The organism is Telluria sp. ZB2R32, assembly GCF_059685715.1.
Window position 1 is genome coordinate 568,599 of record NZ_JCASIG010000003.1, and the last position, 115,343, is coordinate 683,941.

At 63.9% G+C, this 115,343-nt stretch carries 99 protein-coding genes, 5 tRNA genes and 1 pseudogene (2 of these 105 cut by a window edge); 72 read left to right on the forward strand and 33 right to left on the reverse strand.

Annotation, left to right across the window (positions count from 1 at the left end):
* From AC56LG_RS11955 to AC56LG_RS12010, 12 genes are all read left to right on the forward strand, one after another.
* Positions 1-419, forward strand: the end of a protein-coding gene (locus AC56LG_RS11955) for a winged helix-turn-helix domain-containing protein (protein WP_497166313.1). 820 nt of this gene lie to the left of the window's left edge; only the last 419 of its 1,239 coding nucleotides appear in the window; its start codon lies off the left edge, out of view; it ends in the stop codon at positions 417-419.
* Positions 416-1,396: a DUF2804 domain-containing protein gene (locus tag AC56LG_RS11960; RefSeq protein WP_497166314.1), complete on the forward strand. Its 981-nt coding sequence runs from the start codon at positions 416-418 to the stop codon at positions 1,394-1,396. The genes AC56LG_RS11955 and AC56LG_RS11960 overlap by 4 nt, the downstream gene beginning before the upstream one ends.
* 260 nt (positions 1,397-1,656) lie before the next feature.
* On the forward strand, positions 1,657-2,247 hold the full coding sequence (locus tag AC56LG_RS11965) for a hypothetical protein (protein ID WP_497166315.1): 591 nt from the start codon (positions 1,657-1,659) through the stop codon (positions 2,245-2,247).
* Between the two features lie 100 nt (positions 2,248-2,347).
* Positions 2,348-5,041, forward strand: a complete 2,694-nt coding sequence (locus AC56LG_RS11970) for a DUF349 domain-containing protein (protein ID WP_497166316.1) — start codon at positions 2,348-2,350, stop codon at positions 5,039-5,041.
* Positions 5,038-5,496 (forward strand): molybdopterin synthase catalytic subunit MoaE, encoded by a 459-nt coding sequence (gene moaE / locus AC56LG_RS11975; protein ID WP_497166317.1) that lies wholly within the window; start codon positions 5,038-5,040, stop codon positions 5,494-5,496. Before AC56LG_RS11970 ends, moaE begins: the two co-directional genes overlap by 4 nt.
* Position 5,497: 1 nt before the next feature.
* Entirely contained in the window at positions 5,498-5,872 is a 375-nt protein-coding gene (gene crcB / locus AC56LG_RS11980) for a fluoride efflux transporter CrcB (RefSeq protein WP_497166318.1), read from the forward strand.
* Positions 5,873-6,101: 229 nt separating this feature from the next.
* Positions 6,102-6,524 (forward strand): inner membrane protein YiaA, encoded by a 423-nt coding sequence (gene yiaA, locus AC56LG_RS11985; protein WP_497166319.1) that lies wholly within the window; start codon positions 6,102-6,104, stop codon positions 6,522-6,524.
* A 109-nt stretch (positions 6,525-6,633) separates the two neighbouring features.
* Positions 6,634-9,246: an ATP-dependent chaperone ClpB gene (clpB, locus tag AC56LG_RS11990; protein WP_497166320.1), complete on the forward strand. Its 2,613-nt coding sequence runs from the start codon at positions 6,634-6,636 to the stop codon at positions 9,244-9,246.
* A 247-nt stretch (positions 9,247-9,493) separates the two neighbouring features.
* Positions 9,494-10,699, forward strand: coding sequence for an MFS transporter (locus AC56LG_RS11995; protein WP_497166321.1), 1,206 nt, complete (start codon positions 9,494-9,496; stop codon positions 10,697-10,699).
* Positions 10,700-11,082: 383 nt separating this feature from the next.
* Positions 11,083-12,381, forward strand: a complete 1,299-nt coding sequence (gene aceA / locus AC56LG_RS12000) for an isocitrate lyase (protein WP_497166322.1) — start codon at positions 11,083-11,085, stop codon at positions 12,379-12,381.
* 188 nt (positions 12,382-12,569) lie between these two features.
* Positions 12,570-13,901 carry a 23S rRNA (adenine(2030)-N(6))-methyltransferase RlmJ gene (locus tag AC56LG_RS12005; protein ID WP_497166323.1) on the forward strand — a complete coding sequence of 444 codons (1,332 nt, stop codon included), beginning with the start codon at positions 12,570-12,572 and terminating at the stop codon, positions 13,899-13,901.
* A 256-nt stretch (positions 13,902-14,157) separates the two neighbouring features.
* Positions 14,158-15,435, forward strand: a complete 1,278-nt coding sequence (locus tag AC56LG_RS12010; protein WP_497166324.1) for an EAL and HDOD domain-containing protein — start codon at positions 14,158-14,160, stop codon at positions 15,433-15,435.
* Between the two features lie 210 nt (positions 15,436-15,645).
* On the opposite strand, the gene AC56LG_RS12015 is transcribed toward AC56LG_RS12010, so the two are convergent.
* Together AC56LG_RS12015 and AC56LG_RS12020 are read right to left on the reverse strand one after the other, a co-directional pair.
* Positions 15,646-16,395 carry an SAM-dependent methyltransferase gene (locus tag AC56LG_RS12015; protein ID WP_497166325.1) on the reverse strand — a complete coding sequence of 250 codons (750 nt, stop codon included), beginning with the start codon at positions 16,393-16,395 and terminating at the stop codon, positions 15,646-15,648.
* Positions 16,396-16,412: 17 nt separating this feature from the next.
* Entirely contained in the window at positions 16,413-17,015 is a 603-nt protein-coding gene (locus tag AC56LG_RS12020; protein ID WP_497166326.1) for a Maf-like protein, read from the reverse strand.
* A gap of 189 nt (positions 17,016-17,204) precedes the next feature.
* Here AC56LG_RS12020 and AC56LG_RS12025 point away from each other — a divergent pair, with 189 nt between their 5' ends.
* The 29 genes from AC56LG_RS12025 (at position 17,205) to AC56LG_RS12165 (ending at position 38,917) form a co-directional block, all read left to right on the forward strand.
* A complete protein-coding gene (locus AC56LG_RS12025; protein WP_497166327.1) occupies positions 17,205-17,702 on the forward strand; it encodes a YceD family protein in 498 nt (165 codons plus the stop codon).
* A gap of 173 nt (positions 17,703-17,875) precedes the next feature.
* A complete protein-coding gene (gene rpmF / locus AC56LG_RS12030) occupies positions 17,876-18,058 on the forward strand; it encodes a 50S ribosomal protein L32 (RefSeq protein ID WP_055936259.1) in 183 nt (60 codons plus the stop codon).
* A 185-nt stretch (positions 18,059-18,243) separates the two neighbouring features.
* Positions 18,244-19,269, forward strand: a complete 1,026-nt coding sequence (gene plsX, locus AC56LG_RS12035) for a phosphate acyltransferase PlsX (RefSeq protein ID WP_497166328.1) — start codon at positions 18,244-18,246, stop codon at positions 19,267-19,269.
* Between the two features lie 28 nt (positions 19,270-19,297).
* On the forward strand, positions 19,298-20,281 hold the full coding sequence (locus AC56LG_RS12040; RefSeq protein WP_497166329.1) for a beta-ketoacyl-ACP synthase III: 984 nt from the start codon (positions 19,298-19,300) through the stop codon (positions 20,279-20,281).
* Between the two features lie 42 nt (positions 20,282-20,323).
* Positions 20,324-21,262 carry an ACP S-malonyltransferase gene (fabD, locus tag AC56LG_RS12045; protein ID WP_497166330.1) on the forward strand — a complete coding sequence of 313 codons (939 nt, stop codon included), beginning with the start codon at positions 20,324-20,326 and terminating at the stop codon, positions 21,260-21,262.
* 30 nt (positions 21,263-21,292) lie between these two features.
* Positions 21,293-22,030, forward strand: a complete 738-nt coding sequence (gene fabG, locus AC56LG_RS12050; protein ID WP_497166331.1) for a 3-oxoacyl-ACP reductase FabG — start codon at positions 21,293-21,295, stop codon at positions 22,028-22,030.
* A 181-nt stretch (positions 22,031-22,211) separates the two neighbouring features.
* Positions 22,212-22,451 carry an acyl carrier protein gene (gene acpP, locus AC56LG_RS12055; RefSeq protein WP_020653257.1) on the forward strand — a complete coding sequence of 80 codons (240 nt, stop codon included), beginning with the start codon at positions 22,212-22,214 and terminating at the stop codon, positions 22,449-22,451.
* Positions 22,452-22,487: 36 nt separating this feature from the next.
* Positions 22,488-23,735, forward strand: a complete 1,248-nt coding sequence (fabF, locus tag AC56LG_RS12060; protein WP_497166332.1) for a beta-ketoacyl-ACP synthase II — start codon at positions 22,488-22,490, stop codon at positions 23,733-23,735.
* Positions 23,736-23,955: 220 nt separating this feature from the next.
* Complete coding sequence (locus tag AC56LG_RS12065) at positions 23,956-24,432, forward strand: protein YgfX (protein ID WP_497166333.1); 477 nt, start codon at positions 23,956-23,958, stop codon at positions 24,430-24,432.
* Between the two features lie 164 nt (positions 24,433-24,596).
* Positions 24,597-25,199: an RNA polymerase sigma factor RpoE gene (rpoE, locus tag AC56LG_RS12070; protein WP_192052326.1), complete on the forward strand. Its 603-nt coding sequence runs from the start codon at positions 24,597-24,599 to the stop codon at positions 25,197-25,199.
* A 108-nt stretch (positions 25,200-25,307) separates the two neighbouring features.
* A complete protein-coding gene (locus AC56LG_RS12075; protein ID WP_497166334.1) occupies positions 25,308-25,607 on the forward strand; it encodes a sigma-E factor negative regulatory protein in 300 nt (99 codons plus the stop codon).
* Between the two features lie 176 nt (positions 25,608-25,783).
* Complete coding sequence (locus tag AC56LG_RS12080) at positions 25,784-27,238, forward strand: DegQ family serine endoprotease (RefSeq protein WP_497166335.1); 1,455 nt, start codon at positions 25,784-25,786, stop codon at positions 27,236-27,238.
* The gene (locus AC56LG_RS12085) at positions 27,235-27,489 is read left to right on the forward strand and encodes a glutaredoxin family protein (protein WP_497166336.1); all 255 of its coding nucleotides are present in this window, start codon (positions 27,235-27,237) and stop codon (positions 27,487-27,489) included. The genes AC56LG_RS12080 and AC56LG_RS12085 overlap by 4 nt, the downstream gene beginning before the upstream one ends.
* Before the next feature lie 267 nt (positions 27,490-27,756).
* On the forward strand, positions 27,757-29,550 hold the full coding sequence (lepA, locus tag AC56LG_RS12090) for a translation elongation factor 4 (protein ID WP_497166337.1): 1,794 nt from the start codon (positions 27,757-27,759) through the stop codon (positions 29,548-29,550).
* 3 nt (positions 29,551-29,553) lie between these two features.
* Positions 29,554-30,465 carry a signal peptidase I gene (lepB, locus tag AC56LG_RS12095; RefSeq protein WP_497166338.1) on the forward strand — a complete coding sequence of 304 codons (912 nt, stop codon included), beginning with the start codon at positions 29,554-29,556 and terminating at the stop codon, positions 30,463-30,465.
* 42 nt (positions 30,466-30,507) lie between these two features.
* Positions 30,508-30,903, forward strand: coding sequence for a DUF4845 domain-containing protein (locus AC56LG_RS12100; protein WP_497166339.1), 396 nt, complete (start codon positions 30,508-30,510; stop codon positions 30,901-30,903).
* Positions 30,904-31,084: 181 nt separating this feature from the next.
* On the forward strand, positions 31,085-31,858 hold the full coding sequence (gene rnc / locus AC56LG_RS12105; protein ID WP_497166340.1) for a ribonuclease III: 774 nt from the start codon (positions 31,085-31,087) through the stop codon (positions 31,856-31,858).
* A 7-nt stretch (positions 31,859-31,865) separates the two neighbouring features.
* Positions 31,866-32,933 (forward strand): GTPase Era, encoded by a 1,068-nt coding sequence (gene era, locus AC56LG_RS12110; protein ID WP_497166341.1) that lies wholly within the window; start codon positions 31,866-31,868, stop codon positions 32,931-32,933.
* Positions 32,934-32,956: 23 nt separating this feature from the next.
* Complete coding sequence (gene recO / locus AC56LG_RS12115) at positions 32,957-33,823, forward strand: DNA repair protein RecO (RefSeq protein WP_497166342.1); 867 nt, start codon at positions 32,957-32,959, stop codon at positions 33,821-33,823.
* Positions 33,824-33,839: 16 nt separating this feature from the next.
* Positions 33,840-34,610: a pyridoxine 5'-phosphate synthase gene (locus tag AC56LG_RS12120; RefSeq protein WP_497166343.1), complete on the forward strand. Its 771-nt coding sequence runs from the start codon at positions 33,840-33,842 to the stop codon at positions 34,608-34,610.
* Positions 34,607-35,011 (forward strand): holo-ACP synthase, encoded by a 405-nt coding sequence (acpS, locus tag AC56LG_RS12125; protein ID WP_497166344.1) that lies wholly within the window; start codon positions 34,607-34,609, stop codon positions 35,009-35,011. The genes AC56LG_RS12120 and acpS overlap by 4 nt, the downstream gene beginning before the upstream one ends.
* A 25-nt stretch (positions 35,012-35,036) precedes the next feature.
* Entirely contained in the window at positions 35,037-37,136 is a 2,100-nt protein-coding gene (gene uvrC, locus AC56LG_RS12130) for an excinuclease ABC subunit UvrC (protein ID WP_497166345.1), read from the forward strand.
* Between the two features lie 151 nt (positions 37,137-37,287).
* On the forward strand, positions 37,288-37,866 hold the full coding sequence (pgsA, locus tag AC56LG_RS12135; RefSeq protein WP_497166346.1) for a CDP-diacylglycerol--glycerol-3-phosphate 3-phosphatidyltransferase: 579 nt from the start codon (positions 37,288-37,290) through the stop codon (positions 37,864-37,866).
* Between the two features lie 86 nt (positions 37,867-37,952).
* A tRNA-Gly gene (locus AC56LG_RS12140) sits at positions 37,953-38,028 on the forward strand.
* Between the two features lie 111 nt (positions 38,029-38,139).
* Positions 38,140-38,215, forward strand: a tRNA-Gly gene (locus AC56LG_RS12145).
* 39 nt (positions 38,216-38,254) lie between these two features.
* Positions 38,255-38,330: transfer RNA gene (locus tag AC56LG_RS12150), tRNA-Gly, on the forward strand.
* Positions 38,331-38,364: 34 nt separating this feature from the next.
* Positions 38,365-38,440, forward strand: a tRNA-Gly gene (locus tag AC56LG_RS12155).
* Between the two features lie 78 nt (positions 38,441-38,518).
* A tRNA-Cys gene (locus AC56LG_RS12160) sits at positions 38,519-38,592 on the forward strand.
* A gap of 73 nt (positions 38,593-38,665) precedes the next feature.
* Positions 38,666-38,917: a hypothetical protein gene (locus AC56LG_RS12165; RefSeq protein ID WP_497166347.1), complete on the forward strand. Its 252-nt coding sequence runs from the start codon at positions 38,666-38,668 to the stop codon at positions 38,915-38,917.
* Between the two features lie 55 nt (positions 38,918-38,972).
* On the opposite strand, the gene AC56LG_RS12170 is transcribed toward AC56LG_RS12165, so the two are convergent.
* Positions 38,973-39,197 carry a hypothetical protein gene (locus AC56LG_RS12170; protein WP_497166348.1) on the reverse strand — a complete coding sequence of 75 codons (225 nt, stop codon included), beginning with the start codon at positions 39,195-39,197 and terminating at the stop codon, positions 38,973-38,975.
* A gap of 360 nt (positions 39,198-39,557) precedes the next feature.
* Between AC56LG_RS12170 and AC56LG_RS12175 the strand changes: the two genes are divergently transcribed.
* The 3 genes from AC56LG_RS12175 to AC56LG_RS12185 are packed head-to-tail and all read left to right on the forward strand — an operon-like array spanning position 39,558 to position 56,670.
* Entirely contained in the window at positions 39,558-41,249 is a 1,692-nt protein-coding gene (locus AC56LG_RS12175; protein ID WP_497166349.1) for a ShlB/FhaC/HecB family hemolysin secretion/activation protein, read from the forward strand.
* Between the two features lie 6 nt (positions 41,250-41,255).
* The gene (locus AC56LG_RS12180; protein WP_497166350.1) at positions 41,256-56,054 is read left to right on the forward strand and encodes a two-partner secretion domain-containing protein; all 14,799 of its coding nucleotides are present in this window, start codon (positions 41,256-41,258) and stop codon (positions 56,052-56,054) included.
* 7 nt (positions 56,055-56,061) lie between these two features.
* On the forward strand, positions 56,062-56,670 hold the full coding sequence (locus AC56LG_RS12185) for a hypothetical protein (RefSeq protein ID WP_497166351.1): 609 nt from the start codon (positions 56,062-56,064) through the stop codon (positions 56,668-56,670).
* Between the two features lie 68 nt (positions 56,671-56,738).
* On the opposite strand, the pseudogene AC56LG_RS12190 reads toward AC56LG_RS12185, so the two are convergent.
* The 6 genes and pseudogenes from AC56LG_RS12190 to AC56LG_RS12215 form a co-directional block, all read right to left on the reverse strand.
* Positions 56,739-57,541 (reverse strand): annotated as a pseudogene (locus AC56LG_RS12190) (IS5 family transposase).
* Between the two features lie 295 nt (positions 57,542-57,836).
* The gene (locus tag AC56LG_RS12195) at positions 57,837-58,571 is read right to left on the reverse strand and encodes a FadR/GntR family transcriptional regulator (protein ID WP_497166352.1); all 735 of its coding nucleotides are present in this window, start codon (positions 58,569-58,571) and stop codon (positions 57,837-57,839) included.
* 31 nt (positions 58,572-58,602) lie between these two features.
* Positions 58,603-59,940, reverse strand: coding sequence for an MFS transporter (locus tag AC56LG_RS12200; RefSeq protein ID WP_497166353.1), 1,338 nt, complete (start codon positions 59,938-59,940; stop codon positions 58,603-58,605).
* The gene (locus AC56LG_RS12205) at positions 59,937-60,998 is read right to left on the reverse strand and encodes an alpha/beta fold hydrolase (RefSeq protein WP_497166354.1); all 1,062 of its coding nucleotides are present in this window, start codon (positions 60,996-60,998) and stop codon (positions 59,937-59,939) included. The genes AC56LG_RS12200 and AC56LG_RS12205 overlap by 4 nt, the downstream gene beginning before the upstream one ends.
* A gap of 9 nt (positions 60,999-61,007) precedes the next feature.
* Positions 61,008-63,227 (reverse strand): TonB-dependent receptor, encoded by a 2,220-nt coding sequence (locus tag AC56LG_RS12210; RefSeq protein WP_497166355.1) that lies wholly within the window; start codon positions 63,225-63,227, stop codon positions 61,008-61,010.
* Between the two features lie 58 nt (positions 63,228-63,285).
* Positions 63,286-64,683: an FAD-binding oxidoreductase gene (locus tag AC56LG_RS12215; protein ID WP_497166356.1), complete on the reverse strand. Its 1,398-nt coding sequence runs from the start codon at positions 64,681-64,683 to the stop codon at positions 63,286-63,288.
* 171 nt (positions 64,684-64,854) lie between these two features.
* Here AC56LG_RS12215 and AC56LG_RS12220 point away from each other — a divergent pair, with 171 nt between their 5' ends.
* The gene (locus AC56LG_RS12220; RefSeq protein ID WP_497166357.1) at positions 64,855-65,595 is read left to right on the forward strand and encodes an alpha/beta fold hydrolase; all 741 of its coding nucleotides are present in this window, start codon (positions 64,855-64,857) and stop codon (positions 65,593-65,595) included.
* A 263-nt stretch (positions 65,596-65,858) separates the two neighbouring features.
* On the opposite strand, the gene dalD is transcribed toward AC56LG_RS12220, so the two are convergent.
* The gene (gene dalD / locus AC56LG_RS12225; protein ID WP_497166358.1) at positions 65,859-67,259 is read right to left on the reverse strand and encodes a D-arabinitol 4-dehydrogenase; all 1,401 of its coding nucleotides are present in this window, start codon (positions 67,257-67,259) and stop codon (positions 65,859-65,861) included.
* A gap of 110 nt (positions 67,260-67,369) precedes the next feature.
* On the opposite strand from dalD, the gene AC56LG_RS12230 reads away from it, so the two are divergent.
* Both AC56LG_RS12230 and AC56LG_RS12235 read left to right on the forward strand, forming a co-directional pair.
* Positions 67,370-67,624, forward strand: a complete 255-nt coding sequence (locus AC56LG_RS12230) for a hypothetical protein (protein ID WP_497166359.1) — start codon at positions 67,370-67,372, stop codon at positions 67,622-67,624.
* Positions 67,585-68,256 carry an alpha/beta hydrolase gene (locus AC56LG_RS12235; protein ID WP_497166360.1) on the forward strand — a complete coding sequence of 224 codons (672 nt, stop codon included), beginning with the start codon at positions 67,585-67,587 and terminating at the stop codon, positions 68,254-68,256. Before AC56LG_RS12230 ends, AC56LG_RS12235 begins: the two co-directional genes overlap by 40 nt.
* Before the next feature lie 108 nt (positions 68,257-68,364).
* On the opposite strand, the gene AC56LG_RS12240 is transcribed toward AC56LG_RS12235, so the two are convergent.
* The 7 genes from AC56LG_RS12240 to AC56LG_RS12270 form a co-directional block, all read right to left on the reverse strand.
* Entirely contained in the window at positions 68,365-68,859 is a 495-nt protein-coding gene (locus AC56LG_RS12240) for a MarR family transcriptional regulator (protein ID WP_497166361.1), read from the reverse strand.
* 79 nt (positions 68,860-68,938) lie between these two features.
* Positions 68,939-69,301 (reverse strand): DUF4148 domain-containing protein, encoded by a 363-nt coding sequence (locus AC56LG_RS12245; RefSeq protein ID WP_497166362.1) that lies wholly within the window; start codon positions 69,299-69,301, stop codon positions 68,939-68,941.
* Between the two features lie 403 nt (positions 69,302-69,704).
* Positions 69,705-71,438: a tannase/feruloyl esterase family alpha/beta hydrolase gene (locus AC56LG_RS12250; RefSeq protein ID WP_497166363.1), complete on the reverse strand. Its 1,734-nt coding sequence runs from the start codon at positions 71,436-71,438 to the stop codon at positions 69,705-69,707.
* Positions 71,439-71,540: 102 nt separating this feature from the next.
* Positions 71,541-72,707 (reverse strand): ABC transporter substrate-binding protein, encoded by a 1,167-nt coding sequence (locus AC56LG_RS12255; protein ID WP_497166364.1) that lies wholly within the window; start codon positions 72,705-72,707, stop codon positions 71,541-71,543.
* Between the two features lie 31 nt (positions 72,708-72,738).
* Positions 72,739-74,604 carry a feruloyl-CoA synthase gene (locus AC56LG_RS12260; RefSeq protein WP_497166365.1) on the reverse strand — a complete coding sequence of 622 codons (1,866 nt, stop codon included), beginning with the start codon at positions 74,602-74,604 and terminating at the stop codon, positions 72,739-72,741.
* A gap of 12 nt (positions 74,605-74,616) precedes the next feature.
* Positions 74,617-76,062, reverse strand: coding sequence for an aldehyde dehydrogenase (locus AC56LG_RS12265; RefSeq protein ID WP_497166366.1), 1,446 nt, complete (start codon positions 76,060-76,062; stop codon positions 74,617-74,619).
* Between the two features lie 104 nt (positions 76,063-76,166).
* Positions 76,167-77,018 carry a p-hydroxycinnamoyl CoA hydratase/lyase gene (locus tag AC56LG_RS12270; protein WP_497166367.1) on the reverse strand — a complete coding sequence of 284 codons (852 nt, stop codon included), beginning with the start codon at positions 77,016-77,018 and terminating at the stop codon, positions 76,167-76,169.
* Positions 77,019-77,111: 93 nt separating this feature from the next.
* On the opposite strand from AC56LG_RS12270, the gene AC56LG_RS12275 reads away from it, so the two are divergent.
* On the forward strand, positions 77,112-77,591 hold the full coding sequence (locus AC56LG_RS12275; RefSeq protein ID WP_497166368.1) for a MarR family winged helix-turn-helix transcriptional regulator: 480 nt from the start codon (positions 77,112-77,114) through the stop codon (positions 77,589-77,591).
* Between the two features lie 87 nt (positions 77,592-77,678).
* Here AC56LG_RS12275 and AC56LG_RS12280 read toward each other — a convergent pair whose 3' ends face one another.
* Positions 77,679-78,383, reverse strand: coding sequence for an anti-sigma factor (locus AC56LG_RS12280; protein WP_497166369.1), 705 nt, complete (start codon positions 78,381-78,383; stop codon positions 77,679-77,681).
* Positions 78,380-78,967, reverse strand: coding sequence for a sigma-70 family RNA polymerase sigma factor (locus AC56LG_RS12285; protein WP_497166370.1), 588 nt, complete (start codon positions 78,965-78,967; stop codon positions 78,380-78,382). Before AC56LG_RS12285 ends, AC56LG_RS12280 begins: the two co-directional genes overlap by 4 nt.
* Positions 78,968-79,238: 271 nt before the next feature.
* On the opposite strand from AC56LG_RS12285, the gene AC56LG_RS12290 reads away from it, so the two are divergent.
* The gene (locus tag AC56LG_RS12290; RefSeq protein WP_497166371.1) at positions 79,239-80,216 is read left to right on the forward strand and encodes a ferritin-like domain-containing protein; all 978 of its coding nucleotides are present in this window, start codon (positions 79,239-79,241) and stop codon (positions 80,214-80,216) included.
* Between the two features lie 97 nt (positions 80,217-80,313).
* Entirely contained in the window at positions 80,314-80,529 is a 216-nt protein-coding gene (locus tag AC56LG_RS12295; protein WP_497166372.1) for a DUF2158 domain-containing protein, read from the forward strand.
* A 10-nt stretch (positions 80,530-80,539) separates the two neighbouring features.
* Here the strand turns inward: AC56LG_RS12295 and AC56LG_RS12300 are convergent, their stop codons facing one another.
* The 3 genes from AC56LG_RS12300 to AC56LG_RS12310 all read right to left on the reverse strand — a co-directional run bounded on the left by AC56LG_RS12300 (position 80,540) and on the right by AC56LG_RS12310 (position 82,177).
* Positions 80,540-81,151 carry an XAC2610-related protein gene (locus tag AC56LG_RS12300; protein ID WP_497166419.1) on the reverse strand — a complete coding sequence of 204 codons (612 nt, stop codon included), beginning with the start codon at positions 81,149-81,151 and terminating at the stop codon, positions 80,540-80,542.
* A gap of 73 nt (positions 81,152-81,224) precedes the next feature.
* A complete protein-coding gene (locus AC56LG_RS12305) occupies positions 81,225-81,788 on the reverse strand; it encodes a YdeI/OmpD-associated family protein (RefSeq protein WP_497166373.1) in 564 nt (187 codons plus the stop codon).
* Positions 81,785-82,177 (reverse strand): cupin domain-containing protein, encoded by a 393-nt coding sequence (locus AC56LG_RS12310; RefSeq protein ID WP_497166374.1) that lies wholly within the window; start codon positions 82,175-82,177, stop codon positions 81,785-81,787. The genes AC56LG_RS12305 and AC56LG_RS12310 overlap by 4 nt, the downstream gene beginning before the upstream one ends.
* A 123-nt stretch (positions 82,178-82,300) precedes the next feature.
* On the opposite strand from AC56LG_RS12310, the gene AC56LG_RS12315 reads away from it, so the two are divergent.
* Positions 82,301-83,119 (forward strand): alpha/beta fold hydrolase, encoded by an 819-nt coding sequence (locus AC56LG_RS12315; protein ID WP_497166375.1) that lies wholly within the window; start codon positions 82,301-82,303, stop codon positions 83,117-83,119.
* Between the two features lie 138 nt (positions 83,120-83,257).
* Here AC56LG_RS12315 and AC56LG_RS12320 read toward each other — a convergent pair whose 3' ends face one another.
* The 3 genes from AC56LG_RS12320 to AC56LG_RS12330 form a co-directional block, all read right to left on the reverse strand.
* Positions 83,258-84,445, reverse strand: coding sequence for an MFS transporter (locus tag AC56LG_RS12320; protein ID WP_497166376.1), 1,188 nt, complete (start codon positions 84,443-84,445; stop codon positions 83,258-83,260).
* The gene (locus AC56LG_RS12325; protein ID WP_497166377.1) at positions 84,445-85,494 is read right to left on the reverse strand and encodes an NAD(P)-dependent alcohol dehydrogenase; all 1,050 of its coding nucleotides are present in this window, start codon (positions 85,492-85,494) and stop codon (positions 84,445-84,447) included. The genes AC56LG_RS12320 and AC56LG_RS12325 overlap by 1 nt, the downstream gene beginning before the upstream one ends.
* Before the next feature lie 180 nt (positions 85,495-85,674).
* Positions 85,675-86,556 carry a LysR family transcriptional regulator gene (locus AC56LG_RS12330; RefSeq protein ID WP_497166378.1) on the reverse strand — a complete coding sequence of 294 codons (882 nt, stop codon included), beginning with the start codon at positions 86,554-86,556 and terminating at the stop codon, positions 85,675-85,677.
* Between the two features lie 191 nt (positions 86,557-86,747).
* On the opposite strand from AC56LG_RS12330, the gene AC56LG_RS12335 reads away from it, so the two are divergent.
* From AC56LG_RS12335 to AC56LG_RS12365, 7 genes are all read left to right on the forward strand, one after another.
* Positions 86,748-87,890, forward strand: a complete 1,143-nt coding sequence (locus AC56LG_RS12335) for a porin (protein WP_497166379.1) — start codon at positions 86,748-86,750, stop codon at positions 87,888-87,890.
* 23 nt (positions 87,891-87,913) lie between these two features.
* Positions 87,914-88,909 carry a Bug family tripartite tricarboxylate transporter substrate binding protein gene (locus tag AC56LG_RS12340; protein ID WP_497166380.1) on the forward strand — a complete coding sequence of 332 codons (996 nt, stop codon included), beginning with the start codon at positions 87,914-87,916 and terminating at the stop codon, positions 88,907-88,909.
* Positions 88,910-88,958: 49 nt separating this feature from the next.
* Positions 88,959-90,035: an amidohydrolase family protein gene (locus AC56LG_RS12345; RefSeq protein ID WP_497166381.1), complete on the forward strand. Its 1,077-nt coding sequence runs from the start codon at positions 88,959-88,961 to the stop codon at positions 90,033-90,035.
* Between the two features lie 38 nt (positions 90,036-90,073).
* Entirely contained in the window at positions 90,074-91,132 is a 1,059-nt protein-coding gene (locus tag AC56LG_RS12350) for an amidohydrolase family protein (RefSeq protein ID WP_497166382.1), read from the forward strand.
* Position 91,133: 1 nt separating this feature from the next.
* A complete protein-coding gene (locus AC56LG_RS12355; protein ID WP_497166383.1) occupies positions 91,134-92,342 on the forward strand; it encodes an MFS transporter in 1,209 nt (402 codons plus the stop codon).
* Positions 92,343-92,436: 94 nt separating this feature from the next.
* Positions 92,437-93,333 (forward strand): alpha/beta fold hydrolase, encoded by an 897-nt coding sequence (locus AC56LG_RS12360; protein ID WP_497166384.1) that lies wholly within the window; start codon positions 92,437-92,439, stop codon positions 93,331-93,333.
* Positions 93,334-93,937: 604 nt separating this feature from the next.
* Positions 93,938-94,306: a hypothetical protein gene (locus AC56LG_RS12365; protein ID WP_497166385.1), complete on the forward strand. Its 369-nt coding sequence runs from the start codon at positions 93,938-93,940 to the stop codon at positions 94,304-94,306.
* 17 nt (positions 94,307-94,323) lie between these two features.
* Here AC56LG_RS12365 and AC56LG_RS12370 read toward each other — a convergent pair whose 3' ends face one another.
* Complete coding sequence (locus AC56LG_RS12370; RefSeq protein WP_497166386.1) at positions 94,324-95,496, reverse strand: ABC transporter substrate-binding protein; 1,173 nt, start codon at positions 95,494-95,496, stop codon at positions 94,324-94,326.
* Between the two features lie 204 nt (positions 95,497-95,700).
* Between AC56LG_RS12370 and AC56LG_RS12375 the strand changes: the two genes are divergently transcribed.
* The gene (locus AC56LG_RS12375; RefSeq protein ID WP_497166387.1) at positions 95,701-96,795 is read left to right on the forward strand and encodes a porin; all 1,095 of its coding nucleotides are present in this window, start codon (positions 95,701-95,703) and stop codon (positions 96,793-96,795) included.
* Positions 96,796-97,258: 463 nt separating this feature from the next.
* On the opposite strand, the gene AC56LG_RS12380 is transcribed toward AC56LG_RS12375, so the two are convergent.
* Positions 97,259-98,113, reverse strand: a complete 855-nt coding sequence (locus tag AC56LG_RS12380; protein ID WP_497166388.1) for an IclR family transcriptional regulator domain-containing protein — start codon at positions 98,111-98,113, stop codon at positions 97,259-97,261.
* A 195-nt stretch (positions 98,114-98,308) separates the two neighbouring features.
* Between AC56LG_RS12380 and AC56LG_RS12385 the strand changes: the two genes are divergently transcribed.
* The 8 genes from AC56LG_RS12385 (at position 98,309) to AC56LG_RS12420 (ending at position 105,653) form a co-directional block, all read left to right on the forward strand.
* On the forward strand, positions 98,309-98,974 hold the full coding sequence (locus AC56LG_RS12385; protein WP_497166389.1) for a 3-oxoacid CoA-transferase subunit A: 666 nt from the start codon (positions 98,309-98,311) through the stop codon (positions 98,972-98,974).
* On the forward strand, positions 98,971-99,615 hold the full coding sequence (locus tag AC56LG_RS12390; RefSeq protein ID WP_497166390.1) for a CoA transferase subunit B: 645 nt from the start codon (positions 98,971-98,973) through the stop codon (positions 99,613-99,615). Before AC56LG_RS12385 ends, AC56LG_RS12390 begins: the two co-directional genes overlap by 4 nt.
* Positions 99,616-99,643: 28 nt before the next feature.
* Positions 99,644-100,846: a 3-oxoadipyl-CoA thiolase gene (gene pcaF / locus AC56LG_RS12395; RefSeq protein WP_497166391.1), complete on the forward strand. Its 1,203-nt coding sequence runs from the start codon at positions 99,644-99,646 to the stop codon at positions 100,844-100,846.
* 119 nt (positions 100,847-100,965) lie between these two features.
* Positions 100,966-101,832: a branched-chain amino acid ABC transporter permease gene (locus AC56LG_RS12400; RefSeq protein ID WP_497166392.1), complete on the forward strand. Its 867-nt coding sequence runs from the start codon at positions 100,966-100,968 to the stop codon at positions 101,830-101,832.
* Positions 101,829-102,890: a branched-chain amino acid ABC transporter permease gene (locus AC56LG_RS12405; RefSeq protein WP_497166393.1), complete on the forward strand. Its 1,062-nt coding sequence runs from the start codon at positions 101,829-101,831 to the stop codon at positions 102,888-102,890. The genes AC56LG_RS12400 and AC56LG_RS12405 overlap by 4 nt, the downstream gene beginning before the upstream one ends.
* Positions 102,887-103,639, forward strand: coding sequence for an ABC transporter ATP-binding protein (locus AC56LG_RS12410; RefSeq protein WP_497166394.1), 753 nt, complete (start codon positions 102,887-102,889; stop codon positions 103,637-103,639). Before AC56LG_RS12405 ends, AC56LG_RS12410 begins: the two co-directional genes overlap by 4 nt.
* Positions 103,632-104,333: an ABC transporter ATP-binding protein gene (locus AC56LG_RS12415; protein ID WP_497166395.1), complete on the forward strand. Its 702-nt coding sequence runs from the start codon at positions 103,632-103,634 to the stop codon at positions 104,331-104,333. Before AC56LG_RS12410 ends, AC56LG_RS12415 begins: the two co-directional genes overlap by 8 nt.
* A gap of 144 nt (positions 104,334-104,477) precedes the next feature.
* Positions 104,478-105,653, forward strand: coding sequence for an ABC transporter substrate-binding protein (locus AC56LG_RS12420; protein WP_497166420.1), 1,176 nt, complete (start codon positions 104,478-104,480; stop codon positions 105,651-105,653).
* Between the two features lie 264 nt (positions 105,654-105,917).
* Here AC56LG_RS12420 and AC56LG_RS12425 read toward each other — a convergent pair whose 3' ends face one another.
* Positions 105,918-106,409, reverse strand: coding sequence for a MarR family winged helix-turn-helix transcriptional regulator (locus AC56LG_RS12425; protein ID WP_497166396.1), 492 nt, complete (start codon positions 106,407-106,409; stop codon positions 105,918-105,920).
* Positions 106,410-106,535: 126 nt separating this feature from the next.
* On the opposite strand from AC56LG_RS12425, the gene AC56LG_RS12430 reads away from it, so the two are divergent.
* Positions 106,536-107,579 (forward strand): aromatic ring-hydroxylating dioxygenase subunit alpha, encoded by a 1,044-nt coding sequence (locus AC56LG_RS12430; RefSeq protein ID WP_497166397.1) that lies wholly within the window; start codon positions 106,536-106,538, stop codon positions 107,577-107,579.
* Positions 107,576-108,532, forward strand: coding sequence for a PDR/VanB family oxidoreductase (locus tag AC56LG_RS12435; RefSeq protein ID WP_497166398.1), 957 nt, complete (start codon positions 107,576-107,578; stop codon positions 108,530-108,532). Before AC56LG_RS12430 ends, AC56LG_RS12435 begins: the two co-directional genes overlap by 4 nt.
* A 173-nt stretch (positions 108,533-108,705) precedes the next feature.
* Here AC56LG_RS12435 and pcaCD read toward each other — a convergent pair whose 3' ends face one another.
* Genes pcaCD through pcaH form a run of 4 tightly spaced genes read right to left on the reverse strand, consistent with a single transcriptional unit; the run spans position 108,706 to position 112,610 of the window.
* Entirely contained in the window at positions 108,706-109,968 is a 1,263-nt protein-coding gene (gene pcaCD / locus AC56LG_RS12440; protein ID WP_497166399.1) for a bifunctional 4-carboxymuconolactone decarboxylase/3-oxoadipate enol-lactonase PcaCD, read from the reverse strand.
* Positions 109,969-109,974: 6 nt separating this feature from the next.
* Positions 109,975-111,369 carry a 3-carboxy-cis,cis-muconate cycloisomerase gene (gene pcaB, locus AC56LG_RS12445; protein WP_497166400.1) on the reverse strand — a complete coding sequence of 465 codons (1,395 nt, stop codon included), beginning with the start codon at positions 111,367-111,369 and terminating at the stop codon, positions 109,975-109,977.
* A 15-nt stretch (positions 111,370-111,384) separates the two neighbouring features.
* Complete coding sequence (locus tag AC56LG_RS12450; protein ID WP_497166401.1) at positions 111,385-111,906, reverse strand: peptidase associated/transthyretin-like domain-containing protein; 522 nt, start codon at positions 111,904-111,906, stop codon at positions 111,385-111,387.
* A gap of 11 nt (positions 111,907-111,917) precedes the next feature.
* Positions 111,918-112,610, reverse strand: coding sequence for a protocatechuate 3,4-dioxygenase subunit beta (pcaH, locus tag AC56LG_RS12455; RefSeq protein ID WP_497166402.1), 693 nt, complete (start codon positions 112,608-112,610; stop codon positions 111,918-111,920).
* A 142-nt stretch (positions 112,611-112,752) separates the two neighbouring features.
* On the opposite strand from pcaH, the gene AC56LG_RS12460 reads away from it, so the two are divergent.
* Together AC56LG_RS12460 and AC56LG_RS12465 are read left to right on the forward strand one after the other, a co-directional pair.
* Positions 112,753-113,517: an IclR family transcriptional regulator domain-containing protein gene (locus AC56LG_RS12460; RefSeq protein WP_497166403.1), complete on the forward strand. Its 765-nt coding sequence runs from the start codon at positions 112,753-112,755 to the stop codon at positions 113,515-113,517.
* Entirely contained in the window at positions 113,517-114,077 is a 561-nt protein-coding gene (locus AC56LG_RS12465; protein WP_497166404.1) for a GNAT family N-acetyltransferase, read from the forward strand. The genes AC56LG_RS12460 and AC56LG_RS12465 overlap by 1 nt, the downstream gene beginning before the upstream one ends.
* Before the next feature lie 151 nt (positions 114,078-114,228).
* On the opposite strand, the gene AC56LG_RS12470 is transcribed toward AC56LG_RS12465, so the two are convergent.
* Positions 114,229-115,143, reverse strand: coding sequence for a helix-turn-helix domain-containing protein (locus tag AC56LG_RS12470; protein ID WP_497166405.1), 915 nt, complete (start codon positions 115,141-115,143; stop codon positions 114,229-114,231).
* Positions 115,144-115,269: 126 nt separating this feature from the next.
* Between AC56LG_RS12470 and AC56LG_RS12475 the strand changes: the two genes are divergently transcribed.
* Positions 115,270-115,343 carry the 5' end (the start) of a 4-hydroxybenzoate 3-monooxygenase gene (locus AC56LG_RS12475; protein ID WP_497166406.1) on the forward strand. The gene runs 1,093 nt beyond the window's last position, so 74 of the gene's 1,167 nt are visible here — the first part of the coding sequence; it begins with the start codon at positions 115,270-115,272; its stop codon lies beyond the right edge, outside the window.

Below are 115,343 nucleotides of genomic sequence, written 5' to 3' on the forward strand. Positions count from 1 at the left end.
CCGCCGGCGCGCTGACGCCGACGCTGACCACCATCCTGTCGCCCTTCGACCCGGTGGTGTGGGACCGGCGCCGCGCCCTCGAACTGTTCGGTTTCGACTATCGCCTCGAGTGCTATACGCCGGCGCCGAAACGCCGCTACGGTTATTTCACGCTGCCGCTGCTGCGCCGCGGCGCGCTGGTCGGCCGGATCGACGCCAAGGCGCACCGGCGCGCGGGCGAGTTCGAACTCAAGGCCGTGTTGTTCGAAGCCGGCGTGCGCATCGGCGATGGCTTGCTGCGCGACGTGGCCGGCGCCGTGCTGCGCTGCGCGCGCTGGCACGGGTGTCCGCAGATACGTGTCGTGCGCACCGAGCCGGCCGAGGTCAAGGTGCGGCTGGCCGCGCTGCTCGGCGCCGAGCCCGTGGCTGCCGCCGCATGAATTTGCCGCCGGCCCCGCCAGACGCCGTCGGCCCGAACGGGCTGGCGCGCTTTGGGCGCTACCAGGGCCTGGCCGGTGCGCCGGGCTGGGCGCGCCTCGCCCCGCCGCAGGCGCGCAATCCACTGTGGCGGCGCCTGCACCACAAGCGCTGGCATTTCGTGGCGCTGGTCACCGACGAACTGTTTTGCGGCGTGGCGATCGTCGACGTCGGCTGGAGCAATACCTGCTTCGCGTATGCGTTTGACCGGCGCGAGCGCCGCGTGGTCGCCGCCGTCTCGCCGCTGGGCGTGGCCGGCATCACGGCGACGGTCGGCGCCACCGTGGCCGAGGGCGCCAGTTTCGCGCTGCCGGGACGGCGCATTGCCATCGCGTCCGACGGCGCCCATGGCCACCGCCTGCTGCTGCGCGCCGGCCGCTTTCGCATCGATGCCGATTACGCCGGAGACGGTCCGCGCCTGCTGGCGATCGGGCCGGCGCTCGACGGCGGCAGCGTGCACAGCACGCAAAAGTCGCCCGGCCTGGCCCTGCGAGGGCAGGTCGAGGCCGGTGGGCGCCGTTACCGGCTCGACGGCGGCGTCGCCAGTTACGACTTTTCGAATGGCCTGCTGGGCCGGCGCACGGCCTGGCGCTGGATCTCCGCGCACAGCGCCGGGCTTGGGCTGAACCTGCAAAGCGGGTATTTCGGCGACGCCGAGAATGCGCTCTGGTTCGAAGGCCAACTGTTGCCGCTGGGCGCGTTGCAGGTGGAGGTCGAACCCGGCGGCTGCTGGGCCATGCGCACGGACGACGGCCTGCTCGACCTGTGCTTTACCCCCGAAGGCACGCGCTGCGACGACAAGCAATTGCTGGTGGCAAGCAGCCGCATGCGCCAGCACGTGGGCCGCTTCGACGGCTGGGTCCGGCCGGGCGCGGGCGCGGCGCGCCACCCGGTGACCGGGCTGGCGGGCCTGGCCGAAGACTATCGCGCGCGCTGGTGAGTTGCCCTGCAGTACGAGTGAAAATGGTTATCTCAGCCGCAACGCATGGGGCGGGAGGCGGTTGACGCGGGCAGCGCGGCCGTATCCCCCGAATTTGATCGAGATCAAAGTCGCAAGGGTGGCGGTCCGTAAACTACACCTTCCTTCAGGCCGAAGAGAAGAAAAACATCCGCCCGGCCTGTCCAAAAACCATAGCGTCCAGCCTGCCGTGTTCCCCTGCGGAGCATGTGCTCGTGCTGACGATGCCGAGAGGAGACACCATGCTGACAGCGACCTACACCCTCGTCGCGCTTTCCGTGGAACAAACCAGTATGCGGGTCAGCCTGCATTCTGTGCAGCAACTCGTTCAGAAAAGCTATGCCCAGAAAAAGGCGCTGACCGAGGGCCAGGCCGCTTATGTATGCGATACCTTGCGCCGCCTGTACGAAGCCTGCCAGGGCCGCAAGCTCGACCGTTTCCTGCTGCCGGCGCTGTGCCGTGCCGGGGCCGGCGCCGAACCGCTGCTGTGCGAGCTCGACCTGCTCAGCCGCAGCGCCGCCGATGCGCTCGGCAGCGCCTGCCGCCTGGCCGCCGGCAGCATCGACGATAGCGACAGCGTCGATGCCTTCTGCCTGGCCGTCGAGCGCTTCTGCGCCGCGCTCGCACTGCGTTTCGACCGCGAGGAACGCGAACTGTTTCCGATCGCGCGTTCGATCATTGCCGGCGATGCCTGGTTCGCGGTGGCCAATCAAATGCTGGCGCACGACGCCTACCTCGAAGAGCACCGCGGCCGCGTACCGCCGCCGGCGGGCCGCGCCAGCCGGGCTGAACATGCTCATCGGCAAGGGATCGCGGCGTATTACGTGCACTAGCAAGGTTGCCATCGCAACATCGTGCTCCCGCGCCGGGCACGCCAGAAAGATCGGTCATGGTTCTTTGCTATGATGGGGGTTTTGCAAGTGCGATTCTCTTATGTTCGAATTCCTATTCAAGCGCCAGCGCGGCAAGACGGACAATGGACGCGGTGCGAAAGCGCCGCTCCCGGCTGCACCGGCCGCGGCCGCAGCGCCGTCCGCTGAGGCGGGCGGTCCATCGAACAAGCGTGGCGCCGGCGCCCAGGCTGGCGCCGCGGCGGCACGTGTGCCGTCCGCCGTACGCGAAGGGCAGGCCGAGCAGCTGAAGAACCTGGGCGGCGACGAAGCGCGTGCCGTCGACTTCATCCTCCAGTGCGAATTCTCCGAGTTGCGCCTCGCCGCCGCCGAGCTGGTCCACAGCCGCGCCGCGCTCGAGCGCGTGCACGGCGCGATCCGCAATACCGACCGCCGCGTCGCCAAGCTGATGCAGGCACGCCTCGACGCCATCCGCCACCACGACGCCGAACTGGCGCGCGGCCAGGCCACGCTGGCCCAGGCGCGCGCGCTGCTGGCGGACGAACACCTGACGCCGAACCAGGTCGCCGACCTCGACCGCAAATGGGCCATCATCGCCGCCCCCGAATTGCAGGACGAATACGCACCGGTGCGGGCAGGGCTGGGCGAACGCCTGGAAGCGCAGGTGCAATTGCAGCGCGCCATGATCGACCGCTTGAGCGCCTTGCGCCGGCTCGAGACCGAAGGCTTGAATGCGGCCGAGATGGCCGCGCGCCTGGACACGATGCAGGCCGAGCAGGGAGCCGCCCTGGCGGCGCCCGAACGCACGTCGCTGCCGCGCTCGCTGGTGGCGGAATTTGCCTCCGAACATGCCCGAGTTTCGGGCGCGCTGGCCACGCTTGCACAGTCGCAGGCGGCGCTGGCCGCGCATGAAGCGGCGTTGACGGAATGGCAGGGGCAGCCGGTTGCCGAGCTGAATGCCGAGACTTTGCGCAAGGCTTGGCAAAAACTGCCGCCGCTGCCGGAAGGCCCATCCGGCACCGCATTGCACGCACGCTTCGAGGCGCTGCTGGCGAGCCTGCCGCAGCCGGTGCGCAAGGCGGCGAGTGCGCCCCAGGCCGCGCGTGGCGCCGGCCAGCCTGAAGGCGAGCGTCGCGCGCCCGGGACTGACACCCCTGGCGTCGAAGCCCGGGCCGCCAAGCCGGCCAAAGGCGCCGACCAGGCCTTCATCGACAACATGGACGCCCTGGAAGCGGCCCTGCAACAGGGTTCGCTCGCGCACGCGGCCGAACTCGACAAGGTACTGAAGGAAACCAAGAGCAAGGGCATGCGCCTGAGCGCGCCCCAGGCCGACCGCCTGGCCCACCTGCGCGCCGAATTGAAACGCCTGTCGGACTGGGCGCGCTGGGGCGGCAATGTTTCGCGCGAAGAGTTGATCAAGACCGTGGAAGCGCTGCCGACCCAGAACCTGGCGATGGCGGAACTGGCGAAAAAGGTCGGCAGCATGCGCGAGCGCTGGAAGGCGCTCGACAGCCTGTCGGGCGCAGCGCCGAAAAGCCTGTGGGAACGCTTCGACCACGCCTGCACGGTGGCCTATGCGCCGGCGGCGGCCCACTTCCGCCACCTGGCCGACGAGCGCCACGCGAACGCGGCGAAAGGGGAGGCGATCGTGCAGGAAGCCACTGCCGAGATTGCGCGCCTGGAATCGGGCGAAGCCGACTGGAAGCACGTGGCCGGCACGGTGCAGCGCCTGCGCCTGGCCTGGAGCCATCTCGGCGCGATCGACCGCAAGGACAAGAAGCGCCTCGACACCCTGTTCGGCGCGGCGCTCACCACGTTGCAAGGCCCGCTGGAAGAGCAGCGCAAGGCCGAGGTGGCGGGGCGCGAGGAACTGATCGACGAAGTGCTGGCCATCGATCCGCACGACCGCCATGCGGTCGACCACCTGCGCGACATCCAGGCGCGCTGGCAGGAACATGCGCGCGCGCTGCCGCTCGAACGCAAGGCCGAGCAGGCGCTGTGGCAACGCTTCCGCGCTGCCTGCGACGACCTGTTCGCGCGGCGCAAGGAAACCGCGCATGCAGCCGACATCGAACGGCGCGCCCACGAAGCGGCCAAGGAAGCGATCAGCGCGCGCCTGGAAGCGGCCGCGCCCGAGGCCACCGCCGCCAGCGCCCCCAGGCTGCTGCGCGACGCCGCCCACGAATGGCAGGCGATCGGCCCGGTGCCGCGCGCCCACGAGGCACGCGTCGAGAAGCGCTATCACGAGGCGGTGGCCAGGGTGCAGCACCACGCCGACCTGTCGCGCCGCGCCGCCGGCCTGGCGCTGGCAGGCGCGCTGCGCGACAAGCTGCGCGCCTGCCAGGAACTCGAGGATTCCCTGGCCCAGCCGGAACAGACCATTTCGGCCGCCGACTGGCGCGCGCGCTGGACGGCGCTGCTGCCGGCCGGCCCCGAATACGACCCGACCCTCGACGCCCGCTTCGAGGCGGCCCTGAATGCACTCGACACCGACCGCAACGGCTACGCGCGCCTCCTGGCGGCCAACCGTCCGACCCTGCTGGCCGAACTGCTGCGCCAGGAAGTGGCGGCCGGCATCGACAGCGGCGCCGAGTTCGCGCGCGACCGCCTCAAATTGCAAGTCGAGGCGCTGCAGTCGACCCTCAAGGCGGGCAACAAGCCGGCCGGACGGCATACCGCCTTGCACGCGCTGTGCGCGCTGCCGGCGCTGGTCGACGCGCGCACCGCACACCGTATCGAGCAATTGTTGATGCGTGCGGCGCGGGAGGGTAAATGACTACGGTTCGGGTACAGGCCGGGGACTTCGACCTCGGCCATGAACTGGCGCAGCTGCGCGCGGGCGACGCCCGCGTCGGCGCCGTGGTCAGCTTCGTCGGCACGGTGCGCGACATGAACGATGGCGCCTCGGTCTCCGAGATGGAACTGGAACACTATCCGGGCATGACCGAACGCGCGCTGGAAGACATCGTCGCACAAGCCAGCGCGCGCTGGCCGCTCTACAACGCGCTGGTAATCCACCGCGTCGGCCCGCTGGCGCCGCTGGAGCAGATCGTGCTGGTGGCGGCGAGCGCGGCGCACCGCGGCGAAGCCTTTGCCGCCTGCGAATTCATCATCGATTACCTGAAGACCGACGCGCCGTTCTGGAAGAAAGAGCAGACACCAGAGGGCGCGCGCTGGGTCGACGCCCGCATCAGCGACGACAGCGCCAAGGCCAAATGGGCGAGTGTGTGAAATGAGCTGGCTGGCGGTCGGGGCAGGGGCGGCAATCGGCGCCTGGCTGCGCTGGGGCCTGGGCATCTGGCTGAGCAGCGTGCATGCCCACGTGCAGGCCGGCACGCTGGCGGCCAACCTGGTCGGCGGTTACCTGATCGGCATCGCGCTGGGTTTTTTCACGGCCCATCCGCACCTCACACCCGAGTGGCGCCTGTTCATCGTCACCGGTTTCCTCGGCGGCCTGACGACCTTTTCCAGCTTCTCCGGCGAGTCGGTCGCGCTCTTGCAGCGCGGCGACTACGGCTGGGCGCTGGCGCATACATTGCTGCACCTGGTCGGTTCGATCCTGCTGTGCATGGCGGGTTTTGCCACCTGGCGGGCATTGCGCGGGTAACTTGTACGCCGGTACATGCATACCGGTTGTGTAGGGTGGGCTCCGCCCACGCGGTGATACGTATTGGCTCCGTTGTCGTGCTCGACGATCTCGCCGGCGCGTATCACCGCGTGGACGAAGTCCACCCTACAAAACCCCGAGTACCGCCAACCGCTACTCCTGCAGTTTCGCAACCATCCCGTAACTTCCAGTGATAAGATTTCCGCCTGACAACTAACCGGAGCCCGCCATGACCACCGTTCAACGACCGACCGCCGCCTTCGTCGGCGCATCCTGGGCCGCGCTGTGCATCGGCGCTGCGGCTTTCCTGTGGGGTTTGTGGAACGCGCAGATGCAGCTCAACGAAAAGGGTTACTACCTGAGCCTGCTGCTGTATGGCCTGTTCGCCGCCATCTCGCTGCAGAAATCGGTGCGCGACCGCAGCGAGGGGATTCCAGTTACCGGCCTGTATTTTTCGCTGTGCTGGTTCTCGCTGTTCGCGGTGATTGCGCTGCTGACGATCGGCCTGTGGAATGCCACGCTGCAGCCAAGCGAAAAAGGGTTTTATACGATGGCCTTCGTGCTGAGCCTGTTTGCCGTGGTGGCGGTGCAGAAGAACGTGCGCGACCTGGGCGCCATCGAGCCGAAGGCGCCTGCGTTCGACCAGACCTGACATCCTGTAACGTAGGATAAGCCCTACCGCCGCACGGGCGCATCTTGAAATAGGATGCGTCCATCCCAATTTTGTTTCCTAGCTAAGAACACTCACTAGGAGCAAAATTATGCGGCAAGACAAGTTAACGACCAAACTCCAGGAAGCGCTGGCCGATGCCCAGAGCCTGGCGGTCGGCAACGACAACCAGTACATCGAACCGGTCCACCTGCTCGTCGCCCTGCTGAACCAGGACGACGGCGGCGCGCACTCGCTGCTGCAGCGCGCCGGGGTGAACGTCGGCGCGCTGACGAATGGGTTGAAGAGCGGCCTCGAGCGCCTGCCCAAGGTGTCCGGCACCGGCGGCGAAACGCAGGTAGGGCGCGATCTGGTGTCGCTGCTGAACCTGGCCGATCGCGAATCGCAAAAGCGCGGCGACCAGTTCCTGTCGAGCGAGATGGTGCTGCTGGCGCTGACCGAAGACAAATCCGACGCCGGCCGCCTGGCGCGCGAACACGGCCTGGCGCGTAAATCGCTGGAGTCGGCGATTGCCGCCGTGCGCGGCGGCGAAAACGTCAACTCGCAGGACGCCGAAGGCCAGCGCGAAGCGCTCAAAAAATACACGCTCGACCTGACCGAACGCGCCCGTCTCGGCAAGCTCGACCCGGTCATCGGCCGCGACGACGAGATCCGCCGCGCGATCCAGGTGCTGCAGCGCCGTACCAAGAACAACCCGGTGCTGATCGGCGAACCGGGCGTGGGCAAGACGGCGATCGTCGAAGGCCTGGCCCAGCGCATCGTCAACGGCGAAGTGCCCGATTCCCTCAAGGGCAAACGCGTCCTCTCGCTCGACATGGCGGCCCTGCTGGCAGGCGCCAAGTACCGCGGCGAATTCGAAGAGCGCCTGAAATCGGTGCTGAAGGAACTGGCGCAGGACGAGGGCCAGACCATCGTCTTCATCGACGAGATCCACACCATGGTCGGCGCCGGCAAGGCCGAAGGCGCGATGGACGCCGGCAACATGCTGAAACCCGCCCTGGCGCGCGGCGAGCTGCATTGCGTCGGCGCGACCACGCTCGACGAATACCGCAAGTACGTGGAAAAGGATGCCGCCCTCGAGCGCCGCTTCCAGAAGATCATCGTCGACGAGCCGAGCGTCGAGGCGACGATCGCCATCCTGCGCGGGCTGCAGGAAAAGTACGAGTTGCACCACAAGGTCGAGATCACCGACCCGGCCATCATCGCCGCGGCCGAGCTGTCGCACCGCTACATCAGCGACCGCTTCCTGCCGGATAAAGCCATCGACCTGATCGACGAGGCCGCCTCGAAGATCAAGATCGAAATCGACTCCAAGCCGGAAGTCATGGACAAGCTCGAACGCCGCCTGATCCAGCTGAAGATCGAGCGCGAAGCGGTGCGCAAGGAAACCGACGAAGCCTCGCTGCGCCGCCTCGAGCTGATCGGCGAAGAAATCGCCCGCCTCGAGCGCGAGTACAACGACTTCGAAGAGATCCTGAAGTCGGAAAAGGCGGCGGTGCAGGGTACCACCCACATCAAGGAAGAGATCGAGCGCCTGCGCCACCAGATGGAAGAGGCCAAGCGCCAGTCGAACTGGCAGCAGGTTTCCGAACTGCAGTATGGCCGCCTGCCGGAACTCGAAGCGCAGTTGAAGCATGCGGAAGAAGCGGCCGGCCAGGACGACGGCGAGGCCGCGAAACCGAAACTGCTGCGCACGCAAGTCGGCGCCGAGGAAATCGCCGAAGTGGTCTCGCGCGCGACCGGCATTCCCGTCTCGCGCATGATGCAGGGGGAGCGCGACAAGCTGCTGCACATCGAAGAAAAGCTGCACGAGCGCGTGGTGGGCCAGGACGAGGCGATCGAGGCGGTGTCGGATGCGATCCGCCGTTCGCGCGCCGGCCTGTCCGACCCGAACCGCCCGTACGGTTCGTTCATGTTCCTGGGCCCGACGGGCGTCGGCAAGACCGAGCTGTGCAAGGCCTTGGCCAGCTTCCTGTTCGATACCGAGGAATCGATGATCCGCATCGACATGAGCGAATTCATGGAGAAGCACTCGGTTGCGCGGCTGATCGGCGCGCCGCCGGGCTATGTCGGCTATGAAGAGGGCGGTTACCTGACCGAAGCCGTGCGCAGGAAGCCGTACAGCGTAATCCTGCTCGATGAGATCGAAAAGGCGCACCCGGACGTGTTCAACGTGCTGCTGCAGGTGCTCGACGATGGCCGCATGACCGACGGCCAGGGCCGCACCGTCGACTTCAAGAACACGGTGATCGTGATGACCTCGAACCTGGGTTCGCACAAGATCCAGTCGATGGACACCGACGAGCCGGCGGTAGTGAAGCTGGCCGTGATGGCCGAGGTGCGCGGACATTTCCGTCCCGAGTTCATCAACCGGATCGACGACATCGTCGTATTCCATGCGCTCGACGAGAAGAACATCGGTGCGATTGCCCGCATCCAGCTGCGCGGCCTGGAAGAGCGCCTGGCGAAGATGGAAATGACGCTCGACCTCGACGAGGACGCGCTGCAGAAGATCGCCGAAGCCGGATTCGACCCGGTCTACGGCGCCCGTCCATTGAAACGCGCGATCCAGCAGCAGATCGAAAATCCGCTGTCGAAGGCGATCCTGTCGGGCCGCTTCGGGCCGAAGGATACGATTCCCGTGCGCGTGCGCGGCGGGCAGCTGGTCTTTGGCGAGCAGGCGCAGGTGGAACTGGCGAAGTAAGGCGGCTTGGTTGACACAGGGAGGGGCGCAGCGATGCGCCCCTTTTTTCGTGTAGGGCCGGCATGCCCGCCTCCCGCTCATGCACGCCGCACCGTCCTCCGTCGCCATGCGGCATGCATCGGTACGAACAGGCGGGCATGCCCGCCCTACGGTACGCCGCCTCTACAGGCTTCCCGAAATTTGCCGCACCAGCAAACCCGCGCCGTTTTGACTACACTGGTTCCTTTCGCTTTCCACAACAATAACCATGAACTCAACGAGCCTGCGCCAGGATGCGCGCGTGATCGGCCTGGTCGGCACCTCGCATGGGGTGTCGCACTTCTTCCACCTGATCCTGGCCGGTCTGTTTCCCTGGCTGAAGGAAGCCTTTAGCTTGTCCTACTCCGAGCTCGGGCTGTTGATGACGGTGTTCTTCGTCATTTCCGGCATCGGCCAAGCCTTGTCGGGCTTCGTGGTCGACCGCATCGGCGCGCGCCGCGTGCTGTTCGCCGGCCATGCCCTGCTGGGCGTGGGCGCGCTGGTGCTGGCGTCGGCGCCGAGCTATGCGATGCTGTTGCTGGGCTCGTTTATCGCCGGTTGCGGCAACGCCGTGTTCCACCCGGCCGGCTACACGCTGCTGAACCATGGCGTGAGCAAGGAGCGCCTGGCCTATGCGTTTTCGGTGCACGGCATCGCTGGCAACATCGGCTGGGCGACGGCGCCTATCTTCCTGGCCGGCGTCGCCACGCTGTCGAGCTGGCGGGTGGCGCTGCTGGCCGCCAGCGCGATTCCCTCCGTGATGCTGCTGGTGCTGTTCCTGAACCGCGCCGTATTGCCGAACGCAGCCACGGTGCCCAAGGGTGGAGAGGCCGGCGCCAGCGCGTTCGGCTTCCTGCGCCTGCCCGCGGTCTGGATGTGCTTCGGCTTCTTCTTCCTGACCTCGGTGGCGCTGGGCGGCATCCAGGCCTTTTCGTCGACGAGTTTGACCAGCCTGTACGGCATTTCGCTGGCGACGGCGGCCACGGCGTATACCACCTTCATGCTGTCTTCGGCGGCGGGCATGGTGGCCGGCGGCTTCCTGGCGGCGCGCGCGCACAACCACGACCGCACGATCGCGATCTGCTTCCTGTTCGCCGCGGCGCTGGCCTTGCTGCTGTCGGCATCGGTCGTACCGGGGCCGCTGGTGGTGCTGGTGATGGGGGCGATCGGCCTGTCGACCGGCGTAGCCGGTCCGTCGCGCGACCTGCTGATCCGCGCCGCGGCGCCGCCGAACGCCACCGGACGCGTGTTCGGCGTCGTCTATTCGGGCCTGGACAGCGGTATGGCGGTCGGCCCGGTGCTGTTCGGCATGCTGATGGATGGCGGCCATCCGGCCGGGCTGTTCATCGGCGTTGCCTTGTTCCAGACGCTGGCGATCGCCACGGCGGTGGGTGCCGGGGGCAGGGGACGGGAGCCGCTGCCGCATAAAGCGTAAGGGCGGATCGACACACGAACAGCGCGGCTGATGGCCGCGCTTTCTTTATTCCTGCTGAGCGGCAACATTTCGCAAGGCCCGGATTCGGGCTGCTGCAACAATCTGCATGGCCCCGCCGCTTGACAATTTCACCATGTGAAATGGCGCTACCATTTCGTGAAACGGCGCAGCAGAACGCATCTGAAAGCTGCTTCCATGCTGAGAAATTCCTTTCCATATCATGGAATATCTTGTGTAAGTATCTGATTATAAATACTAAAAAATTAATCAGATGTCTTATATAAGAGTGATTGTGCGTTGCGCAAGCTGCGCTATGATTTATCCAGCAGATTCACTTCGCAACTTGGCGCAACCCGGCAATAACCATTATCAGGAGAATCAACATGGCAACTCGTGAACAGCAAATCGCAGCCTTGCAAAACGACTGGGACACCAACCCACGCTGGAAAGGTGTTGTGCGCAATTACACTGCGGAAGACGTGGTCCGCCTGCGCGGTTCGCTCCCGATCGAGCACACGCTGGCCAAGCGCGGCGCCGAGAAGCTGTGGGACCTGGTGAACAACGAACCCTTCGTCAACGCCCTCGGCGCCATGACCGGCAACCAGGCCATGCAGCAGGTGAAAGCGGGCCTGAAAGCGATTTACCTGTCGGGCTGGCAAGTGGCGGGCGACGCCAACGTGGCAGGTGAAATGTATCCGGACCAATCACTGTATCCGGCCAATTCGGTGCCGCTGGTGGTGCGCCGCATCAACAACACCTTCCAGCGTGCCGACCAGATCCAGTGGTCCGAAGGCAAGGACGACATCGATTATTTCGCACCGATCGTGGCCGATGCCGAAGCCGGTTTCGGCGGCGTCCTGAATGCCTTCGAACTGATGAAAGCCATGATCGAGGCGGGCGCGGCCGGCGTGCACTTCGAAGACCAGCTGGCCTCGGTCAAGAAATGCGGGCACATGGGCGGCAAGGTGCTGGTGCCGTCGCGCGAAGCCGTGGAAAAACTCACCGCGGCGCGCCTGGCGGCCGACGTGATGGGCACCTCGACCCTGGTGATCGCCCGTACCGATGCCGAAGCGGCCGACCTGCTGACTTCGGACGTCGATCCCAACGACCAGGAATTCTGCACCGGCGAGCGCACCGTGGAAGGTTTTTATAAAGTGCGCAACGGCCTGGACCAGGCGATTTCCCGCGCGCTGGCGTATGCGCCGTATGCCGACCTGGTCTGGTGCGAGACCGGCAAGCCCGACCTCGAATTTGCGCGCAAGTTCGCCGACGCCGTGCACGCCAAGTTCCCCGGCAAGCTGCTGGCCTATAACTGCTCGCCTTCGTTCAACTGGAAAAAGAACCTGGACGACGCGACCATCGCCAAGTTCCAGAAAGAGCTGGGCGCGATGGGCTACAAGTTCCAGTTCATCACGCTGGCCGGTTTCCACGCGCTCAACTACGGCATGTTCAATCTTGCCCACGGCTATGCGCGGCGCCAGATGTCGGCCTTCGTCGAACTGCAGGAAGCCGAATTCGCCGCCGCCGAAAAGGGCTTCACGGCAGTGAAACACCAGCGCGAAGTCGGTACCGGCTACTTCGACGCCGTGACCCAGGCCATCCAGCAGGGCCAGAGCTCGACCACGGCGCTGCACGGCTCGACCGAGGATGAACAGTTCTTCGACGAGAAGAAAGTCGCGTAAATTCGCAACATGTTGGTACCCGGTTCACCCGGGCGCTGCATCGAAAGCCGTAGTCTTCACGACTGCGGCTTTTTCGTTTAAAGGCGATTAATTCCGTCAGTACGCTGTTGTGGTGGATAATGTCGACAATTGCGCTCCGCGCGCGGCCGCCGCATTGATTTTTCAGATTAGATTGGAACTCCCCCCTTATGTTGAGCTATCGCCACGCCTTCCACGCGGGTAACCACGCCGACGTTCTCAAGCATTTCGTTCAAGTGCAATTGCACGAGTACATGAACCAGAAGGACACCGCCTACACCTATATCGACACCCACTCGGGCGCCGGCGTGTATGCGCTCGACAGCAGCTTCGCCTCGAAAAACGCCGAGTTCGACACGGGCATCGGCCCGCTGTGGACCCGTACCGACCTGCCGCCGGCGCTGGCCGACTACGTCAACCTGGTGAAAGGCATGAACCCGAGCGGCAAGATGCGCTACTACCCGGGTTCGCCCTGGGTCGCCGACCAGATGACGCGTCCGGACGACCGCCTGCGCCTGTTCGAGCTGCATCCGTCCGACAGCAAGATTTTGGCGGACAATTTTCGCAAGGCGGAAGCGCACAAGGCCGAGCAGGGCGAGCGTTCGCGCGGCAAGCGCGTCATGATCGAGCGCGGCGACGGCTTCCTCAGCATGAAGGCGCTGCTGCCGCCGCCATCGCGCCGCGCGCTGGTGCTGATCGACCCGCCGTACGAGATGAAGGACGATTACCGTAAAGTAAAGGATGCACTGGAAGAGGCGCTCGGACGCTTCCCGAGCGGCATCTTCGCCGTCTGGTATCCGGTGCTGCAGCGGATGGAATCGCGCCAGTTCGCCGACCGCCTGAAACGCCTGCCGGCCAAGGAATGGCTGAACGTCACGCTGACCGTGTCGACGCCCGGCCCGGACGGTTTCGGTTTGCACAGCAGCGGCATGTTCATCCTGAACCCGCCGTACACGCTCGAACCGATGCTGCGCGAAGTGATGCCCTACCTGGTGAAAGTGCTGGGCAAGGATGCGGGCGCCACCTTCGTCATCGAACGCGGCACCCAGGTCACCGGTGCGGCCGCGGCGCGTGTCGGCGCCGGCGGCGGTGCGCGCCAGCCGATCGGCAATGCACGCCGTGCCAGCCCGCTGTCGGGTACCGGCAGCCTGCGCCTGCCGGGGCAGGCCGCAGTGCGTACGGAAGCGGCGCCAGCCGACGCGCGTCGTCCGGATGGCGCGGCGGCAACGAAAGTCGGCGCCGCCGAGCGCGCCAAGCGCTTTTCGCGGCCTGACAGTGCGGCGGCCGGCGCGGATGCACGCCCGGCGTCGCGTCGCGATACCAGCGCTGCGCGTCCCGATGAGCGCTTCGATCCGGCGCGCGAGCCGGGCGGCGCGGCGCGTCCGCGCTATGCCGACCAGCGTCCGAAGGGTACTGGCGCACGCGCCGCCAGCGGCCGGCCGACGGCGGGACGTCCCGATGCAGCGGCCGCCGGTCCGGCGCGCCCGCGCAAGCGCGGCTAGCTGTTTGCCGCCGCGGACAATCGATCCGCGGCGGCACGATTCAATCCACATGCAACCGGCGCATCCGCATGCGCGAACGGATCATTTGCGCAACGCGGCAGTGCGTTCGTTTCGATGTAAAAATGTAAAGATTGGTGCGATGGTGTATAGTCGTTCGAGGGGCGTAACCATGCGTGCGCCTCGCCGCGCCTGCTATAAAGCAACTACAGCATCGTTCTGCCGTTAGGATGCGCAGTAAGAGTTTCCAGGAGTTTACATGCTTGCCGAAGTAAGGGCGCTATCGACTGCGATGCCGCCCGACGAATTTTTCCTGGCGCGCCAGCCAATCCTCGGGCGCGACCAGCACCTGGTTGCTTACGAGCTGCTGTTTCGCGCGGCCGGCGAGCACGACGACGCGCGCCTGACCGACGGCGCCGCCGCCACCGCGGCCGTGATTTCCCACGCTTCCCAGCTCGGCCTCGAACAAGTCGTCGGCAACAAGCTGGCTTTCGTCAACGTCGACGACGTCGTCCTGATGAGCGACTTCGTTCGTTTCCTGCCACCGAATAAGGTTATCCTCGAAATCCTCGAAACCGTCAAGCCGACCGAGCCGTTGCTGGCGCGCGTGGCCGAGCTCAAAGAGCTGGGTTTCAAGTTTGCGCTCGACGACGTGATCGACCACAGCGCCGAGGTCGACCAGCTGCTTGGACTGGTCGACGTGGTCAAGATCGACCTGCAGGGCGTGGCGCCGGCGGTGCTGGCGCACCTGACGGCATCGCTGCGCACCTCCGGCAAGAAACTGCTGGCGGAAAAGGTCGAAACCCAGCAGGAGTTCCGCCTGTGCATGGAGCTCGGCTTCGACTATTTCCAGGGATATTATTTTGCGCGTCCGGTGATCCTCAGCGGCCGCAAGATCACGCCGTCCGAAATGGTGATCCTGCACCTGCTCGAACTGATCAATTCCGACGCCGACGACGCCACCATCGAAACGGCGGTCAAGCGCGACGCGTTGATCAGCCTGAACCTGCTGCGCCTGGTTAACAGCCGCGCCGCCGGTCCCGAGCACCGCATCGAATCAGTGGCCGAGGCGCTGACCGGACTCGGCCGCAAGCAATTGCGGCGCTGGCTGCAAATCCTGATGTTCGCCGCGCCGGGCAGCAAGGTCGAACTGAACTCGCCGCTGCTGCAACTGGCGACCACGCGCGGCAAGTTGCTCGAACTGATGTCGCTGCAGGTGCGCCCGGACGACGTGCTCGGCGCCGAGCGCGCCTTTACGGTCGGCATCATGTCGCTGGCCGATGTCCTGTTTTCGATGCCGATGGCCGACATCCTCGACAATGTCGAACTGGCCGACGACGTGCGTAACGCGCTGCTCGGCCGCGCCGGCGACCTGGGCGCGATGCTCGACGTGGTCGAGCGCCTGGAACAGGCCGACACCGGCCGCGAGTTCAGCACCGCGCTGCGCAAGCTCGACCTGACCTCGAAGCAGGTGCGCGAGATCGAGCTGGCCGCCTTCGACTGGGTGCGCGAACTGGTGCACGACGACGCGGCGTGAACTGACCCGTGGGCGGCGCAGACGCCGTCATCTGATCGCGTTTCTGGGGAGCGACCACCCTGCATTTGCAGCAGGATGTAGGGTGGGCGGCTCCATCCGTGACGATGCATCGACGCGGCGTGTGCGCCGCCCACGCGTTCAACGCACGTCCGCATCGCCGCACAATGGCACGAAGCTGTCGCCCACCTTACGGGTAAGCGGTAACGCCGTCTACTGCCCCAGAAACAAAAACACCGTCGGCTTCTTGTGAAAGTCCGGCGTCTTCCCGGCCGCCAGCTGGGCTTTCCACTTGGCCGCGCTCAGGGTGCGCACCGATTCGGTCGGCAGCGACAAATCCGTCGCCACGCACACCAGCGTGCCCGGCTGGCAACTCCCCACCAGCGCTTCCAGCATCTGCCCGTTGCGGTAGGGCGTTTCGATCAGCAATTGCGTCTGCTTCTCCGTACGCGAGCGCGCCTCCAGCTCGCGGATGCGCCTGGTGCGCGCGGCGGCGTCGGTAGGAAGGTAGCCGTTGAAGGCGAAGCTCTGGCCGTTCAGGCCGCTTGCCATGACGGCCAGCAGCAGCGAGGACGGGCCTACCAGCGGCCGCACCGTTACGCCGTGCTGATGGGCCAGGCGCACCAGGTCGGCGCCCGGATCGGCCACGGCCGGCACGCCGGCTTCCGAGACCAGGCCGGCATCTTCGCCGGCCAGCAGCGGCGCCAGCAGTTCGGCCAGCGCGGCGGCGGGCGTATTGACGTTCAGTTCGGCGATGCGGATTTCCTGCAGCGGTTTTACGAGGGGATGGTCGATCGCCACCAGCTTCAAAAAGGCGCGCGCGGTTTTCGCGTTTTCGGCGACGAAATAGCCGAGCTGGGAAGTGATCGCCTGCACCTGGCCGGGCAGGACGTGGGACAGGGCGCCGGGTGCGGCGTCGGTGGGACCGAGGGTGTTGGGAATCAGGTAGAGAGTGCCGGGCATGAGTCAGTAGTGAAAAATTAAGTGCCGAAGAAGGCCACGCCGGCGCGGCGCAGCATGCCGGTCAGCGCGATCAGGGGCAGGCCGGTGAGGGCTGTCGGGTCGGAAGAGTCGATGCGCTCGATGAGGGCGATGCCAAGGCCTTCGTTCTTGGCGCTGCCGGCGCAGTCGTAGGGCTGCTCGATGCGCAGGTAGGCGTCGAGTTCGGCGTCAAGCAGGTCGCGAAAGCGCACGAACACCTGCACATTCTCGACCTCGGCCGTGCCGCGGCGGCCGTCCCACAGGCACAGCGCCGTATGGAACACGACTTCGCGGCCGCGCATGGTTTGCAGCTGCGCCAGCGCGCGGGCGTGGTCGCCCGGTTTGCCGATCTGGGCGCCGTCGAGCGTGGCGACCTGGTCCGAGCCGATCACGAGCGCACCGGGGTGCGACAGCGCAATCGCTTCGGCCTTGGCGCGGGCCAGGCGCAGGGCGGTCGCCTCGGGTGCTTCGCCACCAAGGGGCGTCTCGTCGATATGCGGCGCGATCGCCTCGAAGGGCAGGTGCAGGCGCGCCAGCAGTTCGCGCCGGTAGGTGGAACTCGACGCTAAAATCAGGCGCGGTGCGGTAGAACTTGGTATCATGTACGCGTTCGAAGAAAATGAATAAAACAGACGGATGGCCCGTCCCGGCAGCAATGCCGGCCGTAGGGACATCGCAGCCGTGGCTTGCCGCAACAGATGGCGGCGCCAGGGCCAAAAAAAGCGCCAAGTCTTTGACTGCACGCGGATAACCCTGTTATTATCGCAGGTTTTCCGGGGACGTTTTCTGCAATGAGCGCTTTTGTCATCGACGCTTTTGAATTTTGCCGGACCAACGGCCACCGCGAAGGGGTGACCCCTGTCACGGAAATGACCCGCCTCGCCGCCGATTGCGCCAACACCAGTGGCGAGATCGCTTGGTCGATCGATGGCGGGACGACGCCGCAAGGCTACCCGACCATGACCTTGTCGGTGGCTGGCACGGTCCAGCTGGTATGCCAGCGCTGCCTGGCCCCGTTCGACTACCGCATCGATTCGTCGACCCAGCTGGTGCTGGGACGCGACGACGAGGAAGCCGACGGAATGGAAGAGGTCCTCGACGACGAGAGCATCGACGTGATCGTCGGCAGTCACGCTGCCGATATCCGCGAGCTGCTCGAGGACGAAGCCCTGCTGGCCCTGCCGCAGGCGCCGAAACACGAGGTTTGCCCGGGCACGACGCTGCTCGACAGCCTGAAGTCTGAAAAGGTCTCGCCGTTCGCCGGTTTGAAGAACCTGAAATCCGAATAAGTAGATCCGAATAAGCAGTAAGCAGTTGTAGTCAAACGCGCGCACAGTCGAGTATGTCAGGGCAGCGTTTTAAATATATTGGCAATCGCAAGATTGCCAATGGGATACTCGATGTGCATGTTTTTGCAAATCGATTGTGTTAGAATTTTCGAACTTTAGTATTAGGAGTCATCATGGCAGTTCAGCAGAATAAGAAGTCCCCATCGAAGCGCGGTATGCACCGTTCGCACGATTTCCTGGTTGCACCTAACCTGGCAGTCGAGCCTGTGACCGGCGAAACCCACCTGCGTCACCACATCAGCCCGAACGGCTTCTACCGTGGTCGCAAAGTCCTGAAGACCAAGAACGACGAGTAATCGCCGTCTTGCTTTTCTGTACCATGAAAGCGGTGCAACGTATGTTGAGTGCGTGGCGCCGCTTTTTCTTTGCCCCTGGCCGTCGCATTTTGCGCGCCAATACGGTTTCCGTTCCGAACCGGCATGTGCCTCCTGTGCGCATGCATCCTGCCGCCACCGTCGCGTGAACCGCGGTAAGACCCCAGATGACAATTAAAATATCCATCGACTGCATGGGCGGAGACCACGGTCCTTCCGTTACCATCCCGGCAGCTCTCTCCTTTCTCAAACAACAGCCGGATGCCGAAGTGATCCTGGTCGGCGTCGAAGAGACGCTGCGCGCCGAGCTGAAAAAACACCACGCCGAGAATACGGCGCGGCTCTCCATCAAACACGCCACCGAAGTGGTGGCCATGGACGACCCGATCGAAGTCGCGCTGCGCCGCAAGAAGGATTCCTCGATGCGCGTCGCGGTCGAGCTGGTGAAAGAGGGCGGCGCCCACGTCTGCGTCTCGGCCGGCAATACCGGCGCCCTGATGGCCGTCTCGCGCTACGTCCTGAAAACCATGGCCGGCGTCGACCGCCCGGCGATCTGCTCGATCCTGCCGAACCAGAAGAACGGCCCGACCTACATGCTCGACCTGGGCGCCAACGTCGACTGCACCCCGCACCACCTGCACCAGTTCGCGATCATGGGCTCGGTCCTGTTCTCGGCCATGGAAGGCATCAAGAAACCCACCATCGGCCTGTTGAACGTCGGCACCGAAGAGATCAAGGGCAACGAAGTCGTGAAGGAAACGGCGCTGCTGCTGCGCGCCGACCACGAGCGCGGCTCCCTGAATTTCTACGGCAACGTCGAAGGCAACGACATCTTCAAGGGCACCACCGACGTGGTCGTCTGCGACGGTTTCGTGGGCAACGTCACGCTCAAAGCCATCGAAGGCCTGTCGCGCCTGTTCAAGTCGGTGTTCAAGCAGAACGTGCTGTCGATGATGGGCGCCGTGCTCGCGCGCGGCGCCCTCAAAAAGCTCAATCCGGAACGCTACAACGGCGCCAGCCTGCTCGGCCTGAAGGGCCTGGTATTCAAGAGCCACGGCGGCGCCAACGCCTATGCCTTCGAATGGGCGATTAAACGCGCTTTCGATGCGGCGAAATATAATGTACAAGAGCAACTGTCGGCGATGATCGCCGAATTGATGCCAGACACGCCTGACGCCCAGCGCCAGGTTTGATTGACGACGGAACTCGGGTGGAAACGCAATGACTGTCTACAGCAAAATCATCGGCACCGGCAGCTACCTGCCGGCGCGCAGGGTCAGCAACGACGAACTGGCGGCGGAACTGGGCGCCAAGGGCATCGAGACTTCGGACGAGTGGATCGTTTCGCGCAGCGGCATTTCCGCTCGCCACTACGCCGCCGCCGGCCAGCAATCGTCGGACCTCGCGGTCGAAGCAGCGCGCCGTGCGCTCGAGATGGCGGGCAAGACGCCGCTCGACATCGACATGGTGATCGTCGCCAGCTCGACCCCGGATTTCCAGGGCAGCTTCCCGAGCACGGCCTGCATCGTCCAGCAAAAGCTGGGCATGACCAATCACAGCGCCGCCTTCGACGTGCAAGCCGTCTGCAGCGGGTTTGTCTACGCCGTCTCGACCGCCGATGCTTTCATCAAATCCGGCATGCACGAGACGGTGCTGGTGATCGGCGCCGAAGTGTTCTCGCGCATCCTGAACTTCGAAGACCGCACCACCTGCGTGCTGTTCGGCGACGGCGCCGGCGCCGTGGTGATGACGGCCTCGAACGAGCCCGGCATCCTGGCCTCGAAGCTGCATGCCGACGGTACCCATGCCGACATCCTGTCGATCCCGCCGAACCCGGCCGGCAGCGCCGCCAGCGGCGGTTTCCTGCACATGGATGGCCAGGCCGTGTTCAAGCTGGCCGTCACCGTACTGGAAGAAGTCGCCACCGAAGTGCTCGATGCCGCGCAGATGCAGGCATCCGACGTCGACTGGCTGATCCCGCACCAGGCCAACATCCGCATCATGAAGAGCACGGCCAAGAAGCTGGGCCTGCCGATCGAGCGCATGGTCGTCACCGTCGACGAGCACGGCAATACCTCGGCCGCCTCGATCCCGCTGGCGCTCGATCTAGCCGTGCGCGATGGTCGCATCAAAGCAGGCGACAATATCCTCATGGAAGGCGTCGGCGGTGGCTTTACCTGGGGCGCGATCCTCGCGCGCATGTAAGCCATCAGCGACGCTGAAGAATTCACAAGGACGAAAAAGAAGATGAGCAAATTCGCATTCCTGTTTACCGGCCAGGGCGCGCAAGCGGTCGGCATGCTGAACGGCTTCGCCGGCAACCCTGTCGTCGAGCAAACCGTGGCCGAAGCTTCCGACGCACTGGGCATGGATATCGGTAAATTAATCGCCGAAGGTCCGAAGGAAGACCTCGACCTCACCACCAATACCCAGCCGGTCATGCTGACCGCGGCGGTGGCCGTGTACCGCGCCTGGATCGCCGCCGGCGGTCCGGCGCCATCGATCGTTGCCGGCCACAGCCTGGGCGAATACTCGGCCCTGGTGGCCGCCGGCGTGATCGATTTCAAGGATGCGGTGCCGCTGGTGCGCTTCCGCGCGCAGTCGATGCAGGAAGCAGTGCCGGTCGGGCAGGGCGGCATGGCCGTCGTGCTGGGCCTGCAGGCCGACGACGTGCGCGCTGTCTGCCTGGAAGCCGCCCAGGGCGAGGTGGTGGAAGCCGTAAACTTCAACGAGCCGACCCAGATCGTGATCGCCGGCCACGCCGCCGCGATCGACCGCGCCTGCGAGATCGCCAAGGCCAGGGGCGCCAAGCGCGCCATGAAACTGGCCGTCTCGGCGCCGTTCCACTCGTCGCTGCTCAAACCCGCCTCGGATCGCCTGCGCGACTACATGGAAAAGCTGACGTTCAACGCGCCCCGTATCGATTTGATCAACAACGTCGACGTCGCTATCCTGAACGACCCGGCAGCGATCAAGGACGCCCTGGTGCGCCAGGCCGCCGGCGCCGTGCGCTGGGTCGAGACGATGCAGAAGATGGCGGCCGAGGGCGTCACGCAAGTCATCGAATGCGCGCCAAGCAAGACCCTGATCGGCATGGCCAAGCGCATCGATCCGGTGCTCGTCGGCGAAGCGCTGACGGACCAGGCTGCGCTCGAGCGCGTACTCGCAAGCATCAAGGCGGCTTAAGCTCGCTGATTAGATAAGGAAAAGAACTACATGAACCTGCAGAACCAAGTCGCTCTCGTTACCGGCGCCTCGCGCGGCATCGGCAAGGCCATCGCACTCGAGCTGGCACGCCAGGGCGCTACCGTGGTCGGTACCGCCACCAGTGAATCCGGCGCGGAAGCGATCACGGCCTACCTGGCCGAATTCGGCGGCAAGGGCCTGGTGCTGAACGTCACCGACGCGGCCAATTGCACGGCCGTCATGGACGAGATTCAGAAGACCTTCGGCGCCGTCGCCATCCTCGTCAACAATGCCGGCATCACCCAGGACAACCTGGCCATGCGCATGAAGGACGAGGAGTGGGACAGCGTGATCGCGACCAACCTCACCGCCGTCGGCCGCCTGTCGCGCGCCGTGCTGCGCGGCATGATGAAAGCGAAGCAGGGACGCATCATCAACATCACCTCGGTCGTCGGTTCGTCCGGCAATCCGGGCCAGATGAACTACGCCGCCGCGAAAGCGGGCGTGGCCGGCATGACGCGTGCGCTGGCGCGCGAAATCGGCAGCCGCAACATCACTGTCAATTGCGTGGCGCCCGGTTTCATCGATACCGACATGACCAAAGGGCTGGGCGAAGGCCAGCACGAAGCGCTGCTCACGCAGATCCCGCTGGGCCGCCTCGGCCAGCCGGAAGACATCGCCCATGCGGTGGCTTTCCTGGCCGGCCCGAATGCCGCGTACGTCACCGGCACCACGTTGCACGTGAATGGCGGGATGTACATGAATTGAGGTTGGTTTCTAGTCGCGCGGGGCGTACGAGCGAAATGCGCCATAATGAATCGCGGCAGAATCTCATCTTTTAGCAGGCGTTCCTGCTGAATTAGCGGCAGACGCCGAAAATAGTTTTTCAGCGCGCAAACCTGATAAAATGCGCGCACTTTCCGCAACACATACCTAATGGAGCCATAACATGTCGGATATCGAACAACGCGTTAAAAAAATCGTCGCTGAGCAACTGGGTGTTGCAGAAGCCGACATCAAAATCGAGTCCTCGTTCGTTGACGACCTCGGCGCAGATTCCCTGGACACCGTCGAACTGGTGATGGCCCTGGAAGACGAGTTCGAAATGGAAATCCCTGACGAGCAGGCTGAGAAGATCACCACGGTCAAGCAGGCAATCGACTACGCGACCGCGCACGTTAAGGCCTAAGCGGGCCAAAGCTGTTTTAGTTTCCGGGAGAATCGCTTGAGCCGTTCACGCAACCGCCGCGTCGTCATTACCGGCCTGGGCTGCATTTCACCTATCGGCAATTCGATTGCCGAAGCGTGGGACGCGGCACTGGCCGGCAAGTCGGGCATTGCCAACATCACCAGGTTCGATGCCACGCCGTTTTCGACCCGCTTTGCGGGCGAAGTCAAAGGCTTCAATATCGAGGATTACATCCCCGCCAAGGAAGCCCGCAACATGGATACGTTTATCCATTTCGGCATGGCGGCCGGCATCCAGGCCCTGCAGGATTCGGGTCTCGAAGTCACTGAAGAAAACGCCGACCGCATCGGCGTGATTGTCGGTTCGGGTATCGGCGGCTTGCCGCGGATCGAAGAGCAGAAGGACGAGTACGACAAGCGCGGCCCGCGCCGCATTTCGCCGTTCTTCGTGCCGGCGTCGATCATCAACATGATCTCGGGCGACCTCTCGATCAAATACGGCCTGCGTGGTCCGAACCTCGCCATCGTCACGGCCTGCACCACCGGCCTGCATTGCATCGGCGCGGCTGGCCGCCTGATCGAATACGGCGACGCCGACGTGATGATCGCCGGCGGTGCCGAGTCGACCATCTCGCCACTGGGCCTGGGCGGTTTCGCCTCGGCACGCGCGCTGTCGTCGCGCAACGAAGATCCAGCCACGGCGTCGCGTCCCTGGGACCGCGACCGCGACGGCTTCGTTCTGGGCGAGGGCGCCGGTGTCATGGTGCTGGAAGAGTACGAGCACGCCAAGGCGCGCGGCGCGAAGATCTACGCCGAGTTGCTGGGCTTCGGCATGAGCGCCGACGCGAACCACATCACGGCGCCGATGGAAGACGGCAGTGGCGCAAGCCGCTGCATGGTCTCGGCCATGGCCAATGCCGGCATCAACGCCGACCAGGTACATTACGTGAACGCACACGGCACCTCGACGCCGCTGGGCGACCTCGCGGAAGTGCAGGGCATCAAGCGCACCTTCGGCGACCATGCCGGCAAGCTGGTGGTCAATTCGACCAAGTCGATGACCGGCCATTTGCTGGGCGGCGCCGGCGGCCTCGAATCGGTGTTCACGGTGCTGGCGATCCACAACCAGGTCTCGCCACCGACGATCAACCTGTTCAACCAGGATCCGGCCTGCGATCTGGACTTCGTGGCGAACACCGCCCGCGACATGCAGATCGATTACGCGGTGAAGAACTCGTTTGGGTTCGGTGGTACCAACGGTACCCTGGTCTTCGCCAAAGTTTAATAGTTGAGCGTGTGAAAAAGCCTTCAGGGCAAGGCGCATCGTCGAAGACAGTACGCTAGTACGACGAGACGATGCAACGCAGCCATGGAGGCTTTTTCGCGCGCTCAGGTTGAACCTGCCGCGTCCGGTCCTGTCTAACGGATCGGACGCCTGACCCTGCCGCACCCCGCGCGCGGCAGGCGTTTCGTTTTACTTTCCTCTCTTTGCCGTGTCCCTTGCCGTGTCCGCACGTATTGCGCCGTCACGCCGCTTGCGCGCAGCCCTGCTGCTGTTCGCGCTGGCGCAGCTGTGCGCAGCTTTTATCGTCGGCATCTTGTTGCCCGAACGCGTCGCCGGCGCCCCGTTTTGTGCGGCGTTTTTCCTGCTTGCAGCGCTCTGTTCCTTGCACGGATGGGCGGGCGCTACAAAGACGCACCGGATTGATGTATCTGGAACCGGCGCCATGCACCTGACGGTACAACAGGAGGTGGGGGTCGATGCGCTGGCCTCCACAGGAACCGCCGTTACGCTGTTGCCCGCAACACTCATCTGGCCCTCGCTGCTGCTCTTGCACCTGGCCGATGTGAATGGATCCAGGCACGTGGTGCCAGTCCTGCGCGACAGTTTGGCACCGGCAGAATACCGGGCGTTGCGCGTTGCAATCGGCACCTTGTCTCGGTGCCATGAACGTACGGCACCGACAACCGAAATACTTTGAACTTATTGCAGCAGACCAACTCTTACGTAGGGATGTGGGAAAAAAGGTCAGGGCAAAGCGCCGGGTCGAAGACAGTACCAGGGTACGGCGAGACCAGGCAACGCCGCCATGGCGATTTTTTCACATTCTCGTAGGAAGCGGCCGCTGTTCATGGGGCACGGTCAGTGACAACAGAACGCGAAGGTGATCAACTGCTGGTCGAACGCGTCCAGGCCGGCGACCGGCAGGCGTTCGACTTGTTGGTGGCGAAGTATCAGCGCAGGCTGATGCGCCTGGTGTCGCGCCTCGTGCATGACCCGGCGGAAGCTGAAGATGTGGTGCAAGAAACGTTTATTAAGGCTTTTCGGGCCTTGCGCCATTTTCGCGGCGAGTCCGCATTTTATACTTGGCTATATCGCATTGGCATCAATACGGCAAAGAATTATCTCGTTACACAAGGCAGGCGCGCACCGACCTCGACCGAGGCAGATTCGGAACGTGCCGAGGGGTTTGATGATGCGGATAGCTTGCGTGACATAAACACGCCAGAGTCGATGTTGGCGAGCAAGCAGATCGCTTATACGGTCAATGCAGCAATGGAAGCGCTACCGCTGGAATTGCGGACAGCGATTGTCCTGCGCGAAATTGAGGGTTTGAGCTACGAGGAAATCTCCGAAGTGATGGCGTGTCCCATTGGCACCGTGCGCAGCAGGATATTTCGTGCGCGCGAAGTCATCGCCGAAAAATTGAAGCCCTTGCTCGATTTTCCGGCTGACAAACGTCGGTAGGTAGCATGGTTGTATAACCGGCGCCCCAGCGAATCTGGGGCAACGGGTTAATCCAGGTTCCCTGATACCTGGACATCTATTTGAATCACATTGCTACTGGAACGACCGATGGACACGAACAAAAAAAACCGCGAACGTATTTCCGCCCTGAGCGATGACGCGTTGCCAAAGGACGACCACGAGCTGGCCTGCGCAGCCTTGCGCACGGCCGACGGAATAGTAGCGTGGGAAGTGTATCACCTGATCGGCGACGTACTGCGCACGGGAGAGGCTGCCGACCTCTCGCCCGGCTTTGCGGCACGCCTGAGTGCCCGCCTGACTGAAGAACCCCTGCATGCGCGCCGTCCGAGCGTCGAGATCGACCACATGAAGCCGGCCGCGCTGGCCGCTTCGACGCCTTCCAGTTGAGGCAGGCCCGGCGCCGCGTCCTGCGTGCGCCAGCCTAATCTGTCCGCGCCGCAGCGCCTCGCTGGTCTGCACGACGGTTACTGGCCCTGCGCAGCGTCCTCCTCATCCGCATGCGCGACATGACGCCGGGTTTTGGCTTACCATAACGTCAATCCCGTCCTCACTTCCTGACTCTCATGACAAGCAAAACGTTTGCTCGCGCAGTCCTGTCGGCCCTGCTGTTGACGGGCGCCGGCCTGTCCTTCTCCCTTCCGGCGCACGCCGCCGCACCGGTCCCGACGCCGGTGGTAACGGGCTTGCCCGACTTTTCCGACCTGATCGACAAAGCGGGCCCGGCCGTCGTCAATATCCGCACCACCGAGCGCGTGCGCCAGGGGCAGGGCGGGCCGGGAGAAGAAGAGATGCAGGAATTCCTGCGCCGCTTCTTCGGCCAGCCGATTCCGCGCCGCCGTTCGCCGCAACCGCAGCAGGAAGAGCAGGAAGTGCAGCGCGGCGTCGGCTCCGGCTTCATCATCTCCGACGACGGCTATGTGCTGACCAATGCCCACGTGGTCGAGGGCGCCGACGAAGTGACGGTCACGCTGACCGACCGTCGCGAATTCAAGGCCAAGGTACTGGGCGCGGACCGCCGTTCCGACGTCGCCCTGCTGAAAGTGAGTGCGAACAGCCTGCCTTACCTGCGTACCGGCGACTCAAGCAAGATCCGCGTCGGTGAATGGGTGATTGCGATCGGCTCGCCCTTCAACCTCGACAACACGGTCACCGCCGGCATCATTTCGGCCAAGTCGCGCGACACCGGCGAATACCTGCCGCTCATCCAGAGCGACGTCGCCGTCAATCCAGGCAATTCGGGCGGCCCGCTGATCAACATGCGCGGCGAAGTCATCGGCATCAATTCGCAGATTGCGACGCTCTCCGGCGCCTATAACGGCATTTCGTTCGCGGTGCCGATCGACGAAGTCATGCGCGTGGCCGACCAGCTCAAGAAAACCGGCCGCGTCACCCGTGGCCGCCTGGGGGTGCAGATCAGCGAAGTCACGCGCGACGTGGCCGAATCGCTCGGCCTGGGCAAGGCGCGCGGCGCCGAAGTGTCGATGGTCGAGGCGGGCGGGCCGGCCGAGAAGGGCGGTATCAAGGTCGGCGACATCATCCTGAAATTCAACGGCCAGCCGATCGAGACGACGCGCGACCTGCCGCGCCTGGTCGGCGCCGCCAAGATCGGCACCCGCGCCAGCGTCACCGTCTGGCGCCGCGGCGCCCAGCTCGACGTGCCGGTCACGATCGTCGCGCTGGAAGACGACAAGGCCACCGCCGCCGCCAAGCCGACACCGGGCAAGCCGGCGCCCGGCGCCGCGCCGAACGTGCTCGGCCTGAACGTGTCGAACCTCAGCCCCGAACAGCGCCGCGTCCTCAAGATCGAGGGCGGTGTGACCGTCGACGCCTCCGAGGGGAGGGCGGCCACGGCCGGTGTGCGTGCGGGCGACGTGATCCTGCAGATGAACAATGTCGAGATCAAGGATGCGGCCCAGTTCAACGCGCTGGCGACCAGGCTCGATCCGAAGAAGAGCGTGGCAGTGCTGGTGCGGCGCGAGAACGTGACCCAGTACCTCGTCATCAAGCCGGTCAAGTGAGCCGGTTTACCCTGTATTCGCGCAGCTATTGCCACCTGTGCGAGGACATGCTGGCGGCGCTGCAGGCGCTGGCGCCGCCGGGGCAGCCGTTCGAGGTCGACGTCATCGACGTCGACGCCGACCCGGCCCTGGTCGAGCGCTTCGACGAGCTGGTGCCGGTACTGTACGGCAGGCTCGACCAGCCCGAGCTATGTCACTACTTCCTCGACGAAACGGCGGTGCGCCGATACCTGAACGCGTGGGCGGCATAGCCGTCCACGCTACCTCCCTCGGCCACCGTTATTCAGTCCCAGCGCCGCCCCACCCAATTTCCGGGCTTTCTACCCTGAAATCCGGTAAAATGCCTGGTTTGAAAAAGCCTATGTTCCTGGCATACAGGCTTGTCACGTTGAATAGGGCGCTCGCCTGGGGAGGATCAGCCCCACACGAAGCGCCTTTTTCGTATTGCGCGGGCAGTTTGCGGCGCCGCCTGGCCCCGCGTCGGCGGCCTCGCCCCTTTTTGGTTTTGAGCTTTGTTAATGAACAACATACGTAACTTCTCCATCATCGCCCACATCGACCACGGTAAATCGACCCTGGCCGACCGCATCATCCAGCTGTGCGGCGGCCTGTCGGACCGCGAAATGGACGCGCAGGTGCTCGACTCGATGGACCTGGAGCGCGAGCGCGGCATTACCATCAAGGCGCAGACCGCTGCGCTGCAATACAAGGCGCGCGACGGCCAGGTCTACAACCTGAACCTGATCGACACCCCGGGCCACGTCGACTTCAGCTATGAAGTCTCGCGCTCGCTGTCGGCCTGCGAAGGCGCGCTGCTGGTCGTCGACGCCTCCCAAGGCGTCGAGGCGCAAACCGTCGCCAACTGCTACACCGCGCTCGACCTGGGCGTGGAAGTGGTGCCGATCCTGAACAAGATCGACCTGCCGCACGCCGATCCGGACAACGCCAAGAAGGAAATCGAAGACGTCATCGGCATCGACGCCTCGGAAGCGACCACCTGCTCGGCCAAGACCGGCCTCGGCGTGGAAGACGTACTCGAAGACCTGATCAAGCGCGTGCCGCCGCCAAAAGGCGATCCGGACGCGCCGCTGCAGGCGCTGATCGTCGACTCCTGGTACGACCCGTACGTCGGCGTCGTCATGCTGGTGCGCGTCGTCAACGGCACGCTGCGCCCGAAGGACAAGATCCTCCTGATGGCGACCGAATCGGTGAACCTGGTCGAAAACATCGGCGTCTTCACGCCGCGCTCGGTCTCGCTGCCGGAACTGAAGGCCGGCCAGGTCGGCTTCATCATCGCCGGCATCAAGGAACTGACCGCCGCCAAGGTGGGCGATACCGTGACCCTGGCGAACCGTCCCGCGCCCGCGCCGCTGCCTGGCTTCAAGGAAGTCCAGCCGCAGGTGTTCGCCGGTCTGTTCCCGGTGGAAGCGAACCAGTACGACGCGCTGCGCGACTCGCTGGAAAAGCTGAAACTCAACGACGCCGCCCTGATGTACGAGCCGGAAGTGTCGCAGGCGCTGGGCTTCGGCTTCCGCTGCGGCTTCCTCGGTCTCTTGCACATGGAAATCGTGCAGGAACGTCTCGAACGCGAGTTCGACATGGACCTGATCACGACCGCGCCGACCGTGGTCTATGAAGTCGAGATGCGCGACGGTTCCATCATCCGCGTCGACAACCCGTCGAAGATGCCGGAGCCGTCGAAGATCAACGAAGTGCGCGAGCCGATCGTCGACGTCAACCTCTACATGCCGCAGGAATATGTCGGCTCGGTGATGACGCTGTGTACCTCCAAGCGCGGCATCCAGATGGACATGGCCTACCACGGCCGCCAGGTCAAGCTGCACTACGAAATCCCGATGGCGGAAATCGTGCTCGACTTCTTCGACCGCCTGAAGTCGACCTCGCGCGGCTATGCGTCGATGGATTACGAGTTCAAGGAAAACCGCGCTGCCGACGTGGTGAAAGTCGACATGCTGATCAACAGCGAAAAGGTCGATGCGCTGGCGATCATCGTGCACCGCGCCAACGCGCCGTACCGCGGGCGCCAGGTGGCGGCCAAGATGCGCGAACTGATCCCGCGCCAGATGTTCGACGTGGCGATCCAGGCCGCCATCGGCGCCACCATCATTTCGCGCGAAAACGTCAAGGCGCTGCGCAAGAACGTGCTGGCCAAGTGCTACGGCGGCGACATCAGCCGTAAAAAGAAACTGCTTGAGAAACAAAAAGCCGGTAAGAAACGCATGAAGCAGGTCGGTTCGGTGGAAATTCCACAAGAAGCCTTCCTCGCCATCCTTCAAGTGGAAGATAAATAAGCGATGCAACCAATCCTGGCGAATTTTGCGCTCATCCTGTTCGTGCTCATGGTGGTCACGGGCGTCATCTGGTTTTGGGACGTTTTTGTTCTGTCGAAGCAGCGCCGCGCCGCGGCCGACGCCGCCCTGGCCGAGTACGATGCGCGCGCGGCCAAGCTGACCGCCGACGGCATCAAGGTCGACAACAAGGGCAACCGCGCCGCGCTGGAAGCAGGGCACCTGCGCCAGCCGACCTGGGTCGAGTATTCGGGCAGTTTCTTCCCGGTGATCGCAGCAGTGTTCTTCCTGCGCTCCTTCCTGTGGGAGCCGTTCAAGATCCCATCGAGCTCGATGGTGCCGACCCTGCTGGTCGGCGACCTGATCCTGGTGAACAAGTACACCTACGGCATCCGCCTCCCGATCGTGAACAAGAAGATCATCGAGGTCAACGATCCGCAGCGCGGCGACGTCATGGTCTTCAAGTATCCGAAGGACATGAGCCAGGATTACATCAAGCGCGTCATTGGCGTGCCTGGTGACAAGATCACCTACGAAAACAAGCGCCTCAGCGTGAATGGCGTGCCGGTCCAGTACACGGCGCTCGACGATTACCTGGATGACGAGCGTCCTGTCTACCACAAGCAATTCGTCGAAAAGCTGCCGGGCAGCGAGCACCGCATCCTGAATACGGAACCGGCGCGTTCGTTCAACCTCGACAGCGTGGAAAACTTCCCGCTGCGTGAAGCGTGCGAGTACACCTATGACCGGTTTACTTGTACTGTACCTGCAGGTAATTACTTCATGATGGGCGACAACCGCGACAACAGTGCCGACAGCCGCTACTGGGGCTTTGTGCCGGACAAGAATATCGTCGGCAAGGCCTTCCTGGTGTGGATGAACTTCGGTGATCCGAAGCGCATCGGCGGCATCAAATAAGGCGTGTCGGGCAATATGGCAGGTTCACCTCGGGGAGAGCGGATGGACGCACGCAAACAGGTTGTGCCGGGGAAGCAGGCGGGCATCTCGCTCACCGGGCTGATCCTGGTGTTGATGGTATTCGGCTTGTTTGCGCTGCTGGCCATCAAGATCGTTCCTTCCTTCCTCGAGTACCGCGCCGCGCGTGACGGCATCGCGCGCGCGAAAGCAGCCGGCGGCAGTCCTGCCGAGATGCGCGAAGCTTTCGACAAGTTTGCGCAAATCAACGACGTCGACGCCATCCGCGGCCGCGACCTCGTCATCAGCCGCGAGGGCGCCGCCCCGGAAATCAGCTTCGCCTACGAAAAGCGCATTCCGCTGACCGCGCGTGCCACCCTCGTCATCGATTACGATGGCACGACCGACCCGAGCGGCGTCGTGGCGGCGAAGGCGGACTGATCCGCTGAGCTGCGCCGGCGGCCGCGCTGCGGGCCTAAATGGTCATATCAGTGGTCACTTCAGCGGACACATCACCATGGCGCGCGCCGCCCGGCGCCGTCCAACCGAGCAGGAAGCGCCGCCTTTGCAGCGGCCGTACTACAATACATCGACAATGAATCTTCAGTTATTGCAAACGCGCTTGGGTTATACGTTCCGGGATGCTGGCCTCTTGCAGCAGGCCCTGACACACCGCAGCCATAGCAGCCTGCATAACGAACGCCTCGAGTTCCTGGGCGACTCGATCCTGAACTGCGTGGTGGCTTCGATCCTGTACGAGCGCTTCAGCCACCTCGACGAGGGCGACCTGTCGCGCCTGCGCGCCAATCTCGTCAAACAGCAGTCGCTCTATGAAATCGCCCAAAAGCTGGAACTCTCGCAGTTCCTGCGCCTGGGCGAGGGCGAGCTGAAATCGGGCGGCTTCCGCCGTCCATCGATCCTGGCAGACACGCTCGAAGCCTTGCTTGGCGCGATCTTCCTCGACGCCGGCTTCGACGCCGCACGCGACGTCATCCGCGCCTTCTACATCCCGCTGCTCGACACCGTCGACCCGCGCACCCTGGGCAAGGATGCCAAGACGCTGCTGCAGGAATTCCTGCAGAGCCGCAAGATTTCGCTGCCGACCTATAACGTCATCGCCACCCATGGCGCCGCCCACAGCCAGGAATTCGAGATCGAATGCCTGGTTCCGAAACTCGGCATCCAGGTCTTCGGACGCGGCGGCAGCCGCCGCGCCGGCGAACAGGCCGCCGCGCGCCTGGCGCTGGACGTGGCCGAACAGGCGCTGCGCAAGACCCCGGCCGCCGGCCGCAAGGCCAAGCCGCGTGCCGCCCAGCTCAAGCTGGCCGGCATTGCCACCATCCAGGGTGACGAAGCGCCAGGCGCGCAGCAGTCCGCCCCTACCAAACAGGCATGAACGAAGCATGAATACCGAACATAACCCCGCCCAGAATAACCCTCCTCAAGACGACGACGCCGTGCACAATCCGGCCGAAGACAGCAACGAGGCGGCGGACCAGGACGCGCCCGAGAGCGAGGACAGCGCCAAGGGAGTCGACCTGAACGCTTTCTTCAACGACCGCACGGACATCAGCGGCGGCACCTCGGCGCAAGGTTTCCGCTGCGGCTACATCGCCATCGTCGGCCGCCCGAACGTGGGCAAGTCGACGCTGATGAACGTGCTGATCGGCGCCAAGGTGTCGATTACCTCGCGCAAGGCGCAGACCACGCGCCACCGCATTACCGGCATCCAGACCCATGACGACGCCCAGTTTATCTATGTCGATACGCCGGGATTTCAGACGCGTCATGCGAATGCACTGAACAAAACGCTGAACAAGACTGTCGCAAACACGCTGACGGCCTCCGACGTGGTGCTCTTCCTGGTCGAGGCCGGCACCTTCGGCCCGGCCGACCAGCAAGTGCTCGACTTGCTGCCGAAGAACGTGCCCGTCATCCTGGTCATCAACAAGTCGGACCGCATGAAGGACAAGGCGACCCTGATGCCCTTCGCCCAGAAAGTGGCGGGCTTGCGCGACTTTACGGCCATCGTGCCGGTGTCGGCCAAGATGCGCTTCCAGGTCGATGCGCTCGAACGCGAGATCCGCAGCCACCTGCCGGAAAACCCGCCCGTGTTCGGCCCGGACGACATCACCGACCGCAGCGAGAAGTTCCTGGCCGCCGAGATCGTGCGCGAAAAAGTGTTCCGCCTGCTGGGCGACGAGCTGCCGTACACCAGCACGGTGATCATCGAGCAGTTCCTGCAGGAAGGGAATTTGCGCCGCATCTTCGCCGCCATCCTGGTCGAGCGCGACACCCATAAATCGATGATCATCGGTAACAAGGGAGCGCGCCTGAAAGAGATTTCGACCCAGTCGCGCCTGGATATGGAGAAGCTGTTCGGTGGCCCCGTGTACCTGGAAATCTGGGTCAAGGTCAAGTCCGGCTGGGCCGACAACGAAGCGGGCCTGCGCGCCTACGGCTACGAGTAAGCGCCGGAGGACCAGCCGACCGCATGTCCAACCCCGTCCACGCCGACAAGGCGACAACCGACCCCATTGCCGAGGCGCCTGATGCGCCGGCGGCAGCCGCGGAGGCCACTGCAACCTACGCAGTGGCAAGCCCTGCGGCGCCCGTATCTGCGCCGCGCCGCAGCCGCGTCCCCGTGCGCGACACCCGCATCAACGGCCAGCCCGCCTTCGTGCTGCACAGCTATCCCTACAAGGAAACGAGCCTCATCGTCGACCTGTTTACGCGCGATTTCGGGCGGATTGCAGTCGTTGCCAAGGGCGCCAAGCGGCCGCTATCGAAATTGCGCGGCGTGCTGCAAACCTTCCAGCCGCTGTCGGTATCCTGGAGCGGCAAGCAGGAATTGCGCACCCTGATCGATGCCGAATGGGTCGGGGGCATGCTCCCTATCGAACGCACGGCCTTGCTGTGCGGCTTTTATCTGAACGAACTGCTGGTCAAGCTGATCGCCCGCGACGACCCCCATCGCGCGCTGTTCGATCACTATATTTCGACGCTGAACGAGCTGGCCCACGACGAACCGGCACAAATTGCCTTGCGAAAGTTCGAACGGGCCTTACTTAAGGAAACAGGGGTCGCCGCCAACCTGGGGCGTTCGACCACCACGCGCGCAGCGGTCGAGGCCGCGCTGGACTATGTGGTCGATCCGGAAAAGGGCGCGCGCGAAGCCCGCGTATCCGACGTCTGGCCCGTCGTCAGCGGCAAGACCCTGCTCGACATGGAACGCGAGGATTATGCGGACCCGGCCACGCAAGCACAGAGCAAGCAATTGATGCGCTTCCTGCTGGCGCACCACCTGGGCGGCGTGCCGCTCAATACCCGGCAGATTTTGATTGACTTGATGCAGTTATAAAGAACAAACCACCACCATGAGCTTCCTGCAACCCGTTGGCCAGGTCATCGACCTCGGCGTGAACATCGACCACATCGCCACCGTGCGCAACGCGCGCGGCACCGTCTATCCGGACCCGTTGCGCGCGGCCCTGCTGGCCGAGCAGGCCGGCGCCGACCTGATCACGCTGCACCTGCGCGAAGACCGGCGCCACATCAAGGATGCCGACGTGCTGGCGATGCGCCCGCAGCTGGCCACGCGCATGAACCTGGAAGCGGCGGTGACCCAGGAAATGATCGACTTCGCCTGCCAGGTGCGACCACAGGACGTCTGCCTGGTGCCCGAACGGCGCGAGGAAGTCACCACCGAGGGTGGCCTGGACGTGATTCGTTACTTCAAGGAAGTCGAAACCGCGGTCAAGCAGTTGAAAGGCGAGGGCATCCGCGTCTCGCTGTTCATCGATGCCGACGAAGCGCAGATCGCCGCCGCCGCCCAGACGGGCGCGACCGTGATCGAACTGCACACCGGCCGCTATGCCGAAGCGGAAGGCGATGAAGCGTCGCACGAACTCGAGCGCATCAAGGCCGGCGCCGCTGCCGGCGTGCGCCACGGCCTGGTCGTCAACGCCGGCCATGGCTTGCATTACACCAACGTGCAGCCGGTGGCCGCGATCCGCGACATCGCCGAGCTGAACATCGGCCACGCGATCGTCGCGCATGCGCTCTTCGCCGGCTGGGAAAATGCCGTGCGCGAGATGAAGGCGATCATGGTTGCCGCGCGCCTCGGCGTGTCGCTGGGGGCCCAATGATCTACGGTATCGGCACCGACATCGTCCAGATCTCGCGTGTCGAGGCGGCGCTGGCGCGCAGCGGTCCGCGGTTCGCCGAGAAAATCCTGGGACCCGAAGAGCTCGAGAAATACCATGCGCGGCGCGCACGCAGCGAGGTGCGCGGCCTGCGCTTCCTCGCCACGCGCTTTTCAGCCAAGGAAGCGTTCTCGAAAGCCATCGGCCTGGGCATGCGCATGCCGATGACCTGGCGCTCGGCGCAGATGCTCAATGCGCCGAGCGGCAAGCCAACCATTGTCTGCAGCGGCGCACTGGCCGAATTCATGCGCGAACACCGGCTCAGTGCGCAGGTGACGATCAGCGACGAGGCCGATTACGGCGTCGCCTTTGTCATCGTCACGCAAGACCCAGCCACACCTTAAGCAACTACTACCCAAGCGATACGCCGTGACCAAGGAAGTGCACTCCCCCGCGTTGCCGGAAAATCCGGCGCCTGAGAACAAGCCCGGCCATGAGGTAGCGGAAGCGCCGGTCGCCTACGTCGCCGCAGGCGGGGCTGCGATGCCTGCGCCGCATCCTGTCGACGACAAGCCCGCGAAGGGCAAGCCGGCCAAGGCGTCCACGCCGCGTGCCCGTCCCGACGCCTGGCAAGCCGTGAAGGAAGAGCGCAGGGCGGTCTTGCGCGAAGACGCCGCCGATCCCGTGCAGCCCGCTCCGTCCGCACGCGAACAGGTGCTGGCAACGGTCGCCAGGTTGCCCGGATTGCCGGGCGTGTATCGCTATTTCGACGCCAACCAGAACGTGCTCTACGTCGGCAAGGCGCGCAATCTCAAGAACCGCGTCTCGAGCTATTTCCAGAAAAACCTGTCAAGCCCGCGCATCGCGATGATGGTCGGCCAGATCGCGCATCTGGAAACGACCGTCACGCACAGCGAAGCCGAAGCCCTGATCCTGGAAAACAACCTGATCAAGGCGTTGAAACCGCGCTACAACATCCTGTTTCGCGACGATAAGTCCTATCCCTACCTGAAGATCACGGGTGGCGACTTTCCGCGCCTCGCGTATTACCGGGGCGCTCTGGACAAGAAGAACCAGTACTTCGGTCCTTTCCCGAGCGCCTGGGCGGTCAAGGAATCGATCCAGATCCTGCAAAAAGTGTTCATGCTGCGCACCTGCGAGGACAGCGTCTTTGCCAACCGCACACGTCCCTGCCTGCTGCATCAGATCGGCCGTTGCAGCGGCCCGTGCGTCGACCTGATCGACAAGGATGAGTACAAGGTAGACGTCGAGAACGCCGCGAAGTTCCTGCGCGGGCGCCAGAACGAAGTCATGGCTGACCTGCAGCACAAGATGCAGGGGTTTGCCGAAAAGCTGATGTTCGAACAGGCCGCCGGCGTGCGCAACCAGATTCAGTCGCTCTCGCGCGTGCTGCACCAGCAGAGCATGGAAACGACCGGCGATGCCGACGTCGACGTGATTGCCGTGGTGGTGCAGGGCGGGCGTGCCTGCGTCAACCTGGCCATGGTGCGCGGCGGACGGCACCTGGGCGACCGTGCCTATTTCCCGACCCAGGTGGGCGAGGCGATCGCCGAACTGTCGATCGAATGCGAAGTGCTGGCCGCCTTCCTGGTGCAGCACTACACCGACAAGTTCATTCCCGGCACCCTGATCCTGAACATCGAGTTCGACCAGCCCGAACTGATGGTGGCGCTGGCCGAGCAGTGCGGGCACCGCATCAACCTGATTTTCCAGCCGCAGGGCCAGCGCCGCCAGTGGCTTGAGCTCGCTCAAAAGGGTGCGGAGATCTCGCTGGCGCGCCTGTTGTCTGAACAAGGGTCGCAGCAGTCGCGCACGCGCGCACTGGCCGAGGCCCTGTCGCTGGACGCGGCGGACTTGGAAACCTTGCGCATCGAATGCTTCGACATCAGCCACACGGCGGGCGAGGCGACGCAGGCATCCTGCGTGGTCTTCCATCACCACGCGATGCAGAACTCGGAGTACCGGCGCTACAACATCAACGACATCACGCCGGGCGACGATTACGCGGCCATGCGCCAGGTGCTGATGCGCCGCTACGAAAAGGTGGCGGGCGGCGATGGCGTCATGCCCGACGTGGTGCTGGTCGACGGCGGCAAGGGGCAAGTCGAAATGGCGCGCCAGGTGTTGTCCGAGCTCGGCCTGGACATCGGCTTGATCGTCGGCGTGGCCAAGGGCGAAGGCCGGCGCGTGGGCCTGGAAACGCTGATCTTCGCGGACGGTCGCGCACCCCAGGAGCTCGGCAAGGAATCGGCCGCGCTGATGCTCGTCGCCCTGATCCGCGACGAGGCGCACCGCTTCGCCATCACCGGCATGCGCGCCAAGCGCGCCAAGGCACGGCAAGCGTCGCGCCTGGAAGAGATCGAAGGCATCGGCGCCAAGCGCCGCCAGCGCCTGCTCGCGCGCTTCGGCGGCCTGCGCGGCGTGGTCGACGCCAGCGTGGAAGATTTGTGCCAGGTCGAAGGCATTTCGACTGCGCTGGCGGAAGAGATTTACCGGCAATTGCATTAAAGCGGGCAGGGCGCGCGTGGCGAATTACGGAGAGCATGTTCGCCTCTGTGGGCCCGCCGCCTCGCCGCTGAGCTCAACTGGTTTAAACGGCAATACCCATGTAGACTAGCGGCGCACGCTTTTTTCCAACGGTAAGCCAGATCACGCCCCTATGCCTTTTAACATCCCGATTCTCCTGACCTGGTTACGTGTAGCACTCATTCCCCTCGTTGTCGGCGTCTATTACCTCCCTCCACAGTGGCTGCCGCATGCCGACCAGAACCTGGCGGCGACCCTCGTCTTCATCATTGCTGCGGTTACCGACTGGTTCGACGGCTTCCTCGCGCGGCGCTGGAACCAGACTTCGGCCTTCGGCGCCTTCCTCGATCCGGTTGCCGACAAATTGATGGTGGCCGGCGCACTCCTGATCCTGATCCAGCTGGGGCGCGTGGATGCCGTCATCGCCTTCATCATCATCGGCCGCGAAATCACGATCTCGGCCCTGCGCGAATGGATGGCCGAAATCGGCGCCCGCAAGTCGGTCGCGGTCAGCTCGCTGGGAAAGGTCAAAACTGCGGCCCAGATGGTCGCGATTCCCGCATTGCTGTACCACGACACCCTGTTCGGTATCGACGTCCATTTCTGGGGCGAACTACTGCTGTGGGTCGCCGGCGTGCTGACGGTGTGGTCGATGTTCTACTATCTCCGCCGCGCGTGGCCGGTGATTAAGGAAAAAGGCGGGAATTTGTAAGATTAATTCTCTGTCATCCTTGACGTACGGATCAGATCATCTATAATGCTTGCCTGTTGCAACGACATCGCAGCAAACAAGACAAAGCGGGAGTAGCTCAGTTGGTAGAGCGCAACCTTGCCAAGGTTGAGGTCGAGAGTTCGAGACTCTTCTCCCGCTCCAGGTTTGCAGATCGTCGGTAGCAAGAAGGTAGTAGAAGCAAGTAGTAAAGAAGCAGTAAAAGGTTGTCTTGGAAGTTGTCACAATTTCTGCGATAATCAATGTTTCCAGAATGCGGGAGTAGCTCAGTTGGTAGAGCGCAACCTTGCCAAGGTTGAGGTCGAGAGTTCGAGACTCTTCTCCCGCTCCAGTTATCTGGGGCAGTTGTCGGTAAGCAGTAACACTCCATGCGGGAGTAGCTCAGTTGGTAGAGCGCAACCTTGCCAAGGTTGAGGTCGAGAGTTCGAGACTCTTCTCCCGCTCCATGAGGTGCTGGTAAATTTAAGCAATAACTCCTAAGCGGGAGTAGCTCAGTTGGTAGAGCGCAACCTTGCCAAGGTTGAGGTCGAGAGTTCGAGACTCTTCTCCCGCTCCAGAATTCAGAGAAGACATTTCCCTTCTCCTGTTGATTTGGATCATAACCGTCCAGCCCAGCAGTCGTATTATACCTACTGGCGAGGTAGCAAAGCGGTTATGCAGCGGCCTGCAAAGCCGTCTAGACGGGTTCGACTCCCGTCCTCGCCTCCAGAACGAAGCCAAAAATCGCCCTTGCTGGCGATTTTTGCATTTCTGGGTCCCGTCCAAGATTGTGAAGAAAACCATGGGTCACGACATCCATACCCTCAAGGACGCTGCCGCACTCCTGCGCCGCGTCTGGCGCAATGCCATTCCCTTTTTCCTGAGTATCGAACTGGCGCTGATGGTGCTGGTCGCCATTGTTACCGTCGCCGGCGTGTTTTTCGCCGTCATGGGCGACTTGCGCAGCGTGCTCGCGTTCGGAACGGCGATCGCCTATGTCGGTACGCGCGCGGTGCTGCATGTGAAGCGTATCGTCAGTTGGCCGTTCATCTGAACTGGATTTGCCGCTTTGTAAAGGCGGCAAAGCGTTGAAAGCACAACTTAGCTGATTATTTGCTCTTGCGCGCAGTGCGGCCCGTACGGTGCTTGCGCCGGGACGTCGTCCGCCGTGCTGGCTTGTGACGCGTTTTCGTCTCGCCGGCCTTGGCGCGCTGCTTATTGACGATCCGCGCCGCGACTTCGTCTTCGCGGCCCTTGTAGCGCTTTTCCTTCTTGAATTTACGCTCGAGTTTCTTGGCTTCGCGCTCGCGGCGTGGACTTGCTCCTCTTGGCATGGTATTTCCTCCCGAAAGTTGTCATCCTACTCAGAAATGCCTGGCAAGGACGCACGGTTCAGCCTGCGGCTACCCCCGATGTTCAGCCAAGTCGCATCGATAGTCGGCATGATCCGATTTTGACGTCAATGAACGGCGCCGTACCGTCATCCACTTGGGATCCTCATCTCTTGCTGTGATCACAATGCGACGTTCAGTCACGCCAGAAGTCCGAATTCATACAGTCAATTTGAGATAGACAGGAAGACCCGGCGTTTCCTACACCAGATAAAACCAACTTGATCTTCCGTATATTTCCATATGGCAAGTAGATAAATACTTCGATGAGTCAGCAGTGCAAACCCTCACGCTACTCATCTTATGCAGAAACCTCTCTTTTTACGTCTTTTTCCGCGTCAATCCCTAGGCCTGCTCGGCTGTTTTCTTGCGTTTCCGGCATCGTCCCAAATTATTAACGACGTTGCCGAAAATCAGCTGCAAAGGCAACAACAGCGCGAGGAGGCGCAACGACGACAAGACGAATCTACCCCTGATGTGCGCCTGCAAGCTCCATCGGTAACCAAGCCGACTGGATACCCAGCAGGAGAAATCCCATGCTTCGTGATCCGAGAAGTCAAACTCGAAGGTGAGCAGGCAGCGTCTTTCCAATGGGTGCTTGCGGCGGCCGAACCGGCCCTTGGGCGATGCCTGGGTAGTACCGGCATCAATACCTTAGTTGCCGAAGTCCAGAATGCGCTTATCGGGGGTGGTTTTGTAACAAGCCGGGTCTTTGCCGCCCCACAGAACTTGCAAAGTGGAGAGCTTCATTTGAAGCTGGTTCCCGGAAAAATCCGGGCGATTCGCTTTGCCGACGCCGCGCCGCGCGGAGGCTACCCCAGTGCATTACCTGCACGTCCTGGTGAAATCCTGAACCTGCGTGCAATTGAGCAGGGATTGGAAAACTTCAAGCGCGTACCTGGAACCCAGGCTGATATCCAGATCGTACCGGGTGACTTGCCAGGAGAGAGCGATTTAATCATCAAGTGGGTAGCTAGTCGCGGTTACCGGTTAAGCCTCTCAGCGGACGACAGCGGTACCCGATCGACAGGAACTTATCAAGGCGGCGTTACCGTCTCACTCGATAACCTAACCGGATTGCACGATCTTTTCTATGTGAGCTTCAACCGCAATTTGCGTGGCGATACCCCTCCCGGCGACCACGGTACCAAGGGCTACGCGCTGCATTACTCGATTCCTTATGGGTACTGGCTGGCGGGCCTTCAGGCGAATGACTACCGCTATCACCAGACGGTGCCAGGCGCCAATCAGGACTATATCTACCGCGGCACCAGCACCAACGTCGAATTGAAGCTGGCGCGCCTGGTATATCGCGATTCAGTACGCAAGACCACCCTGTCACTGCGCGCATACCAGCGACGCAGCCGCAATTTTATCGATGACACGGAAGTCGAGGTTCAGCGACGCCGGATGGGCGGTTTCGCCGCCGGCATTCACCATAAGGAATTCATCGGTAACAGCACCCTCGACCTGGGACTGACCTGGAAACTTGGTACCTCCGCCTTTGGGACGATGCCGGCGCCGGAAGAACTATATGGCGAAGGTACCGCGCGACCGCGCCTATTCAATGCCGATATCGGTCTAAACATCCCATTCGGCCGTAGTGTTGTACTCCAGAGCGCCTGGCGCGGCCAGTGGAACCGTACGTCTCTGGTGCCGCAAGACCGGTTTGCCATTGGCGGCCGTTACACCGTCCGTGGATTCGACGGCGACGCCAGCCTATCCGCAGAGCGCGGTTCGCTGCTGCGCAATGACCTGATCTGGACTATTCCCGGAACGAGCCAGCAGCTGTACGTGGCACTCGACCATGGCGTCGTGTCCGGGCCGAGCGCCGCGCGCTTGCTGGGTACTCGCCTGACTGGCGCCGCCCTTGGTTGGCGCGGCCAATTAGGACGGCTGCAGACCGACGTGTTTGCCGGCAAACCGATACGTATGCCGGAAGGCTTCCGTACCGCGAGCGTCGCAGCGGGTTTTAACCTTAACTACGAATTCTGACACGCCATGAACAAACTTTGCTATCGCATCGTATTCAACAAAGCCCGTGGTTTGTGCATGGCCGTTGCAGAAACAACGCGCAGTCGAACCAAGGCCCCCGGACAGGTCGTGGCCAACAATTCGGTTCGAGGCATCATGCACGCCCCCGCGTTGCGCCGCCTCGCGTTACTGATCGGGACGGGACTAGGAGGAATGATATTGGCGGGAGGTACATCGGCCCAAGTCATTGCCGACCCAAATTCTCCCGGTAAGCTGCGTCCCACTGTGCTCGAAACTGCAAACGGTGTGGTGCAGGTCAACATCCAGACACCCAGTGCGGCTGGTGTTTCGCGCAATGTATATTCGCAGTTCGATGTGCCGAAAGGTGGTGTCGTCCTGAATAATTCTCGCACCGACGTGCAGTCACAGATCGGCGGCTGGGTACAAGGCAACCCATGGCTGGGCAAGGGGACGGCGCGGGTTATCCTGAACGAAGTCAACTCGAGCAATCCCAGCCGCCTGCAAGGCTATATCGAGGTGGCAGGGGACCGCGCGGAGATGATCATTGCTAATCCTGCGGGCATCGCGGTCAATGGCGGTGGCTTCATTAACGTCAGCCGTGCGACGCTCACCACCGGCAGCCCGATCCTCGAGGACGGCCGCTTGCGGGGATACTCGGTACAACGCGGCCAGATTGTCTTCGGCGAGGACGGCCTGGATGCAAGCAAGACCGATTACACCGCATTGATCGCGCGTTCGGTCGAGGTCAATGCTGGCTTGTGGGCGCAACGATTGAACGTTATCACTGGTGTCAACGAAGTTGAGGAAGCGGCGCTGGCAAGCGTAACGCAAGCAAGCCAAGGTGGCGGCGTGGCGCCGATGTTTGCGGTGGATGTTGCGCAGCTCGGCGGTATGTATGCAAATCAAATCTATATGGTGGGCACGGAGGCTGGCGTCGGAGTGCGCAATGCTGGCGGGATTGGCGCTGGTGCAGGCGACCTGATCGTTACCTCGGGTGGGCGCCTGGAAAACAGCGGCACTCTATCAGCGAGCCAGCGTGTGGACGCGAATGCTGCCGGCGTCGCGAACAGCGGGAATATCCAGGCAGGTGACAAACTTTTATTGACGGCCGCCAGTCTGGCCAACGCCGGCCAGATCAAGTCTGCGTCGGAAGCGTTGATCAAGGTGCAGGGTGAAATCGACAATGGCAGTGGACGTATCGAGGCTGCACGAGTCGACCTGGCAAGTGGCACCTTCCGCAATGCCCAGGGCACGGTACTGCAAACCGGGACCGCCGCCCTTTCGCTCAAGGCGGAACAGTTTAGCAACGCATCCGGGACGCTTGGACGACAAAGCGCAACAAGCTCTAATGAAGGCGCCACGGGAACGGGCAATTCAGCAGGTGCCGACGGCAACACCATTACCCCGGTTGATGCCGGCAGCACGCCCGACACTGGGCCGCAAGAGCCGGATCATCCGGATGCCGGTACGCCCGGTCTTCCAGGACCGCAGCCGGTGCTGGCGGATGGCCGGGTGGAGGCAGGGAAGCTCGATAACGCCTCCGGATTTATCGCATCAAACGGCAGGATGACGCTCGACACGGGCACGTTCGAAAACCACGGTACGGCCTACCTGGGCAGTCTCTCCGTGAGTGGTCCTTCCTTCGACAACAGCGGGGGCACGCTGACGGTCCTTGATGCTTTCAAACCGAAGATCGACAGCTTCGTCAACGACCATGGCAAGCTTCTGGTCGGTGCCGCTTTCGATGGGGGATTCGGTTCCTTCAGCAATCGCCACGGCCTGCTGCAGGCGACTCAACTTACGGTAAATGTCGCTCGGGGCCTGGACAACAGTGGTGGAACGCTGCGCCATCTTGGCAGCACCGCTGCCGAGATCAACGTTGGCGGCGACCTGGCGCTAGGGCACGGTTTGCTTGACATCGCGTCCAACCTGCGCCTGCGTGCTGCTTCGATCAGCGGCAGCGGCAGTTCGCTGAACGTAACAGGACACCTGGCCGTTGAAGGTGGAGCGACCAGTAGCGCCCAAGGTAAATGGGTCGCCGGCGGGGATGTGAACCTGCGCACCAGCGCACTCGACAATAGCGGAGGCATGATCGCGGCTGGGGGCACACTGACCGCCAAAAGCGCGGATTTGAACAATGCCGGAGGCACGATTGCTGCGAAGGACGCCACGATCACGGTTGGCGGTGCCGTTGATAATGGCGGTGGCAGTATCCAGGTCACGCGTAGTCTTTCGCTGGACGCCGTTGGTAACCTGCTGAACCACGCCGGCAATATCGAGGCATTGGCGAGCGATAGCATCATACGCGTTAGCGGCGCATCGATCGATAATCGCGATGGAAGGATCGCCAACTCCGGTACGGGCAAGACATTGCTGGACGCGGCAAAGGTGAGCAATAGCGGGCTGATCGGCGGTAATGGCGATGTCGAGATCGTGGCCCAGACACTCGCGAACGAAGCCGCAGGAAGTATACGGTCAGTTGAAAATCTGGAACTGACGGTGCGCGATACGCTTTACAACGCTGGTCGGATTGACGCTGGGGAGAGCGTCCGTATGGTGCAGGGCGGCGCGCAGCTGCACAACAGCGGCAACCTGGTTGCAGCCGGCGACATTGAGGTCGCGGTCGGGGCCATCGACAACACAGCCGGCACGATCGCAACTGTAGCCGGCTACGGCAGCCAGTTATCACTGCGGGCCACTACTCTTCGTAACAACGGTGGCTTGATCGATGTTGACGGACAGGCAAAGATCGAGATCCAGGGACGTGCCGACAACGAGCGCGGACGGATTCGCACTGGTGGCGAACTCGCTTTCGATGCGGGAGAGAGCATCGAGAATCGCGGCGGCAACATCGAATCGCTCGGTCGCATGCAGGTTCACGGCGGACAGATCGCGAACGACGGCGGGAAGATTGCCGCCGCTGGTTCACAAGGTTCGTCCATTGAAGCTAAAGACCGAATCGACAATAACGGCATCATCAGTGCGAATGGGCAGTTTACTTTAACGGCGCAGACCTTGAGCAACGGCGCCGGTGGAACCGTTAGCGTCGCCGGCGACCTCGAACTCACCGTGCGTGGCGAGTTGGTCAATAGTGGCGGGACGATCAGTACCGCCGGCGCGCTGAATTTCGATCAGGAAAAGGCATCCTTGGTAAACAGTGGCGCCATCACCTCAGCCTCTGACGCGGCGTTGAATCTTGACCTGATCGATAATGATGGTGGCACCATTGGTACTCTGCTGGGCGCGACGATCGACCTCAAGGCGAATGCGCTGAGTAACCGTGGCGGCAGGGTCATGTCAGGTGCCGATGCGACCCTGCTCGTCAAGGGCGACATCGACGGCGATGCCGGCGTGCTGCAAGCCGCCGGTTCGATCGACATCGGTGCCGGCGGCGCACTTCGCAATCAGAGTGGCGTGATCGAATCGCTGGGAACGCATGGCACTCTGGATGTGCATGCAACCACGATCGACAACACGAGCGGCCGCATCGTCAACGTGGGGGATGCCGACGCCAGCGTGAGCGCAACTGGCGACGTTGAGAATGGCGGCCTGATCGCGAGCAATGGGCGACTGGCTTTGGCAGCCGACACGGTGAACAACACGGGGACGGTCAGTTCGACCAGCGAGATCGACCTCGCCGTCAGCAGGCGCATCAACAATAGCGGTACGATCAGTGCGGCCAGCGGCCTGCAGGCCAGGCAAAGCGAAGCAGTCCTGCGCAACAGTGGCACGATTGTGTCCGGCGGTGCGCTCGACATGACTCTGAAAACGGTCGACAACACAGGCGGGAGGATCGCCACCGCGCAAGGGGCGAAGAGTGACGTATTGATTGACGCGCAGAGCATCGTCAACAAGAGTGGCGTCATCATTGCCGAGCGCGACGCCATCCTGGTGAGCGAGAACGGCATCGACAATCGCTCTGGCCTGGTGCAAGGCCAGGGCGACCTGCGGATCAGCGCAGGTGGACTGGTCGATGCCAGCGGTGGGAGCATCGAATCGCTGTCTGCTGACAGCACGCTGGAACTCCAGGCCGGCGCAGTAGTGAACAATCTTGGACGCATCGTGAACGTTGGCCACGGCGATACGCTGGTACGCGCCGATACCACGCTCGTCAACAACGGGCAGATTGCCGGTAGCGGCAAGCTTGCTGTAGAGGCGCAGTCGGTCGCCAATATGTCGCAAGGAGGTATTGCCGCCGACGCTCTGGTATTGCAGGCGCATGCCCTCCTCGACAATGCCGGCACCATCAGCAGCGGCGCTGCACTCACGATCGACGAGGACGAGGCCACGCTGATCAATCGCGGCACCATTGTCGTGGATGGCGACATTACGATTCAGACCGCTGCGATCGACAACAGTGGCGGCACGCTTGCCACGGCCGAAGGCTCCAGCGCTAGTGTAACGCTTCAGGCAAACAGCCTGTCCAACCGCGATGGCAGGATCGTAGCCGAACGTGCGTTAACGGTTGGTGTCGGCGGGGCGCTGGACAACACCCGAGGCATGCTCCAGGGCGTAGATACGGTGCGAACGGCGGCCGGCGGAAATGTCACCAACGACAGCGGCGTCATCGAAGCAACTGCCGCCCATGCAACGCTCGTGCTGCAGGCGAATGCCATCCTGAATGGTACAGGGCGCGTGGTCAACGTCGGCGATGGCGTAACGACGATTGCCGCAGCCGAGAGCCTGGAAAGCAGCGGGCTGCTGGCGGGTAACGGGGTACTGGCGCTAAGCGCCGATCGTATGGTGAACAAGACTGGGAGCATGCTGGCGTCGGCAGGCGCAATGACGGCCACGATCGGCACCCGGCTCGACAACGCAGGAACCGTGCAAAGCGGTGACGCACTGCATATTGCAGCGCAGACCGCCGAGGTACACAATGCCGGACTCATCGCCGCAGACGGAACGCTGACTTTAGCTAGTGCCATTTTCAACAACGATGGCGGCCAACTAGCGACTGTCAAAGGTTCAGGGAGCAATTTGGCGCTCGATGCCAGAGGCATCAGCAACCGTGGCGGCGCCATCCTGTCCGACAAGGATGTCCAAGTAAATAGTGCTGGTGGATTCGATAACACCCTTGGTACGTTGCAGGCCACAGGTTCACTTGAGCTCAGCGCCAGCAGTGCCGTCAGCAATGACGGCGGCGTGATCGAGACTCTTGGCTCGTCCGCGGAACTGAGCCTGAACGCAGCCTCGCTCGACAACGGTAGTGGCCGTATCGTCAACGTCGGCACCGGTGCGACGACATTGACCGTGGATGGAAAACTCGTCAGCCGCGGACTGATCGCCGGCAATGGCAGCGTGAACCTGACGGTTGCCGAGCTGGACAATCAGGCTGGCGCCAGCATTGCTGCAACAAAGGACCTTGGCATCACGGCAACCCACGCAATCGCCAATGCGGGCGTGGTCAGCAGCAAAGAAGCATTCATGATTAGTGCCGCTGGAGCAGCGGTGCGTAACAGCGGCCAAATCGCGAGTGGCACCGGTGCGACCATCGAGACGGCAGCTTTCGATAACAGTGGCGGCCAGCTCGGCACGGTGGCAGGACGTAATGGCGACATCGTCTTGCGTGCAAGCGAGATCGTCAACGCAGGTGGCAAAGTCATGGCCGATGGCGAGGCGCGGATCATGTCCGGCGCGGGACTGGACAACCGGCAGGGTGAACTGCGTGCCAATACTTCGATGACCATCGACACCGCAGGTGTCTTGGCCAATCGGGACGGTGTGCTCGAAGCTACAGGCCCTGGGGCTACGCTGAGTGTGCGTACCGATTCTCTCGATAACACCGACGGCCGCGTCGTCAATGTGGGCAGCGGCGCCACGCTCGTTGCAGCAACCAACGCGATCTTCAACAGCGGCACGATCGCAGGCAACGGAGCGCTCGCGATCGCGGCGCAGACGTTGCAGAGTACGAACACCGGCATGATCGGCTCGTTGGGCGCGCTGGAGTTGGCGGTGCGCCGGCAATTGACGAACGCAGGCGCCATCACCAGTGGCCAAGCTCTACGCTTTGACCAGGCAAGTGCGAGCTTTACCAATAGCGGACGCATCGGCGCTGGTGGCGCCATCGACATTAATGCCGCCAGTGTTCGCAACGATGGCGGCCAAATGTATACGGTGGACGATTCGGGCGCCGCGATCAATCTGCGTGCCGGGACCGTAGACAACATCGTCGGTACAATCTCCGCCGATGGCCAACTGCGGGTGAACGCCGACGGTAACCTCGCCAACAGCGGTGGAACACTACACGGCGGGACCGGCACGATACTCGACGTCAGTGGCACGCTCGCAAACGGAACTGGGACGATCGAGTCTGCGGCCGGCGCCTTGGCGATCGCGGCGCAATTCGTCAGCAGCGGTGGGCGCATAGTCAATGCCGGCACCGGTGCCACGACCATCGACAGCGCAACGAGCATCGTCAACGCCGGTACGATTGCCGGCAAGGGCGCTATCGACCTGTCTGCAAAAACCTTACAGAACTCTGCCAGTGGAACGATCAGCAGCGGCACCGGGCTAGATCTTGCGATTCGCGAGCAATTGACAAACGCCGGCGCCATTACCAGCGAAGGAACCATACGCTTCGACCAGGCAACTGCAACCTTGAGCAATACTGGCCGCATCGGTGCAGGAAGCAGCATTGACATCAGCGCCGCCGAGGTCAGTAACAGCAACGGTGGCCAGGTATACACGGCCAATCATTCCGGTGCCGCGATCACACTGGATACTAACAAGCTGGACAATACCGGCGGCACGTTCTCCGCTGATGGCTTGTTGCGTGTCGAGGTCGATAGTAGTGTCGCCAATAGCGCCGGCGTGCTCCGCGGTGGAACGGGCGCGACACTGCATGTTGGCGGCGCCCTGGACAACGGTAGTGGTGCCATCGAAGCAGCCTCGGGCTCGCTGGCGGTCCAGTCGCAGTCCATCAGCAACGAAGGGCGCATCGTCAATGCCGGCACCGGCCAGACGACAGTCGATAGCAGAGGAGGCATTGTCAACAGCGGCACCATCGCCGGCAACGGCGCGCTTGACCTGCACGCCTCGGCGCTGCAGAACGAAGCCGGCGCGCAGCTTGCATCCGGTCACGCGCTACTGCTGGACGTAGACCAGCAACTCAGAAATGCAGGAACCATCAGCAGCGGCAGCACACTAGGTGTCGACGGCGTCGGCGCATCCTTTGCCAACAGTGGCGAGATCACTGCTGCCGGAAGCATGAACCTGGCAACAGCGATATTCGACAACAGTGGCGGCCGGATCTCGACAGTACGCGGTTCCGGCACGGACATTACGGCGGTTGGCACCACCCTGAGCAACCATGGCGGCGCGATCCTGGCTGATCGCAATGCCACTTTCCTGATCAACGGTAGCGCTGACAACAGCCACGGCACGCTACAGGCCGGCAATAGCCTGGCCTTAACAAGCTCAGGCACGATCAGCAATGGCGGTGGCGTGGTCGAAGCACTGGGCGCGCATGGCAGCCTGGTTCTCGACGGGGTCTCCATCGACAACAGCACTGGCAAAATCAGCAATGCCGGCAACGGAGACACCCACATACTCAGCCAGACCGGCATCGGCAACAGCGGAACAATCGCGGGGATGGGCAATGTCCTCCTGTCCGGGCAGACCTTGCTGAACCAAGCCGGTGCCACTGTCGCATCCGGCAATAATCTCGCGCTGGCGATCACCAGCAAGCTTAACAACCTGGGCAAGATCAACAGTGCCGGCACGCTGACGTTCAACCAGGCAGGCGCAACCTTCGTCAATAGCGGCGAAGTTTATTCAGGCGGAAACGCGGTCATCAATGCGAGCGTGGTGAACAACGATGGCGGGCGCCTTGGCACGGCCAGTGGCTCGGGTGCCGATTTGAACCTCACCAGCCAGCAGCTGAGCAATTCCGACGGTCGCATCGCTACCGATCGCGATCTGGTGATCGATACACATGCGGTCACTGCGCTGGGCGAACTGTTCGGGGGGCGTGACCTCTCGGTAGCAATGGACGGCAATTATGTGCATAGCGGTGGCGTCCAGCAACTTCGTTCGAACCGTAACCTGAGCCTTTCCGTTAGCGGCAATATTACCAATACCGCGACGATGGAAGCCGCCGGTGTCCTGACCCTCTCCGGTCAGCAGATCGTCAATACGGCTGGAGCGTCCATCGAAGGCATGGACGTCATCCTGAAGGCAAGAGGCGACCTCACTAATGCAGGCGAAATCAATGGCGAAAACACGCTGGACATCAGCGCGGCCAACGTCAGCAACAGTGCAGGCATCGTAGGCGGGAACGTCAGTGTGGCTACTGACAACTTGGGAAATAGTGGTTCGTCGGCGTTGATTGGCGCGACGAATGCACTGAGTCTGGGCGTCGCCGGTACCCTCAATAACACAGGGGGCGCTACCCTGTACAGCAGCGGAAACATGACGATCGGTAAGCCCGGCGGCGGTAGTACCGTTGCGGTCAATAACATCTCGTCGACCATTGAAGCGGGCGGTAACCTGGTACTTAATGCAAACACCTTGAGTAACGTGCGTGAAAACGTACAGATAGTGCAGGTGAAAACGGTGGACGAAACCGTCCACATGAAGATGCCGGATTGGTACCAATTTGGCGACAACAACAATTACTACGATAAGGCGTCATCAAACTATAGGGCACACGAAGTCTATTTCGTCAGTCCGTCGGACATTCTGGAGGACGAGGTATTCGTTACACCAGATGGCCATACCATCCACCGCGCAGTGATTCGTACCCACGCAAACGATTCTGCGTTTCTTGTCGAAGCGTCCGGCCAGTTCGGACACTATGGCGGGCAGTCTCGCTTGACGCCGTCGGACGGCACCCGCGTCATCTATTATCTCGAGCGCGCGGAAAACATCGCCAATCCCGACCAGGGAGCCCCTGCGGCTAATGCGATCGTTCTTGCGGGGAGCGTTACAAACTGGAATTCCACCATTGACTTTTCGAACCAGTACGGCAGCTGCAGCAGCAACTGCATTCGCCTGATTACCCAGCCGGGTTACGACGACCCGCGCACAACGATCATCCGGACTACACAACAAATGCTTGCGGCGGAGAGGGAAAAGCTCGAGGCATCCCGCGACGCGCATCATGTCGTGCTGGAAGACCGGCTCGCGCCAGGTGCGGGCGCCGTGGCGCAGATTCTCTCGGGTGGCGACATGCATCTGACGGTCTCCAACTTGCTGGAAAACCGGTTCAGCGACATCAAGGCCAAAGGCAGCCTGACATTCGACGGTGATGCTGAGAAGAGAAACGTTGCTGGCACTCTGTACCGTACCCATACATTCGATGGTGCGTGGACCACGAAAGGAGGAGAAACGACACGCTATCAGAATCCGAGTCTCTCGGAACAAATAGGTTCACTGACAGGCATAATTGAAGCTAACCAGGGTGTGACCATTACTGGCCGGAGCTTCAGTCTCATCGACGTCACCGCAGGAACTGTCGGCAATATCCGCGACGCGGTCAATGTAATCGGTAGCGGCGCTTCGGGAGCAAATGCGGCCGGTGCACAGGTCGGGGCCACGACCGGCACAGGCGGTACGGTTGGCACGCAACTACCTCTCAACACGAACGGCTCGGAGACCGGATTGGCAAGTGCGGCCGGAGCGACTGGCTCCAACAACGCGAACGCCAGTTCCAGCGCCGCTGCCAGTGGTCTCGCGAACCATACGAGAACCGGTGGGAATATAACCGGCAGCGGTTATGCGAACAAACCCGTGCTTGCCACCGATGTGAATACCAGCGGCACGGCGAACAGCATTGTTACAAAGGGCGCAGCAAATAAGAGCAGCGCCGATAATACCCAACGTTTGGCCAGCACGGCCACTGTGAACGGTAACAGTACAAGTCAGGGCGACCTGATGACTGCTGGCGGCGCAGCGGCCGCCCGGCAAGCCAGCAGCGTGCAGGGAGCGGCACTCGCCGGCGTGACGAAAGTTGCACCAAGTGGCCTGTTCATCCGTAACCCGGACGCGACGGGCAACTACCTGTTCGAAACCCGGCCGCAGTTCGCCAACCAGAGGCAGTGGGCCAGCAGCGACTACTTGTTGAAGCAATTGGCCTTCGACCCGGCAATGACGCAAAAGCGCCTCGGCGACGGCTTCTACGAGCAACGCCTCGTGCGCGAGCAGTTGGCCGAACTGACTGGTCACGTGTCATACAGCGGCGCCAGCGACGACAGTATCTACAGTCAGTTGCTGACAAATGCCGTCAGCGCCGCAAAGGAGTTCGGGCTACGTCCCGGCATCGCCCTCAGCGCCGAGCAAGTCAAGCACTTGACGAGTGACATCGCCTGGATCGAAAGCCAGACCGTGATGCTGCCTGACGGCAGCACCGAAACCGTCCTGGTGCCCAAAGTCTACCTTGCGCATGTTGGCGAGCGTGCCTTGCAGCCTGGTGGCGCCTTAGTACTCGGTAACGGCGTAACGATCAATACGACCGAAGGTGTCCTCAACAGTGGCGGCGTTATCGATGGTGGCAATGGGCGTACGCTTCTGGTGGCAGGCCAGGATATCGTCAACCGGGGCGGCACGATTAAGGGTGGTTCGGTGGTGCTGGCGGCCGACCGCGACGTCAGGAATGAATCGTTGGCGGTAACCCAGACCTATGACTTCCAGCAAAATGGCGGCAGCCATACGTCGCTGTCGAACAAGGCAACGATCACGACAGCAGGCTCGCTCGATATCATGGCCGGACGCAACCTGAGTGACCTGGCTGGCAAAATCACCGCCGGCAGCGCCGTCCTTACGGCAGGGAATAACATCGACTTCGACACGATCCGAACCGGCAGCACCTACCAATCCCAGATCGGCGGTTACACCGAAAACAACAGCAGCGTTACCCATCAACTCAGCCAGATCAGCACCGTTGGCGACCTGAAGATTGCAGCCAAGGGCGACCTGAATTTGACAGGCACGCAAGTCTCGATCGGCACTGGAGGCAGTGGCAATGGCCAACTCCTCGCCGGAAGGAATATCAACATCGCTGCCGTCACCAATGAGGCCAGCGCCTCCTTGCAGAACGATCCAGGTAGCAAGCATTACGATAAGCGCATTTACCAGAACCAGACCGTGGTCGGGGCAGGAGTAGGCGCCGCCGGAACCCTGCTGGTCGGAGCAGGGCTACTCGAGAAGGGAGCGATCAACATCACCGCCAGCTCGATTGCCGCTGGCGAGGCGCTAAAACTCACGGCAACAGACAGCGTCAATATCGTGTCAACGCAGGAAAAGCATGTGTCGGACACCGCGTCGACGCATAGCTCGGGCGGCTTCTTGCAGAAAAAGACAACCCAGCGTGCCGATTACGTCGCAAGCAGCCAGGCAATCGGCAGTGCACTGTCGGGCAAGACCGTCGACATCAGCGCCGGCAAGGACATCAATGTGCTCGGCAGCGCCATCGTGGGTGAAGGCGACGTCGACCTGGCAGCGGCGGGCAACGTCAACATCGCGGCTGCCACTAGTACGCTTACAGAGAAGCACCATACGAAGGTCAAGGAAAGCGGTTTCCTGAGTGGCGGCGGATTCGGCATCAGCTACGGAACCAGAACCACTACTACGGACCAGAGTCGCGATGCAACGATGCAAAGCGGGCAGTCGCGCAGCATGGTGGGTTCGATCGCGGGCAACCTCAACGTGACGGCAGGCGAAGCGCTCAAAATCAGCGGCAGCGACCTCAACGCCGGAACCGATATCAACCTGGCCGGGAAAAGCGTGGCGATTACGCCGGGTGTGGACGACGTGAACAGCAAGTTCAGCACCAAGACGACGCAAACTGGATTAACGCTGGCGGTTGGGGGGAGTGTCGTCAACGCAATCCAGACGGCACAAAGCATGGGCAATGCGGCCAGCCAGACCTCGAGTAGCCGCCTCAAAGCGCTGGCCGCAGCTGCAGCCGGGATCACCGGCAAGGACGCTATCGAAGATCTCGCTAAAAACGGTCCGAGCTTTAAAGTAAGCCTGACCTTGGGACATTCCGAAAGCCAGAGCAGTGAGGAGTTGACGAGTCGCACCCATGGCGGCAGCCTGCTCACGGCCGGCAATAACGTCACGATCAGGGCGACCGGCGGTGGCAAGGCCAGCAATATCGATATCGTCGGAAGCGACGTGCGGGCGGGTGGGAATGTATTGCTGGCCGCTGAGAATCAGGTCAACGTGCTGGCTGCGCAGGATGCTGATAGCTTGTATAGCCAGAGCAAGAGTTCGAGCGCGGGCATTGGCTTGGCAGCCCAAATCGATGGCAAGAACGCCACATATGCTGGCGTGACCGCTAACGCCAGCACGAGCAAGGGTAACGTCGACGGCAAAGGAGCGACCCAGGTTAATAGCCACGTGACTGCCGGAGACCGGCTGACGATCCTCAGTGGCGGTGACACCAATCTGAAAGGGGCAGTGGTCAGCGGTAATCAAGTTGTCGCGGATATCAAGCGGAACCTGAACATCGAGAGTCTGCAGGACACGGCAACCCTGGACGGCAAGCGCCAGAACGCCAGCGCCTCGGGCACTTTCGGTCCTAGCGCTGGCTTCAGTGCCAGCGCCAGCCAGAGCAAGGTCCACAACGACTACGCTAGCGTGCAGGAGCAAAGCGGGATCCGGGCAGGCGATGGTGGATTCCAGATCCAGGTGGCCGGCAATACGGATTTGAAAGGCGGCATGATCAGCAGTAGTGAGCAGGCGATTGCAGATGGGCGTAATAGCTTGACCACGGCTACGCTTTCGTTCAGCGACATCCAGAACCGGGACAGCACCAAGGCCAGCGGTGTCAGCCTCGGTGTGAACATTGGCAAGAACCAGACTGGCAATACGTTCTCTCCGAGTATGGCGCCAGGGATTGGACAGGTGAGCGATAGCCAAGCCAGCACGACACGGAGTGGCATCAGCGGCGGAACGTTAACGATCGGAGAGCAGTCGGCAGAACAAGCTGTGGCTGGCTTAAATCGTGACGTCAACACTGGCAAGGACACGGCTCAGGCGCTTACTAAAGGTTGGAATGGATCGCAAGCACTGAGCGAAGTAGATGCGCAGATGCAGATCACCGGTACTGCCATGCCGCGCCTAGCCAAAGCAATTGGCGATTACGCTGAAACCAAGGCGAAGGAGTTGAAAGGTCAAGGTAATGCTGAGGAGGCGGCGAAGTGGGCCGAAGGTGGGATCTACCGCGTCGCGGCGCATACAGCACTTGGAGCGCTAGGTGGAGGAACGGGCGGCGCCGTTGGAGCGGCCGCAGCAGCACAAGCGGCACCAACCTTGGATAAATTGCAAGAGGCTGTTAAAGAAACGCTAACTGGGGCAGGATTGGGGAGCGGGGCGGCCGACGTAGCGGCTAGACTGATCGCAGGAGGAGCCGCTGGGGTTATCGGTGGCGCTGCTGGCGGTGATGTTGGGGCGGCAACAGGGCTAAATGTCGATGCTAACAACCGCCAGCTTCATTTCGACGAGATCAAGTGGATTAAGAATAATGCTGCGAAATTTGCAGTTGAAAAAAATATTTCGGTTGAGGAAGCGACCAAGCGTTTAGCGCAGCAGGCATCCAGAGAGGTTGATCTGGTTTGGAGAGGCAGTTTTTTTGGTGCGAACGACAAAGAGGCACAAGCTTTCTTGGCGCAGGCACAAGGAAAAACCTTCACGAACGCTTATGGTCAAGCGCAAGCGCTATTTTCGACACAGGATGGGCAGCTCGTCGCAGCCCAGAACGGATTGTTCGAGACCGACAACTCGTTTATCAACAAATATGTTACTCCCTATGCCACGCGTAATGCGCTTGACGGTGTCCGAGCCGAAATTCAACAGTACTCAGCAACTGCTTTGGAAACTGTGCGGCGTGACCCCGCAGGCGTCGCTAAGCAGGTAGGTCTCTCACTTGTCTCAAGTGCTTGGAACGCGGTTTGGCATCCGATCGACACTGCAAGCGAATTCATCGAAAGTACAAAATCGAACACGAAAATTTTCGGGGAAGGCGTGGCGGTTATTGCCAATAAAGATATACAGCGTCAACTTAATAGTCTATATGGGCAGGATGTGACGGGCGCAGTGCAGTATGTAACAGGTGCGCAAGGCGTTTTTATTTTGGGCTCCGCGCTAGGTACTGCTAAGGTTGCAAGTAAGGCTAGTATGGCCGTCGGAGATGTAATAAGCGAGAAACTTAAAAAACTCCCATTACCTATAGATGCGCGCAGTGCAACGGGTGCTACGCCAATAACGCATTCTAGTAGCGTCCCTGTAGCTATCGTAACGACCCTTTACGGAACCACAGTTGCTGACGAGCTCGCGGCGCTACGTAATATATCTGCGATGAACTCTGGCGCAGCCGCTTCAATAGCCAACGCTCGCATTTCGCTGAAACCGTATATTATTGCTGGCGATGTTGACGGGTTAATTCAACAACTCGATGTTAGTACAGGAGGGAGTCCCCTTGGGTTTTGGAGCGGGAATTTGGACGCGGCTATGAGAGACGCTTCTAAGTCTGGAGTGGCACTAATGGAAACGACACCAGGCGGCAGAGTTGTCAATAATTGGAGTTTCCTTAATGACAGATTTACATGGGCAAATGGTGGGGAGCAATTTTGGGGTGGGCTCTCTTCTAAATATGCTTCAGGCGCATCGGGCGACATATATGTATGGCAAACTCCCGATAAAGCAATTAATAGCTCAGGATTTTTAGATTGGCAAGGCGGTACTGTATGGCAGAAATATGAAAAGCCTATAATTGAAAGTTTGCAAAATTCTGGGCAGGTCGACGACATCAAGCGAACGCTCGTCGAGCCGAATACAAAAAATTCGCCAACTCGTTGGCACTAGGATGACTATGAGCACTGATTCATACTTGCGATTAAAGAAGAAGTTAGACCAATCTGGTAGAGAGTACTTTGAAGGTTTTTCTAATAATGATTTCGTTGGGTTGCTGCCTGACGAGCGCAGCGAAGTTATTGGTCTTTTCAAACAGAGAGCAATGGAATCTGACGGAATTTCGTTTGATGCGCTTAAAATTCTACTTCCCTCTGATGAATTAATAACTTTTGCGAGAGGCTTGTTGAGTGAGCTTGCTGGTTGCGGTAACTTACTTCATGCGCGGCTCTTGACCGGAATATTTAACTACACAGCAGACGAGGACGCTTGGCAAGGCCTAATGAATGTTTTGGCGCAGGGAGAGAGCGGGGCGCGCCTCTGGGTGTTAAGTAATGTAAAGGTTTCAACACTAAATCAACACCAAACAAAAGATTTGTCACTTTTATTGCCAAATTTAATCATTCGAGAGCGTGACCAGAAGCTGCTGATTTTGTTGATTGCCGACTTCTTGGAAATTAATAAATTTACGCCTAGAAGCGCTCAATATATGGAATATGCCAAGCGGTTGCGAAGTGCAAATCCCAGAGAACGTCAGGCAACATTGAACGGTCTAAGGGCTAAGCTTTAACTTCGAAGATTTTGTGGGAATAACCAAGGCATCTTACTATTTGCGTAGTTTGATCGATCGGTTAAATGCTACATTTGTTGCCGTTTTTTTAAATGGTTTTCTATGATTAAATCCGCTCTAAGAGACGGTTTAAAACCTCGCCGGAAACGTATTCTATGCATTAAGGATGAGCCAAGGGCAATGTGCATCATGGCCTCTGATACGTCGAGTCGCTGTCATAGTCGCGTACCAAGCAGCGGTAGCGCATCAACCATATAAACATACGTTCGACGACCCAGCGTCGCGGCTGCACTTGAAAGCCAGATTGAACCTGCAAGCCCCGAACAACCTCGACCGTAAAATCGAGATAAGCTGCTTTGTCGAGCAGATTGCGTCGGTCATAAGCAGCATTGCCGAACAGATGTTTAACGCAAGGCCAACGCTTGACCAACGCATCAAGTACGAGCTGCGCGCCAGTTGAGTCAGGAACATTGGCAGGCGTTAGATTCACTGCGAGTAGCCGTCCATCGGTATCGACCGCAATATGCCGTTTGCGCCCGCTGATCTTCTTGTGCGCGTCATATCCGCGTTCATGGGCGCCTGGTGCTTTGACTGATTGGCTATCGACGATGCCGGCTGAGGGAACGACCTCTCGTTGTTCGCACATTCGGTCAAGCATTAGCGCTAAGTCGTGGATCGTTCGGAACAAGAAGCGCCGGACAAAGCGACGGAATCAGTAGTACACCGTTTGATAGGGTGGAAAATCATTGGGCAACATGCGCCATTCACAGCCTGAACGTACCAGGTATCTCAACGCATTGATGACTTGGCGAAACTCTACCTTGCGCGGGCGGCCGGTCAATGCTTTACCGGACAATAACGGCTCGATGATTACCTATTCCTGATCGCTAATATCGGTCGGGTAGCCCCGCCGCTCTCTGCGCTCCACGACCTTATGCCGTGCTCGTTGCTCTGCTGTCCACATGGCGTACTCCCTGTAAGAAAACTATTTTGACACAATAGTTGCTTGTGAGTTTTTAAAACGTCTCTTATGTCCACCGTCGCCAGCGGCTGCCTGGTCGTCCTGTAAGTCCGGGGAAGGCTGCCCGTCTTTGGTTTTGCGTCGCCTATATTGGTATGGGCCATATATGCAAACTCACCCGGCCGTTTATCCAAAATGACAGCAGCTAATTTGCCCCTACCGGCTCCGCCTCCCGCCGCGCCACATGCACAATCGACATATCGAAGTGATACGACATCGCCGACACCGCCCCCATCGCGTCCCCTGCGCAGATGCGGTCCACCACCGCCTCGTGCGCATCGATCACGCGCGTCAGTTCGCTTTCGCTGCGGCGGTCGTCGAAGTGAATCCGCGACGAGGCCTCGACAGGCGTGCGTAAAGCCGCCAGCAAAATGGAATTCAAGGGATTGCCGCTGGCCTCGGCAATCACCGTGTGGATCGCCGTGTCGCAAGCCACGCGCCGCGCATGGTCGGAACCGGCCGACCGCATCTGCACCACCAGTTCGCGTAGCGTCTGGCGCTGTTCAAGCGTCGCATAGCGCGCGGCCAGTTGCGCCGTCTGCAGTTCGATCGCGCGCCGGGTTTCGATCACGTGCGCCACGCTCACCTGGGCCGTCGTCAGCGCGTAATCGAAGACTTGCGCCAGCACGTGCGGGTCGATCGCTTTCAGACGCGGCTTGCGGCCGCCTTCGATCTCGAGGATGCCGAGGGCAGCGAGCGTGCGGTAGGCTTCGCGCACGCTGCCGCGGCTGACCTTCAGGTCGAGGCCAATCTGGACTTCGCTGGGAACCGTGTCGCCGGGACGCAGCTGCTCGCGGTTGACCAGCGCGAGCAGGTGGCGCGCCACCTGGGCCGACAGGGTGGGGCGTTCGAGCGAGGGAAGTGAGGCAATCTGATTCATCGATGCAGCCTAAGTTTTCTGTCCAGTGCTGTCAAGGCTGCGCCGCCGGCGCCGGCTGCGGCGCGTCGCCGTAGACCTTGCCGATGCGCCTCGACAGTGTCCAGAAGAACAGTCCCGTGAGCAGGTTGATCAGGGCGACGCAGGTCATCGACAGACGCAGCCCGCCGACGTCGCTGCCGGTATTGAGCAGGTCGCTCAGCAAGCCCACCAGCAGCGGTCCCATACCCTGGCCGATCACCACGCCGACCACGCCGATGATGGCCACCGCGGTCGCGCGCGCCTGCGGCGCCACCAGATCCTGCACGGTGCCGAACACCGGGCCGGCCAGCGTCCCTGCGATCAGGAAGGTGACGAACAGCAGACCCATCGCGAACATGGGTTCCTGCACGTAGAAGCTGCCGATAAAGGGGATCAGCACGCCCCAGCTCACGAAAGCCGAATAACGCGCGCCCCAGGTGCGCGACCCCTTCGCATAGCGCACCGTCAGCTGGCCGCCAGCCAGGGCGCCGATGCCGCTGGCGAGGCCGATGCCGAGGCCCAGGCCCAGCCCGATCGCCATCGGCGTCATCTTGAAGGCGCGCTCGAAATAGCTCGGCAGCCAGGCCGCCACCGCACCGGCCAGGCCGACGAAGGCGAAGGCGAACACCAGCATGAAGAAGCAGCGCAGGTCGCCCAGCTGGGTCCAGATGCCGGCCTTGTCGCCATTGACGGATGGCGGCGGCTGGTCCACGCGCAGCGGCTCGCGCACCGTGAAGTGGAAGATCAGGGCCATCACCATGCCGGCCACGCCGAGCCAGATGAAGCCGAGGCGCCAGCCGACCGTCTGCACCAGGATGCCGCCGCCCAGCATCCCGCCCAGCATGCCGAGGTAGACGCCCGAGAAGTGCGCCGCATAGGCGCGTCCGCGCAGCTCGCGTGGATAATAATCGCCCAGCATCGAGTGCGTCGCAGGCACGCAGCCCGCTTCGCCGACGCCGACGCCGATGCGCGCCGCCAGCAGGAACATGAAGCTGGTCGCCATGCCGGACACGCCCGTCATCAGCGTCCAGACCGCGAAGCTGAGGAAGATGATCCACTTGCGGTTGCCGCGGTCGGCCATGCGCGCCAGCGGAATCGACACCAGCCCGCCCAGCAGCGAAAACGCCAGGCCCGTCATCAGCCCGAGCTGGGTATCGCTGAGCAGGAATTCCTTCTTGATCGGCTCCATGAACATGGAGATGACTACCTTGTCGACCGAACACATGAAGCCGACCACGGCCAGGGCCACCAGCACGTAGGTGCGGTAGGCGGCGCTGACCGGCTTGTTCTCGGCGATGGCAATGGTGTGGACCTGCACCCCGGTGTCGATTGGTTTCGTCATTGTGCTCATGCTGCCATCTCCGTATCAAAGCCTGTGGGCACCCATGCGCCCGGCTCGGTATCCATGAAGCGCCGCAGCGCATCGGCCCACAGCGCCGCGTCGGCGCCGGAAGCGAAGTGCCCCTTGTCGCTGTCGAGTTCCACGTACGACCAGCGCTCTGTACCTGGCAGCTGCGCGACCTTGCGCGCCAGCGCCGGCGAGAACACTTCGTCGCTGCGCGAGAGTACGTACAGCACCGGCGCGCGCATGGCGTCGATCTGCGTGCGCAGGTCGAAGGACTCGGCGGCGCGCATCAGCACCACCAACGACATCGGATCGAAGCCCGCCGCCCACTCGCGCGCCAGCAGCTCGATCTCGACGGCGCGTGCGGCGCGGTCGGGAATGCGGCTTGCCAGTTCCGCGTCGACGCCATAGCGCGTCAAGGTCGCAGTGCGCATGGCGGTCAGCTTGCCGAACATGGCGTGGCGCTCGCCCGCGCACCAGGCCGGCCAGCCCGGATCGGCGGCGAGGTCGGCCAAAATCGCCTCCGCCGCGCCAGGCGCACCCGGATGCCAGGGCGCGCCGACGGCGGCGACCACGCGTTCGACGAAGTCCGGAAACTGCACCGCCCATTGGAAGGATTGGTAGGCGCCAAACGAGGGCCCGGCTACGGCCGCGAGCCGCGTGACGCCGAGCGCATCGAGCAGCGCCTTTTGCGCCGCCACGATATCGGCCAGTGTCAAGGATGGAAACGCCGTGCCGTACGGCGCGCCACTGGCAGGGTCGATGCTGGACGGCCCGGTCGAGCCGTAGCAGGAACCGATCATGTTCGGACAGACGACGAAATAACGGTCGGTGTCGATCGGCTTGCCGGGGCCGACCAGCTCCGCCCAGGAACCTTCGGCGACGTTGGCGCCGGCGTCAAGCATGCCGGGGCCGGTGGTGTAGCCGTGCAGGACCAGCACCGCATTGGTGCCGGCCGCGTTCAGCCGGCCCATGCTGCGGTAGGCGGTGACGGGTGCGTGCAGCAGCGCGCCGTTCGCCAGGCGCAGGTCCGGCCCAGTGAAATAGTGGAGGAGGGAGTCCATGGCCGCGCCTCAGAAGCGATAGGTCAGGTCGGCGCCGATCGTGCGCGGGGCGATCACGCCGGCGCCGAACGGCCTGCCTGCCGGCGTCAGGCTTTGCGACTTCAGGTACGTGATGCCGTCGCTGTTGTTGACGTTCTTGGCGTAGAGCGCGAGGCGCCAGTTGGCGTTCTCGATGCCGCCCGACAGATTGAGCGTGGTGTAGGCCGGCACGTCGCGTGCGGCGCGCTCGCTGAAATCGGAGCGGCGCTCGCCCGTGTGATTGACCGTACCGCCCGCATACGCGGCCCAGCCGGCGCCGACCACCCAGCGGTAATTGGCGCCGAGCGAAGCGGTCACCTTGGGTACGAACGGCAGCTTGTCGCCATCGAGGCCGCCGGCGGCCGGCGCGTCTTCGGTCAGCTTGGCGTCCGTGTAGCCGAGCGCGCCGCGCAGCGCCAGGCCGGCCATCGGGAAGTACGACAGCGCCAGTTCCGCGCCGTGGCTGGTGGCAGCGCCGCCGTTGACGATGAAGTTGAAGCCGGCGGCGCTGGTCTGGATCTGGATGTCCTTCCATTTGGTGGCGAACAGCGCCGCTTCCAGCGAGACGCGCCCGCCATCCATCATCGACTTGTAGCCGAGTTCATAGCTGGTGAGCGTGTCGGGTGCGAAGGTGAAGGGCGCCAGCGTCGCATTGGTCGGCGGCACCGCGTTCGGGCCGCCGGGACGGAAGCCGGTCGCCACACGGGCGTACAGCGCATCGTCTGCCGATGGCTTGTAGCGCGCGCTGGCGAGGTAAGTGGTCTTGCGCTCGGCCGAACCGGCATCGATCCGCACCGGCACCGGGCCGACCAGCAGGCCGCTGTAATCCTGGGCATACACCTGGTCGTCCTTGCCGCGGCGGATGCCGGCCATCAGGTCGAACTGCGGCGTCAGCGCATAGGTCGCGTTGGCGAACACCGAATATTCCTTGTAGCTGGTGTCGATCGCGGCGTTCACGATCGAGGGCAGCGGGTAGGTGGCATTCGTCGTGGTCGAGAACGGACGGAAGCCGGGGATGCGGTTGGTATTGTCTTCCTTGGTGTAGTACACGCCGGCTTCATAGTCGAGCTTTTCGTCGAAGGCATTCGCGCGCAGGCGCAACTCCTGCGAGACGCGGTGCGTGGTCGTGCCCTGGGCGTAGGAGACGCCCAGGTCAGGGATGCCGAAGGCGGCGCCCAGCGCCACGCCATAGCCGAAGGTGCCGTCCAGGCCTTGCGAGGCGTCGACGTCCTGCACCGTGGTCGAGGACACGAGATCGAAGCCGCCCAGGTGGCCGTTGATGGTGATGTTGGCGACGTCGAGCTTTGCCGACGACAGCTCGTCCGCGAAGCGCCGTTGTTTCAGCTCGCCGTACAGCGGCGCCAGCGTGACCGGGTTGACGTCGACCAGGCCATTGCCCTGCGATTTCACCTTCTGCGTCAGCGCGAAGGCGGACAGCTTCCAGTCCGGATTGATCATCCAGTTGAAGGCGACGCGGCCGCCTTCGACCTTGGCTTCGTTGACGTCCTCGCGTCCGTCGGTGCGGTCGATGTAGCCGGCATCGGTACGGCTGAAGGCGGACACGCGTAGCGCCATGTTCCGTTCGCCGAAGGGCACGTTGAGCGAAGCGCGCGCGGTCTTGCCGTTGCCGCCGTCGCGCACGCTGTTGCCGCCCACGGTGACGCTGCCGCGCAGCTTGCGGTAGTCCGGCGCGGAGGTGACGTAGCGTACCAGGCCGCCCATGGCGCCGGCGCCGTACAGGGTGCCTTGCGGGCCTTTCAGGATCTCGACGCGCTGCAGGTCGGCCGGGTCGATGTCGGGCGTGACCGCGCTGCCGGCGGCGTAGGCGTTGACGGAGCCGATCGGCGCTTCGTCGATATAGAAGGCGGTGGTCGACGCCGACTGGTTCACGCCCGTCGTGATGCCGCGCAGCGCCACCTGGGTGAAGCCCTGGCGGAACGAGGACAGCGACATGCCCGGCACTTGCGCCACGTAGTCTTCCAGGCGCACCTTGCCGTCGCGCGTGAGCTGGTCGGTGTTGACCGAGGTGACCGAAGCCGGCACGTCGAGCGCCGCCTGCTCGCGCTTTTGCGCGGTGACGATCACTTTTTCGATGCGTTCGTCGGGATTGGCTGATTGGGTCTGGGCCTGGGCCGACAGCGAGGCGAGGGCGCAGAAGAGCGATACCGCGGCTGCGGTGGCGGTGCGGGAAAAGGCGGGTGCGTGGTGCATATGTGTCTCCAATATTTTTATGGATTTATAGTGTTTATATGCTTCGGTGCTGCTGGATCTAGAAGATCTTGCCCGGGTTCAGAATCCCGTTCGGGTCCCAGGCGTGTTTGATGGTGCGCATCAGGTCGACGACCTCGCCGCCGTACTCGAGCAGCAGCTTGTTCTTCTTGCCCATGCCGATACCGTGTTCGCCGGTGCAGGTGCCGCCCACAAGCAGCGCGCGCTCGATCATCGCGGCATACACCCGGTCGACCGCCGCGTGTTCTTCCGGGTGGTCCGGCATCGGCATGAACAGCACATGGAAGTTGCCGTCGCCGACGTGGCCAAGGATCGGCGCCACCAGTCCCTCCGCGTCGATCAACGCGCGCGCCTGCGCCACGCTCTCGGCCAGCGCCGACATCGGCACGCAGATATCGGCCACCACGCTCACGCAGCCCGGACGCAAGGCGAGGGCGGCGAAATAGGCCAGGTGGCGCGCATGCCACAGGCGCGAACGGTCTTCGGGACGCGTGGCCCAGGCGAAGCCGGTGCCGCCATGGCTGGCCGCCACTTCCTGCGCCAGTTCGGCCTGTTCCTGCACCGCCAGCGGCGTGCCGTGGAATTCGAGGAACAGGGTCGGCAATTCGGCCAGGCCCAGTTGCGAATGCAGGTTGCAGGCGCGGACCTGGGTCTCGTCCAGGAATTCAATGCGCGCGAAGGGCACGCCCGACATCGACAGTTCGGTCACCGCGTCGACCGCCGCCGCCAGGGTCGGGAAGGCGCAGCTGGCGGCCGCCACTTCGGTCGGCAGCGGATGCAGGCGCAGCGTGATTTCGGTGATGACGCCGAGCGTGCCTTCGGAACCGGTCAACAGGTGCACCAGGTCGTAGCCAGCCGAGGATTTGCGCGCGCGGCTGCCGAGCTTGACCAGGCGGCCATCGGCCAGCACCACTTCCAGGCATTGCACGTTGTGCGCCATCGAACCGTAGCGCAGCGTCGTGGTGCCCGAAGCCCGCGTGGACACCATGCCGCCGATGGTGGCGTTCGCACCCGGATCGACCGGGAAGAACAGGCCGGTGCCTTTTAAATGGCCGTTCAGCGCTTCGCGCGTGATGCCCGGCTGGACCACGCAATCGCTGTCTTCCGGATTGATCGACAGGACCGCATCCATGCGCGACATGTCGATGCACACGCCGCCGTGCGGCGCGCTGACGTGGCCTTCGAGCGAGCTGCCGGCGCCGAACGCGATCACCGGCACCCGATGCTCGTTGCACAGGGCCAGGATGGCGCAGACTTCCTGTTTGTCGAGCGGCCAGACGACCAGGTCGGGCGCCAGGCTGGTGGCCAGGCCCTCACCGCGCGCATGCTGCTCGCGCACGGCGCGGGCCACGCTGACGCGTTCGCCGAAGCGTGCCTGCAAGGGGGCGACGACGGCATCGACCGTGCCGAGAGAAGTAAGGGGGTGTCTCGAAGTCATTTTTTATCCTTGTTGGCAACTGATCCTCAGTGCGATCGAGAATACGCCCGGGTTATTAACCTGTCAAACATGTTGTATAGGTTTTACGCAACATGTCGTTGTTGTTGCCACAAATTCTTGCATGCTCCCTCGACCTGTATGATATGTTTACAAAAAACATCGGAGAGCCGCATGACCCAGCCAGCTGTCATCCTCGTCCACGGCGCCACGCTCAACGGGCGCTCGTGGGACCCCGTCCGGCGCCTGATTGACCCGCGCCTGCAGGTGCTGGCGCCCGACCTGCCGGGCCATGGCGCTCGCCGCGGCGAGCCGTACACGCTGCAGGGCGGTGTCGACACCGTTCTCGCCGCCGCGCGCTCGCTAGGCGATGCACCCTTCATCCTGGCCGGCGATTCGCTCGGCAGCTATACGTCGCAGGCGGCGGCCGCCTCACTGCCGCAGGATCGGCTCAAGGGCCTGGTGCTGGGCGGCGCCAGCCATGAATTCATTGGTATGCCGACCCTGCCGTATATCGCAAATGCCATGCTGTTTCGGGTGCTGATCGCGTTGTATGGGGAGGAGAAGCTTTTGCAACGCAAGATGCCGGCGACCCTGCGCGAATTCGGCATGTCCGACGAGGATGCCGACAATACGCTGGCGGCGGGGATGAGCCTGAAGGTCTTTCCGCAGGCGGTGGCGGCGCTGCGCGGCGTCGACTTTCGCAGCAAGCTGGCGCAGATCGCGCAGCCGACCATGTTCATCAACGGCGACGCCGACAAGAACCACGTGCGCGGCGAAGCGCACTACGTCGCCGCCGCGCGCCAGGCCACGGTGCACCGCTTCGCCGGCGCCGAACACGGCGTCAGCCTGCGCCGCAGCCGCGAATATGCGGAGTTGGTCAACGCGTTCGCGGGCAGGGTGCTGCCGGGGTAATAGGCGCCGTGTGCAGCAGGACGTAGGGTGGGCGGCTATACCCGGTTGTTCGCGTTCCAGCGGCTTTGGTGCCGCCCACGCGTTCGACCAGCGGATGCATGGTCGTACCGTGGTTTGCAACCGTGCGTTGAACGGGTATGCCAGACGCGAATCGTTATCCCGGCAGGGCGCCTTTGTAGGGTGGGCGGCCCTCCGCCCACGCGTCACGCACGTCTCCCGTATCGTTGGCCGCGACCTGTCCTCACGCGACGCAGGCAGCATCGCTAACGTTCCGGGGGAGTCACAAGCAGCGCCAGCGTCCGCTCCTGCGCCGCCCGCAACGCCGCCACCAGGGTCGGCGATCCCACCAACTCTCCCCAGATCGCCACCTCGTCGCAAAACGCCGCCACCACGTCGCGCTGTCCGCACACGCGCTGCAGGAAGCTGGCATTCAGCGCCGCATCGCGGTAATCGGCCTGCACCAAACCGGCGTGCCAGCGGCACAGGAAAGCCAGGCATAGCGCCGGCAGGGGCGCGACGTCGTCCAGCGCCAGGCCGCGCGCGATGCGCTCGCGGATGGTCGGCACGATGAAGCCGGGCAGCTTGGCCAAGCTGTCGGCCAGCACGCGGTCGTTGGTGTCGCGTATCGCGTCGCTTGAGAAACGCGCGATCACGCTGTCGCGGTAGGCTTCCAGATCGACCGGACTCGGACGCAGGCAGTCGAACACCGCGCCGGTCACGTAATCGTGCACCAATGCGCGGATGCGTTCGTCGCGCATCCCTTCGTGGATATGGCGGTAGCCGGCCAGCGTGCCGGCCCAGGCGATGGCGCTGTGGCTGGCGTTGAGGATGCGGATCTTGGCTTCTTCGTGCGGCGCGACGTCGGTCACGAGTTCCACGCCGGCGTCTTCCCAGGCCGGGCGCCCGTTGCGGAAATCGTCTTCGATCACCCACTGCAGGAAGGACTCGCTCATCACGGCGGCCGCGTCGTCGCACCCGGTCGCGGCCAGCACGCGTGCGCGCAGTTCAAGCGCGGCGCGCGGCGTGATGCGGTCGACCATCGAGTTCGGGAAGCTGGCGTGATCCTGCACCCACGCCAGCAAGGCGTGGTCGCCGACCAGGCCGAGGAAGCCGGCCAGGCCGTCGCGGACCCGGTCGCCGTTGTGGCGCAGGTTGTCGCAGCACAGCAGGGTGAGCGGACCGGCGTCCGCGTCACGGCGCGCACGCAGGATCGCGGTCAGTACGCTATAGATGGACGCACCCGGCTCCCCGCGCCGCGCCGCCTCGACGCTCCCGCGCAGCTCGGGCGACGATGTATCCAGCCGGCCGTCCGCTCCCAGGCAATAGCCGGCTTCGGTCACCGTGAACGAGACGATGCGGGTGGTGGCGTCTGCCCCAGCCGTAATCACGGCGGCCAGGCCGGGTTCATACGGCAGCACCTGCGCGATGGCGCCGATGCTGCGGTAAGCATACCTTCCGGCCGGATCGACCGTCTCCAGCGTGTAGACGCAGTCCTGCGCGATCAGCGCCGCGCTGACGTCGAGCGGGGCGGGCCGGATGTTGGCGGCGACGATGGTCCAGCGCCGGTCGCCGCGCTCGTGCAGATCTTGCAGGACGGCGGCCTGGTGGGCACGGTGAAAGGCGCCGAGTCCAAGGTGAAGGATGAGGTTTTGGGGTGTCTGCATTGCACCTGTCGGATAGGTAGTAAGAGATGGCTTGTGATTTCTAGAAATCTCTGCCAATCTTATCGCAACCTGTATGACAGGTGATAACTTCCTTTTACGCGAGACGACACATGGATCAGAGCGACAACCCTTTGCACCATATGCTGCGTGAACGGATGCCCGGCATCCCGCAGCGGGACATCGCCCGCTTCGCAGCCAGCATCGGCATCGACGAACCCTATGTGGCGCCGGTGGTGGCGCCCAGCGTCCCGACGGGCCGCCTGACGCACGCGCGCCATCGGTCATCGACTGTGTCTTTAGGCGTGGAGCGCAACTACGCAGTAATGTGCCGCAGCAGTACCGCGACGGCATCGAGGTCTGCCTGATGGTATTCCAGGACGGCGCGCACTATCTCGGCGCGGAAGCGAATACGGCGCGCGTGCTCGACGCCTTGATCGACAACGACAGCATGCCGGTCACGATCGCCGTGTTCATCGAACCGGGCGAGCAGGGTCCCGGCTTGCCGGTGTATGGCGGGCTGGGCAACCGGAGTGTCGAATACGACGCCACCGGCCCGGATTACGTACGCTTCCTGCTCGACGAATTGCTGCCCGAGGCACTGGCCGGCTACCGGGTGTCAAACGACCCGGCGCGGCGCGTGATCGCCGGCATCAGTTCGGGCGGACACTGCGCCTTCAACGCCGCCTGGGAACGGCCGGACACCTTTGGCAAGGTGCTGACCCATTGCGGCAGCTTTGTCGCCATCCGCGGCGGGGACGTGTGGCCAAGCCGCATCCGGCGCGAAGACGCGAAACCGCTGCGCGTGTTCCTGCAAAGCGGGACGCACGATCTCGACATCGTATTCGGTGACTGGCTGCTGGCGAACCGCGCGATGGCGGCGGCGCTGTCCTATCGCGACTACGACCATCAGCTGGTGACGGGCGAGGGCGGCCACTCTCTCAAACATGGCGGCGCGCTGCTGCCCGAGACGCTGCGCTGGCTCTGGCGCGATATGTAGGGTGGGCCGGGCGGCGAACCGCTTCGCCCACGGCCGTTTTTCGCTTTGCATACCCGGCATGCATTGCGGACGTGCGGGCGGTGTACCGCGTGGGCAAAGCCCAGCCAACTAGCCCTTGTCCAAATTGGCCAGCACCCGTGCCAGGAACCCTGCAAACTGCGTCAACTCCGCCTTGTCGAACCCTGCATACGCCTCGCTGAGCCGCCCCGACACGTCCGGCAGCGCCTGCGCAATCAACCCGCGCCCCTTGGCGGTCAGGGAAATCAGGACGGTACGGCGGTCGCCCGCCCGGGTGCCGCGCTCGATCAGGCCGCGCGCCGCGAGGTCGTCGCAGACCCGGGTCAGATTCGCCGGCTTCTCGCTGCAGGCTTCGGAGAGCTCCGAGGCCGTCGAAGTTTCGTCCGGGCTGCCGTACAGGATCGCCAGCACGATATAGCCGGTGTCGGCGAGTTCATACGGTTTGAGCGCCGCATTGGTGCGGTCGCGCAACTTCTTCTGCAGGTGGTGTCCGAGGCGCACCAGCAGGATCGACTCGAACGGAAAATCAGGCACCCGTGCCTGGATGTTGCGCAATCGTTTTTCCGTCGGTTCGAATTCGCTCATGGACGCTCCCGCATGAAATGCCAGATTGTAACCGTGTCGGCAGCCGGACGGTAGCGTATCGGTTGCCGAACGGTACGTCTTACTGTGCAGCGCCGCCCTTGACGGTGGCCGGCGCCGCTTCGGCGTCCACATGGCCGTCGGTCATGATGGCGACCGCAGGCGTGGCGGGCGTGGTGCTGCGTGCCGCGACAGGGGCGCTGGACTTGGTGGCCTGATCAGCCACGTGGCCGTCGGTCATGATGACGCCGGCCGGATTCGCGCTCTTCACCCAGTTCGGATACACATAATTGGCTTCCGAAGGCGGATAGGTGCCGTCCTTGCGTGCCTGCTCGAGTTCGGCGACGACGCGTGCGCGCACCGGATCGGTCGAGGCGGCTTGCGTCGAAGCGCAACCGGCCAGCAGGGCAACGAGGAGGGCGGGGATAAGGGTTTTGGTGGACATGGAATGCTCCTGAAATGAAACAGTGACGCGCCACAATTGGCGCCATGGGATTCATTTTACTCCTGAATAGTACATTAGTGAAGTAAATAGCCCGAAACCGTTTAGTAGGAACATTCAGTTTGGTGATTGGGGGAAGATGCGGGATTAGAAAAGAGCGTGCGACAGTGTTGTAGGGGGGCTCTTGAGCCCACGCGGTGCATCGTGTGCATATCGCCGCGCTCAACGCGAAGAGCCCGGATGCATTCGTTGGCACGGCTGCATCCGAGCGGGCACTGCACCGCGTGGGCTCGAGAGCCCACCCTACGAGGTTGAAAAAATCGCCATGGCGGCGTTGCGCCGCCTTGCCCTGACGATTTTTTCACAACCTCGACGTTACACCGCAGTCAACAAATGGCCGAGGCGCTTACTGGCAACTGAAATTCGCCGCATCCTCCACGCTGCCGCTACCCTTGTAACGCGCCACCTTCGGATACGCGCACAGCGGCCGCGTACGATTCGCCGCCCAGCCCGCCGGCAAGTCCCCGTTCACGCCACCGGCATTGCCCACCCCGCGTGCGCTGGCCGTCACGCTGTCCGGCGCCTGGCCTTTTTCGACCCAGTTCACCAGCGGCGTCAGCATGTCGAACTGCTCGGTGGCCGGACCGCCGGAGCAGTGGTTCATGCCCGGCACCCGGAAATAGCGCGCAAAGTTCGAGGCGTCGGAGCCGTTGGCGGCGCGCAGCTGCTCGTACCAGATGGTGGTGTCGTCGCTCGAGAAGATCGGGTCGCTGGTGCCGTGGTACACCATCATCTTGGCCCCGCGGTTCCTCAACGTGCCCAGGTTGCTGGCGTTCGGCGGCGTCATGAACGACATCGCGTTTTCCGGATAGGTGGAACTGGTGGCGTTGATGCGCGCCAGCAGCGCATCCAGGTTGGCGTTCAGGACGAAGTCGCGGCCGTTGAACGTGGCCCGGTCGAACGGCGGCACCGACCAGATAAAGGCGACGGCGCCCGAATCGCGGTCGATCGGCGCGCCGAACTTCCAGCTGGCCCAGCCATTCGTCGCCAGGCCGGCATCCCACGGGAAGCTGGTGTAGATCGTGGCGCCGCTCTCGGTCTTGGCGCCGCTGAACAGGCCGGCGATCCTGGTCTTCTGGTCCGCGCTCAGGCAGCTGCCGTTGCGCGCGCCGCTGCAGGTCGGCACGTCGCGGTTCAAATCGAATGCTTTCTGGCAGGCGCCCGTGTCCTGCACCAGGCCATCCGCCGCACCGTCGAGCGCATCGCATTTGCCCAGCACCGCGTTCGACACCAGCGCGCGTTCGGCCTGGGTGAAGCCGGTGGTCAGGTCGCCCGGCGTCGAGGCCAGCGATGCATAGGTCTTGCCGCCGGCGATGTTGGCCATCGCCGCCAGCGGCAGCCGGTAACCGGGATTCCCGACCAGGAAGCCGTCGTACTGGTCTGCATAGCGCGCCGCCGCCACCATCGCATGGCGCCCGCCGTTCGAGCAGCCGCCGATGTACGAACGGTCCGGCCCCTTGCCGTAGGCGGTCTGGATGATGTTCTTTGCCATTGGCGTGAGCTTGCCGACCGCCTGGTAGCCGTAGTCGAGGCGTGCCTGCGGATCGATGCCGAAGAAGGGCGTCGGCGCCTGGTGGCCGGCGTCGGAACTGATGACGGCGAAGCCCCCGTTCAGCGCATTGTCGAGCGGACCGCCGCCGCCCACCGGCCCGGTGGCCTGGACCACGCTGCCGTCGACGCCGCCATTGGCCTGGTAGAAGAAGCGCCCGTTCCAGTTCAGCGGCAGGCGCATCTCGAAGCCGATCGCATACGCCTGGCCGTCGACCGGACTGGTACGGCGCGCGAGCTGGCCGGTGACCAGGCAGTGCTGGCCGACCGGCTTGCCGGCGATGGTGAGCGCGCCCGCTGCGATCGTGGTGGCGCCTGTGATCACGGCTTCCGGATAGGCGATGCGGCTGGCCAGCGCTTCACAGGCCCCGAGCGTGGCGCCGACGGCCGGCGCCAGTTGCGGAATCGGCGGCGCGGGTTGCACCGGCGGCAAGGTTGCCACCACGGGACCGTGGTCATTGTCGTTGTCGCTGCAGCCGGCCAGGGCGAGGGCGGCGATGGCGGCCAGGGTGGTGAATTTCAGGGTATGCATGCGTGACTACTCCTCTGCAGGTAACAGATGGGTGACAATGGATGCGACTGGATATGCGCGGCCCTTTGCCGAGCCGCGCAGGACTACAAAAAAGCGGACGAATCAGTCCGGCATCACGTCCTTGAGGGTGCCGATCGGCTGGTTGACCAGCTTGCCGTTGACGCGCTTGACCTCGCGGATGTACATGTTCTGCACGATGTCGCGCGTCTTCGGATCGATGCTGATCGGCCCGCGCGGGCTGTTCCACTTCATGCCGGTGAGCGTCTTGACGGCCGCCTCGCCGGTGACCTTGCCGTTCAGGCGCTTGATGGTTTCGTAGATCATGCCCATCGTGTCGTAGGCCGCGACGGTGACGAAAGTAGGGGGCTTGCTGTTCGGATTGGCTTCGGCATAGCCCTTCAGGAAGGTCCGGTTGGCGTCGTTGTCGAGGGCCGTCGAGTAGTTCAGCACCGTGACCGCGCCCATCGCGCGTTCGCCCAGCGCTTCCAGCGTCGGCGAATCGCTCGTCATGTCGCCCACGCCGAGGAACTTGATGCCGGCTTTGTCGAGACCCTTGTCGCTGTAGGCTTTCAAGAGGCCGATGCCGTCTTCCACGCCGGGCGCGAAGAAGAACAGGGCGTCCGGCTTCTCGTCCTTGGCGCGCTGCACGAAGGGCGAGTAATCCGGGTTGGCGAGCGGCGTGCGCGAGGAACCGACGATCTTGCCGCCGCCTTCGGTAAAGCCCTTGGCGAACAGTTTTTCGGCGTCGTGCCCGGTGCTGTAGTCCGAGACCAGCGAATACACGCGGCCGATCTTGTTCTGCGCGGTCCAGGTGCCGAAGGGTTCGGTCATCTGCTGCATCGTCATCGAGGTGCGCAGCATGTAGGGCGACTTCGCCGTGATGCCGGTGGTGACCGCGTTCATGACGATCATCGGTACCTTGCCCTGCGTGGCCACCGGCGCCACCGCCAGCGCGCTTGGCGTCAGCGAAAAGCCGATCAGGAAATCCACTTTCTCGCGTCCGATCAGCTCCGTCGCCGCGCGCTTGGACAGTTCGACGTTGCTGCCGCCGTCGTCGCGGTAGATGATCTGGATCTTCTTGCCGGCGACCTGGTCGCCATTGAGTTTCATCCAGGTTTTGATGCCGTCCTCGAAAGGCTTGCCGATGTTGACGAAGGGGCCGGTCAGGGCGGCGATGACGCCGATCTTGATCGTGTCCTGGGCGTAGGCGGCGCCGCTGGCGAAAGGCAGGATTGCCATGGTCATGCAGGCGAGGGTCTTCAGTTTCATGCTGTCTCCTTGTCGTTATATGTATTACGTTTTATGCCGCAACGATCGTTTGTGACTCCGTGCCGTCGTACATCGCATCGACCAGCGCCGCGCGCCGGCTCAAGACCGCCGCCTGGTTGATCGAGCCCTTGTCGGTCTGCTCGCGCGCATCGATCGATGGCGGCTCGGCCAGCAGCAGCAAACGTTCCACCCGCGTCGACGAACCGCTGGCATTCGCGTTCAGCGTCGCCAGCAGCTGTTTGAAGAAGTCGCGCACCGGTGCGCTCGCCAGCACTTCGGCCGCCGGCGTACCGGCCGGCAGGCCCGACAAGGGCAGGCAGTTGTCCATGCGCGGAAAGACCATCAGGCCGATCGCATGCCGGTCCAGTCCTGTGACCACTGCATCCTGCACGTAGGGCGCGCCCTGGCTGATGACGCGCGCGCGCAGCGGCCCGACGCTGACAAAGGTGCCCGAGCTGAGCTTGAAGTCTTCGGCGATGCGGCCGTCGAACATGAAGCCATGCTCCGGATGCGCGTCGTCGACGAAGCGCAGCGCGTCGCCGGTGCAGTAGTAGCCGTCGCTATCAAACGCTTCGGCGGTCAGGTGCGGTGCGCGCCAGTAGCCGGGCGTCACGTGCGGCCCGTGGAAGCGCGCTTCCAGCTTGCCGTTGAGCGGCACCAGTTTTACCTTGCAGCCCGGCGCCGGCACGCCGACGTAGCCGGCGCGGCTGATCGGACCGGTGCCGAAGGTGCACGAGGGCGACGTCTCGGTCATGCCCAGGCCGGTCATGATGCGAATCGATTCGCCGCAGCGGCGCAATGCCACCGCATCGAGATGTTCCCAGGCCGCCTGCGACAGCCCGGCCCCCGCGCAAAAGAACAGTTTCACGCGCGAGAAAAAGGTTTGCGCCAGCTGGTCGTCCGTCTCCAGCGCCTCGGCCAGCATCTCCCACGCGACCGGGATATTAAAATAGACCGTCGGCGCGATCTCGCGCAGGTTGCGCAAGGTCGTCGCGAAATCCTTCGGCGTCGGGCGGCCGTCGTCCAGGTACATGGTGCCGCCGTTGTACAGCACGATGCCGACGTTGTGGCTGCCGCCGAAGGTGTGGTTCCAGGGCAGCCAGTCGAGCAGCACCGGCGGCTCCTCGCCGAAGAAGGGAAAGGTCTGCAGCAGCATCTGCTGGTTCGAGCACAGCATCTGGTGCGTGGTGATGACCGCCTTCGGCTTCTTGGTCGAGCCCGAAGTGAACAGGAACTTGGCGATGGTCGACGGCCCGACTTGCGCATTGCGCGCATCGATGTTCGTCGGCTCCGTCGCCAGCAGCGCGTCAAAGGCGGTAGCCGCATGGCCCGCCACGTCGCCGCGCGCGACGATCAGTTCCGCGTCCGCCGGCAGCACCGCGTCGATAGCGCGCCCGAACACGGCGCCGTCGCAGGCAAAGATGGCGCCGGGCGTCAACTGTTCGATCAGGTCGCGCAGCTTGGCCGGATCGGTGGCTACCAGCGAATAGGCCGGCGACAGCGGCGAATACGGAATGCCGGCATACATCGCGCCCAGCGCCAGCTGGAAGTGTTCCAGGTCGTTCCCGGACAGGATGACGAGCGGACGCTCTTCCGACAAGCCGCGGTCGAGCAGGGCCTGGCCGATGCGGCGCGCGCTGTCCAGCACGTGGGCATACGACAGGCGGATCCATTCGCCATCGGGACCGCGGCGCGCGACCAGGGTGCGCTCCGGATGCTCGTTCGCACCCGAGACCAGGCGGTCGGTGAAGCGTGCAGGGAAGGGCGCGAGCGGCGTGACGGCGTCGACATGCCAGACGCCGCCTTCCTGCCAGGCCGCGACCTCGGGATTGCCGAGGGCGACCTGGCGCCGCTTTCCTCCACCTGCACCCTCTGCCGCCATCGAAATATCGTTCATGGCGGCTCCCATTCAGATCGGGAAGTGGCGTGGCGTGGTTTGCACCGTGATCCAGCGCAGGTCGGTGAACTCGGCGATCGCCGCCTTGCCGCCGAAACGCCCGTAGCCGCTGCCTTTCACGCCGCCGAAGGGCATCTGCGCCTCGTCGTGCACGGTCGGGCCGTTGATGTGGCAGATGCCCGATTCGATGCGCTGCGCGACCGCCATCGCGCGCCCGATGTCGCGCGAGAACACGGCCGATGACAGGCCGTATTCGCTGTCGTTGGCCATGCGGATCGCTTCCTCGTCGGAGTCGAAACGCAGTACCGAGACGATCGGCCCGAACGACTCTTCCTGGTACACCAGCATCTCCGGCGTGACGTCGTCGACGATCGCCGGCTGCATGATGTTGCCATCGACGCTGACGCCCGACTGCGTCACTTTGGCGCCGCGCTGGCGTGCGTCTTCCAGCATCTTTTCGACGCGCGCGGCAGCGCTCGGGTCGACCATGCCGGCCAGCGGCGCATCCGCACGCGCGGCTTTCAGGGTCGCCGTCTTGGCGGCCAGCTTTTCCACGAAGGCAGGCGCGATCTTGCGGTCGACCAGGATGCGGTCGGCCGACATGCAGATCTGGCCCTGGTTAAAAAAGGCGGAAAAGGCCGCCGCTTCCACGGCCGCATCGAGGTCGGCGTCGTCCAGCACCACGACCGGGTTCTTGCCGCCCAATTCCAGCAGCACGGGTTTGAGGTGCTTGGCCGCGGTCTGGGCGATGATGCGCCCGACCTTGGTCGAGCCCGTGAAATTCACGCGGCGCACGGCGGGCGCGGCGATCAGACGCTCAACGACTTGCGCGGCGTCGTCCGGCGCGTTGATGATCACGTTGACCACGCCTTCGGGGAAGCCGGCGTCGACGAACACCTGGCCGATCAAACGGTGCAGGGCGGGGCACAGCTCGGCCGCTTTCAGGATCACCGTATTGCCGCAGGCGAGTGGCATGGCGACCGCGCGCGTGCCGAGGATGATCGGCGCATTCCACGGCGCGATGCCGACCACCACGCCGCAAGCCTGGCGCACGCCCATCGCCAGCGAGCCGGGTACGTCGGATGGAATGACTTCGCCGGCGATTTGCGTCGTCATCGACGCCGCTTCGCGCAGCATGTTTGCTGCCAGCGTCACGTTGAACTGGTACCACATCGGCGCGCCGCCGCATTCGGCGACGGCCGCTTCCACGAACTGGCTGCGCAGCGCTTCCATCTTGTCGGCGGCTTTCAGCAACAGCGCGCGCCGTGCGCCCGGCGCCAGCGTCGACCAGGCGGGAAAGGCCGCCTGCGCGGCCTGCACCGCGGCGTCGACGTCGTCCAAAGTAGCGGCGGCGGCGCGGGTGGCGACGTCGCCGGTGGCGGGATTGCGGCGCTCGAAAGTGGCGCCATTCGATGCGGCCGTGGCCTGGCCGTTCAACAGCAGGTCTGCTTGGAACATCAGAGGTCTCCTCTATGTCGATTGGAAGGGGCGGCTACCCGCAAGCCGGGTGCCGCCGCCGTTATTATTGTCGGGTTGTGTGGTCGTGTGCGCGGTTGCCTTGTTTATTCTTCGGCTTCCCTGGCCGGACGTTTGTAGGTCTGCAGCCCCGGCTTGATCGTCTTATCGTCGAGGAACTGCTTGAGGCCTTCCTTGCGGCCCTTTTCCGGGTCGCGCTGGTTCGACTGGTCGGTCTTGGCGTACAGGTAGTCCTCGCCCTGTTCCCAGGTCAGTTCGCGGCAGCGTTTAAAACCGATCTTCGCGTAGCGCAGCACGACCGGGTTCTTTTCCAGCAGCTTGTTCGCCAGCTCGATCACCGCCTCGCGCAGCTGCTCCTTGGGCACGCTCTTGTTGATCAGGCCCATCGCGGCCGCTTCCTTGCCGGTGAAGGTGTCGCCGGTCATGATGTAGTGCAGCGCCTGGCGGTGGCCCATGGTGTCGGCCACGGCCTTGCTCACCAGGTTGCCCGGCGGGATACCCCAGTTCACTTCGGACAGGCCGAACACGGCGTCGTCGGCGGCGATGGCGAGATCGCAGGCCACCAGCGGCGAGAACGCGCCGCCGAAGCACCAGCCGTTGACCATCGCGATGGTCGCCTTGCTGTACATGCGCAGCAGCTTCCACTGCCACTGCGAGCAGTCGCGGCGCATGCGTTCCTGCATGATCTCCGGCTTGCCGTCGGTCTCGCGGAAGTACTCCTTCAGGTCCATGCCCGCGGTCCAGGCGTCGCCGGCGCCGGTCAGCACCACTACCTGTGCGTCGTCGTCGAGCTCGAGGGTTTCGAGCACGTCGATCATTTCGCGGTTCAGCGTCGGGCTCATCGCATTGCGCTTCTCCGGACGGTTCAGGGTGATCCAGCCGATACCGTTCTCGACATCCACCTTGACGGTCTTCCAGCGCGCTTCGTATTTGGACATACTATGTCTCCTGAGTAGTAAGTATTTTGTATCAGGCTGCCTGATATGTGGCTTATACTATTCGCACCTGATTTACTTTGCAAGCACCTTTTCATGACCACTTCAAAAAAACTTTCGGTAGCTGCCACAGCCGTTCCCGACACCACCCGACCGACCGGCCTGGCCTACCTCGTCGGCCGCCTCGACCACGTATTGAACCAGCGCCTGCGCGACGCCTGCGCGCCCGCCGGCCTGTCGGTGCCGCAGTACACGGCCTTGTCCGTCTTCCGCGCGCACGGCTCCCTGTCGAACGCCCAGCTCGCCACGCGCACCATGATTTCGCCGCAGTCGGCCAACGAAATGGTCAAGCAGATGGAAGGGAAAGGGTGGATCGCGCGCACGCCGGACCCGGCGCATGGACGGATCATCCAGATCAGCCTGACGGCGGCGGGAGAGGCGGTGCTGGGGGAGTGCGATGCGCGGGTGGCGGAGGTGGAGCGGATGATGTTTGCGGAGCTGGATGAGGCGGGGCGAGGGGCGTTGCTGGGGCAGTTGAGGGGGGCGGTGAGGGCGTTGAGTGTGCAGGGGATTTAGGCGGAACGGGTTGGCGCAACCGGGGCCAACCGGGCTATCGCCCCGGTCCGCGCCCGGTCTGCCTGGTAAAGACGGACGCAGCCTCGCCTACATCATCGGCACCCAGCTCCCCTTGTAAACGATCGGTCCGGTAGGACCACCAGCACTCGGCGAGCCGCCGCGCGGTTCGACCGACACCGCCAGCATCGCGACGTCGCCGCCGACCACGCTGGCCGGCAACCGGAGCGTGGTCACGCCGCCCGCGGGCAGCACCGCCAGCGAGCGTGGCGCGCCTTGGCGGGGAACGGCCCACAATTGCAGGGACTTGTCGGCAGCTACTGGCGCCGGATCGACCAGGCGCACGGTGAGTTCCCGGCCCTCCCTGTTGGCGGTCAGCAGCAAGGCAGTCCTGGCCTTGTCGTCGGCAAGCGTGGCCACGTAGTCGACCCGCGGCGCATCGAGCAAGCTTGAATACAGCACGCCCGCCAGCAGCAAAGCCGACGCCAGCGAGGCCATGCCGAGCGTGCGCCAGAAGGCGAGCGAGCCGCTGCGCCAGAACTGCCAGGGCGCATGCGGGCGCCGCAGGCCCAGTCGCCGCTCGATCGCTCGCCATACGTGCGTGCGCGCCTGCTGTTGGCCGGAAAACTCGGCCAGCGGCATCAGGCGTCCCTGCCATTCGGCGGTCGCACGGCGCAAGGCCATGTCCTCGCGCATCAGTGCTTCGAAGCGCCGGCGGGCGCCGCCCTTGAGCGTGCCGAGGACATATTCGGCCGCCAGTTTGTCGCGCAGTACGGGATCGTTACGGATGCTCATGCTTGCGGGTCTTTCACAAGGCAGTTCTTCAGGCGTTCCAGACTGCGGCGGATCCAGGTCTTGACGGTACCGACCGGCATCGCCAGGTGCCGCGCCACTTCGCCGTGCGACAGGTCATGAAAGAACGCCAGCCCGATCACTTGCCGGTGCATGCCTTCCAGCATGGCCATGCAGTAGGCGAGCGCCTTTGCATCCCGGCTGATGAGCAATGCGTCGATCGGCGTCGCGCCCGGGTCCTGCAAGGCCTGCATGATCTCCGGGCTGAACACCGGACCGTCGAGCGCGGCGTCATGCGTGCCGCGGCGCAGCAGGTCCAGCGCCTTGTTGCGCACGATGGTCGTCATCCACGTCATGGGCGCCGCCAGGTGCGCCTGGTAACCCGCGGCGCCATGCCAGATCGAAACAAATCCCTCCTGCAGTGCTTCTTCCGCCAGTTCGCGCTTGCCCAGCATGCGCAGGGCATACCCAAGCAGTTTCGGCGAGGTGGCGTCGTACAAGGCGCGAAAGGCTGCCGCATCGCCGTGGGCCGTGCCGTACAGCCAACGGCCCAGTTGTTCAGGTTCGATATCGTGGATGGTTGGCACTGCCGCCTTGGAGAGTAGTCAGGAAAGATCCTGGATGTTAATAATATTACATCGTTCTGCCTGCGCCCGGGTCGGGACGCGTGGGAATCGTGCGGCGACGGCCGTTATTCGCCGCCATGCAGCGATGTAAAAAAATAATTAAAAAAATTGAATCCGAACGCGCCGCGCGTGAGTACAAGCACCATGCGCACCGTCTTTCCACATCGTCTCCCGTGGATGCATGACGTTTGTGTATGGCGATTTTTTCTCTTCATCCAACCGGAGAACGACCATGACCGAAACAAACCTGACCCTGGCATTACTGGAGACACGCAAGGAAAAACTGGAAAAGCGACGTTCGTTTTTCAAGAATGTCGGTGGACTGAGCGTCGGCCTGGTCGGCGGCACCTTCCTGAGCGCCTGCGGCGGCTCGGTCAAGGATGCCGTCGCCCAGATGGCGCAGCCGACCGATATCGACATCCTCAATTTCGCCCTCAACCTGGAATACCTGGAGGCGCAGTTCTACTCGTATGCCGTGTTCGGCACGGGCCTGGCAGCGAACCTGCTGACAGGCAGCGGGGCGCAAGGCGCCGTCACCGGCGGCCGCCAGGTCACGTTCCGCGATCCCCTGGTCGCGCAATATGCGAAGGAAATCGCGCAGGACGAGATTGCGCACGTCGGCTTCCTGCGGGCGGCGCTGGGAACGGCGGCCGTGGCCCAACCGGCGCTCGATATCGGCGGGACCGATCCGAATGGCGCATTTTCCACCGCGGCGCGCGCGGCCGGCCTGGTCGGGCCGGGCGTGGCATTCGACCCGTATGCCAATGACGAAAACTTCCTGCTGGGCGCTTTCATTTTCGAAGACGTCGGCGTGACCGCCTATAAAGGCGCATCGCCGCTTATCCAGAACAAGACATTCCTGGAAGCCGCGGCGGGCATTTTGGCAGCGGAGGCGTATCACGCGGGACTCGTGCGCACGGTGCTGTACAGCAAAGGTTTGAGTACGCCTGCATTGCGTACCGCCGCCACGGCCATTTCCGATGCCCGCGACAGCCTGGACGGGAGTTCCGATGTCGATCAGGGCATCGTGAATGCGACGGATGGCACGCAGTCGAATATCGTTCCGCTGGATAAAGACGGTATCGCTTTCAGCCGTACACCCGGCGACGTGCTCAATATCGTTTATCTCAACAAGGAATCGGTCACCATGGGTGGATTCTTCCCGCGCGGCGCCAACGGCACGCTGAACATGAGTTCGGCGTATTCCTGACTTCCGTCCCGTACGTCGGCGCGCTGTTCCAGATGGGGCCGTGTCGACGCACGATGTTGGTCCAAGGATTTTCACGCAGTGTTTGCAGGAGGTGTTTGTGTTCGAAAAAGGCAAGAAGGTTCAGTTAAAACAAGGCGGTCCGGTGATGACGGTCCGGCGAATCGGCAATTTCAGTCCGGTTGCCGCCAACGGTGTGGACTGCATGTGGTTCGACGAACGGCACAAGCGCTGTCGCGCCATCTTTCAGGCGGCGGTGCTGCGCCCGGTCGCCGCGGCAATACCGAAGGACGCATCCATGGAACGCAGTCAATGACGCCTGTCCATCAAAACTCCTTGGTGCATCGCTTCCGCGTGCGCTTTTTGCCACCCTGGTATTGCGTTTCGACGTGTTCATAGCACGCGAATTCGCCCTCAGGACTGTACAGCGGCGATACCTGGTATTCGCTCGCCATGACAAGCTTGCCCGCCTTCCAGCAATGCCGCGACGCATACATGTCTTCGGCCCCGCCTTTCCAGCCGCCGTTCACACAATTCCTGTCTTTCGGATCGAGTGCCAGCCCGCCGATGCCCGACAAGGCTTCGTTGGCTTCAAAGCGCCTCGTTTTGGGGTTATACAGGAATACCGTGTAACTTCTGTTGCCGATCCCGGCGACGCTGCTGGTCACCGCCAGGTCGGCGCACCCATCGTTATTGAAATCCGTTCCTGTGCCGAACGATTCGCTGTCGCGATAGTAGTTTTCGACGTCGGCGAGCACCTGCACGGTCTTGCCGGCGGCATCCCTGATCTGTACGCTGCCGAGGTCGGGATTGGCCTTGCCCTTGGCTAGCCATTCGAAGGTGAATGCGGGCTTGCCGCGTGAGCTGCACCAGGGGTCCGCTGCCCAGGCGGACAGGGAACAGCAGCAGAGCAGCGCAATTGCACATTTTGCCCACATCACAATCGTCTCCCGCAAGTTGATGGTTGCCTATCATACAACGATGCGGTCGGCTATTGCGACTGAGCACTACTCAATCGAGGCGCTTTCCGAGCGCGCACGCCGCGATCAGCCGCGCCAGGCGTGCATCGCGCGTCTCCTGCCTTTTCGCGCTGACGATCAAGTGCAGCACCTGGCGCCGGTAACCCGGCGGGCAGGACTCGAAATAGGTCCAGGCGGCTGCATGTTGGCGGAACAGGGCTTCCGCCTCGGGCGGCAGTTCAGCCTGCGTGGATCGCTCGTGCGCGTACACCACCGAACGCGCTTCCGAGCGCAGCGCGAATGCCGCCTCGCCGGCCGGCGTCATCAAACCCTGCGCGCGCAGGGTCGCCATCTTGTCGATGTTGACCGCACTCCAGATCGAGCGCGGCTGGCGCGGCGTGAAGCGGATCGTGTAGCTGTCGTCGTCGACCCGCTTGCGCACGCCATCGATCCAGCCGTAGCACAGCGCCTGGTCGACCGACTCGGACCAGCGCATCGACGCCATGCCGCTGCCGACCTTGCGAAAGCCGACCAGCAGCTCGGTCGCGGCGTGCGCGTGCGCGGCGAGCCAGGCGCGGAACTGCTGCGCGGTCTCGAAATACACCGGGCCGGTCATGCGCCAGGCGCCGACGCCGGCCTGGTCTCGGTGCCCGCGCCGCGCGTCACGTGCAGCATGCGGCTCGGCGCCAGCACCCTGGCGGTATGCCACACGCCGCGCGGCACCACCATGGCGCCGGAGCCGCTCAGGGCAACCGTGACGAGATTGCTGTCCTGTTCGAGCAGCAGTTCGACGGCGCCGGAGAGCAGGTAGACGAATTCGTCGCCATGCGGGTGCATCTCCCAGGTCGGCCAGTCCTCGGTGAATGCGAACTCGGCGATCAGCCAGCCCTGGCCGTGCCGTTCGAGGTCGGCCGCGGGCAACTGCCAGAAGGCGTCGCCGGGGATCTCGTGCGCCATGCCATTGTCTGCGAGGCGCACGTAGGTGTGTTGGGGATGGATGGGCATGATGGTTTGTGATCGCTAGCGGCAGATCAGGCCATCCTATCACCAGGGCGGCGGGGAGAGAACAGGCCAGGCCTCTGCTATGCTGGCAGCCCATCATCCATCGCACGCGCAGGACGCATTCTCATGGCAGCCAGCTCTCACTCGAACGTCGTCGCCGCGGACCGCTGGGTCACGCATGCGCACGGCCGCATCTTCGTGCGCACCTGGAGCGACCGTACGGTAGAAAGCGGCCCCGCGCCGATCATCCTGCTGCACGACTCGCTCGGCAGCGTCGAACTCTGGCGCGACTTTCCCGCCCGGCTGGCGGCAGGGACGGGGCGCGCCGTCATCGCCTACGATCGCCTCGGCTTCGGCCAATCGGATGCGCGCTCGGACGTGCTGACGCCGGCCTTCGTCGCCGCCGAAGCCGACACCTGCTTCGCGGCCGTGCGCGCACAGTTCGGCATTGAACGCTTCGTCGTCTTCGGCCACAGCGTCGGCGGCGCCATGGCCATCCATTGCGCCGCGCGTTTCGGGGACGAGTGCGAGGCGCTCATCACCGAGTCGGCGCAGGTCTTCGTCGAAGAGACCACGCTGAACGGCATCCGCGCCGCCAAGGCGCAGTTCGCCGGGGCCGAGCAGTTCGGCCGGCTCGAAAAATACCATGGCAACAAGGCGAAATGGGTGCTCGATGCGTGGACCGGCACCTGGCTGTCGGCGCAGTTCGCGTCGTGGTCGCTGGAAGCCGTGCTGTCCAGGGTGCGCGTGCCAACCCTGGCCATCCACGGCAGCGAGGACGAGTATGGCTCGACCCGGCATCCGGCCCGGATTGCGGAATGGTCGCCTGCCGATGTGAAGGTGGCAATCCTGCCGCAGCTGCATCACCTGCCGCATCGCGAGCAACCGGAGACGGTGCTGGGCCTGGTGCGCGATTTTCTTGGTGCAACCTCAAATCGCAGTTAAGCTCTTTTCCCCAGCGACGAATGCTCAGACCCGTAGGGTGGGCGGCTCCACCTCTTTGGTGTGCGAACCAGCGGCATCTACGCCGCCCACCCTACGGGTCTGTGCATCCTTCTCGAAATGTTGACCTGACTTAGCCCTTCAGACCTTCGCCGCCCGCCCCGCCAGCAGCGCCATCCCGGCTGCCACCACCAGCACCAGCGCGCTCGCACCGAAGGTCGCCCGGTAGCCGAACCCATCGAACAGCAGCCCGCCCACGGTCGCCCCGAGCGCGATGGCCAGCTGCACCACCGCCACCATCAACCCGCCGCCGGCTTCGGCGTCGTGCGGCAGCGTGCGCGCTAGCCAGGTCCACCAGCCGACCGGCGCGGCGGTGCCGACCAGGCCCCAGACTGCGAGCAGCAGGCCGGTCGCGAAGGCCGAGGCGCCGAAGGTCGGCAAGGCCAGCGCGATGACCGCCATGGTCAGCGGAATCGCCACCAGCGTGCGGTACATGCCGTCTTTCAGCAGCGATCCGATCAGGGTGGTGCCGACGAAGCCGGCCACGCCGATCACCAGCAGCATCAGCGAGGTCAGGGTCGCGCCGGCATGCGTCACCGTCTCCAGGAAAGGACGCAGGTAGGTGAACAGCGCGAACTGCCCCATGAAGAACAGGCTGACCGCGACCATGCCGAGGGCAACCGCCGGCCGCCGCAACAGTGCGAACAGGTTCGCGCCGCGGCCCGACCGCTCGGCCGGCATTGGCGGCAGGCTGGCCCATTTCCAGGCCAGGGCGATCGCCGCGACCGGAATCAATGCGAAGAAGGCGGCGCGCCAGCCGACGATCGCGCCGAGAAGGCTGCCCAGCGGCGCGGCCGCGACGGTGGCGAGCGCGCTGCCGCCGTTGAGGATCGCCAGCGCCTTCGGCACCTGGTGTGACGGCACCAGGCGCATGGCGGTGGCGGCCGACAGCGACCAGAAGCCGCCGATGGCCACGCCGATAAAGGCGCGGCCGGCCATGAAGCTCCAGTAGTTCGGCGCAAAGGCGGCGACGCTGCCGGAGACGATCATCAACAGCGTCAGCGCCAGCAGCAAAACCTTGCGGTCGAGCTTACCGGCCAGCGACGCAATCGACAGACTGGTCGCCAGCGCAAAGGCGCCCGAGACCGCAATCGATTGCCCGGCCTGGCCTTCGCTCACGCGCAGGTCGGCCGCGATGGAGGTCAGCAGGCTGACCGGCATGAATTCCGACGCGACCAGGGCGAATGCACCGAGCGAGAGCGCAAAGACGCCGCCCCAGGCTGCCGGCATGCCGGCCGCGCCCGGAGCGCTTGAAACCGGACCCTCCATCAAGCAGCCAGCGTCGCGCTGTCGATCACGAAGCGGTACTTCACGTCGCCCTTCAGCATGCGTTCGTAGGCGGCGTTGATCTCGTCGGCACGGATCATTTCGATGTCGGCGACGATGCCGTGTTCGGCGCAGAAGTCGAGCATTTCCTGGGTCTCGGGAATCCCGCCGATCATCGAACCGGCCAGCGCGCGGCGCTTCATGATCAGGTTGAACACTTGCGGCGACGGGTGCGGCGACGATGGCGCGCCGACCAGCACCATGGTGCCGTCGCGTTTCAACAGCGTGAGGAAGGCGTCGAGGTCGTGCGGCGCGGCCACGGTGTTGACGATCAGGTCGAGGCTCTTGGCCTGCGCGGCCATCGCATCCGCATCGCGCGAGACCACGACTTCATGGGCGCCGAGCGCTTCGGCGTCCTGGCGCTTCGATTCCGAGGTGGTGAACGCCACCACGTGGGCGCCCATCGCGCGCGCCAGCTTGATGCCCATGTGACCGAGGCCGCCGATGCCGACGATGCCGACCCGCTTGCCGGGACCGGCGTTCCAGTGGCGCAGCGGAGAATACGTGGTGATGCCGGCGCACAGCAGCGGCGCGACCGCGGCCAGCTGTTCTTCCGGGTGGGTCACGCGCAGGACGAAACGCTCGTGGACGACGATCTGTTCCGAATAGCCGCCCAGTGTGTGGCCGGGTGCGTCGCTTGTGGGGCCGTTGTAGGTGCCGACCATGCCGTCGCAGTAGTTTTCCAGGCCGTCCTCGCAATCGCCGCAATGCTGGCAGCTGTCGACCATGCAGCCGACGCCGACCAGGTCGCCGACCTGGTGCTTCGATACATGCGCGCCGACGGCCGAGACGCGGCCGACGATTTCGTGGCCCGGCACGCACGGGAACAGGGTGCCGGCCCATTCGGCACGCACCTGGTGCAGGTCGGAGTGGCAGACGCCGCAGAAGGCGATGTCGATTTGCACGTCGTGGGCGCCCGGCGCACGGCGGACGATGTCGATCGATTCGAGGGGCTTGTCGGCGGCGTAGGCGCCGTAGGCTTTGACGGTCATGAGGGCTTCCTTCGATATAAGCTGCAATGAGATTGCGCCACGTTGGGAAAAGGGCGTGGCGCGACGGGCAGCCATGATAACCGCAACCATGCAAGGAAAGCCGCGCGTGAATTACTTGGGCTTATGAATTTGATTCATGAATCGAGTGCCGGTTTCAGTAACGAACGCACTGAATTGCGACTATGCCGAGTTGCGCATCACGTCCAGGAAAGCCTGCAGCACCGGCGACGCATCGTTGCGCCGGTACAGGACACTGAGTTCGATTTCGCGCAGCCAGACCGAGTCGAGCGGCCGGTAGACCACGCCCGGCAGGCACAGGCTGGTGGCCGAGGCCGAGGTGATGCACAGGCCGAAGCGTGCCGACACCAGCGCGATGCAGGTGAGGATGTCCTCGACTTCCTGGCCCACCACCAGCCGCACGCCCTCGTTGCGAAAGGCGCTGACCACTTCCTGCGCAAAGCTGCCGATCGGCGAGTTCGGGTAGAGGATGATCGGCTGGTCTTCCAGGTCGCGCAGGGTGATCGAGGATTTTGCGCACAGCGGATGGTCTTCGTACAGGCCGACCTGGAGCAGCTCGCGCCCGACCACTTCGACCGCGATGTCGGGTTCGTTGGGTACGAGGCGGCTGAAGCCGACCGTGATGCGCCGTTCGCGCAGCGCCTGGATCTGCTGGCTCTTGGTCAGGTTGTGCAGCGCCAGCTTGACCTCGGGACGGGCCCGGTGGAACTGCGCCAGCAGGTTCGGGATCACGCGCAGGATGCCCGAGCCGAACACGCCGACGTCGAGCTGTCCGAGGTAGCCCTGGCCGGCATATTGCGTCTTCTCCTTGGCGGTCTTCACCAGCGCGAGGATGTTCGGCACTTCCTGGAACATGACCTTGCCGGCATCGGTCAGTTCGACCCCGCGCGGCGTGCGCACGAACAGCGCCGTGCCGAGTTCTTCTTCGAGGCTCTGGATCTGCCGCGTCAGCGGCGGCTGCGCCATGTGCAGCTGCTCGGACGCGCGGCTGAAACTGCCTTCGTTGGCGAGCGCGAGAAAGTAGCGTAGTTGCTTCAAATCCATATTTACGATTATGGCACAGGCCATACCGAACAGGTATCGCGTTTTCCAAAAGCGGTATTGGACTGCCGCGCCCCCTTTCATTAATCATGGTGCATCGACTCCGGCACGGAGGAGGCAAAGACCTCCCCTGCACGGACAGGACAACACGTTGAAGCATGGGCAGTCAAAACAGCGGTTTTCTGGAGACAAGGATGACAAAGATAGTACGTAGCACTGCGCGTTGCACCGCGGCGATCTCGCTCGCCTGTATCAGTTACTCCGCCATGGCACAGGTGCCGCCCGACCGCTGGCCGGCAACGCCGCCGACTTCCGGCAACGTCCAGATCTACGGCCTGGTCGACTCCGGCGTCGAATACCTCACCAACGTCAACGCCGCCGGCGATTCGCTGGTGCGCGTGCCGACCCTGGCCGGTACCTTCCCTTCGAATATCGGCTTGCGCGGCGGCGAAGACCTGGGCAATGGACTCAAGGCGCTGTTCAACCTCGAGATGGGTTATTCGGTCGATACCGGCGCGCTGCAGAACGGCGGGCGCCTGTTCGGCCGTTCCGCCTGGGTCGGGCTGCAGGGCCGCTACGGCACCCTGATGGTGGGCCGCATGATCAACATGACGTACATCGCCAACCTGCGCTCGAACGTGCTCGGCCCCAGCATCCACAGCTATCCCAACCTCGACACCTACCTGCCGAATGCGCGCAGCGACAACACGATCGGCTACCTCGGCAAGTTTTCGAACCTGACCGTCGGCGCCACCTTCACCCCCGGGCGCGACGCGACCACGGTCGTCGCCGGTCCGGCTTCGACCAACTGCGGCGGCGAACTGGCCAGCGACCGCAAGGCCTGCCGCCAGGTCACGGCGATGCTCGCCTACGACACGCCGAAGTACGGCATGGCCGTGTCGTGGGACGTGCTGAACGGCGGCCCGAACGCCGGCTTCGGCCTGACGCGCAGCGATTACGACGACCGCCGCGCCGGCATCAACGGCTACTTCATGGTCGACAAGCTCAAGCTCGCTGCCAGCTTCCTCGACCGCAAGATCGACGCCGCGGCCGACACCAATACCCGCCTGATGCAGGTAGGCCTGAGCTACCCGTTCACGCTGGCCCTGATCCTCGACGCCCAGCTTGCCCGGCTCGACACGCGCCGCTCGGACAACGATTCGACCATGGCCGTGCTGCGCGCCACCTACGCCTTCTCGCGTCGCACCGCCACCTACGTCTCGCTCGGCCGCATCGACAACGACGGCCTCGCCGCCATCTCGCTGTCGGCCGGCGGCACGGTCGGCCCGGGCCTCGGCCAGACCGGCCTGATGCTCGGCCTGCGCCATTCGTTCTGAATTCCATTTCAAAAGGCAGGCACATGAAGACAACGATTCTGCAGCAAACGATCCGCCGCGCGATGCTCCTGGGGGCCACCGGCGCCGCCCTGGGAACGCTCGTGGCGCCCGCCTGGGCCCAGCCGGTCGTCACCGGCCCGGTCAAGATCGTGGTGCCGTTCACGCCGGGCACGACGCCCGACAGCGTCTCGCGCGTGATCGCGCCGGTCCTGGCGAAACGCCTGGGCCAGACGACGATCACCGACAACCGTCCGGGCGCGTCCGGCATCATCGGCATGGACATGGTGGCCAAGGCGCCGCCCAATGGCCAGACGGTGATGGTGGGCACGAATACCTCGCTGACGCTGCCGATGTTCTACAAGAAGGTGCCGTTCGACGTCATCAAGAGCTTCCAGCCGCTGGGCATGATCGGCACCAACAACTTCGCGCTGGTGGTCCATCCGTCGGTGCCGGCTTCGAACCCGAAGGAGCTGGTCGCCTGGATCAAGGCCAACGGCGCCACCGTCAACTACGCCTCGCCGGGGCAGGGCACGCTGCACCACCTGACGATGGAAAAATTCATGCACAGCACCGGCGTGAAGGTGATGCACGTTCCATATAAAGGCTCGGCCGGCGCGATCAGCGACGTCCTCGGCGGCCACGTCAAGATGATGATGATGCCGCTGCACCTGGCGATGCCGCTGCGCGCCGACGGCAAGCTGAAGGTCATCGGTTCCACCCGCGCCGAACGCGACCCGCAGTACAAGGACGTGACGACGCTGCAGGAAGGCGGCGTCGCCGGCTTCGACGAGGATTCGTGGCTTGCCCTGTGGGGGCCGAAGGGCATGCCGCCGGCAGTGGTCGCGGCCTACAATGCCGGCCTGCGCGAGGCGCTCGCCAGCCCGGAAGTCAAGGATGCGCTGGCAAAACAGGGCCTGACGCTGCAGCCGGGCAGTCCCGACGACTTGCTGAAGGCGGCCAACGCGGAATACCAGAAGTGGGCCGTCGTGGTCCGCAACGCACAAATCAAGGCGGAGTAGGCGCTCGGCCACCCGCAACGATAGAACATCACCGACAGGAACGACCATCATGCTCCAGAAAGACCTCGTCCCCCCGCACACCGGCCAGCGTCCCGCCAGGGTCGACTACAAGCGCATCGCCACCGAGGAGGCATTCGCGCCGCCCGACCTGTTCGACATGTACCGCAAGGTGCTCGCCGACGGCAAGGCCGACGCCGGCTTCACCAGCCTGTGGGCGTTCTATCTCAGCAGCGAAGCGGCGCGTCCTCAGCACATCCGCAAGTACATCCAGGACCTCGACGCGGCGCGCATCGCCCACATGGACGAAGCCGGCATCGATATCCAGGTGCTGTCGCTCACATCGCCGGGCGTGCAGGTGTTCGATGCCGATACCGCGGTGTCGTATGCGCGCAGCGCCAACGACTACCTGGCCGAAGCGGTACGCCGCCATCCGACGCGCTTCGTCGGCCTGACCGCGATCGCGCCGCAGAACCCGGCCGAGGCGGCCAGGGAAATCGAACGCGGCGCCACCCGGCTGGGCATGAAAGGCGTCATCGTCAACTCCCACACCCAGGGCGAATACCTGTCGGACCCGAAGTTCTGGGACATCTTCGCCGCCGCCGAAGCCTTCGACATGCCGGTCTACCTGCACCCGAGCAGCCCGCCGCCGAAGATGATCGAGCCCTTCATGGAAGCGGGCCTCGACGGCGCCATCTACGGCTTCGGCGTCGACACCGGCCTCGCCGCGCTGCGCACCATCACCGCCGGCGTGTTCGACCGCTTCCCCAGGCTGCAGATGATCCTCGGCCACATGGGCGAAGCGCTGCCGTACTGGGCCTACCGCCTCGACTACATGCATGCCGCGACCGTGCGCTCGCAGCGCTACGAATCGATGCAGGCCCTGCAGCGGCGGCCGAGCGACTACCTGCGCGAGAATTTTTACGTCACCAACAGCGGCGTGGCCTGGGAACAGGCGATCCGCTTCGCCCAGGAATTCATGGGCGTCGACCGCGTGATGTATGCGATGGACTACCCGTACCAGCACGTGCTCGACGAGGTCATTGCCCTCGACAACATGAACATGGCGCCGGAAATCAAGAAGGCCTTTTTCCAGACGAATGCCGAACGCGTGTTCAAGATCGGCTGAAGCGGCCGCCCATACAAGGATAACGGAGCACCAACGCCATGACGACACCGACACCGGCCGCGCCTGCGGCCAGGGACTATATCCACATCGCCGCCGAGGAAGCCTTTGCGCCGGCCGAGATGCTGCGCATCTACCGCCAGATCCTCGACGGCCCGCATCCCGATCCGGGCTTCGTCAGCCTGCTCGGCTTCTACATGAGCAGCCAGAGCGAGCGCGCCCGCTTCATCATGGAAGGCTTGCAGGACCTCGGCGAACGGCGCCTGCGCCACATGGACGAGTCGGGCATCGACCGCGCCATCATCGCCCTGACCGCGCCCGGCGTGCAGGTGATGGACACGGCCACCGCCGTCTCGTTCGCCCGCAGCGCCAACGACGAGCTGGCCGAGGCCGTGCGCCGGCATCCCGCGCGCTTCGCAGGCATGGTGGCGGTCGCGCCGCAAGATCCGGCCGCGGCGGCGCAGGAAATCGAGCGCGGCATCACCCAGCTCGGCTTGACCGGCGTGATCATCAATTCGCACACGCAGGGCGAATACCTGTCCGATCCGAAGTTCTGGGAGATCTTCGAGGCGGCCGAGGCCAACGACACCCCGATCTACCTGCACCCGAATACGCCGCCCGCCAGCATGATCGCGCCTTTCCTCGAGTGCGGCCTGGATGGCGCCATCTACGGCTTCGGCGTCGAGACCGGGCTGCACGCGCTGCGCATCATCACCGCCGGCGTGTTCGACCGCTTCCCCAAGCTGCAGATGGTGCTCGGCCACATGGGCGAAGCGCTGCCGTTCTGGGCTTACCGCCTCGACTACATGCATGCGGCAACCGTGCGCTCGCAGCGTTACGCGTCGATGCAGCCGCTCGAGAAAAAGCCGAGCGACTACCTGCGCGAAAACTTCTACATCACCAGCAGCGGCATGGCCCATGAACCGGCGATCAGGTTCACGCAGGAGATGATGGGCGTGGAGCGCGTCATGTACGCGGCGGATTACCCCTACCAGCACACGGTCGACGAGATCGCGCGGCTGGAGGGAATGACCATCAGCCTGGAAGACAAGCGGCGCTTCTTCCAGACCAGCGCCGAAACGGCGTTCCGCCTCAAGTAACATGGCTGTCAATCGCAGCACCGTGCTGGCCGGGGTGGCGGCCGGCGCCTTCCTTGGCCCGTTCACGCAAACCGTGTACACACCGGCGCTGGTGCAGCTCGAGCGCTTCTTCCACGTGAACACGCTGCTGATCAACCTGACCATCTCGCTGTTCACGGCCATCCTCGCGCTCAGCAATTTCGTCATCGGCCCGATCGCCGACCGCCGGGGGCGGCGCGCGACGCTGCTGCCCGGGCTGGCCATCTTCGTCGCCGGCTGCCTGCTGTGCCTGGCGGCGGACAGCTACGGCCTGTTCCTGGCGGGCAGGGTGCTGCAGGGCGCCGGCATCAGCGCCGCCGTCCTGATCGCGCCGACGGTCATCGGCGATATCTTCGCGCCCCATGAGCGCGCCCGCGCGATGAGCACCTACCAGACTATCAGCTTCCTCGGGCCCGTGCTGGGGCCGGTGATCGGCGGCGCGATCGCGTACTTTTTGGCATGGCAGTGGATCTTCGCCTTGCTGGCGACGGCCGGCCTGGCCGTGCTGCTGTATAACTGGCGCCGCCTGCAGGAAACCCTGCCGCCCGATACCGTGCCGCCGCCGCTGGGCCTGCGCCTGTTCGGCAAGGTGCTGGCCGACCGCTCGGCCTGTTCGATTTTGCTGGTCGGGTTCAGCCAGTTCTATGGCTACTACGTGTTCCTGGTCTTCCTGCCGGTGCTGCTGCATGGGCTGCTGGCGCTGCGCGAGCAGGTGTTCGGCTTCTTCTTCGTACCGCTCACGCTCGGCCTGCTGCTCGGCGTACGCCTGGGGGCACGCTGGCAGCGGCGTTGGCCGCGCACGCGCATCCTGAACGCCGCCTCGTTCGGCATGGCCGGCACCGTCGCGCTGTTCTGGGCGGCGCTGCACTGGCAGCTGATGAACATCCCGCTGCTGGTGCTGCTGCTGGCCTGCTACGGCTTGCTGCTCGGCTGCAGTACGCCGGTGCAGTCGACCATCATGGTCAACCTGTTCCAGCAGCAGAAGGGCACCGCCATGGGCCTGTACAACTTCTCGCGCTTCACCGGCGCCGCCATCGGCCCGCTCGTCGGCGGCGCGCTGGTGATGCGCTATTCGGTGGATGCCGTGTTCCTGCTGCTGGCCGTCCTGCTGACCGGCGCGGCCTTCGTGATCCGGCGCTACCTGGCCGACCCGTACGAAGCCGGCGGCGCGCAGGCGGCGCTGAAACACTGAACGGTGCGCGTCGCGCCTGCGCATGGAAGTCAGCGATAATGGCTGGCGGCACGCGCTGCGTGCCCGGATCCCGACAGGCCAACCCACCACCATCATGACGACAACCCTGTTCCCCGGCTTTCGCAGCCAGCACATCACCGTCGCGCCCGGCGTCGACATCCACGCCATCGTCGGCGGCAGCGGCGCGCCGCTGCTGCTGCTGCACGGCCATCCGCAAACCCACGCCATCTGGCACCGGGTCGCGCCGACGCTGGCGCAGCACTTTACGGTCGTCGCCTGCGACCTGCGCGGCTATGGCGACTCGTCCAAGCCGGCGGGCGAGCTTGATCACGCCAACTACAGCAAGCGCACCATGGCGCTCGACGTCGTGACGGTGATGCGCGCGCTCGGCTTCGAGGCGTTCAGCGTGCTGGCCCACGACCGCGGCGCGCGCGTGGCGCACCGGCTGGCGCTCGACCATCCGCAGGCGGTGCGGCGCATGGCGCTGCTCGACATCGCGCCGACCGTGGCGATGTATGCGCAGACGACCGAGGCGTTTGCGCGCGCCTACTGGCACTGGTTCTTCCTGATCCAGCCGGCGCCGCTGCCCGAGCGCCTGATCGAAGCCGATCCGGCCGCCTACGTGGCCGACGTGATGGGCCGCCGCAGCGGCGGCATCACCGTGTTCGATCCGCGCGCGCTGGCGGAATATCAGCGCTGCCTGGCCCAGCCGGGCGCGGCGCACGGCCTGTGCGAGGATTACCGCGCCGCCGCCGGCATCGACCTCGAACACGACCGCGCCGACCTCGACGCGGGCCGGCGCCTGACGCTGCCGCTGCGCTTGCTGTGGGGCGCCCAGGGCGTGGTGCACCGCTGTTTCGATCCGCTGAAAGAGTGGCGCGCGGTGGCCGACGACGTCAGCGGCGAAGCGCTGCCTTGCGGGCACTACATCGCCGAGGAAGCGCCCGAGGCCTTGCTGGAGCAGGTGCTGCCGTTTTTTACAGCTGAGTGACCGTCCCACTGACGCTGGTTGGACATGATTGCAGTTGTGCACCGTAGGGTGGACTCCTGAGTCCACGCGTTACGGAATCTGCACATTGCACTGCTTTACGCGGAGCGCAACCTGCCCGGCCTTGAACGTTGCTGCCGCTACGCGACCGGTGAACGCGTGGACTCGGGAGTCCACCCTACGGTGCACAGCGGCAAATATGAAAGCAGAGATGCAGGGGCTGCTAGACCGTAGGGGTCCTTGAGGCCGGGGGCCTCACGGACTGGTTCACCGGACTCCGTCCACGCGGTTCAGCGTTCGCCTCCACGCGGCAATGACCGAACCCATACAGGTGGCGCTCCGCGTGAAGCGGTGCGGTATGCGGATGCCGTACCGCGCGGACGAAGTCCACCCTACAACTGCGGCCGGTTTCCTTGCACCGAGGAATTCCCTTCCAATTTTTTGCGCACACCGCAATGAATTGTCTCGTTTGCCACATTCACTAGACTACACTGGCCGTATGTCTTCGAATTCTCGCACTGGCTAGCCACGTCATGGATCCCCGGAAATCCGCCGAACCGCCTTCTTCATCAGTCCACGCCACGCCTGCTTTTCCGGTGGTCGGCACGTGAGCGAGTTTCGTCAAAACAGTGGTCAAGACAGCCTGCCGGCGCCCGACAAATACCCCGCCACGCCGGACGGGCGCTACTTCGTCGTCGCCGGCCGCCTGTGGCGCAAGAGCAATCCCGCGCTCGCGCCCGAGCAGCGCCAGGAGATGGTCAACCGCCTCATGGCCGCCCGCCGCCAGGTCGGCCTTGCGCGCAAGGCGGCCGATCCCGCCGCCGAGCGCGCCGCCCGCGCCGCCGTCGACGCCGCCAAGCGCGACCTCGGCGAACGCGGCCCTGTGTGGTGGAGCGACGGCGCGCCCGATTACAACCGCAAGATGGTGCATAACACGCCGTATGCGGCGTGGTATGCCGGGTTGCCTGGCCTGTAAGCCTTGCTTGTGAACCGTTATTTGCCCGGATCCTTCTGGTTCGCAAACTGGTCGAACTCGATGTTGTACGGCTGTCCGTTCACCATCTCCACCTTGCGCACGTAAACCGTTTGCACGATGTCGCGCGTGGCCGGGTCGATGCTGATCGGGCCGCGCGGGCTGTTGATCTTCATGCCCTTTAACACCGCCATCGCCTTGTCGCCGTCGATCTTGCCGTTCAGTTTTTGCGCCACCTGGTAGATCGCGTTCATGCCGTCGTAGGCGCCGACCGCCATGAAGTTCGGGCGGCCGCCTTGCGGGTTGGTCGCGGCGAAATGCTTCAGGAAGGTATCGTTCTCGGGCGATTTATGCGCGGCCGAATAGTGGAAGGTGGTGATCACGCCTTGCGTGGCGTCGCCCATCGCCGGCAGCACGTGGTCGTCGGTCAGGTCGCCGGTGGCGATGACTTTGATGCCGGCGGCGGCCAGGCCGCGCTCGCGGTAGCCTTTCATGAAGGCGATCGACTGCTCGCCGGCCGGCACGAAGACGAACACGGCGTCGGGCTTGGCATCCTTGATGCGCTGGATGAAGGGGGCGAATTCCGGATTGCGCAGCGGCACGCGGATCGCTTCGAGAATCTTGCCGCCGTTCTTGCCGAGGCGGTCGGAGAAGGCCTTTTCGGCATCGATGCCGGGACCGTAGTCGGCCACCACGGTGGCCACGGTCTTGATGTTGTTCTTCAGCGCCCAGTCGGCCATCGGCGCCGAGATCTGCGGCAGCGTCATCGAGAAGCGCGCGATGTAGTCGGACTTGGTGGTGATCACCGAGGTGGCCGCGTTCATGATGATCATCGGCTTTTTCGCCTGCTGGGCGATCGGGGCCACGGCCAGCGCTTCGGGCGTGAGGCCGAAGCCGGCCAGGAAGTCGACCTTGTCGCGCACCACCAGTTCCTGCGCCAGGCGCTTGGCCACTTCCGGCGCCGGGCCGGTGGTGTCCTTGTAGATGATCTGGATCTTCTTGCCGGCCACCGTATCGCCGTGCTGCGCCATCCAAGCCTTGATGCCGCCCTGCATCTGCTTGCCGTAGTCGGCAAAGGGGCCGGAGAAGGCGGCGATCACGCCGACCTTGATCGTGTCCTGGGCGTGCGCGGCGGGCGCGAAGGCCAGCGTGGCGGTGGTGGCAAAGGCGGCGGCAATCGTCGTGAACTTCATGGGTGTCTCCTGATGTGTACTTGGTTAGGTCCGGCTTCCCACGTGCCGGCGTGTCGTTATCACAACTGCATCATATCGCTTGTTCGCATAGTGTTGACAAGTCTTCTTGGCAATCATAGTATCGAAATGACGTTCGATTAACAACCTCTTGTTCGGTAATCGAACGTCACACCATAAAACGCATTGCGATAATTCGGAGACAACATGAAGAACACCATCTGCAGCGCCGTCGCGCTGACGTGCGCACTGGCCGCCGCTTCCGCTACCGCCCAGACCGCGGTCCAGATCTACGGCATCGTCGACAGCGGCATCGCACACATGACCAACGTCAACGCCGCCGGCGACTCGGTCACCAAGATCCCGTCGCTCACCAGCTCCTTCCCCTCGCGCATCGGTTTCCGCGGCACCGAGGACCTGGGCAACGGCCTGCAGGCCTTCTTCGTGCTGGAAAACGGCTTCGCCGTCGACACCGGCACCCAGCAACAGGGCGGGCGCCTGTTCGGCCGCCAGGCCAACGTCGGCATCAAGGGTGCCTGGGGCACGATCACGCTCGGGCGCCAGCAGAACATGACCTATATCTCGGGCCTCAAGACCGACGTGCTGGGACCGCACCTGTTCGCCATCGGCAGCATCGACCCCTACCTGCCGAACGCGCGCAGCGACAATGCGATCGGCTACCTGGGCAATTTCAACGGCTTCGTGCTGGGTGCGACCTGGAGCTTCGGCCGTGACGCCTCGGCAGCGGGCGGCCCGGCCGCCACCAACTGCGCCGGCGAAGTCGGCGGCGACTCGAAAGCCTGCCGCCAGGTCACGGGCCTGATCGGCTACGAAACCAAGGTCTGGGGCTTGAACGCGTCCTACGACAAACTGCATGGCAATACCGGCGCCGCCGGCGGCCTGACCAGCAGTGCCGACACCGACGTGCGCAAGACCGCCAACGGCTACCTGATGCTCGGCCCGACCAAGCTCGGCGCCGGCGTCATCGCCCGCGACACGAATGCGAATGCGGCCACCGGCGACTCGGAATCGAACCTGTACTACTTCGGTGTCAGCCATCCGTTCGGCGCCTTCGTGGGCGACGTGCAGATCGCGCGGCGCGATACCAAGAACTCGAACAACGACGTCGACATGCTGGTCGCGCGGTTGACGTATGCGATGTCGAAGCGGACGTTCGTGTACGGCGCCGTTGGCCGGATGGACAACGATGGCGCGTCGGCGGTGGCGCTGGATGCGGGTGGCAGCGTGGGTCCGGGCCTGGCGCAGAACGGCGTCATGGTAGGCCTGCGCCACCACTTCTGATGCATTGTTGGTCGCGGTGTCACGTATGGGGTCATTGTGGCCAATGGCCGCAATGACGGGGTCACCGGGCACTTGTGCCGACGCGGTCCGGCCTAGGCGTATCGATACGCATCTACACAACCCGAAACGCACGCGCACCGGCTTTCTTTGCGTGTGCGGAACACGACGGCACGACCGCGTGGGCTCGGGAGCCCACCCTACGTTACGCGATTGCAGTGGTATTGAGGTGAATCCTCGGAACGCCGAACAAGCCTGCGGCAGCGATGTAACGTAGGGTGGGCACCTGTGCCCACGCGGTCCGGCTGACGCGTATCGATGCGCATGTAAACGACCCGAACGCACGCATACTGATGTTGTTTACGCTTGGCACGCAACGGTACGACCGCGTGGGCTCGGAGAGTCCACCCTACGGTGCGCTACGGTTTGTAGTGAATGCGGCGCTGATGTGTACATCGCCACATCGTTACGGCAGCAGCACCGCCAGCTCCTGCGCGCCACGCTGCAGCACGGGCAGAAACTCTTCGCGCATGCGCTCGGCGCTCACGCGGCCGGCCTGGGCGCCGACGTTCAGCGCGGCCAGCACCTGGCCGGAGGCGCCGCGTACCGGGACGGCGATCGAGCGCAGGCCCAGCTCGAGTTCTTCGTCGTTGATCGCATAGCCGTCCTGGCGCACGCCCAGCAGGATCTCGCGCAGGCGCTTCTGGCAGGTGACGGTCTTGTCGGTCATGGGCCGCAGGCGCGCCTTGGCGAAGTAGGCATCGAGCGCGGCGGGCGCCAGGTGGGCCAGCATCACGCGGCCGAGCGAGGTGCAGTAGGCGGGCAGGCGGCTGCCGGTGTTCAGGGCCACCGACATCACGCGCGAGGCGGCCGAGCGCGCAACGTACAGCACTTCGCCATCCTCGAGCACCGCCAGCGAGCACGATTCGCCCAGCTGCCCGCTGATGGCGTTCAGGTAGGGCTGGCTGGAAACGGTCAGCGGCGTCGACGACAGGTAGGAATAGCCGAGGGTCAGCACCTTTGGCCGCAGCGAGAAATTGTTCAGTTCCGCTTCCACGTAGCCGAGCTGCTGCAGCGTGAACAGGCAGCGGCGCACGGCGGCGCGCGGGATGCCGGTTTTCTGGCTGATCTGGGCGATGGTCTGTGGTTTGCGCGAATCGCTGAAGGCTTGCACCACGGCCAGGCCGCGCGCCAGCGAGGTCATGAAGCTGGGGTCGGTGAGGGCGTCGATCTGCTCGGCAATCGTCAGCTCGCGCTCCTCTGGTTGCTCCTCGGTACTGATGTTGCCCGAATCGGGTGCGTGGTTCGTCGAATTTGTCATGGCGCGATTTTAATGCAAGCGCAGGACGCTTCGATTGGTCTTTTTTCTTGACCTTTCGGGCGGCGACCCACTACACTTGGTTGGGCGGTAATCAATCATTAGTTCGATTATCGAACAACTGCAGTGACATATCAAGTGCGACATTCCAGGTGCGACATTGAAGGTTGACGCACAGGAAAACACCAAGGTGGACACATGATCGACAAAACCTATGACTCGCTGGAACGTGCCGTCGCCGACGTGCACGATGGCGCCACCGTCATGATCGGCGGCTTCGGCAACGCCGGCATGCCATCCCAACTGATCGATGCGTTGATCGCGCAAGGCGCGCGCGACCTCACCATCGTCAACAACAACGCCGGCAACGGCGACACCGGCCTGGCCGCGCTGCTGGCCGCCAAGCGCGTGCGCAAGATCATCTGCTCGTTCCCGCGCCAGGTCGACTCGCACCATTTCGACGCCCTCTACCGCGCCGGCGAGATCGAACTCGAACTGACCCCGCAAGGCAACCTGGCCGAGCGCATCCGCGCCGCCGGCGCCGGCATCGGCGGCTTCTTCACCCCCACCGGCTACGGCACGCTGCTGGCCGAGGGCAAGGAAACGCGCCTGATCGACGGCCGCCACTACGTGCTCGAGTCGCCGATTCACGCCGACTTCGCGCTGATCAAGGCGTTAAAGGGCGACCGCTGGGGCAACCTCGTGTACCGCAAGACGGCGCGCAACTTCGGTCCGATCATGGCAATGGCCGCGAAGGTCGCGATCGCCCAGGTGAACGAGATCGTGCCGCTCGGCGAACTCGATCCGGAAAACATCGTCACGCCGGGTATCTTTGTCCAGCGCGTGGTGAAGGAGGCAGCATGACGAACAAATTCACCCGCGACCAGATCGCAGCGCGCGTCGCGCAGGATATCTTCGAGGGCGCTTATGTGAACCTCGGCATCGGCCTGCCGACCAAGGTTGCCAACTTCCTGCCCGCCGGCCGCGAAGTCTTCCTGCACAGCGAAAACGGCCTGCTCGGCATGGGCCCGGCCCCGGCCGCAGGCGAGGAAGACGAAGACCTGATCAACGCCGGCAAGCAGCCGGTGACCATCCTCACCGGCGGCGCCTATTTTCATCATGCCGATTCGTTCGCCATGATGCGCGGCGGCCACCTCGACATCTGCGTGCTGGGCGCCTTCCAGGTGTCGGAACAGGGCGACCTCGCCAACTGGCACACCGGCGCACCGGATGCGATTCCGGCCGTCGGCGGCGCGATGGACCTGGCGCTCGGCGCCAAGAAGGTCTACGTGATGATGGACCACCAGACCAAGACCGGCGAAAGCAAGATCGTCCCCGCATGCACCTATCCGCTGACCGGCGTCGCTTGCGTGAACCGCATCTATACCGACCTGGCCGTACTCGACGTGACGCCGGATGGCTTGCGCGTCGTCGAGATGGCGCCGGGCCTCACCTTCGAAGAACTGCAGGCTGCCACCGCGGCACGCCTCCTTATTGCAGCCTGACCTTCAGCTTGAATTGAAAGGAACGACCATGACTGACGCATTCATCTGCGATGCGATTCGCACTCCGATCGGCCGCTACGGCGGCGCCCTGAAGGACGTCCGTGCCGACGACCTCGGCGCCGTGCCGCTGCGCGAACTCATGCGCCGCAACCCGACGGTCGACTGGACGCAGGTCGACGACGTGATCTTCGGCTGCGCCAACCAGGCCGGCGAAGACAACCGCAACGTCGCCCACATGTCCTCGCTGCTGGCCGGCTTGCCGACCGAAGTGGCCGGCACCACCGTCAACCGCCTGTGCGGCTCGGGCATGGACGCGATCGGCATCGCCGCGCGCGCCATCAAGGCCGGCGAAACGCAATTGATGATCGCCGGCGGCGTCGAATCGATGACGCGCGCGCCGTTCGTGATGGGCAAGGCCGACTCCGCCTTCTCGCGCCAGGCCAACATCTACGACACCACCATCGGCTGGCGCTTCGTCAACAAGCAGATGAAGCACCTGCACGGCACCGATTCGATGCCGGAGACGGCCGAAAACGTCGCGGTGGACTACAAGGTCTCGCGCGAAGACCAGGACAAGTTCGCGCTGCGCAGCCAGCAGAAGACGGCGGCGGCATGGGCCGAAGGCCTGTACGCGGAAGAGATCGTCCCCGTGCATATCCCGCAAAAGAAAGGCGACCACATCGTCTTCGAACGCGACGAGCACCCGCGCGAAACCAGCATCGAAGCGCTGGCCAAGCTGAAGGGTGTCGTGCACCCTGAAGGCTCGGTCACCGCCGGCAACGCTTCCGGCGTGAACGACGGCGCCTGCGCCGTGCTCATCGCCAGCAAGGAAGCGGCCGAGAAGCACGGCCTGACGCCGCGCGCCCGCATCGTCGGCATGGCCACCGCCGGCGTGCCGCCGCGCGTGATGGGCATCGGCCCGGCGCCTGCGACCAAGAAACTGCTGGCCCAGCTCGGATTGAGCATCGACCAGATGGACATCATCGAACTCAATGAAGCATTCGCATCGCAAGCCCTGGCAGTATTGCGCGAACTCGGCGTTGCCGACGACGATCCAAGGGTGAACCCCTACGGTGGCGGCATCGCCCTGGGACACCCGCTGGGCATGAGCGGCGCGCGCCTCGTTACCACTGCGGTGTACCAGCTGCACCGTACCGGCGGACGCTACGCGCTGTGCACGATGTGCATCGGCGTGGGGCAGGGGATCGCGATGGTGATCGAACGGGTCTGATCCCGGTTTGACCCCTGAATCTGAACCGCGAATCTGAGGCGCGGTTCAGTTGCAGCAGCATCAAAAATCAAGGCAGGAGACAACAGCATGAACCAGCACCAACGACAAGGGGGGCGGCCATGATCGGGAATTTCATTGGCGTGCTCTTCGACGGGATTGCCTACGGCAGCCTTTTATTCCTGATCAGCGTCGGCCTGTCGGTCACGATGGGCATGATGAACTTCATTAACCTGGCGCACGGCGCGTTCGCCATGGTCGGCGGCTATGTCTGCGTGACGCTGCTGCAAAAGCTCGGCATGCCTTTCCTGGCCACGCTGCCGCTCGCCTTCATCGCAGCGGCCGTGGTCGGCCTGGTGCTGGAACGCACCCTGTACCGCCAGCTGTACCAGGCAACCCACCTCGACCAGGTGCTGTTCTCGATCGGCCTGACCTTCATGGCGGTGGCCGGCGCCACTTTCCTGTTCGGCCCGACCCAGCAGCCGGTCAACCTGCCGGACTGGCTGCGCGGCCAGGTGCACGTGCTGGGGCTCGACCTCGGTTCCTACCGCCTGTTCCTGATCGCCATCGTGGTGCTGGTCACGCTCGGCCTCTACCTGCTGATCGAGCGCACCCGCTTCGGCGCCCAGATCCGCGCCTCGGTCGACAACCAGACCGCCGCCGCCGGCCTGGGCATCAACGTCAGCCGTGTCTTCTCGCTGACCTTCGCCCTCGGCTCCGGCCTGGCCGGCCTGGGCGGCGGCCTCGGCATCGACGTGCTGGGCCTGGACCCGAGCTTCCCCGTGAAGTACATGGTCTACTTCCTGCTGGTCGTGGCCGTCGGCGGCGCCGGTTCCATCAAGGGCCCGCTGATCGCCGCGCTGATCCTGGGCGTGTTCGACGTCGCCGGCAAGTACTACGTGCCGGAAGTGGGCGCCTTCGTCATCTACACGCTGATGGTGGTGCTGTTGATCCTGTTCCCGTTTGGTCTCGTGCGGAGGAAAGCATGAACGTCCGTTCCACTTCGATCCTGAAATCCGATGGCGACACCGGGGCCGCTGCCGCTGCCGCTGGCACCGCCGCTGCCGCTGTCGACAGGTCCGCGCTGCGCCTGCCGAACGACCGCTGGAAGCCGCTCGAAATCGTGTTCTGGCTGCTGCCGGTGGCGTCCTACTTCCTGTTTCCGGACTACCTGGTGCTGATCAGCCAGATCATGATCATCGGCCTGTTCGCGCTCTCGCTCGACCTGATCCTGGGTTACGCCGGCATCGTCTCGCTCGGCCACGCCGCCTTCTTCGGACTCGGGGCCTACACCGCCGGCCTGCTGTCGGTGCACGGCTGGGGCGAGCCAATATCCGGCCTGCTGGCGGCGGCGCTCGTCGCCGGCATCGCCGGCTTCATCGTCAGCTTCCTGGTCGTGCGCGGCCAGGACCTGGCGCGCCTGATGGTCACGCTCGGCATCGGCCTGATGCTGTTCGAGGCGGCGAATAAAGCCGCCTTCATCACCGGCGGCGTCGATGGCCTGTCGGGCATGGTGATGGGGAACCTGTTCGGCCAGTTCGAGTTCGACCTGTTCGGCAAGACCGCCTTCTGGTACAGCTTCGGCGTGCTGTTCATCCTGTTCGTGGTGTTGCGCCGCCTGGTCAATTCGCCCTTCGGCATGTCGCTGCGCGGCATCCGCGAAGGCGGACGGCGCATGCCGGCGATCGGCGCCCACGTCGACCGCCGCCTGAAGGCGATCTTCACCGTCGCCGCGGCGGTCGCCGGCGTGGCCGGTGCGCTGCTGGCGCAGACGACCCAGTTCGTCGGCCTCGACGTGCTCGGCTTCCCGCGCTCGGCGGAACTGCTGATCATGCTGGTGCTGGGCGGTACCGGGCGCCTGTACGGCGCGCTGATCGGCGCGGCCGTGTTCATGATCGCGCAGGACAAGATCTCGGGCCTCGATCCGGCCTACTGGCAGTTCTACATCGGTTTGTTCCTGGTGCTGACCGTGCTGTTCGCACGCGGCGGCATCATGGGCGGCGCAGAGAAGATTTTCGCCCGTTTCAAACGCAAGGAGGCAGCATGACGAACACGCTCCGTACCGAAGGCCTCTCGAAGCAATGGGGCGGCTTCAAGGCCAATACCGACATCTCGCTGAACTTCGAACCCGGCGCGCGCCATGCGCTGATCGGTCCGAACGGCGCCGGCAAGACCACCTTCATCAACCTGCTGACCGGCGGCTTTCCGCCGACCAGCGGGGCGGTCTACCTGGGCGACCAGGACATCACGAAGCTGCCGCAGCACGAGCGGGTAAAACTCGGCATGACGCGCACCTTCCAGATCAACACCCTGTTCGCGGGCATGACCGTGCTCGAATCGGTGGTGCTGGCGATCTGCGAACGGCGCGGCCTGCAGAAAGTGTGGTGGAAGACGGTCGAGAACCATGGCGACGTGGTCGACGAAGCGATGGCCCTGCTGGCCACCCTGAAGCTGACCAGGGAGGCGAATTCCATCACGCGCAGCATGGCCTACGGCAAGCAGCGCCTGGTCGAGATCGCGCTGGCGCTGGCCACGAAACCGAAGATCCTGCTGCTGGACGAACCGGCCGCCGGCATCCCCTCGGCGGAAAGCAAGGAGCTGTTCGAAGTCATCGCCGGCTTGCCGCGCGACGTCACCGTGCTCTTCATCGAGCACGACATGGGCCTCGTGTTCCGCTTTGCCGACCGCATCACGGTGCTGGTGGGCGGCAAGGTGCTGACCGAAGGGACGCCGGACGAAATCGCCGCCGACCCGCGTGTGAAGGAAGTGTACCTGGGGGAGGCCGAACATGGCTGAATTGCTGGCATTGAACGGCGTCACCGCCGGCTACGGCGAATCGATCGTGCTGGAAGACGTGTCGTTCACGATGAACGAGGGCGACAGCCTGGCGCTGCTGGGCCGCAACGGCGTCGGCAAGACCAGCTTATTGGTCACGCTGATGGGCCTGACGCGCCTGCACAAGGGTTCCATTCGCTGGGGCGGCGCCGACATCGCGCGCGTGCCGACCTATAAGCGCTCGCGCTCGGGCCTCGGCTGGGTGCCGCAGGAACGCCACATGTTCCCGTCGCTCACGGTCGAGGAGCACTTGACCGTGGTCGAGCGTCCGGGCCCGTGGAACCTGGCAAAGATCTATGAAATCTTTCCGCGCTTGCACGAACGCCGCGCCAACATGGGCAACCAGCTCTCGGGCGGCGAACAGCAGATGCTGGCGATCGCGCGCGCCCTGATGATCAACCCGCGCATCCTGCTGCTGGACGAACCGATGGAGGGTTTGGCGCCGATCATCGTGCAGGAACTGGTGCGCGTCATCAGGAAGCTGGTGGCGGAGGAGGGCATGTCGGTGATCGTGGTCGAGCAGCATGCGCGTCTGGCGCTGTCGCTGACCTCGCGCGCGATCGTGCTGGACCGTGGGCGCATCGTGCACGATTCCGACAGTGCCAGCCTGCTGGCCGATGGCGAGAAATTGGATCGATTGGTAGCAGTCGCGTAGGGCGGGCATGCCCGCCGTGATACGTACCGGCTCCGACGTCGTGCTCGACGATCTCGCCGCCGCGTATCACCGCGTGGGCGGAGCCCACCCTACAAAGCGTCTTCGGACGCACCCATAAAAATGAGGAGACACACCTTGAACCACCTGAACACCACCCGCCGCCACATCGTCCTTGGCGCCGCAATCCTGTCCGCCGGCCTCGCGTCCGGCCTGGCCCACGCCGCCGACCCGATCAAGGTCGGCCTGATCGTCCCCATGTCCGGCCCCTTCGCCTCTACCGGCCGCCAGGTCGACGCCGCGGTCAAGCTGTTCCTGCAGCAGAACGGCGCCACCGTCGCCGGCCGCCCGGTCCAGATCATCCTGAAGGACGATGGCGGCGTCTCGCCCGACGTCACCAAGCGCATCGCCCAGGAACTGGTCGCGCGCGATAAAGTCCAGGTGCTGGCCGGCTTCGGCCTGACCCCGCTGGCCTTTGCCGCCGCCCCGGTCGCGACCCAAGCCAAGGTGCCGATGATCGTCATGAACGCGGCCACCTCGGTGATCCCGCAGCGCTCGCCCTACATCGTGCGCACCGGCTTCACGCTGGCGCAAGTCACCGCGCCGATGGCACAGTGGGCCGCAAAGAACAAGATCAAATCGGTGGTCACCTTCGTCTCCGACTACGGTCCCGGCATCGACGCCGAAAAGGTGTTCGTCAAGGACTTCACCAAGGCCGGCGGCAAGATCGTCGCCTCGCTGCGCGCACCGCTGCGCAACCCGGATTATTCGCCCTTCCTGGCGCGCGTAAAAGACGCAAAGCCGGACGCGCTGTTCGTGTTCGTGCCGTCGGGCGAGGGCGCGGCGGTGCTGAAGCAGTTCACCGACCGCGGTCTCGCCCAAGCCGGCATCCGCCTGATCGCCACCGGCGACGTCCTCGACGACGACCTGATGCCGAGCATCGGCCCGGCCGCCGTCGGCGTGGTCAGCAGCCACCACTATTCGGCCGCGCACCCGTCGCCGGAAAACAAGGCCTTCGTGGACGCTTTCACCAAGGCGAACAAGAACATGCGCCCCAACTTCCACGCCGTCGGCGCCTACGACGGCATGCAGCTGCTGTACGCCGCGCTGAAGAAGACCAACGGCGACAGCAGCGGTCCGAAGTTGCTGGAAGCGATGAAGGGCCAGTCCTGGATGAGCGTGCGCGGCCCGGTCACGATCGACCCGGCCACCCGCGACATCGTGCAGACGGTGTATATCCGCAAGGCCGAGCAGGGGCAGGGTGGGGTCTACAACGTCGAGTTCGACAAGGTGGAGAAGTTCAAGGATCCGGGCGTGGAGTGATCGATTGCCGTCGGACCGCAACACGTGAACGGTTTTCCCGTTCCGCGTAGCGGCCCGAGGCGTTAATCGTAGGGTGGACACTTGTGTCCACGCGGATCAACGCTACCGATAACGGCACAGGCAACAGCCCCACGAACGCACGCACATCGATGCTCGTTATTGCGCCGCTGATCGTGCAGTGAACGCGTGGACTCGGGAGTCCACCCTACGGTGCGCAAACTTGTATAGCTTCCGGTGAAAGAGCGTCCGGTCCAGGAACCCAATCTACTTCTCCGGCACCGCCAGCGGCGCCCGGCTCTGTTCGTTATTCTCGTTCACCAGCTTCGCCAGCAGCGTCATGAACACCCGCTGCTCCTCGGCGCTCAAGGGATCGAGCAGGCGCTGGCGCAAACGTTGCGCCCCCGGCACCAGCGCAGCGAGCACGGCCTGCCCGGCGGCGGTGATGGTCAGGGCGCGCTGGCGCCGGTTGTGCGGAATCACGCGCCGCTCGAGCAAGCCCTTTTCCTCGAGCCGGGCGCAGACGGTGGCGCCGGTCGAGGTATCGATCGCCGCCAGCCCCGCTAATGACACCTGGTCGATGCCGGGATGCTCGGCCAGCCGGCTGAGGATCGCGTACTGCACGGGCGTGAGTTCGCTGCCCATTTCGTCGTAAAAAATCGACACCGAAATCTGCTGGGCACGCCGCAGCAAATGGCCCGGGTGATCGTACAAATCGAGCATCTCGCCCCGTGCATCAGGTGTTTTTTCTGCAGGCATATTTCTCTAAGTCAGGTGGTGCAGCGCACCATGAAAAAAGTTTGAAAACCTAGTTTACTTCGTCGCGCAAACGCGTGATACTTTTCTCACATTCAGTGTACTGAATATTAATCAAAGGAGACGAGGATGTTCCCTAAAAACGCTTGGTACGTGGCCTGCACCCCTGACGAGATCGACGGCAAGCCGCTCGGCCGCCAGATCTGCGGCGAAAAGATCGTGTTCTACCGCGGCCAGGGCGGCAAGGTCGCCGCCGTCGAGGATTTCTGCCCGCACCGCGGCGCGCCCCTGTCGCTCGGTTTCGTCCGCGACGGCAACCTGGTGTGCGGCTACCATGGCCTGGAAATGGGCTGCGAAGGCAAGGCGATCAGCATGCCCGGCCAGCGCGTGCGCGGCTTTCCCGCCATCCGCAGCTATCCGGTCGAAGAGCGCTACGGCTTCATCTGGGTCTGGACCGGCGACAAGGAAGCGGCCGACCCGGCCACCATCCATCATCTGGCCTGGGCCGAGAACCCGGAGTGGGCCTACGGCGGCGGCCTGTACCACATCAACTGCGACTACCGCCTGATGGTCGACAACCTGATGGACCTGACCCACGAGACCTATGTCCATGCATCCTCGATCGGCCAGAAGGAAATCGACGAGGCGCCGGTGACGACCAAGGTCGAGGGCGAGGAGGTGGTCACCAGCCGCTTCATGGAAAACATCATGCCGCCGCCGTTCTGGCAGGCGGCCCTGCGCGGCAACGGCCTGGCCGACGATGTCCCGGTCGACCGCTGGCAGATCTGCCGTTTCAACGCACCGAGCCACGTGATGATCGAAGTCGGCGTCGCGCATGCGGGCAAGGGCGGCTACCATGCGCCGGCCGAGCACAAGGCCTCGTCGATCGTGGTCGACTTCATCACGCCCGAAACCGAGACCTCGCACTGGTACTTCTGGGGCATGGCGCGCAACTTCAAGCCGCAAGACGAAGAGCTCACCAGGACCATCCGCGAAGGCCAGGGCAAGATCTTCGGCGAAGACCGCGAGATGCTGGAACTGCAGCAGCAAAACATCCTGCGCCATCCCGAGCGCAAGCTGCTGATGCTGAACATCGACGCCGGCGGCGTGCAGTCGCGCCGCATCATCGACGGGTGGCTGTCGAAAGAGCAGATGAAGGAGTTCGCGCCATGAGCACCATTGAAGTTCGCGTAGCGAGCAAGCACAACGAAGCCGACGGCATCTGCAGCTACGAGCTGGTGCCCACCAGCGGCCGGGCCCTGCCGGGCTTCGAGGCCGGCGCCCACGTCGACGTCCACCTGCCGGGCAACCTGATACGCCAGTATTCGCTCTGCAACGCGCCGACCGAGACCCACCGCTACCAGATCGGCGTACTGCGCGACACCGGTTCGCGCGGTGGCTCGGAAGCGATGCACGACCATATCGACGTCGGCTCGGTCTTGACCATCTCGGCGCCGAAGAACCACTTCCCGCTGGTCGACGCCAAACGCACGCTGCTGCTGGCCGGCGGCATTGGCGTGACGCCGATCCTGGCGATGGCGGAAACGCTGGCGGCGAAAGGCGCCGCCTTCGAGATGCATTACTGTGCACGTTCGCCGGAAAAGGCGGCTTTCAAGGAGCGCCTGGGCGAATCGCATCTGCGCGACCTGGTCCACTTCCACTACGACAGCGGCGACGCGCCGCAAAGGCTCGACATGGCCGCGCTGCTGGCCAAGCCCGAGCCCGACACCCACCTCTACGTGTGCGGCCCGCAGGGCTTCATCAGCTACGTGCTGGACACGGCCAAGGCGCAGGGCTGGCCGCAATCACAACTGCACGTCGAGTACTTCAGCGCGGCGGCGGTCGACACCACCGGCGACCAGCCCTTCGACGTCAAGCTCGCTTCCAGCGGCAAGGTATTCACGGTCTCGACCGGCACCACGGTAATCAAGGTGCTGGCCGAAGCCGGCGTCGAGATCCCGTACTCGTGCGAAGAGGGCGTCTGCGGCACCTGCCTGACGCGCGTGGTCGAAGGCGTGCCGGACCACCGCGACATGTACCTGACCGAAGAGGAGCAGGCGGCGAACGACCAGTTCACGCCCTGCTGTTCGCGGTCGAAGAGCAAGGTGCTGGTGCTGGATTTGTAGGAGATGCTCTGGCTCCCAATGGAGCCTGGGCGATGAAGGGCGAGCGCTGCGGTACGTAGGGTGGGCTCCGCCCACGCGGTGATACGTACTGGCTCCGATGTCGTGCTCGACGATCTCGCCGGTGCGTATCTCCGCGTGGGCACAGCCCACCCTACAAAGGCGCGTTTGCCGACTTATAGTTCGGTCACGAAGTCCGTCACCAGGCGGGAAAATTCAGCCGGCTGCTCGGCCGCACTCAAATGCGACGCCCCTTCGATGACCTCCAGCCGCGCCCCCGGAATCCCCTGAACCAGCGCCTCGGCCATCGCCACCGGCGTTCCCTGGTCCAATTCGCCGGCAATCACCAGCGTCGGCACGCCGATCTGCCCCAGCCGATCGGCGGTATCCACCTTGCTGACCGCATTGCAGCAGCCGACATAGCCGACCGCATCGGTCGTCACCAGCCGGCGCCGGTAGCGCGCCACGGCGGCCGCCTTGTGCGCGCGGAAATCGTCGTGGAAATAGCGTCCCATGACCGCATCCGCAATCGCTTCGATGCCGTCCGCGCGCACGGTGGCGATGCGCTGTTCCCACACCGCCTGCGCGGCTTCCGGGTAGCCGCTGGTGGTATTCGCCAGCACCAAACCACGTACCAGGGATGGATGGCGCAGCGCCAGCTCCTGGCCGACCATGCCGCCCATCGACAGGCCGACCCACACCACCGGTCCGGTATCGAGTTCGCGCAGCAGGCGCGCGGCGTCGTCGGCGAGATCGGCCATGGTATAGAGCGCATCCGGCGCGTCCGAGCTGCCATGGCCGCGGTGGTCGTAGGCGATGACGCGGCAATCCGCCGCCAGCTGGATGGCGAGCGCATCCCACATCGTCAGGTCGCAGCCGAGCGCGTGGCTCAGCACGACCGTGTGGCGCGGCGCCTTGCCGCTACGCGGTTCGCGCACGCTGTAGTGCAGGGCGGGGCTGCTGGTAGTACGCCCCTCGCGGCCGATGCCCGAATGCGCGGCCCCGGCAGGCGCGGCCGGTTCCAGCACGTAGCCGATCTGCTCGCCGACCTCGCGCAGGATCGCCAGCGTGTGCGTAAAGGCCGTGTTCGCGGCCGGCACGCCGGCGTAGATGGCCGACTGCATCAGGATTTCCTTGAGCTCGTCGGGCGTGAGGCGGCTGTCGTCCGGGCCGAGCAGGGCGGCGCGCACGTGCAGCTCGAACTCTTCCCAGCGACCCAGTGCGACCGTGATCGACAGGACGATCGCACGGCGCGTCTTGTGGTCCAGGCCGGGCCGGCCCCAGATCTCGTTCCAGGCAAAGCGCGTGATCAGGTTCTGGAAGTCGGCATTGAAGGTGGTCGCCTTGTTCAGCGAACGGTCTACCCATTCGTCGCCCAGCACGCTGCGGCGGTTGTGCAGGCCGCGTTCGAAGTCGTGGTCAATCGGATCGAAACTCATGCGTCTTCACTTTCGAAAAGGAGTAATGGCGTCCAGCGCAGCCATGCGCGCACGCAGGGCCTGCAACTGGCCCTCGGCCAGGCGCCGTGCGGGAGCGAGGGCGGCGACCGGGTCGAACAGGGTGGCAAGGTGGTCGAGGTCGACGTGCGCCGCCAGCTGGGCGTCGGCCTTGACGGCGTCCCGCAGCAGCGCGTCCAGCGGCCGGTTCTCCGCAGTCACGCGCATCGTGAGGCCTTCCAGCAGCGTGTGCGCGGCGGGACGGCCGATGGCGCCGGCCAGGTAGCTCGACGCGCTCTCGGCAAACACTAGCCCCTTTAAAGCGGCGATATTGGCCAGCATGCGTTCGCGGTCGACCGTCAGGCCGGCGAAGGCATCGTTCAGCGCATTCAAGGCGCCGTGGGCGGAGAGGAACAAGGGCGGCCATTCGGCCAGTTCCGCCTGCCAGTTGCCGAGGCCGCGCTCGTGCTGCTGGTCCATGCAGGCCAGCAGCGCCGCCGCGTGCTGGGGCGTGCGCCGCGCCGCCGCCAGCGCGATCATCGAGGACACGGGATTGCGCTTGTGCGGCATCGCCGACGAGCCGCCGCGGCCATTGCCCGAAGGCTCGGCCAGCTCGGCGATCTCGCCCTGCGCCATCAGCGCCAGGTCGGTCGCCAGCTTGCCCAGGCTGCCCGTCAGCACCGCCACTTCCAGGCCGAGGCGCACCCATTCGTCGCGCTGGGTATGCCAGGCGGCGTCGGCGACCTTCAAACCCAATTGCGCGGCCACGCGTTCAGTCACGGCACTACCGTGTTCCTTCATGACCGACAAGGTGCCGACCGCGCCACCCAGCTGCAGCTGCAGGGCACGGTCGGCGGCCGCGCGCAGCGATGCGCGCGCGCGCACCAGCGGCGCCAGCCAGCCAGCGGTCTTGAAGCCGAAACTGGTCACCTGCGCCGGCTGCATCAGCGTGCGCGCCAGCACCGGCGTGGCGAGGTGGTTCTCGGCCAGCGTCAGCAGGTGCGCAGTCAAGGCCTGCAGCCCCTCGTCGAGTAGTTGCAGCGCGTCGCGCGTGACCAGCACCATGGCCGTGTCGATCACGTCCTGGCTGGTGCTGCCCCAGTGCACGTGGCGCGCCGCGGCTTCGTCGTACAGGGCGACGGTCTTGGTCAGCTCCTTGACCAGGGGGATGGCGAGGCTGCCGGCGCGGCGCCCGGCGCTGATCAGGGCCGGGATGTCGTACAGCTCGGCCTTGCACACGCCCGCGATGGCGCTGGCGGCAGCCGCCGGGATCAGGCCTTCTTCGGCCTGGGCGCGCGCCAGGGCCGCCTCGAAGCGGAACATCGCCCCCACGATCGCCGCGTCATCGAATGCGGCGATCGCATCGGGGGTGGTAAGAAAACTGTCGAAAATCGATACGCTCATGGGTCAGGTTGCCGCTCAAACGTAATCGAAGAAGACGGTTTCCTTCTCGGTCTGCATCCAGATGTCCCAGCGGTAGGCATTCTCCCCAAGCTTGCGCGCGAGCAGGGTAGCGCGGCGTGCTTCCGGCACCTGGTTCAGTATCGCCGATTGCGCGAGACCCGTGTCGTCTTCCAGGAACACGGCGGTGAACTGGTGCTTCACCAGGCCACGTGCGAACACGGTGACGTACATGACCGGCTCGCCACGGGTGGCGGCTTCCGGCATCGAGATGCACATCGAAAATTCGCCCGCTTCGCCGCTCGGTATGCGGCGGAAACCCGGGATCGCATGTTCGGCTTCGTGCGCGGCGCCGGCGGGCGTCCAGGCTTCGATCTGGGCATCGTTGATCGGCGCGCCGTTGCCGTCGTAGATGACGCCGCTGATGTTGATGGTCGGTGCGCTCGACTTGACGTTGGTTGGCGTGCAGGCGGAAACCGCCCATTGCCAGGCTTCGTGCGAGAAGGGACCGATGGTTTGCGAGGTGGTGATGTTCGACATAATGATTCTCCTTACAGGCCCATCGGCGTGGCGTCGCGTCCGCGCAGGACGATATCGAATTCGTAGCCGAGCATCTCGCCGCCGACGGTTTCATCCATGCTGAAGCGCGAGATCAGGCGCTGGCGCGCGGCTTCGTCGGGCACGCTCTGAAAGATCGGATCGAAGTCGAACAGCGGATCGCTCGGGAAATACATCTGCGTCACCAGGCGCTGGGCGTACACGTTGCCGAACAGCGAAAAGTGGATGTGCGCCGGGCGCCAGGCCTTGTCGTGGTTGCCCCATGGGTAGGGGCCGGGCTTGATCGTCACAAAACGGTAGCGGCCGTCGTCGTCGGTCAGCATCTTGCCGACACCATAGAAATTCGGGTCGAGCGGGGCCGGGTGCTGGTCCTTGTTGTGCCAGTAGCGCCCGGCCGAGTTGGCTTGCCAGACTTCGACCAGCGAATTGCGCACCGGCTTGCCGTCCTCGTCGACCACGCGGCCGGTGACGACGATCTTTTCGCCCAGCGGCTCGCCCTGGCCGTGCCTGGTCAGGTCGGTATCGTTCGGCAGCAGCAGGCGCGGCGTGGTGACGATGTTCTGCGTGACGGGCACGGTCGCCTCGATGCGCAGGTTCGGCTGCTTCGGACCGCGCGGCACGGTCGATTTGTAGGCGGGATAGATGAGCTCGGGATAAATGCCCGGTTCGATGACGTCGAATTTCACGGCTTGTCTCCTTCAGTGATCTTGTCGATGCCGGAAATAGTAGGCCGGTACGCTGGTCGCTACAAGCGGCAGAGGTGACAGGTCATCCACATTGCGCACACTGTGTGCGATACTCGCACAAATCGATGACTTTTTGCTTCTCATGCCTGACTCCCCGTTGGAACGCGACCTCGTCGCCGGCCTGGAAAAAGGTCTCAAGGTAATCGAGGCGTTCGACCAGGAACGCTCGCGCCTGACGATTGCCGAGGTTGCCGAAGCGACCGGTCTGACGCGCGCGGCGGCACGCCGCTACCTGATCACGCTGACCCACCTGGGCTATATGCGTCACGAAAACAAACTGTTTTCGCTGACGCCAGCCGTGCTGCGCCTCGGCCAGTCCTACCTGCACTCGGCGCGCCTGCCGCGCATTGCCCAGCCTTTGCTGTACCGGCTCGCGTATTCGCTGGGAGAGGCGGCTTCGGTCGGCGTGCTCGACCATGACCAGCTGGTGTGCGTGGCGGCGGTCAGCGCCGGGCAACTGGTGTCGGCCACGCTGCAGCCGGGCACGCGCGTGCCGGCCTGGTGCACGGCGAACGGGCGCATGCTGCTGGCCAGTTTGCCGCAGGCGCAGGTCGACGCCTTTCTCGAACGCGCGCAGCCGGAGCCGGTCACCCAGCACACGATCGTGCACCGCGAACGCCTGGCGCTCGAGATCGCCCGTGCCCGCGCCCAGGGCTATGCGCTGGTCGACCAGGAGCTGGAACTGGGCCTGCGCACGATCGCTGTCCCTTTGCGCAACTTCCGCGGCGAGACGGTGGCGGCGATGAACGTCAGCGTGCACGCGGGGCGGCTGCCGATCGAGCAGATGGTGGAGCGCTGCCTGCCGGCGATGATCAAGATTCAGGTGGAATTGGGAGCGCTGCTGTGATGCCGTTGCAACCGGTCACGCTGCATGGCGCCGCCGGCATCGCCATCGTCCCCGTGACGCCCGCCCATGCCGCCATGCTGGCATCGCTGGTGCTGCAGGAGCGCGACCACCTGCACGCCTGGCTGCCGATGGTGGCGACCCTGGCGTCGCCTGATGCCGCACGCGCGCACCTGGAACGCGCAACCGCGTGCGCCGCCGCGGGAACGGCCTGTGAATGGCATCTCTTCAGCGGCGACATCCTGTGCGGCGCGGTGCGCCTGAAGGATATCGACGCGGGCGACCGCAAGGCCGGCATCGGCTACTTCCTCGGCAGCCGGTTCGCAGGCCGGGGCATCGTCACGGACGCGCTGCAGGCCGTGCTGGCCTGGTGCTTCGGCCCGCTCGGCCTGAACCGCATCGAACTGCGCTGCGCCACCGGCAACGGGCCCAGCATGCGCGTGGCCGAACGGCTGGGTTTTACGCGCGAGGGCGTGCTGCGCCAGGACGAATGCCTGCATGGCGTGTTTGTCGATGCGTATGTGTATGGGTTGTTGCGCAGCGACTTTATCGGCGTGCGTTGAACGCGTGGGCGGCGCATGGGGCGCGTCGATCCATACGTTAGCGTGGAGCCGCCCACCTTACATCCTGCTGCACACGCTCGCGGCAAACCTGCAAGGTAGGCGGCTCCACCCCGGTACGAGAAGATCGATGACACCGGCGCTGCCCACGCGTTCAAGCGGCGTGAGAAACCTCGTGCTGCCGCTGCCGGAACTCTTTTGGCGTCACGCCCATCAGCTTCTTGAACAACCGGCTGAAGTAAGCCGGGTCCTGGAAGCCGAGTTCATAGGCGATGCTGGCCACCCCCGCCGGCACGTAAGTCAGCTTGCGGCAGGCTTCCAGCATCAGCCGGTCTTGCGTGATCCCGAAGGCGGATTTGCCGGCCAGTTTCAGGCACAGGCGGTTGAGGCGGGTCGGCGCCATCCGCAGCGCGGCCGCATATTGTCCGACCTGCCACTGTTCCTTGTAATGTCGCTCGACCTCGACCCGGAAGCGGCTGAAGAGTTCGAAGTCGCCGCGCCCGGAGGTGTCGGCCATGTGGCGTTCGGCCTGCACCCGCACCAGCAGCAGCAGCGTGCTGCGCGCCAGCCATTCGAGCATCAGCGTGTGGCCGTGGCGCGGCCAGGCCGCCTCCGCCGTGAGGTTCTGCAGCAGCGCCTCGATGCGCGCCGCCATCTCCGGCGCGCCGGCCAGGCCGATCGCCAGCGGCTGCACGAACAGCGATGAAAACAGGTCGCCTTCGTGGCCGGCGGCGGCAAACAGCATGTTCTGATCGACCGTCAGCACATAGCCATGCGCTTCGGTCGAAAAATCGAAACCGTGCGGCAGGGCGGGGTGGATCGTGAGCGCGACCGGGCCGGCGCATTCCCACACGTCGCCGTCGATGTTCGCGCGCACCTCGCCCTTCAATAAAAAAAGTACCTGAAACAGGCCGGCATGGGTATGGGTGCCGATGTGCCAGTCGTACTTGCGGCTGCGCGCCTCGATCAGCTCGATATGGACGGCCTCGGCATCCTGGCCCCGCGTGGCTTCGCCGTACAGGGCGAATTCGGGCACCGGTGGCGGCGGGACGGTAGCGGTGACGAACATGGGTAGGAGACGATGGTTGATGGGCAAGTGTAAAAATAGTACAAGTTTTATCGGGTTTGGTCCATTTCACCCGGGCGGTGCCCGGGCTACGATGATGTCAACCAAAACACATTCGGAGACACCATCATGCGCACCCAGGTCGCCATCATCGGCGCCGGCCCGGCCGGCCTCTTGCTTTCCCACCTGCTGCACCTGCAGGG

Excerpts from the sequence above, each read along its gene's own strand:
- AC56LG_RS11960 (WP_497166314.1), top strand. The coding sequence starts at position 416 with ATGAATTTGCCGCCGGCCCCGCCAGACGCCGTCGGCCCGAACGGGCTG.
- AC56LG_RS11965 (WP_497166315.1), top strand. The coding sequence starts at position 1,657 with ATGCTGACAGCGACCTACACCCTCGTCGCGCTTTCCGTGGAACAAACC.
- AC56LG_RS11970 (WP_497166316.1), top strand. The coding sequence starts at position 2,348 with ATGTTCGAATTCCTATTCAAGCGCCAGCGCGGCAAGACGGACAATGGA.
- moaE (WP_497166317.1), top strand. The coding sequence starts at position 5,038 with ATGACTACGGTTCGGGTACAGGCCGGGGACTTCGACCTCGGCCATGAA.
- crcB (WP_497166318.1), top strand. The coding sequence starts at position 5,498 with ATGAGCTGGCTGGCGGTCGGGGCAGGGGCGGCAATCGGCGCCTGGCTG.
- yiaA (WP_497166319.1), top strand. The coding sequence starts at position 6,102 with ATGACCACCGTTCAACGACCGACCGCCGCCTTCGTCGGCGCATCCTGG.
- clpB (WP_497166320.1), top strand. The coding sequence starts at position 6,634 with ATGCGGCAAGACAAGTTAACGACCAAACTCCAGGAAGCGCTGGCCGAT.
- AC56LG_RS11995 (WP_497166321.1), top strand. The coding sequence starts at position 9,494 with ATGAACTCAACGAGCCTGCGCCAGGATGCGCGCGTGATCGGCCTGGTC.
- aceA (WP_497166322.1), top strand. The coding sequence starts at position 11,083 with ATGGCAACTCGTGAACAGCAAATCGCAGCCTTGCAAAACGACTGGGAC.
- AC56LG_RS12005 (WP_497166323.1), top strand. The coding sequence starts at position 12,570 with ATGTTGAGCTATCGCCACGCCTTCCACGCGGGTAACCACGCCGACGTT.
- AC56LG_RS12010 (WP_497166324.1), top strand. The coding sequence starts at position 14,158 with ATGCTTGCCGAAGTAAGGGCGCTATCGACTGCGATGCCGCCCGACGAA.
- AC56LG_RS12015 (WP_497166325.1), bottom strand. The coding sequence starts at position 16,395 with ATGCCCGGCACTCTCTACCTGATTCCCAACACCCTCGGTCCCACCGAC.
- AC56LG_RS12020 (WP_497166326.1), bottom strand. The coding sequence starts at position 17,015 with ATGATACCAAGTTCTACCGCACCGCGCCTGATTTTAGCGTCGAGTTCC.
- AC56LG_RS12025 (WP_497166327.1), top strand. The coding sequence starts at position 17,205 with ATGAGCGCTTTTGTCATCGACGCTTTTGAATTTTGCCGGACCAACGGC.
- rpmF (WP_055936259.1), top strand. The coding sequence starts at position 17,876 with ATGGCAGTTCAGCAGAATAAGAAGTCCCCATCGAAGCGCGGTATGCAC.
- plsX (WP_497166328.1), top strand. The coding sequence starts at position 18,244 with ATGACAATTAAAATATCCATCGACTGCATGGGCGGAGACCACGGTCCT.
- AC56LG_RS12040 (WP_497166329.1), top strand. The coding sequence starts at position 19,298 with ATGACTGTCTACAGCAAAATCATCGGCACCGGCAGCTACCTGCCGGCG.
- fabD (WP_497166330.1), top strand. The coding sequence starts at position 20,324 with ATGAGCAAATTCGCATTCCTGTTTACCGGCCAGGGCGCGCAAGCGGTC.
- fabG (WP_497166331.1), top strand. The coding sequence starts at position 21,293 with ATGAACCTGCAGAACCAAGTCGCTCTCGTTACCGGCGCCTCGCGCGGC.
- acpP (WP_020653257.1), top strand. The coding sequence starts at position 22,212 with ATGTCGGATATCGAACAACGCGTTAAAAAAATCGTCGCTGAGCAACTG.
- AC56LG_RS12075 (WP_497166334.1), top strand. The coding sequence starts at position 25,308 with ATGGACACGAACAAAAAAAACCGCGAACGTATTTCCGCCCTGAGCGAT.
- AC56LG_RS12080 (WP_497166335.1), top strand. The coding sequence starts at position 25,784 with ATGACAAGCAAAACGTTTGCTCGCGCAGTCCTGTCGGCCCTGCTGTTG.
- lepA (WP_497166337.1), top strand. The coding sequence starts at position 27,757 with ATGAACAACATACGTAACTTCTCCATCATCGCCCACATCGACCACGGT.
- lepB (WP_497166338.1), top strand. The coding sequence starts at position 29,554 with ATGCAACCAATCCTGGCGAATTTTGCGCTCATCCTGTTCGTGCTCATG.
- AC56LG_RS12100 (WP_497166339.1), top strand. The coding sequence starts at position 30,508 with ATGGACGCACGCAAACAGGTTGTGCCGGGGAAGCAGGCGGGCATCTCG.
- era (WP_497166341.1), top strand. The coding sequence starts at position 31,866 with ATGAATACCGAACATAACCCCGCCCAGAATAACCCTCCTCAAGACGAC.
- recO (WP_497166342.1), top strand. The coding sequence starts at position 32,957 with ATGTCCAACCCCGTCCACGCCGACAAGGCGACAACCGACCCCATTGCC.
- AC56LG_RS12120 (WP_497166343.1), top strand. The coding sequence starts at position 33,840 with ATGAGCTTCCTGCAACCCGTTGGCCAGGTCATCGACCTCGGCGTGAAC.
- acpS (WP_497166344.1), top strand. The coding sequence starts at position 34,607 with ATGATCTACGGTATCGGCACCGACATCGTCCAGATCTCGCGTGTCGAG.
- pgsA (WP_497166346.1), top strand. The coding sequence starts at position 37,288 with ATGCCTTTTAACATCCCGATTCTCCTGACCTGGTTACGTGTAGCACTC.
- AC56LG_RS12165 (WP_497166347.1), top strand. The coding sequence starts at position 38,666 with ATGGGTCACGACATCCATACCCTCAAGGACGCTGCCGCACTCCTGCGC.
- AC56LG_RS12170 (WP_497166348.1), bottom strand. The coding sequence starts at position 39,197 with ATGCCAAGAGGAGCAAGTCCACGCCGCGAGCGCGAAGCCAAGAAACTC.
- AC56LG_RS12175 (WP_497166349.1), top strand. The coding sequence starts at position 39,558 with ATGCAGAAACCTCTCTTTTTACGTCTTTTTCCGCGTCAATCCCTAGGC.
- AC56LG_RS12180 (WP_497166350.1), top strand. The coding sequence starts at position 41,256 with ATGAACAAACTTTGCTATCGCATCGTATTCAACAAAGCCCGTGGTTTG.
- AC56LG_RS12185 (WP_497166351.1), top strand. The coding sequence starts at position 56,062 with ATGAGCACTGATTCATACTTGCGATTAAAGAAGAAGTTAGACCAATCT.
- AC56LG_RS12195 (WP_497166352.1), bottom strand. The coding sequence starts at position 58,571 with ATGAATCAGATTGCCTCACTTCCCTCGCTCGAACGCCCCACCCTGTCG.
- AC56LG_RS12200 (WP_497166353.1), bottom strand. The coding sequence starts at position 59,940 with ATGAGCACAATGACGAAACCAATCGACACCGGGGTGCAGGTCCACACC.
- AC56LG_RS12205 (WP_497166354.1), bottom strand. The coding sequence starts at position 60,998 with ATGGACTCCCTCCTCCACTATTTCACTGGGCCGGACCTGCGCCTGGCG.
- AC56LG_RS12210 (WP_497166355.1), bottom strand. The coding sequence starts at position 63,227 with ATGCACCACGCACCCGCCTTTTCCCGCACCGCCACCGCAGCCGCGGTA.
- AC56LG_RS12215 (WP_497166356.1), bottom strand. The coding sequence starts at position 64,683 with ATGACTTCGAGACACCCCCTTACTTCTCTCGGCACGGTCGATGCCGTC.
- AC56LG_RS12220 (WP_497166357.1), top strand. The coding sequence starts at position 64,855 with ATGACCCAGCCAGCTGTCATCCTCGTCCACGGCGCCACGCTCAACGGG.
- dalD (WP_497166358.1), bottom strand. The coding sequence starts at position 67,259 with ATGCAGACACCCCAAAACCTCATCCTTCACCTTGGACTCGGCGCCTTT.
- AC56LG_RS12230 (WP_497166359.1), top strand. The coding sequence starts at position 67,370 with ATGGATCAGAGCGACAACCCTTTGCACCATATGCTGCGTGAACGGATG.
- AC56LG_RS12240 (WP_497166361.1), bottom strand. The coding sequence starts at position 68,859 with ATGAGCGAATTCGAACCGACGGAAAAACGATTGCGCAACATCCAGGCA.
- AC56LG_RS12245 (WP_497166362.1), bottom strand. The coding sequence starts at position 69,301 with ATGTCCACCAAAACCCTTATCCCCGCCCTCCTCGTTGCCCTGCTGGCC.
- AC56LG_RS12250 (WP_497166363.1), bottom strand. The coding sequence starts at position 71,438 with ATGCATACCCTGAAATTCACCACCCTGGCCGCCATCGCCGCCCTCGCC.
- AC56LG_RS12255 (WP_497166364.1), bottom strand. The coding sequence starts at position 72,707 with ATGAAACTGAAGACCCTCGCCTGCATGACCATGGCAATCCTGCCTTTC.
- AC56LG_RS12260 (WP_497166365.1), bottom strand. The coding sequence starts at position 74,604 with ATGAACGATATTTCGATGGCGGCAGAGGGTGCAGGTGGAGGAAAGCGG.
- AC56LG_RS12265 (WP_497166366.1), bottom strand. The coding sequence starts at position 76,062 with ATGTTCCAAGCAGACCTGCTGTTGAACGGCCAGGCCACGGCCGCATCG.
- AC56LG_RS12270 (WP_497166367.1), bottom strand. The coding sequence starts at position 77,018 with ATGTCCAAATACGAAGCGCGCTGGAAGACCGTCAAGGTGGATGTCGAG.
- AC56LG_RS12275 (WP_497166368.1), top strand. The coding sequence starts at position 77,112 with ATGACCACTTCAAAAAAACTTTCGGTAGCTGCCACAGCCGTTCCCGAC.
- AC56LG_RS12280 (WP_497166369.1), bottom strand. The coding sequence starts at position 78,383 with ATGAGCATCCGTAACGATCCCGTACTGCGCGACAAACTGGCGGCCGAA.
- AC56LG_RS12290 (WP_497166371.1), top strand. The coding sequence starts at position 79,239 with ATGACCGAAACAAACCTGACCCTGGCATTACTGGAGACACGCAAGGAA.
- AC56LG_RS12300 (WP_497166419.1), bottom strand. The coding sequence starts at position 81,151 with ATGTGGGCAAAATGTGCAATTGCGCTGCTCTGCTGCTGTTCCCTGTCC.
- AC56LG_RS12305 (WP_497166373.1), bottom strand. The coding sequence starts at position 81,788 with ATGACCGGCCCGGTGTATTTCGAGACCGCGCAGCAGTTCCGCGCCTGG.
- AC56LG_RS12310 (WP_497166374.1), bottom strand. The coding sequence starts at position 82,177 with ATGCCCATCCATCCCCAACACACCTACGTGCGCCTCGCAGACAATGGC.
- AC56LG_RS12315 (WP_497166375.1), top strand. The coding sequence starts at position 82,301 with ATGGCAGCCAGCTCTCACTCGAACGTCGTCGCCGCGGACCGCTGGGTC.
- AC56LG_RS12320 (WP_497166376.1), bottom strand. The coding sequence starts at position 84,445 with ATGGAGGGTCCGGTTTCAAGCGCTCCGGGCGCGGCCGGCATGCCGGCA.
- AC56LG_RS12325 (WP_497166377.1), bottom strand. The coding sequence starts at position 85,494 with ATGACCGTCAAAGCCTACGGCGCCTACGCCGCCGACAAGCCCCTCGAA.
- AC56LG_RS12330 (WP_497166378.1), bottom strand. The coding sequence starts at position 86,556 with ATGGATTTGAAGCAACTACGCTACTTTCTCGCGCTCGCCAACGAAGGC.
- AC56LG_RS12335 (WP_497166379.1), top strand. The coding sequence starts at position 86,748 with ATGACAAAGATAGTACGTAGCACTGCGCGTTGCACCGCGGCGATCTCG.
- AC56LG_RS12340 (WP_497166380.1), top strand. The coding sequence starts at position 87,914 with ATGAAGACAACGATTCTGCAGCAAACGATCCGCCGCGCGATGCTCCTG.
- AC56LG_RS12345 (WP_497166381.1), top strand. The coding sequence starts at position 88,959 with ATGCTCCAGAAAGACCTCGTCCCCCCGCACACCGGCCAGCGTCCCGCC.
- AC56LG_RS12350 (WP_497166382.1), top strand. The coding sequence starts at position 90,074 with ATGACGACACCGACACCGGCCGCGCCTGCGGCCAGGGACTATATCCAC.
- AC56LG_RS12355 (WP_497166383.1), top strand. The coding sequence starts at position 91,134 with ATGGCTGTCAATCGCAGCACCGTGCTGGCCGGGGTGGCGGCCGGCGCC.
- AC56LG_RS12360 (WP_497166384.1), top strand. The coding sequence starts at position 92,437 with ATGACGACAACCCTGTTCCCCGGCTTTCGCAGCCAGCACATCACCGTC.
- AC56LG_RS12370 (WP_497166386.1), bottom strand. The coding sequence starts at position 95,496 with ATGAAGTTCACGACGATTGCCGCCGCCTTTGCCACCACCGCCACGCTG.
- AC56LG_RS12375 (WP_497166387.1), top strand. The coding sequence starts at position 95,701 with ATGAAGAACACCATCTGCAGCGCCGTCGCGCTGACGTGCGCACTGGCC.
- AC56LG_RS12380 (WP_497166388.1), bottom strand. The coding sequence starts at position 98,113 with ATGACAAATTCGACGAACCACGCACCCGATTCGGGCAACATCAGTACC.
- AC56LG_RS12385 (WP_497166389.1), top strand. The coding sequence starts at position 98,309 with ATGATCGACAAAACCTATGACTCGCTGGAACGTGCCGTCGCCGACGTG.
- AC56LG_RS12390 (WP_497166390.1), top strand. The coding sequence starts at position 98,971 with ATGACGAACAAATTCACCCGCGACCAGATCGCAGCGCGCGTCGCGCAG.
- pcaF (WP_497166391.1), top strand. The coding sequence starts at position 99,644 with ATGACTGACGCATTCATCTGCGATGCGATTCGCACTCCGATCGGCCGC.
- AC56LG_RS12400 (WP_497166392.1), top strand. The coding sequence starts at position 100,966 with ATGATCGGGAATTTCATTGGCGTGCTCTTCGACGGGATTGCCTACGGC.
- AC56LG_RS12405 (WP_497166393.1), top strand. The coding sequence starts at position 101,829 with ATGAACGTCCGTTCCACTTCGATCCTGAAATCCGATGGCGACACCGGG.
- AC56LG_RS12410 (WP_497166394.1), top strand. The coding sequence starts at position 102,887 with ATGACGAACACGCTCCGTACCGAAGGCCTCTCGAAGCAATGGGGCGGC.
- AC56LG_RS12415 (WP_497166395.1), top strand. The coding sequence starts at position 103,632 with ATGGCTGAATTGCTGGCATTGAACGGCGTCACCGCCGGCTACGGCGAA.
- AC56LG_RS12425 (WP_497166396.1), bottom strand. The coding sequence starts at position 106,409 with ATGCCTGCAGAAAAAACACCTGATGCACGGGGCGAGATGCTCGATTTG.
- AC56LG_RS12430 (WP_497166397.1), top strand. The coding sequence starts at position 106,536 with ATGTTCCCTAAAAACGCTTGGTACGTGGCCTGCACCCCTGACGAGATC.
- AC56LG_RS12435 (WP_497166398.1), top strand. The coding sequence starts at position 107,576 with ATGAGCACCATTGAAGTTCGCGTAGCGAGCAAGCACAACGAAGCCGAC.
- pcaCD (WP_497166399.1), bottom strand. The coding sequence starts at position 109,968 with ATGAGTTTCGATCCGATTGACCACGACTTCGAACGCGGCCTGCACAAC.
- pcaB (WP_497166400.1), bottom strand. The coding sequence starts at position 111,369 with ATGAGCGTATCGATTTTCGACAGTTTTCTTACCACCCCCGATGCGATC.
- AC56LG_RS12450 (WP_497166401.1), bottom strand. The coding sequence starts at position 111,906 with ATGTCGAACATCACCACCTCGCAAACCATCGGTCCCTTCTCGCACGAA.
- AC56LG_RS12460 (WP_497166403.1), top strand. The coding sequence starts at position 112,753 with ATGCCTGACTCCCCGTTGGAACGCGACCTCGTCGCCGGCCTGGAAAAA.
- AC56LG_RS12465 (WP_497166404.1), top strand. The coding sequence starts at position 113,517 with ATGCCGTTGCAACCGGTCACGCTGCATGGCGCCGCCGGCATCGCCATC.
- AC56LG_RS12470 (WP_497166405.1), bottom strand. The coding sequence starts at position 115,143 with ATGTTCGTCACCGCTACCGTCCCGCCGCCACCGGTGCCCGAATTCGCC.